Here is a 115,343-nt window from a genome sequence, read left to right on the forward strand (position 1 = left end):
ACGGCTGATTTCAGCCATACCGACACTGTTTCTGGTTACGCTGATGGTGTTCTCGTTGCAGAAATTACTGCCCGGCGACCCGATCACCGCGATGGCCGGTGAGGAGCGGGATCCGGCAGTGATTGCGCAGTTACGCGAGCAATATCATCTTAATGACCCGATCCCCAGCCAGTATTTCCACTGGGTCGGCAACGCGCTGCGCGGTGATTTCGGCAACTCGCTGCGCACGCAGGAACCGGTATTACAACTGATCGCCAGCAAACTGCCGGTCACGCTGGAACTGTCGCTGCTGGCAATGATCGTGGCGCTGATTATCGGCATCACCATGGGCGTGCTCGCGGCAGTTCATAAAGGCACATGGATAGATAACGGTACCAATTTTCTGGCGCTGTCGGGGATTTCGATCCCTCATTTCTGGCTGGGTGTGCTGCTGATTATGCTGTTCTCGGTGAAACTGCACTGGCTTCCGGCGTCCGGTTACGTGCCGTTCTCAGAAGATCCGCTGCAAAACCTGAAAACCATGCTGCTGCCTGCGGCGGTGCTCGGTACCGGGCTTTCTGCCACCCTGATGCGCCACACCCGTGCGGCGATGATTGCGGTGCTGAAAGCCGATTACATCCGCACTGCCCGTGCCAAAGGCCTGCTGCCGAAAAAGGTGATCATGAAACACGCGCTGCGCAATGCGCTGGTGCCGGTCATCACGCTCACCACGCTGCTGTTCGGCGAACTGCTGGGCGGCGCGGTGCTCAGCGAGCAGGTTTTCACTATTCCGGGCTTTGGCAAAATGATCGTTGATTCGGTGTTCAATCGCGATTACGCCGTGGTTCAGGGCGTGGTGATGGTGGTCGCGGTCGGTTTTCTGCTGATGAACCTGCTGGCCGACGTGCTGTACGTGCTGGTCAACCCCCGCATGCGGAGAGCCTGAGATGAGCGTTTCTGTTGTTTCCGTGACAACGTCACTCCCTGCCCGCGAACCGAACCGCGTGCTGCGCAAATTCCTGCGCAACAAAAGCGCGGTGACCGGCGCGGTGCTGGTCGCAATGTTCGCGATAATGGCGTTGCTCGCCCCGTGGATTTCGCCGTTTGACCCGATCAAAGCGGATTTTATGGCCGTGCGTAAAGCCCCTTCCGCTCTGCACTGGCTGGGCACCGATGAACTGGGGCGTGACATTTTATCGCGCCTGTTTTGGGGAGCCCGCACCTCGCTGATGGCCGGTTGTGTGTCTGTGATTATCGCGATTGTGATCGGCGTTCCGCTGGGGCTTATCGCCGGTTTCTGGCAGGGCTGGCTGGACAGCATTATTTCCCGTGTGGTTGAAGCGTTGCTGTCGTGTCCGTTTCTGGTGCTGGCGATTGCGCTGGGGGCATTTCTCGGCCCGAGCCTTGGCAATGCGATGATCGCCATCGGGCTTTCTGCCATGCCGATTTTCGCCCGCCTGACCCGAGCGCAGGTAATGAGTATCCGCAACGAAGAATATATTGAAGGGGCGCGGGCAATCGGTCTGCCCGACCGCTGGATCCTCTGGCGCTATGTGCTGCCGAATGTGTTATCGCCGATCCTGGTGCAGGCGACGCTGGCGATTGCTTCGGCGATCATCACCGAAGCCAGCCTGTCGTTCCTCGGCCTCGGCCAGCAACCGCCGGACGCCTCGTGGGGTGCGATGCTCAACACGGCGCGCAGCTTCCTTGAGCAGTCGCCATGGATGTCGATTTTCCCCGGTCTGGCGATTTTCCTCACTGTACAGGGTTTCAATTTGCTGGGTGACGGGCTGCGTGATGCGCTCGACCCGCGTTCCGAATAAACCGTTTGCTGCTTTTTTAAGGAAGAATACATGTCTGAGAATTACGATTTTAACGTGGCTTATCCGACCCTGCGTCCGACCATGATGGGCGGTAATGCGGTCTGTGCATCACAGCCGCTGGCCGCCCAGGCGGGCATGAAAATGCTGATGCTGGGCGGAAACGCCGCCGACGCGGCCATCGCCACCGCCATCGCACTCACCGTGCTCGAACCCAGCGGCAACGGCGCAGGCAGCGACGCATTCGCGATCGTCTGGGACGGCAAAAAAGCCCACGGACTTAATGCATCAGGCCGTTCACCGGCGGCGTGGACGCCGGAATATTTCGCCGCCAAAGGGTTAGACGCCGTACCGACCTATGGCTGGGATGCGGTCACCGTACCGGGCGCCGTCTCCGGCTGGGTGGCACTGGCAAAACGCTTCGGCACCCTGCCGCTGTCCACACTGGCACAACCGGCGATTGATTATGCCCGCAACGGTTTTCCGGTATCGCCGCTGATTGGTCGCCTGTGGGAGATCGCGGTGAAAAAACTGCATAACCAGCCAGGCTTTATGGAATGTTTCGCCCCAGACGGACGTGCGCCAAAAATCGGGGAAATCTTCCGTAATCCGGCACTGGCCGACTCGCTGGAACTGATCGCTAACACCGAAGGTGAAGCGTTTTATCGCGGTGAACTGGCCGAAAAAATGGTAGCGCACTGTCAGGCTAACGGCGGTGCGATGACGCTGGACGATCTGGCGAACCACCAGGCCGACTGGGTAGAAACCCTGCAGCAATCCTTTGCGGGTGGTTCGGTTCATGAACTGCCGCCGAACGGTCAGGGCATCGCCACGCTGATTGCACTGGGCATTCTCGACAAGCTGAATGTCGGCAGCCAGCCGGTGGATTCAGTGGAGACCACGCATCTGTGCATTGAAGCGATGAAACTGGCACTGGCAGATCTGGATCAGCATGTCACCGACAGCGACCATATGTTCTTCGATCCGCAACTGTTCCTGAACGATGATTATCTGGCAGAACGGGCAAAACTGATTGACCGCACAAAAGCCAGTGACGTGACCTACGGCGCGCCGCGTCCGGGTGGCACCGTATATCTGACCGCCGCGGATGCCAGCGGCATGATGGTGTCTTTCATTCAGTCAAATTACATGGGCTTTGGTTCCGGCATTGTGGTGCCGGGCACCGGCATCAGCCTGCAAAACCGTGGTTGCGGCTTCACCCTCGACCCGACCCACGCCAACTGCGTCGCGCCGGACAAACGCACATTGCATACTATTATTCCGGCCTTCGCACAGGACGCTGCGGGAAAACCGCTGATGTCGTTCGGCCTGATGGGCGGCCCGATGCAGGCGCAGGGGCATCTGCAACTGGCGCTGCGCGTGATGCTGTATAAGCAAAATCCGCAGGCGGCTATTGATGCGCCGCGCTGGCGCATCAACGGCGGCCGCCAGGTGGCGATTGAATCAACGTTTAACCACAATACGCTGGCGACACTGCGCGCTATGGGCCATGAGCTGATCGTTGAAGACCCGCTCGGCGGCCATTCATTTGGCGGCGCGCAGGTGATTGTCACTAATCCGGCAGGCGGTTATCTGGCTGGCACCGAATCCCGTAAAGACGGACAAGCACTGGTGATGTAGGTCTGGTTTCACTCTGCACCGCAAGTCGGTTTTGCCTTGCTCCTCCCCCAAAGCGAAGGGGGAGGGAGTTACCGCCATCTTTGTGACTTCCCTTCCAGATATCGGCTAAATCACTGTAATTCGATCCCATCGCTATAAATATTTGAAACAGCGTTCTATAAATGAATGGGTGAGTACTTTACCCTTTCATATGGAGAACGAATGTATGACCAGCCCACTGTTTCATGGCGTGATCCCCCCTGTCGCAACGATCCTCAATGAGAATGAGCAGCTTGACCGACCGGGGATGGCGCGTCTGATTGATTTTGCTATTGAAGGCGGCGTAAACGGCCTGTTTTTCCTCGGCAGCGCGGGAGAATTCGCGCATATGTCTCAGGCGCTGCGTCATGAAGTGGCGGAGTTTTGCACGGAACATGTCGGCGGGCGCGTACCGGTATTGATTGGCGCGGCGCATCCGGGCACGGCAGAAACGCTGGCGTTCGCACAGCACGCGAAAAGCGTCGGTGCCGACGGCGTCGTGGTGGTGAATCCCTACTACAACCCGGTAACCGAAGATGCGCTGTATCTGCATTACCGCACGATTGCTGAAGGCGCCGGTTTGCCGGTGATCATGTACAACTATCCGGGACTGACCGGTCAGCCGCTGCCTGTCAGCCTGATCACACGTCTGGCACTGGAGTGTCCGAACATTGCCGGCCTGAAGGACACCGTTGACAGCCTGAACCATATCCGCGAAACGATTCAGGCCGTGAAACCCCATCGCCCTGATTTCGCCGTATTCTCCGGTTATGACGAATATCTTTTTGGCACGCTGATACTGGGCGGCGACGGTGCTATTCCCGCCAGCGCCAATTTTGCCCCGCAACTCACCTGCGGGATTTACCGCGCCTGTAAAGAGAAAGATTTCGCCACCGCCGTGGAACTGCAACAGCGGTTATCTTTCCTGCCGCCGCTTTATACACTGGATACGCCGATCTACAACGTCATCAAATACGCCATCTCTCAGGTCATCAGTGAAATACCGGTGTATTCACTGAAACCGGCTCTGCCGCTGAGCAATGAGAAGCAAAAGGTTGTCCGTGAGATTTTGCAGAAAGCAGGTGTGTTGAACTGACCGCATTGGCTGCAAAACCTTCTCCCGTCATTTCTCTTCACCGGGAGAAGGAATCTAAATCGAAATCATTACTATTCCGCTTTAATATTCGTTACTCTATTCCTATGATTTATCGAGCCGAATGACTTTCATAGCGTAATGATGCAAACACTCCTCGACAGTTTCCGCGAAACGCCGGTCAGCTGGGTGGCAGAAACGTTCAAACCCATGTCGCCTCTGGTGACCAATGCGGTGCCTATGTTGCGACTGACCACTGCAGAAGGCTGCGCCAGCGTGCTTAAACGTTATCTGGACGCCAATGCGGCCGATGCCGCGCAGTGCGATAAGCGCCGGGCGCGGATTTCAATGTGGTCGCAATGGTATTTTGCCACCCTGTTGCCAGCCTGGGTGATTGTCTCCCTGCGTCACGGCTGGCAGTTACCTATCGCCGCCGACAATGTCTACCTGTGCATGCAGGAAGAAGGATTACCGGCACAGATTTATCTCGACGGTGAAGGTGAAGCCCTGATATCCGCAGAACCGATGGCGCGCTTTGATGTGATGATCGAGCAGCAATTGCGCCCCGTTTGCGAAGCGCTGGCGGAATTCTCCGGCCTGAAACCGGGGATTTACTGGAGCAATGCGGCAATCCGTGTCGGCTGGGGCGTTAAGCAGGCAGAGCTGGTCGGTGCGGATATCTCAGACGGCATGCGCCTGATGGAATCGCGCGAGCTGCGTTATGGCGGTAAAAATCCGTTATTTCAGCCACTGCGTGCTGAAGATCCTTCTGATCCTGACAGTCCGCAGTACCGTAAACAGTGCTGCCTGCGCTACGATCTGGAAGACCACGCCATGTGCCCTTCCTGCCCGTTATTGCTAGCAGAACGCAAATCCGGCAAAAGACGCAAAACCGTTGCCGGTTAAATCAAACACTTACAAACGCTGACTAAGCTTAGCGTAAAAAATGATTGGATCTTAGCGGCAGATAATTATAAGAATTGGGTTATATAGACCAACGAGGTATTTATCATGACTATGAAAAAACCTGAGAGCTGGCCCTCGGCTCTTAACTCGCTGGCCTCAGAGGTGATGGTTTCTCTGGCGCAACCCGTTAACCGCGTATGGAACACGTTAACCGGCAGGCAGCAGCCGCTCAGAGCAAGGATTGTTCATCGTTATGCTATTCCGTCTACCCGGACCATCAGCGTAACGGAAGGATTCTTCGGTTTTATTCCGGTTGAATCCTATGAAAACGAACGTTTTATTCTGGAAGTCGCTTACGCTGACAAACAGTATCAGGTAGAAGTCCCGCGGGCTTACTACCAGAAAAGTAATATCGGCGACGGCATCGATATCCACACGCTGTAACCGCAACGTGTTTAAACAGGCTGCTCCTTTCGAGGCGCAGCCTTTTTTTATGCCAAAAACCTGTCTGACCCCGCAGTTCCCGCTTTAATTTTGTTCAATACATGAAAATTATTGACATAATAATCACCGGAATTTAGAAAATTATTTACATCCTATTCTTATAACAAAGTTCTTTTGCTGAAGAGGTTAATGATGACCCGCACCGGACAGATTTCCCCAGCCACCGCCAGTCAGTCACGCCGCGCCCTCGTCGCCGGTTCGGTCGGTAATTTTATCGAATGGTATGAATTTGGCGTTTACGGTTATCTGGCGACCCTGATTGCCGGTAACTTTTTCACCCTGGAAGGCCAGACCGGCATGACCGGTTTACTGCTCACTTATGCGTCGTTCGCGCTGGCGTTTTTCTGCCGCCCGATTGGTGCGATCATCTTCGGGCGTATCGGTGACCGCATCGGCCGTAAACCGACACTGATTGCCGTCGTTCTGCTGATGACGCTGGCCACCGCGATCATTGGTCTGCTGCCGACTTACGCGCAGATTGGCGTGGCCGCCCCGTTATTACTGACCCTGATGCGTATGTTCCAGGGCCTGTTTGCCGGCGGTGAATTCGGCGGCGCGGTCTCCCTGATGACCGAATTCGCGCCGAAAGGTAAACGCGGTATTTATGGCGCGTGGCAGTCGTTTACCGTGTCGCTGGGTCTGCTGACCGGCGTGGCGCTGGTGGCATTGCTGGTCCAGACCCTTCCTGAAGCACAAATGAAAGACTGGGGGTGGCGGATTCCGTTCCTGCTGGCCCTGCCGATGGGGCTGGTGGCGCTGTACCTGCGCCTGAAGCTTGATGAAACGCCGAACTTTGTCGCCAGTCAGAAAGACGAACCTGAAGTACAAAAAACGGCAGCCGGAAAAGCATCGGCTGTCGCTACTGCCAAAGCCATCGCACTGGGAATTGGCCGCATGATGGGATGGTCGGCGGGCGGTTATACCTTCCTGGTGGTCATGCCGTCATATTTGCAAACTTCCCTGCATGCCACTTTTTTACAGGCGCTGGTCGCCACCGTGCTGGCGAACGTCGGTTTCGCGCTGGCCATCCTGCCTTCCGGCTGGCTGAGCGACAAAATTGGCCGCAAGAAAGTGATGATGTTCGCCGTATTTGCCGTGATTGTGCTGAGTTTCCCGCTGCTGCATTTGCTGCAAAACCCGCAAAGCAGCCTGCTGGTGAAAGGTATTGCAGTGCTGATTGCCGGCGCAACAATAGGAATGATTGCCGGTCCCGGCCCGGCGATGCTGGCAGAAATGTTCCCGACCCGCGTGCGTTATACCGGTCTGGGATTATCCTATTCCCTGTCGAATGCCGTGTTTTCAGGCTGTGCCGGGCTGATTATTACCGGTCTTATCAAAGAAACCGGCAATCTGGATATTCCGGCCTATTACGTGGTCGCTACCTGTCTGGTCAGCCTGTTTGCACTGATGACGTTGCGCAAGGATGATCATTTGCGTGATCTGGATGAATAAGCGATGAACGACACGCATTTGCAGTCGCGTCTGAACGCATTACAGGGTAGCTTCTCGCCGGCGGAAAAGCGGATCATCACTCTTATCCGCCTTGATCCGCCGGGTGTGGCCAACATGGGCGTGACAGAACTGGCGAAATACGCCGAAACCAGCACTGCCACGGTGGTGCGCACCAGCAAACGGCTGGGTTTTAGCGGCTATCCGGCGCTGCGTCTGGCATTAGCCGCAGAATCATCCAGCCCGATGCCCGCCGGAATGCCGCTGGCGGCGGATATCAGCGACAATGATCCGCCCAAACAGATACTGCAAAAACTGCTGGAGTTCGAGGTCAAAGGCGCGACCGAAACCACGCAACTCCTCAGCGCAGCCACGCTGGAGCAGGCAGTCAGCCTGCTTGCACAGGCGCACCGGATTGATATTTACGGTGCCGGTGCCTCGGCACTGGTGGCGCAGGATTTTTGTCAGAAATTGCGACGCATCGGCGTTGTCGCCCAGACTTTTGGCAGCAGTGATGAAAGTCTGGTCAGCGCCTGTCAGTTAACAGCTGCGGATGTTGCGCTGGCAATTTCCCACTCCGGTCAGACAGCGGATGTGATTGAAGCCCTTGCGCAGGCAAAAGCGGCAGGCGCGAAAACGCTTGCCATTACCGCTAACGGCCGGGCTGCCCTCGCCCGTAAAGCAGATGTCGTGCTGCGAACCAGCAATCGTGAAATGGGTTTTCGCGCAGCGGCGATGGCGAGCCGTACCAGCCAGCTGCTGATCATCGACTGCCTGTTTATCGGTGTCGCCCAGCGCCTTCCGGGCGCGCGCGACGCCTTGCGTAAAACCAATGATGCCGTACGCAGGCGACGCCGCTGATATTCTTACGTTCTCCGGCACGCCTTCTATACTTCATAAAACACCGGAGTTTATGAGGGCATGCATGTTCACCCATCGTTTGGTCTTTCCTGCCAGCGTACTGCGCGGGCGCGGCGCCATAAAACATCTGGGCGCGATGTGCGGGCGCTTAGGCCAGCGGGCAATGTTAGTGGGCGGCAAACGCGCCATTGCCAGTGTCGAAGCGAAAGTCGCTGATCAGCTTGAACAGCAGATGGTCAGTTATCTCGGCAGTGAAATCTTCAACGGCGTGTGTTGTCAGGAAGAAATCAACCGTCTGGCGGACGTTTTCCGTACACAGGGCGTGGAGGTGATTATCGCCACCGGCGGCGGCAAAGCTCTGGATACCGCTAAAGCGGCAGGCGTGGCGTGCAATATTCCGGTCGTCACCCTGCCGGGCATTGCGGGCACCTGTTCGGCGGTGACCTCGCTGGCGTTCCGTTATCATCAGAATGGGGAATTCCGCGACATGATGCCCTTGTCCAGTGGCCCCGCAGCGGTAGTGATCGATGCGGATTTGCTGGCAACCTCACCGCTGCAATGGCTCTCGGCAGGTATCGGCGATACGCTGGCAAAATGGTATGAATACCGCGCCATCAGCGATCTCAGCCAGCTGACCGGCCTGGCGGGCGTCGCCAGAACCCACAGTGAATTGTGTTATACCCTCATCAGGCATTTCGCCGCCGGTGCCTGTTTCGCGGTGCAGGACGGTAAAGCCAATAACGCGCTCGAACAGGTGCTCGATGCTATTTTCCTCTATGCCGGTCTGACCTCAGTCATGAGTAACGGCGCGCACACCGGTGCTTCTCATGCACTCTACGAAGGCTTCACCGCCTGTCCGAAAACCCGCCATATTCCTCATGGTTTGCTGGTCGGTTACGGTAACCTGTGCCTGCTGGCACTGGAAAACCGCAGCGACGATGAACTGCTGGCCGCTCTCGCGCTGGCCCGCGCCAGTGCCATACCGACGCAGTTAGCGCATATCGCCACAGGGCTGACAGAGCAGGATCTGGCCGTGATTATCGACCGCAGCCTCACCACACCGGATATGGCGAACATGCCAGGTGATATTACATTTGAAGATGTCAGAGGTGCGGTAGAAAGAGTGGAGAGACTCGGGGCAAAAATTAATTGATGTGAGAACGCACATCAGAACGTTTTTGAAAGATAAATGGTGAAAGTTTCGGTTTCTCAATTGCCGTGATCACTTATCGGGTTGCGCCGAAACCGCCCAAAGGAGGAAAGTGCTTTTCCTCCTTTGGATTCCTCCTCGCTTTTTCAACAAGCGCTCCGCTCGCTGGCTATGTTTCAGGTATCGCAGCGACAGGCTGGAAATCTTGCCGCTTCGCGGTGCCTTCATTTCGGGATTGCAGCCTAGGGTCTGCAACCTCTCATTCAGCAAGCTTTCTGAAACGCCCGCACGATTTTAAAGTCAAAACCAATCCGCTTTGCATATCAAAATCAGTAAGGTTGTGAAGTAGAAGCCTGAGGCCGGTTCCAAAATACCGCCGGACGAGAGGTGGAAAACCGCGCATGTTTTTGCGCGGGTTGTAACCCGATGGGAGGGAACCGCGCAGCGGCGGGATTTTGCGGCTATCACTACGCTCACTGAAACAGTGCCAGCGAGCGGAGCGCGCAGTGAAAGAGCCGGGGGGTCTTGGGGGGCGGCAGCGATAAGCCGTCCCCCAAGTCGGTGTGGGCCGACGCCCACGACCTTGAATTTGAATTTGAATTTGAATTTGAAATTAAGCCGGGATTCAAAAAGGCCCCCCTTTTTTTTCAAATCTCCATCACTTCCCTCGGTAACCGGCTCATTCTGATTCCGCCTTCCGGCCTCACCACGACCGTCTCGCTGAACGCCAGTCCTGCCGCCGAGGTGTACATATGAAATACCATGTTTTCTTCAAGCCGCCAGTCTGCCGCCGGCGTGAAACAGTGCGAGAAATCACTCGGACGCGGCGTACGAGTGTAAAGTCCGAGCGCATAACCGGTAACATTGCCATATTCTGCACGTAAACCGGCGGCGAGCACGCCGTTGCGTAAAATCGCATCGACATCACTGGCTCTTGCACCTGGCTTCATCGCGGCGATCTGCGCATCCTGCAGGGCAATCAGCTGACGGGCGATATGCTGCCGCTCTGTGCTTACCCCCCCAGAAATAAACGGGCGCATCAGGCGGGCACTGTAATGTTTTACCTTCGGGATCAGCTCCACATGCAGAATGTCGCCGTCGCGGATAATGTCCTCGTGCGTCTGCGCATGCAGAAAACCGCTGTCACCGGCGGAACGGACGACAGGCCCCGTTTCGCCGGTATCCGCGCCTTCGGAAAGGAAGACCCCCGCCGCCAGCGAAGCCACATCCCGCACGCGCCAGCCCGCTTTCACCTGCTCTTTCAGTGCCAGAAAGGTGGTATCGGCGATAAACGCCGCCTGCTGAAGACTGTCCAGCTCGTAATGGAATTTCACCTGCCGTATACGATCACTGACACCCGGCATCGGCCGCCAGACAGCATCAGGTAAATATTCGGAAAGCTGCTGCCAGGTATCCACCGTCATGCCATACGAACGGGTATCCGCCCCAAGACGGCAATCGCGATATCCCCGGGCAATAAGACTGTCTGCCACGCATTTCCACGGATCCTGATGGTCAGAGTAAGTGACAACGTCACGAAACCAACTCAACTGACGACAAGGCGCTTCATCAAGCTGGCGTAACACGATCCAGGGCTCACCACTCAGCGGCACCAGACAGGCACGGTACAGCGTTTCCGATACGGTAAAACCCGTCAGCCATGCCAGCAGTTCCCCGCTGTCAACCAGCATCACTTCTGCATCAGCCATGCGCATGGCATCACGCAGGCGGCTCAGTGCCGCCAGATTCACAGGCATCGACATCCGTTTATCCTCTTTCAGGCGTCAACCGGCTGACAAATTTCGAGGATGGCCAGCAGATAAACCCGCACGGTATCGAGGAAATCTTTAATGTGAACACGCTCGTCCGGCATGGTGTTGAACTTGCCGCCGGGCCCGCATACCACGCCTTCCATGCCCAGCATCTGATAGAAATGCGCGGCGTCAGTGCCATAAAATGCCGGTGGCGTGATAACTCCGGTGGGCTGTTGTTCACCGCGCACCGTCTGATAGGCACGGTTCACCGCTTTAACGATGAGGGACTCCGGTGACACTTCGAATGGCAGCATGGTCGGGCGATGACGTTTACCGTCATCAAACAGTTCCGCCTGCAGGCCGGGGAATTCACCGCACAGGTTATCGAGCAACGCCTGTAAATCGGCCAGTACGGTATCGACAGTTTGCCCCGGTGCAAAACGCGCAGACCCGCTGAGGCGCACAAAGTCAGCCACCTGCGGCGGACGCCATTCCTCTAAATCACGCCCCAGCGCACCGTGAATGGTGCCGACATGCCCACGGTTAATCTTGCGGTGATCGTCCGTTTCCGCACCGGTAAAGGTGATGTTATTGATTTGCGGGATTAGCCTGATGGCCGCCTGTATGGCATCAACCGCTTCTTCGCGTTTTGAAAGATGGCGCGTGTCGCCGGTCAGTTCGATGGTGAACATCAGCGACCCGGCGTGCATGGTCATCGCCTGCACATCAGTCGGTTCTGAGTTAATAAAATAGTCCGCCCGGATGCCCTGTTCGATGGCCGCAATGGTGCCGATCCCGCCCTGCAACTCGCCGACCACATAAGTCAGGATCACGTCACCTTTGAGTTTCACGCCATTGTCGATCAGCGTTTTCAGCGCGCAAAAATACGCGGCATCACCGGCTTTCATATTGGAAACACCGATGCCATAGATGAATTCATCATCGATTTTTCCTGCCCACGGATCCACCGTCCAGCCTTCGGTCACCGGATTGGTATCGAGATGGCCGTTGAACAACAGGCTATGGCCGCCGCCCTCTCCGCGCAGCGTACCAATGGCGTTCAGACGTTCACCCGGCACCGGTTGCAGCTGCGTCTCAAGCCCGAGCATCTGCATCTGGCTGGCCATGTACTCTGCCAGTCTGCGCTCGCCGTCTGTCTGGCTGTAACTCTTGTGCTGTACCATCCGCGACAGAAAATTCAGGCAATAATCATCGTCAATGGCGGCCAGTAATTGTTGAGAATTCATGTGTAACCCTTTCAGTATCAAAGATGGTCTGTAACGGCCGTTTCGGGCGTATGCACCGCCGCCAGCAACGCCTTCGTATAATCATGACTGGCGTGTTGCACCATGGCGTCGCCCGGCAGCACTTCCAGTAAATCCCCGCGATACATCACCGCCACGCGGTGTGCAATCTGGCGGATCAGGTTCAGATCGTGAGTAATAAACAGGTAAGCGGTGCCGTAACGACGGCGCAGTTCCAGCAATAATTCGATGACCGTCGCCTGTACGGAGACATCCAGCGCGGCGGTGATTTCATCGCATATCACCAGTTCGGGTGGGTGCGCAAATGCCCGGGCAATCGCCACACGTTGCTTCTGTCCGCCGGAAAGTTCATGCGGAAAACGCCGGGCGAAGCTGGCTGGAAGACGCACATCTTCCAGCAAACGCGCTACGGCCTGCGCCTCGGTTTCGCCGTCCGGCAAACCGTACAAACGCAACGGACGGGCGATAATCTCGCCGATACGCTGACGCGGATTGAGGGAGGCATCCGGATGCTGGAAAATCATCTGCACACGGCGGCGGTAGTCTTTGTCCATTTCCGCACGGCCAAACAGGTTATACCCCCTGAAATCAACCTTACCGCTGAACGGCACCAGCCCGGTCAGCGCTTTCGCCAGCGACGATTTACCGGAACCGGATTCACCCACCACGCCGACGATTTCCCCGCGATGCACCGTCAGGCTGACATCTGATGCGGCACGGGTTTTGCCGTTTTCACGGCGAAACAGCCGGTCGAGCAAACCGTGACGACCATAATCAATATTGATGTTTTGCAGGCTGAGTAACGGCTGCGCGCAAACCGGTACGGCATCTGTCAGACGGTGAGCGGGATCCGGCACTGCCGCCACCAGCTTTTGCGTATAAGCATGTTGCGGCGAAAGGAACAGCGTGCGTGCACTGGCCTGTTCAACGATGTGGCCTTTTTCAAGCACACAAACACGGTCTGCCACGGCCGACACCAGTGCCAGATCGTGCGAGATATACAGCGAGGCAACACCGGTTTCTTCACGCAGGCGGGCAAACAGCGCCAGAATTTGTGCCGAACTGATGACATCGAGAGCGGTCGTCGGTTCATCGAAAATCAGACATTGCGGTTCGCAGGCAAACGCCGTGGCGATCAGTACCCGCTGTTTTTCGCCGCCGGAAACCTGATGCGGATAACGCTTCATCATCGCCGCCGGATTTTTCAGCTCGACGTTGCCAAGCAACTCAATGCCCAGCTCCCGTGCCTGTCTGGCATCCAGCCCGCGATGGCGGATCAGCACTTCGGTCACCTGCTCACCCAGTGTCAGCGTCGGGTTCAGCGAGGCGCCCGGATCCTGAAAAATCATGCCGAGTTTTCCGCCACGCAGGTTTTCAAGCTGCGGTTTCGCCATCTGGCATAAATCTTCGCCCGCCAGCAAAATACGCCCGCTGCGTTCCCGCGCATTCGTCGCCATATAACGCATTACCGACCAGCCCAGTGTGGTTTTACCCGAACCGGACTCCCCTACCAGCCCGACCACTTCGCCGCGCTGCACACTGAGTGAAATGTCCTGCAAAACCTGTAACGGTTCGGCATGAGGCAGCAGGTAATCGAGGCTGTAATTCTCTATCGCTAATACGGCTTCGCTCATCAGTGGCTCCTTGGGTTAAGCGCATCGCGCAGGCCATCGCCCAGCAGATTAAAACCAACCGCCATCAGCGCGATCGCTACACCTGGTATCAGCATCATCCACGGCGCATTAAAGAAATAAGCGCGGGCTTCTGACACCATCAGCCCCCATTCCGGCTCCGGCGGTTGTGCGCCAAGGCCGAGAAAACTCAGTGTGGCAAACAACATGATGGCGAAGGCCACGCGGATAGTGGCTTCCACGATGATCGGCGCGACAATATTGGGCAACATTTCACGCAAAATGATGTAGTGCGTGGCTTCACCACGGGCAATCGCCGCGCTGATGTAATCCTGCTGACGCGCAGCCAGCGAGACGCTGCGGGCAATGCGCACCATGCCGGGCACAAATGCGATGGTGATCGCCAGTACCGCATTGAAGCTGCTCTGACCGAGGGTGCTGACAATCAGCAGCGCAAACAACAGACTCGGGATCGACATGACCGCGTCCATTGTGCGCATAATGGCTTCGTCGGTTTTGCCGCCCAGATAGGCGCTGGCTGTGCCGATCACGGCACCTATTACCATCGACATCAGTGTCGCCAGCAGTGAAAGCACAATGGTGGCGCGGGCACCGACCATCACACGGCTGAAAATATCGCGCCCGAGCTGATCGGTACCGAACCAGTGTTCTGCTGAAGGTGCTTTGTACCGTGCCAGAATAGAAATAGATTCCGGATCATAAGGCGCGATATGCGCCCCGCCGCACACCATCAGCGCAGCCACCGTTAAGATAAACAACCCGACAGCGCCCTGCGGCGAACGGATTAAATGCTTCATCACATCACGCATAACTGATCCGTTTATCGAGGAAAACATAGGCCAGATCGGCCAGGAAATTAACGATGGAATAGGTCGCGGCAAGGATTAATACCCCGGCCTGAATGGTGGGTAAATCCCGTGCCTGCACGGCCACGATCAGTTCGCGACCAATCCCCGGAATGGCGAAAATTTCTTCCACCACCACGATGCCACCAAGCAGATAACCCACGTCGAGCGCCACAATAGTGATGGTGGGCAGCAGGCCGTTACGCAGCGCGTGACGCCACAAAATCCTGCGGCGCGACAAACCTTTGAGATGTGCGGCGCGGATATAATCGGTCTGCAACACATCGACCATCTCCGAACGCACCATGCGTGAAACATGGGCCACCAGAATCATTGCTACTGTCACCGACGGCAGGATCAGATGACTGATGCCACCCCGGAAATCCTCCGTCAGGGGTACATAACCGGTCGCGGGCAGGATCTGCCAGACATCAGCAAACAGCAGCAATAACAATGTGGCGGTCACGAATTCCGGAAAAGAAATGCCGACATATGACAGTACGCTGACCAGCATATCGGCCAGTTTCCCGCGACGGACCGCCGCCCAGATCCCCAGCGGAATCGCGACCACCAGCATCAGCAACAGCGCACAGACCGCCAGCAGCAGGGAACGCCCGAGCGCGGCCATAATGGTCGGCGCCACCGGCAAACCATTACGCATCGAGACGCCGAAATCACCGTGCAGCACGCCGTGCAGCCAGTGCCAGTATTGCAGCCACGCCGGATCACTGAGTCCGAGACGCGCACGCACGGCAGCCAGCGCTTCCGGCGTGGCGTTCTGCCCCAGCAGGGTTACGGCGGCATCCGCCGGTAACAATTGCGTGATCCCAAACACCAGCAGCGACACCACCAGCAGGGTGTAAATCACCAGCATGAAACGTTTAAACAGATAACTCGCCGTCACTCTCAATGCCCCCTGCTATTTTCGGGTCGGGGCTTTCGCCGTCAGCCACACATGATCAAGACGGAACACCGCACCGCGCGGATGAAGCTGATAACCGGCAACGTAATCCCGCCCTGCCGCCAGCAAATCGAAGAATGCCGGGATCAGCGACGGCACGTCGTCGTGCATCAGCTTCTGTGCCTTGCCGTAAAGTACGGTGCGTTTTGCCGGATCGGCGGTTTCACGCGCCGCTTTTACCGCCGCATCAAACTCAGCGTTATTCCAGCGGGTTTCATTCCATGAGGCCGTTGAGGTGTAAAGCAGCGAGAAGACCGCATCCGGTGTGGGTTGCATGTTGTAGAAACCAACGTAAAAATTGCCCTTTTTCCATACCTGGTCGAGGTAGGTGCTGTGTGCCATCGTCTGCACCTTAATGCGAAAACCGCCCGGTTTGGCCATTTCACGCAGTGCAATCCCGAGCTGGGTGCGGGTGGAGGGTTTATCCGAAGCGATCAGCGTCAGATCTATTCCGTCGGGATACCCGGCATCTTTCAGCAATGCTTTGGCTTTGGCATAATCCGGCGCTTTCAGCGGCTCATTCAGGTAATACGGATAGGCTGTGTTAAGCGGGGTATCGTTGCCTGCCGTGCCGTAGCCTTCGGCGACAAAATCCACGGTAGCCTTGCGATCCACACACAGCGCCAGCGCCTGACGGACGCGCACATCGTTAAACGGTTTGGTGTCACACCCCATGTTCACGTTGAGGAACTGACCGGACGGTACACGCAGCGGCACTATGCCGGAAGACTTTGACAGGCGCGCAAATTCGGTAGAGGCGGCGGAAAGCATCAGATCGGTGTCACCGGCAATCAGCGCGGAGCCTTCAGCGATTGCATCCGGATAAACCACCACTTCAACGCGATCCAGATGCGGACGTGACGGGTCGTAATAATGCGGATTACGCTCAACCACAATCAGGCGTTCAGGGTCAAACGACACCAGTCTGAACGGCCCTGTGCCGATGGCTTCCTTGCTCAGACGTTCAAGCTGGCCGCCCGCAATCGCCGCAGGAATAATCTTCGCATCGGGATAGGCCAGCATCACTGGCAGATCGGCGTAAGGACCGTCGGTGCTAATCACCACAGTGCTGGCATCCGGTGCGGTCACTGTTTTGATCGGACCGATATTGTGCTGACCGGGAGAGGCATTTTTCGGGTCAAGTATGGCGTTCAGGCTGGCGACGACATCGGCAGACGTACAGGCAGAGCCGTCATGGAAACTGAGATTTTGGCGCAGGATAAAAGTCCACTGCGTCAGATCGTCGCTGGCTGTCCAGGACGCGGCTAAATCCGCTTCAGCTTTCATATCCTGCGTCAGACGGGTCAGGCCGCTGTACAGCAATTCGGCCACCAGATATTCCGGATTGACGCGCGCCTGCTGCGGATTAAGCATGCCTGCCGCCTGGTCCACACTGATGCGCAGTACTCCACCTTTGCGCGGTGAACCGCTGGAACCGGTGGCGCTGGACACGGCAGCGGCAACATTACCCGACCACGGTAACAGTGCCGCGCCGGTGAGAATGGTAGATCCTGCGATAAACTGACGGCGGTTAACGCCTTTCATTGCACACATTATTGAACCCTCTCTGCGGAATTCGAAAAGCCCTGGGTTGGCGAATTTTCTGTGGGAATAAAATCAGAAGCTAAATAAGCAAGAATGGACTGCGATAACGCGACGACGTCCTGCATGGTTGTATATTCATCCGATGCATGGATACGGTTTTCCGGCCGGGCAAGCCCGCCGAGTAATATTTCCTGAATGCCTGCCTGCTGAACCCAACCCATGTCAGAACTGGTGGAAGAACCCCAGACAGCGAAATCGTTTGCGTGGAAACCAAAACCCTGACCGAGTGCTGCAAGCCAGCGCGGCCAGTGGGGTCCGGTTGGATCACTGACCGGGGCCAGATGACCAATCAGGTGATACTCCACTGACAGCGCGGCTGAGTCTTTCATGGCCTGGGTGATGCAGCCGGTGAGTTCTTTAAAGACCCTTTCAAAAGGTTCTTCCGGCGAATAGCGGCGGTTGACCAGCAGTTCAAAGCGCGCGGGAATGGTCGAGCCTTTGCCACCGCCCTGCGCGGCCGCCAGGGTGAGACGGGACGTGAGCGGCCGTCCTTCAAAATGTGGCGGCGCAGGCATGGCTGAGGCACGTTGTTCGACATCGTGTTTCAGCGCATGCAGCGCATTCATCAGCGGCAGGCTTTCTTCAATAGCATTAATGCCACCCACCGGATCGCCGGAATGCGCCGAGCGGCCGGTGATACAAATTTTGAGATCGATACTGCCGAAGCAGCCCCCCCAGATACGCGGCACCGCCCCGCCGTTAAAGCTCAGCATATGACCGGCAAATAATTTCTGCTCTGCCAGATAACGCACACCGGGATACAGCCCGCCTTCCTCATCGGTACACAACAGCAGAACCGGATTAAATTTCAGCACCAGCCCGTGACGTTGCGCAGCGCGAATTGCTGCAAGTGTCGCGACAATCGTGCCTTTCATGTCAGCGGCACCGCGGCCAATCAGTTTGCCCTCCGCCTGGGTAAGCGCCAGCGGCGGGTAATTCCAGCCATCACCGGCAGGCACGGTATCCACATGAAAATAGAGATTACAGGCTTCGGTCGCGCTGCCCGGTAACGTAGCAATCACATTGACCCTCTCACCCTGTGCGCTGCCGTCCGGCGTTTGCCACAGATTTTCCGGCACGCTGACGCGCTGACAGGCAAAGCCCATCGGCTCCAGCAGAGATTCCATCAGGGCGGCAAATGCCGGATAACCGGTGCCCGGGGGGAAGCAGGTATCCACTGCCAGCATCTGGCTGAGATCCTGTAAAATGGCGGTTTCGTCCTGCCGGATGGAGTCCAGCGCAATTTGCAAACTTCCTTCGCACGACATGCTATACTCGCTTCATTCTATTTCTATATAGTTTATAGATAAAGCAGATACCCGTTCAGGTCAATAGGTAATCAGGTATGACACAACAAAATAAAGCAGAGCAGGACGCTTCCCCTTTTGGCCGGTTAAGTGAAAGGGAATCCGCGCCGTTATACGAAGTGGTGAAACGTCACATCAGCGAATCTATTCTGATTGGCGAGCTGCCGCCGGGCACGGTTTTACCGAGTGAAAACGCGCTGGCGGCTGATTTCGGGGTTTCGGTCGGTACGGTGCGCAAAGCGCTGTCGGCGCTGACCACAGAAGGCATGCTGATGCGGCGTCGCAAGACGGGCACCGTGGTCACCGGCTGGGCACCGTTGCACAATCTCAGTTATTTCTTCCAGTATTTCCGCCTGCATGGCCGTGATGGCGCACTGCTGAACTCCGAGACGATTTTGCTCGATCACCAGACCGGCCAGGCCAGTGCCCGTGAGGCTGAAAAGCTGCAAATTGACGACGGCGCACCGGTTATCCGCATCCGTCGTTTACGCCGGGTAAAAGGCATTCCTGCCATGCACGAACGGCTGGTGTTACCGGCAGAACGCCTGCCGGATTTCCCTGCTGCCAGTGATTTGCCTCCGCTGCTGTACCGTTTTCTGCTGGAAAAATACGGTGTCCGCGTGGCGGCAGTGCGCGAGCAGTTGATCGCTGAAATGGCCGATGCAGACGACCTGAAATGGCTGGAGCTTGAAGCGCCACACGCGGTGATGGTGATCGACGAAGTGTCGTTTGATCAAAGTGCCGTGCCGGTGATCATGGCGCACCACCGGTTCAGCACAGATCATTTTATGTATGTGAATGAGATCCGGTAGTTGCAGGGGGCGGCTGCAACGGGGCCGCTTTAAAATCAACTTCAACTTCAAATTCAAGGTCGTGGGCTCGCCGCCCACACTGGCCCAGAGGACGCGTAAGCGCGCGCCCTCTGGACTCCCGCGCTTTTTCACTGCGCGCTTCGCTCGCTGGCTATGTTTCAGGTAGCACAGCGACAGGCTGGAAATCTTGCCGCTGCGCGGTGCCTTCTCTCGGTCTTCGAGCCATAGGTCTCGAAGCCGCTCCGTTCAGCAAGATTTCTGAATCGCCTTTGGCTTTTTTAAAAGACAAAATCAGTGAAGTTGTGCAGTTGAAGCCTGAGGCCGGTTCCAAAAGACCGCCGGACGAGAGGTGGAAAACCGCGCGTGTTTTTGCGCGGGTTGTAACCCGATGGGAGGGAACCGCGCAGCGGCGGGATTTTGCGGCTATCACTACGCTCACTGAAACATAGCCAGCGAGCGGAGCGCGCAGTGAAAGAGCCCGGGGGGTCTTGGGGGGCGGCGGCGATAAGCCGCCCCCCAAGTCGGTGTGGGCCGACGCCCACGACCTTGAATTTGAATTTGAATTTGAAATTAAAAACTAAACGGGATCGAAAGGCCCCCCTTTCAACTCCCCCACTTTCTGCCTGATCAACTGTCTGAGCCTGATCGCCGCCTGCGATGCTGGCTGGTCCCGCCTGCTCAGCAAAATCACTTCAAACGGCAGCGGTTCCACAACCTCAACAATCTTCAACTGACCGATATACCGCCGGGCGGTAAACGTATCAACCACACCGACACCGCCGCCCGCCAGCACCATGTCGGCGATCACCGAGTAGGTTTTGATATACAACGCAGAGTGTGACATCAGGCCGTTCTCGCGCAGGACGCGGTTGAGCACCTGCCCCAGCGGATCCTGTTGCTGCAACATCAGCAGATCGTTCGCGCACAACCATGCCAGTGATACCGGCCCTTCGACCGGAGAATCCTTAGGCAACAGCGCGACCATATTGGCCTGATAAATAGACTCGGCAATCAGCTCCTGCGTAGCCTGCTCGCCAAACGCCAGCGCAAAATCCATTTTATATTGCAGCAGATCCTGACTCAGCGTATTGAAATGGCCGGTGACCAGTTCAACACTGCCGCCGGGGGTCTGACGACGAAAATCCACTAACACCGGTGCCATCACGCTGTGGCCAAGCGCATGCGCCGAACCGATGCGCACATGCTGGCCTTCGCCCTGACGCAACTGTTCCGCCAGCTCACCGATGGCCTGAATATGGCTGAATAACGCTTCGACTTCCGGCATTAGCCGCCGCCCTTCCGGCGTCACAATCAGCCCCTGCGGTGTGCGGTCAAACAGCGCGAAACCCAGTTGCTGTTCGGCGTGATTCAGCACGCGGCTGACATTCGGTTGCGAGACGTTCAGCAGGCGTGCCGCCCCGCTGACGCTGCCCGCCTGTAACACGGCCTGAAACACTTCAATGTGGCGTAAGCGCATTGCTGCCCTATTTCTGGGTGGTCGCTAAGTATGAGAAAGCACTTAACAGGCTGATAATATTTGCCACCGTCGGGCTGTGATAACCGACAGTAACGGCATCGAGACGCTCGACGCCGGGGATCAGGCCGAACAAATCTGCCAGAACCGGTTTCGCGGCCATCAGTTCGAGATGATACGGGGCACTGAATCTGGCGGCGGTAAGCGGTGCAGGTTTGCTGACGGCGATCGTCGCCTGTTTGCGGATTTTCGCGCAGGCAATCGACGGACTGTCAGATTCCGCAGCATTGGCGGAAATCGCACGTTTGACGCAGACATACTGCGATTCCGGATAATAACGGCGGATCCAGGTTTCAAGATGATCATCGCCGGTCACCAGCCATAAAGGAACGTTCAGTTCCGCACCGGCAGCGGCGTATAAATCGCTTTCACCCACCACGTTGCCGTTGAGTTTGACGCGGTAAAAGGCACGGCCATTGATAGTATGCGCCAGAACGCCGTTTTCGCCTGCGGCGGTGTGATAGCCGACAAACATCAGGCCGTCGTATTGCTGTTGTTGCAGCCCTTCGACCATCGACAATCCGCGTGGTTTGCCCTGTACCAGCCGGGCGCGCGGGTCGATTTTATCGGCGCGCAGATTTTGCATCATCGCATGGCTGTCGGCCACCGTCACTTCCATCGCGCCACCGGCAAACGCGCCATCAATGGCGGCGTTAACTTCACCTTCCATCAGCGCACGGGCGGCGTCGTAATCCGCATGTCCCGGGCTGCACTGTTCAGGACGCATGACACCGGCAATACCTTCAATGTCCGCAGAGATAAACACTTTCATCAGTCGTTCCCTATGTGGTGTAGTTATCAGGCGGAGGGTAAACCCACACCCCAGCCCGGCCTTCCCCCCGAGAGAAGGAAAGGAGTAAAGCTAGTTCGCCAGGTTATCTAATACTTCACTTAACCCCAGACGGTAATGGCCGTCGAATCCGCAGACGGTTTCAGCACTCAGTAAGGCATCAATAATAGCGTGTTCTGTCGCGTCTGCCGCCAGCGCCAGTAAAGATTCCAGTTGCGCATCAGGCAGCGTGACACCGTCACGTTGCGTCGAGAATGCCAGCGCAATATCCCCTGAACCATGCCCCCAGTAACTGCCAAGACGTCCCAGTCCGGCACCGGCGCGTTTGGCGATGCGGCTAAGCTGGCGACTGTCGAGATAGCGGTCGCAGGCCATCACAATGATCACTGAACCGGCATCTGCCTGCGGTGCCAGTTGCGGCTGGATTTGTGCGATGGCTTCTCCGGCGCGTATGCCGTCAAGCGTCAGTTCCGAGAGTTTGCCAAAATTCGCCAGCACCAGAACGCCCAATGTGGCGTTGAGTGCTTCACACCGGCGCGAGGCCGTGCCGATACCGCCTTTTAAGCCGAAACAGCTCATGCCCCGTCCGGCCCCTACGCTGCCACGGGCGAAGGTATTTGCCGCGGTGTCCAGTGCGGCCAGCGCGTCGTCTTCACTGACCGCCATCGCCTGGATATCATTAAGATAGAAATCGTTGCATTCCAGGATAACCGGATTGATGGTGGCATCCGGACGCCCCATTTGCGGAAATTGCTGACAGCTGCGCTTTATCAGCGCGTTAAACAACGTGCCCGTGGCAAACGTATTACTGAGCAAAACCGGCGTTTGCAGCTCACCCAGTTCCATCACCTGAATCAGCCCCATCGGTTTACCGAAACCGTTTAATACCGCCACACCGCAAGGCAGGGGTTTTTCATACAAATTATCGCCAGGCGGCACAATGGCCGTGACGCCGGTCTGCACATCGCCAGCCGCTAAGGTGCTGTGACCGATACTCACACCGGCGACGTCGGTTATGGCATTGGTCGCGCCGCACGGAAATCGCGGGCGGAAAATCTGGCGTGTGGTGCGCCAGCGTTGCAGTAAGGCAGACAGCGCCTGCTGCTGAAATTCGTCTTCACATTCTTGCAGATGCATCAGTTTCCCGTATCAGATATTCATTTCACGATGACTTTTTCAGTTTAGGATCCAGCGTGTCACGCAGCGCATCACCGAGCAGATTGAATGCCAGGACGGTGAGGAATATTGCCAGTCCGGGGAACACGCTGACGTTCCATTTGCCTGCCATCATCATATTACGGCTCATCGCCAGAATATTACCCCACTCCGGTACATCCGGTTCCGGCCCCAGACCGATAAAACTCAGGCTGGCTGCGGTCAGAATACTGGTGCCGATACGCATGGTGAAATAGACGATAACGTTTGAGAGCGTGCCCGGCAGAATATGGCGTAAAATTACCACTCTGTCCGGTGCACCGATGCAGCGAACCGCTTCGACATAGGCACTGTGTTTAATCGATAACGTGGCCGCACGTACGATGCGGGCAAATACCGGCACACTGAAAACGGCGACCGCGATAATCACATTATTCAGCCCCGGCCCCAGAATAGCCACCACGGCAATCGCCAGCAACATACCGGGGAAGGCAAACAGCACGTCGGAGCCGCGCATGATCAGCATATCCAGCCAGCGGCCGTAATATCCGGCCAGCAGCCCGAGTATCACACCGGCAGCCATGCCGAGCGTGACTGAAAAAATACCCACATAAAGGGAGATACGCGCGCCATAAATGATACGGCTGAGGACATCGCGACCTAAATCGTCCGTGCCGAACCAGTGTTGCGGCGTCGGACCGGCGCCGAGCGCCATCCAGTCCGGTGTCATCGGGTCAAAAGGCGCCAGCCAGGGTGCGAACACCGCGACAAATACCAGCAGCAGGATGAATCCCCCCGATATCAGCGCCATCGGATGACGGATAAAGGTATGGAAAAAGTCGTACCACGGTGAACGGATGTTATCGTTCTGCGAGGCCGGCTCAGCCGGTCGGATTTCTCCCGCAGAAGAGACAGGATCGGTCATAATCAGCTCCTAACGCAGACGGATAGCCGGATTGACCACCGCATACAGCATGTCAACCAGCAGGTTTATCACAATAAATTCAAAGACAAACAGCATGACCAGTGCCTGAATCACCGGCTGATCCTGCGTTTTGATGGACTCGATCAGTAACCAGCCCAGCCCCGGCCAGCTGAAGACACTTTCGACGATAATCGAGCCGCCGAGCAGGAAACCAAATTGCAGGCCAAGCATGGTAATAATGGGGATCAGTGCATTGCGCATGATGTGCTTCCACGTCACCAGCCGGGCACGTAACCCTTTGGCATTCGCGGTGCGCACATAATCTTCCTGCGCCACATCAAGAAACGCCGAGCGGGTGAAACGTGCCATGACCGCCGCCACCGACGAACCCAGCGTGATTGCCGGTAAAATGATATCGGCTGGCTGGTTAAATCCGCTGACGGCGAATACCCCGAACGGCATGGCAACAAACTGGATCAGTAACAATCCGAGCCAGAACGGCGGCATGGAAATGCCGCCGACCGCCATGCTCATCAGTGTCCAGTCCTGCCATTTTCCGCGTTTCAGTGCGCAGACAACACCAATCACCAGCCCCAGCACCACCGACCACGCGAAGCCCGCCAGCGCCAGCAGCAGCGTTGGCATAAAACCGCCTTCAATCACACTTAATACCGGCTGACGCGTGCGGTAAGTCATGCCCAGATCACCATGAACCATGCCGTCCAGCCAGTGCCAGTACTGTGCAGGCAGCGGATCGTTCAGACCCAGCAACTGACGCGCTGACTCAACCGCTTCAACCGTTGCATCCTGACCGGCATAAATACGCGCAGGATCGCCCGGCAGCAGTTTGATAAATCCGAAAACCAGTAATGACACCACCAGTAAGACGGGGATCATTTCCAGTATCCGGCGGATAAAGTAGGTCAGCATAAAAATGATTCCCTGAATTCAGTAAACTCCCTCCCCTGCGAAGGGGAGGGTTGGGGTGGGGTATTAACGGCAACTCTGAATCTGAAGTTGCCTGCTAAACCCCCTCCCAGCCTCCCCCTTCGCAGGGGGAGGAGCAAAAAAAATTATTTAAACTGTGCCTGATTAAAAATCAGCGAGCCGTCGGCCAGCATGTAAACACCGGAGAGATCTTTGCTCTTGCCCACCAGGTTGTCAGGCACGCCGAGATAGGCCACCGGTGCATCCGCCCACAACAATTTCTGCGCATCGGCATAAGCCGCTTTACGTTTTTCGACGTCAGCGGTTTGCAGACCGGCGGTGATCGCCGCATCCACTTGTTTGTTGCTGTAATAAGAGACGTTATAGGCCGACGGGATCCAGGATTCGGTGGCGAACAGCGGACGCAGCGCCCAGTCTGCATCGCCGGTCGAGGCTGACCAGGCGCCGTAATACATTTCCACTTTGGCATCTGCCGGTTTCGGCGTGCTCCACAGGCGTTGGGTCAGCGTTCCGGCATCCATCGGCACCAGTTTCACACGCACGCCAATCAGAGAAAGTTGCTGTTTCAGGAATTGCGCGCTGCGGATTCGGTCGGTTTTGTTCGAGCTCCACATTTCAACATCAAAGCCGTTCCCGTAACCGGCTTCTTTCATCAGCGCTTTCGCTTTGGCGATGTTGTAGCTGTAATCCGGCGTGGTTTGTTTCTGATAGAACTGGACATTTTTCGGCAGCGGCGAAGTAGACGGCGAACCCAGACCGGCAAAACCGACTTTCAGCCACAGATTACGGTCGATGGCGTAGTTGATCGCCTGACGGACACGCACGTCAGAGAACTCTTTTTTCTGCGTATTGAAGGCGATGTAATACAGATAAATACCCGGATCCTGTGCGATATCCAGTTTCGGATCGCTCTTCACGGTATCCACCAGATCGGAGGGCAACGGATAGACGGCGTCCACACCGCCGGATTTCAGTTTCGCCACCTGCGTGGAATCTTCCGGTGTCGGGTATAACGTGACGGAATCCACTTTCGGCCAGCCTTTCTGCCAGTAATTGTCGAATTTCACCAGTTTGACGTCTTTACCCTGCTGCCATTCCACAAACTTAAACGGGCCGGTTCCCACCGGATGTACGCTCAGATCCTGTTCATTCGGGTATTGTTTTAATGACGCAGGGCTGTGCATCACCGCAGACGGGTGCGCCAGGGTGTTAATCATGGCTCCAAAAGGTTTGTTCAGCGTAATTTTCACCTGATACGGGCTGAGCACTTCAACAGATTTAATCATGTTGAACAAGGAGTTGCGCTTGAGATGATTGGCAGGATTTGCCAGACGATCAAGGTTAATTTTTACCGCATCCGCATTGAACGGCGTGCCGTCCTGGAACGTCACGTCATGGCGCAGATTAAGGGTAAATTCGGTGGCATCACTGTTGCTGGTGTAATCCGTTGCCAGCACCGGCACAACAGCCATTTTGCTGTCGAACTGGAACAGGCGTTCAAAAATGCCGCTCTGAATGGAATAGCTCAGCGTATCTGTGGTGTCGTGCGGGTCAAAACCGGTGACGTCAGCGTACATGGAAATACGCAGATCTTTGGCCTGAACCGACGCGGCAAAACAAAGCGCCAGTCCGGCGGCAAGCAGGCTTTTGCGCACTAAAGTCGGATGCATGGTGTTCTCCTGTGTGTCCCAAAAAAAAGAAGAGTGAGTTATCCCTGTGCGACCCAGTGATGTTCACTGACGCGGGAATATTGACGTTTTTCTATCTGTACACCCGCCGGATGCACCGGCGATTTCACTTCCTCATCATCAAAATTGCGTAAAGCACGTTGTGTCGGATCCGCCACCGGTACCGAACTGAGCAGGCGCCGGGTATAAGGGTGTTGAGGATCACTAAACACTGCGTCACGCGGGCCAATTTCAACAATCTGTCCGCTGTACATCACCGCCACCCGGTTGGCGATCCTTTCCACTACCGCCATGTCATGCGAAATAAACAACCAGGCAACGCCGGTCTCACGCTGAAGATCCATCATCAGATTGACGACCTGCGCCTGAACTGACACATCCAGCGCCGACACGGCCTCGTCGGCAATAATTACCTGTGGTTGTAATGCCATGGCGCGTGCGATCGCGATGCGCTGACGTTGGCCGCCGGAAAATTCATGCGGGTAACGCCGCGCATGGGAAGGTTCAAGACCGACACTTTTCAGCAACTGACTGACCACAGGGGTGGCATCGGCCAGGGACTTTTTCAGGCCATGCAGTAATAAAGGTTCAGCAATGGAAAACCCGACGGTCAGGCGCGGATTAAGTGACGCGTACGGGTCCTGAAACACCATCTGGATCTGGCGGCGCACCGCCTGAAACGGGGTGTCACGCATCAGGGTAATTTCTTTGCCTTCAAGATGAATGCTTTCAGATTCGCTGCCGACCAGCCGTAAAATTGCGCGACCGGTGGTGGATTTGCCGCACCCGCTCTCGCCCACCAGTGCCAGCGTTTCGCCCGGCCAGAGGGAGAAGTCGATTTGTTCTACTGCGTGCACTTCCTGGGTCACGCGTGACAATACGCCGGAACGGATCGGGTAGCAGACACGCAGCCCGCGTACATCCAGCAAAGGGGGGACCGTGTAATTTGCTGTTTTTTGATCCCCGTCATCGGCTGGAATGTGAGGGAGATCACCTGCAACCGATTGCTTTTCTGGCGAAATAGCTGGACCCGTTTTGTCTCCTGAAAGCGGGAAGCGCCGCGGCCATTTCAACCCCTGCATGTCACCTAATTTCGGTACGGCGGCCAGTAAGGCGCGGGTATAGGGATGTTGCGCGTTGGCGAAAATCTCCGTCACGCTGCCCTGCTCTACCACTTTGCCCTGGTACATCACCACCACGCGATCGGCGATTTCCGCCACCACACCCATATCGTGGGTGATAAACAGAACTGACATGTCAGTGCCCTGTTGCAGATCGCGCAAAATTTGCAGGATACGCGCCTGCACCGTGACATCCAGCGCCGTCGTAGGTTCATCGGCAATCAGCAGCGCCGGGTCGCAGGCCAGCGCCTGCGCAATCATCACACGCTGACGCATGCCGCCGGAAAGTTCATGCGGATAACATTTAAGGATACGTTCAACGTCAGGAATGCGAACCTGTTTGAGCAACTCGCGGGCTTTGTTCAGCGCCGTGGTTTTATTCGCCAGGCCGTGATCCAGCAGCCCTTCGGTGAGCTGATCGCCCACGCGCAGCACAGGATTAAGCGAGGTCATCGGCTCCTGAAAAATCATCGACATTTCCTGCCCGCGCAGTTTACGGCGCGAGGATGCCGGCAATGACGTCAGCGTATGGCACACACCGTTGCGGCCAAAAAACGCAATACTTCCCGCATCGACATGTGCAGAATCCGGCAGCAACCCCATCACGCTCAGTGAAGTGACGGACTTGCCGGATCCGCTTTCGCCGACCACGGCCACCACTTCACCTTTATTAACTGAGAAGGAAACGCCTTTCAGCGCCTGCGTTTTGCCTTGCCGGCCGGAGAATGTCACCGACAAATCGTTAATCTGCAAAATGGGCACTGTCATCAATAAACGCCTCCTTTATAGGCCGAACTGTTAAAGCCAGACTTCACCGTTTTCATAGCGCAATGCCGGTTCGGCGTCCTGCGCCAGCCAGATCGGGCCATCAAGATCGACCCGTTCCGCCTGCACCGCCACCGGCAGCGCCGCCTCCATCGCCAGGGATGAACCGAGCATACAACCAACCATAATGCGCAAACCGAACTGCCGCGCCACCTCGGTCATGGCCAGGGCTTCCGTCAGGCCACCGCATTTATCGAGCTTGATATTGATCATCTCGTAACGGTCACGCAGCCCTTCGATATCCCCGCGTTCATGACAGCTTTCGTCGGCGCAGACAGGAACAGGATGCAAACAACGCACCAGATCGTTGTCATTACCGGCAGGCAGCGGTTGTTCGATCATCGCCACATTCAATTCGTACAGCGCCTGAAACAGGCTGCCGAGATCCAGACCCGACCAGGCTTCGTTAGCGTCCACCACCAGCGTAGCCTGTGGTGCAGCGGCACGGATGGCCGCCACTTTCTCGATAATCTGCTCGCGGTCGAGTTTGATTTTCAGCAGTTGCGCGCCACCGGCGACGGCCACAGCGGCGGCATTTGCCATGTTTTCCAGCAGATCCAGACTCAGGGTTTCGGCGGTAATCACCGAAACAGGCTTAGGCATATCAAGCAGTTGCCACAGGTCTTTGCCCTGTTTTGCCGCATCGAGACGCCACATTGCACAATCGAGGGCATTGCGCGCCGAACCAGCCGGTAACGCCTGTTGCAGCGCTTCGCGACTCAGCCCCTGTTCAACTTGCGGGCGGATAAGCTCCAGTTGCCCGCACACACTTTGCGGGGATTCCTGATAATGCGCGGTCGGTGTACATTCCCCGACAGCGGTAAATTCACCCTCGGTCAGAGAAACGCGCACCACCGTGACAGCGGTACGCGTGCCACGGGAAATCGCAAAGGGTTTTGCCAGCGGCAGTTCAACGGCCTGGAAAGTCATCTGAATCATTACGCGTTTTCCTTGATCCATTGCGCGATGTTTTTGATCCCGAAACGCACCGGATCGGTAGCCGGTACGCCGAACTCTTCGCTGATTTCCGCCAGCGCAATTTTGGCTTCTTCTTCGCTGACAGAGGACGTGTTAAGCGAGAAACCGGCGAGTCTGACATCTGGGCTGGTGAGGCTGGCAGCCGCCAGATTGGTATCGAGGCACTGGCGCAATGTCGGCATAAACTGATGCGGGAGATGGCGCATATGCGGGCGACCCAGTTCATGGCACATCACCAGTAAATGCGCCTGCGCACCATGGATCAGGCCCATGCTGACACCGGCAAAAGACGGGTGATACAGCGAACCCTGGCCTTCAATGATGTCCCAGTGGTCATCATCATTAGCCGGGGAAAGCGCTTCGACAGCACCGGAAATAAAGTCAGCAATCACGGCATCAATCGCGATACCGGCACCCGCCACCAGCACGCCGGTCTGGCCCGTCGCGCGAAAATCAGCCTTTAAATCCAGCTCGCGCATGGCAGCCTCCAGCGCCAGCGAGGTGTACATCTTGCCGACCGAGCAGTCAGTGCCGACCGTCAGAATACGTTTACCGCTGCGTTTTTTACCGGTGCCGGTATCCAGCGCCGGTTGCATGTGGCGCACATCGAACAGTTGCACATTATTTTCTGCGGCCAGCGCGACCAGCTCAGGAATGTCATTCAGCCCCTGATGCAGGCCATTCGCCACATTCAAACCGGCAGTGATCGCCGCTTTGATGGAATCAATCCAGTGCGCAGGCAGTTTGCCGCCGGAGTTTGCCGTACCCAGCACCATAGTTTTCGCACCCTGCACTTTTGCCGTGGCGATATCCAGATCCGGCAAGCCTAATGACACGGAATCTGTCGCCAGACGGATTTGCCCGATGCAGGCTTCCGGGCGCCAGACCTGAATACCGCGCGCCGTTTTTGCCGCCAGCGGATCCATCACATCACCAAGGAATAAAAGATACGGCTTTGGAATTTGCTGCATGTCAGTTTCTCCGGGAACATTTTTTTAATGAGGATTAAATCGGACTGCAGAGAATATTCCACGGGAGAAACCGGCTGACGAATACTTGTTTAGCGTTAGGGTATAACGTGAGGCTATAGCTTTAGCTATATGAATTTATTGTGGTTATTTGACAAGGGAAATCAGCGATGACGAGGAGGAATGACGTGAAATGACAGGCATAAAAAAAGGCAGAGCCAATGAACTCTGCCTTTGCGATTACCTTTTTCAGACACAGAATGGGGTAATAATGTAATCCACTAACTTAGAAGCGGTAAGTCAGTGCAACAGCCACGATGTCGTCAGAGCTTACGCCCAGTTTATTGTTGTCATCGATCTGATTGATCATGTAGTCAACATAGGTATACATGTTTTTGTTGAAGTAGTAAGTCGCACCGATTTCGAAGTATTTGACCAGGTCAGCATCGCCAACGCCTTCAACATCTTTCGCTTTAGACTGCACGTAACCGATTGACGGACGCAGACCATTTTCGAACTGGTACTGTGCAACTAACTCATAACCCTGAGTTTTGTTAGCGTAACCACCCTTGATCGGTGCCTGATTGCGGGTTTCGTTATACATTGCAGAGAGATAAATCTGGTTTGCGTCATATTTCAGCGCAGTTGCCCATGCAGAAGCTTTATCACCCGCACCGATTGCGGAGCTGGTTTGTGCATTAGTACGGTCAGAAGAAGAACCCGCAATAACTGCACCGATACCAGAACCTGCGATATCTTCATAATCGATGGATGCACCGTAACCGTCGCCGTTGCCTTTAGACGCTGAACGACCGTCGTTTTCGTTTTTACCCTGATATTGCAGTGCAATGTTCAGGCCGGTAACCAGACCGAAGAAGTCCTGGTTACGGTAAGTGGCCAGGCCATTTGAACGACCTACCATGAAGTTGTCATTGTTAGCCGTATCACCACCAAACTCAGGCAACATATCGGTGAAGCCCAGTGCGTCGTAAACCACACCGTAGTTACGGCCGTAATCAATAGAACCGAAATCTTTAATTTTCAGGCCAGCAAAGCCCAGACGCGTTTTAGTCCCTTCGGTACCGCCGTGGCTGCTCGTAGTCCCATCTGAATTCAGGGTAGTTGAGGTACTTTCAGTATGGTTAGCCTGAATATTGTATTCCCACTGGCCATAACCGGTCAGTGTGTCGTTAATTTGAGTTTCGCCTTTAAAGCCCAGACGCGCATACGTCATGTCGCCGTCAGAACTGGTGTCATCGGAGAAATAATGCTTAGCGGTTACACGACCGTAAAGGTCCAGTTTGTTACCGTCTTTATTATAAATCTCTGCTGCATTTGCGGTAGATCCCACTGCAATTAAAGAGACCGCTAAGGCCAACACACTGCGCTTCATCATTATTTAAGTTTCCTTGATTTTTTTATAAAGGAGTTCTCATGCCCGCTTTCTTTTATATGTCTGGAATATCGGGCTGTGAGTATTTGTACATGTTTTTAAATACGTCTGTCTGTAAAACGATTCGAACCTTAACACTGAGCACGAAAAGTTAAAATGGAAAAGTTCGCTTCGGTAAGTCTTTTTTGGGTAAAGAGTTGTAACACAATGTTTCAATAACAACTCACTAACTCCCTGATTATATGCGGTTTTCGCATAACAAATTGCACCAAAATGGTGCCATGCATTTTTATGGTGCAACCGGGTGTAGGTTTTGTAAAGTTGTTGCAAGCCAGATCACCTTTATCAAAAGGTTTTTTTCTGTTAACAATCGTTAATGAATTATGAGGGGAGTTTGATACGTTGCATTTAAATAGTGCATAGCAGGATAATCATTTCATCAGTAAGTTCATTATCACAATAATAGAAAAAGCAGCCATAAGATTTTTGTACCAGGCATTTTTTTGCCATTTAGGATTTTTAATAAAGTCATTGTGCAAAAATAATCCAAATTTAAGATAATAATAATTACCTGCGTGATTGAATTGAACAAAACGTAATTTTTTTATTTGCCCGAATTGAGCTTTTTTTATTCAAATCGGGCTTTTAATAAAAAGGGGCATTAAAAGAAAGATCATATCTAAAAAGAGATCGGGGAATTTCGGAGAAAATTTTACTCCCTCTCCTTCGCAGGAGAAGGAGTAAAAGACTAACGGAACTGTGCGGCGTGAAGTTGTGCGTAACGCCCCTGACGGGCCAGCAGTGATTCATGTGTGCCCTGCTCAACAATGCCTTCTTTATCGACCACAATAATGCGGTCCGCATTCTGAATTGTCGCCAGACGGTGGGCAATCACCAGGGTGGTCCGGCCCTCAGAAAGCTCCGCCAGCGACTGCTGAATAGCCTGCTCCGTCGCAGTATCCAGCGCTGACGTGGCTTCGTCGAGGATCAGAATTGGCGGGTTTTTGAGGAAGATACGCGCAATCGAAAGGCGCTGTTTCTGGCCACCGGAGAGCTTCACCCCCCGCTCACCAATTACCGTGTCCATTCCCAGCGGCAATGCGTCAATCACATCATCAAGCCGTGCGCGGCTGGCCGCCAGGCGGATTTCTGCTTCGCTGGCATCGAGCTTACCGTAAGCAATGTTTTCACGGATCGTTCCGCCAAACAGGAAAACATCCTGCTGCACAATGCCAATATTGTGACGTAGCGAGCGCTGGGTCATGTCGCGGATATCGATGCCATCGATGGTGATACTGCCGCTGTCCAGCTCATAGAAACGGGGCAACAGCGAACATAACGTGGTTTTTCCCGCGCCGGAAGGCCCGACGAACGCCAGCGTTTCTCCGGCATTAATCGTCAGCGTAATGCCGTTGAGAATTTTACTGACGGGGGTGTAGCCGAACACTACGTTGTTATAATGAATATCGCCCCGTAACTGGCTGACTGCCTGCGCGCCCGGCCGGTCAGTGATATCCGGCGAGGTATCGATAAGCTGCGTAAAGCGTTTAAACCCGGCGATCCCTTTCGGATAGCTTTCCAGTACTGAACTGATTTTCGCCACCGGGCGGAAGAACACTTCCACCAGCAGCAGAAAACCCACGAACCCGCCGTAGGTCAGCTGGTCGTTAATCACATACCAGGTACCTGCGACCATCACAATCAGCTGAACCAGACGCGTGCTCAGATAACTGAGCGTCAGGCTGGCGGTCATGATCTGATAGGCTTTCAGCTTAGTAGTGCGGTAATTAGCATTATCAGAAGCAAACAGCTTTTGCTCATGTTCTTCGTTGGCGAATGCTTTTACCACGCGGATACCGCCGATACTTTCTTCTATACGTGCGTTGAAATTACCGACCTGCCCGAACAGACGCCGCCAGGTTTCAGTCATCTGAGCACCATAGCGGCTGACCATCCAGGTCATCGCCGGCACGATAATGATGGTCATCAGCGCCAGCTGTAAATGGACCGTTGCCATCAGAATGAATGCGCCGATAAAAGTCATTACCGCGATAAATACATCCTCCGGCCCGTGATGCGCGACCTCGCCCACTTCTTCCAAATCTTTGGTGATGTGGGTGATGATATGGCCGGTTTTTGTATTGTCGTAATAACGGAAAGACAGTTTCTGTAAATGGCTGAATGCCTCGCGCCGCATGTCGGTTTCAATACCAACACCCAACGCATGCCCCCAGTAATTGACGATAGCCATCAGTGCCGTATTGAAAAGGTAAATCAACAACAGACCGACCGTCGCGCCGATGATCAGCACCCAGTCGTGCGCAGGCAGTAATTTATCGATGAAAGTTTTAATCGCCATCGGAAAGCCCAGTTCCAGCAATCCGGCGAGGATCGCGCACCCGAAGTCGAGGAAGAACAGCTTTTTATAGGGTGCGTAATAAGAGAAGAAACGGCGGAGCATCAGACATCCTTATAAGATAGCCAGAAAGCGAAGCCGTTAGTCTAGATGAAAACGGTTATCAGTCAGAGAGTTTTAGAGAAATAAACAGGCAAGATCGCAGACGCCGGTTCACACCCTCTTAAATGCAAAACCGCTGACTTTTACATTTCAACCTCAGTGAAGTTGTGAAGACAACCCGGGCTTTTGGCAGTAAAACTGTATTAACGGCTTGTCGCCTCTACCGCCATCGCCACATAAATCTCCCGCAATTTTGCGGCAACCGCGCCCGGTTTTCCGTCCCCGACCGGCTTCCCGTCCAGCGCAATCACCGGCCAGATAAAGGTGGTGGCGGAGCTGATAAAGATCTCCCGCGCATTCAGTGCCTCATCCAGCGTGAACGGACGTTCCTCAAAGTGGATATGGTGCTGCTTCGCCAGTTCCAGCAGTGCCTGACGGGTGATGCCATGTAAGATGTGCGTGCTGAGCGGGCGGGTGATCAGCGTGCCTTCAGCATCGACGATCCAGGCATTGCTGGAGCTGGCTTCGGTGATCAGACCATTTTCGATCAGTAAGGCATCGTCGGCGTCATGCTGATGGGCATACTCTTTCGCCAGACAAGGGGCCAGCAGGCCAACGGTTTTGATGTCACGACGCTGCCAGCGGATATCTTCAACGGAAACCATGCGGATACCGCTTTTTGATTTCGGGTGGTCTGTCAGCGGGCGCGCCTGCGTAAACATCAGAAAAGTTGGCGTTACGCTTTCACCGGGGAAATCAAAATCACGGTCGCCGCTGTTGCCGCGACTGATTTGCAGATACACCGCCCCTTCCAGCAGATTGTTTTCAGTGATCAGACGTTTTTGCAGAGTCTCAATATCACTGAGCGCACAAGGCAGACGCAGGTTCAGCGCCTGACAGGAACGCGCAAGCCGCGCCAGATGAGCCGTGTTGTCGAGCAGACGTCCGTTCAGCACGGCGCTGACTTCATAGACGGCATCAGCAAATAAGAAACCGCGATCAAATACCGACACCTTCGCGTCATGCTCGGCAACAAACTCCCCGTTGAGGTATACCGTTCTGGTCATGTTATTTTTCCTGGACAACGTTGATTAGGATTTTTATTAGCTGTAATACGAGTGAAAGAATAAATTGCGTGAAAACTGAGCGCGTGACGTTGACGTAACGCAGGTTTACGCCACTGCTGACATAAAAAAAGCGCCCTGATGAGCGCTGATTCGGTGTGTAGCGAAAGATCAGAGTTCGCCTTTTTTCTTTTTGTTGCGGATCACTAACCCGCTGATCAGCGCCATCACGCAACCGATAAAGATAAACCAGATGCCCAGCATCAGTTGCGGTGCCATTTCTCCCGGCGGGGTTTCCGGACTGCCAACCACTAAACCGTGGATCGTGGCAACAATACCGATAACCAGTAAAATCAGGCTGTTGCGAAGTAAACGGCGGGCTACGGTCATAGGTTGTCTTGGTGTGGCCATCAGATGCGTCCTTGAGCAATAAAATAAAGATAAGGGCGCATCATAGCGCCCTTCGTTTTTATGTCAAAATTGCCCGTTCACAATCCGTGAAGGTCAGTCAGCGACGATTACGTACCAGCTGATAACGGCGGGTGAGATATTCCACCGGCGCGCTCCAGATATGCACCAGACGGCAGAACGGGAACAACAGGAACAGCGTCATCCCCAGCACCAGATGCACGCGGAAGATAAATGCCACGCCATCGAGATGTGCTGCCGCACCGCCACGGAACGTCACCACTGACTGCGCCCAGCCGACCAGTTTCATCATTTCGCTGCCGTCCATATGCTGCGCGGAGAACGGAATGGTGCTCAGCCCCAGGGCACATTGCACTACCAGCAGAATGATGATCATGATGTCACCAAAACTGGAGGTCGCCCGCACGCGCGCGTTGCTCAGACGCCGCCACACCAGCATGCCGCCGCCAATCAAAGTCATCACGCCACAGGCACCGCCCGCCCACATCGCCATCTGCTGTTTCACCGGCACCGGCAGGAAAGATTCATACATCCAGTGCGGCGTCAGCATCCCGAAGGCATGGCCTGCAAAAATGCCGAGAATGCCGACATGGAACAATGGCGAAGCAATACGCAGCGTTTTTTTCTCCAGCAACTGACTGGAACCGGCGCGCCAGCTGTACTGACCATAGTCATAACGTAGCCAGCTACCGGCCAGGAATACTGTGCCGCACAGGTACGGATAGATATTGAAGAAGAAGTTGTTGAGGAAGTCGGTCATTTGCGTGGTTCCCCCGCAGGCGTGTCATCAAGGTTCAGATACTGTGGTGCGACCGCACCGGCGAAGCGTTTCTGGTGCGCAGCTTCATCGCCCGACGCACAGCTTTGCTCGCCGAGGAACGTGATTTGTTCCTCTTCCCACACCGCGTCCAGCGCGGCAGGCGTGTCATCACGGGCTTCCTGTTTGATCCCCTCGCGCACCGTGGCAGTCGCGATATCGCTGCCGGACAGTGCCAGCAGCAGATCAAACAGTTCCGCGTAATGACTGTTCCGCTCCTGCATCCGGGCGCTGAGTAATGCCAGGATCGGCGCGATGTCACGCAGCCCTTCCCGCGCCTGATGTTCATCACGGGTGGTCAGGTATTCCAGATACAGCGGCAGGTAATCCGGCAGCTCGCGGCTGTCGATTTCCAGCCCGGCTTCGCGGTATTGCGCCATCAGATCGACCATCGCCTGACCACGGTCACGGGATTCGCCGTGCACATGTTCAAACAACAGCAACGAGGTGGCGCGACCCCGATCGAACAAACCGGTGTACGCCGATTGCGCATCCAGCAAATCCTGTTTGCAGAACGCCGTGATGTACAGCGCCAGATCGTGGCGCTGTTCCTCAGTCAGTTCCGCAGATTCTGTCACCGCTTCGAGCAGCTCCGTCTGGTGTTCCCACAGCTCATCAGACGGGTAATCGAGCAATAAACCAATGAGTCGTAAGCTGTTCATCAGTTGTTCCTTTCTGTTTTCGCGCCGATGTCGATGGCATCGATGCGTTTACTGTTGAACAGGTTAAATTTGCTGTCGCTGCCGTGGCAGCCGTCGCCGAAGCTGAAACCACAGCCTTTGGCTTCCGGGAAGGCTTCACGCGCCTGTTCACGATGGCTGGAAGGGACCACGAAACGATCTTCGTAGTTGGCAATCGCCAGATAGCGGTACATTTCTTCGGCCTGCGCCGCAGACAATCCGACCTGTTCCAGCGCACTGGTGTCCGTTACGCCATCCACCGTTTCAGCACGTTTGAAATGACGCATCGCCAGCATGCGCTTCAGCGCACGCAGCACCGGCGCGGTGTCGCCCGCAGTCAGCAGGTTCGCCAGGTATTCCACCGGAATACGCAGGCTTTCGACATCCGGCAGCACGCCGCTGTGCGGTAATGCACCGGCATCAGCAGCAGACTGGATCGGCGACAGTGGCGGCACGTACCAGACCATCGGCAGCGTGCGGTATTCAGGGTGCAGCGGCAACGCCAGCTTCCATTCCATCGCCATTTTATAGACCGGCGACTGACGTGCGGCATCCATCACAGACAGCGGAATGCCGTCTTTTTCGGCCTGTGCAATCACCTCAGGATCGTTCGGATCGAGGAAAATGCTCATCTGGCTTTCGTACAGGTCTTTCTCGTTTTCCACCGATGCGGCTTCACCGATACGGTCAGCGTCATACAACACTACGCCGAGATAACGGATACGACCGACACAGGTTTCGGAACACACCGTTGGCTGACCGGCTTCGATACGCGGATAACAGAAAATACATTTTTCTGACTTGCCGCTTTTCCAGTTGAAGTAGATTTTTTTGTACGGGCAGCCGGTCAGGCACATGCGCCAGCCACGGCATTTGTCCTGGTCGATCAGCACGATGCCGTCTTCGCCACGCTTGTAGATCGCACCGCTCGGACAGGTCGCCACACACGCCGGATTCAGGCAGTGTTCACACAAACGCGGCAGGTACGCCATAAAGGTATTTTCGAACTCGCCGTACATTTCTTTCTGCATATTGGCGAAGTTCTGGTCGGCAGAACGTTTGCTGAACTCGGTCCCCAGATCGTCTTCCCAGTTCGGGCCGCCGGTAATTTTCTTCATGCGTTTGCCGGTTAACAACGAACGCGGACGGGCCACCGGCTGATGTTTGCCGTCTTTCGCGGTGTGCAGATGCTGATAATCAAAATCAAACGGCTCGTAATAATCATCGATTTCCGGCATATGCGGGTTGGCGAAGATTTTATGCAGCAGGTTGGCTTTATTACCCATGCGCGGCTGCAGTTTGCCATTGATTTTGCGGATCCAGCCGCCCTTCCATTTCTGCTGGTTTTCCCAGTCGTGCGGATAACCGAGCCCCGGTTTGGTTTCCACGTTGTTAAACCACGCGTATTCCATCCCTTCGCGGCTGGTCCAGACGTTTTTACAGGTCACGGAACAGGTGTGGCAGCCAATGCATTTGTCGAGATTCAGCACCATGCCGACTTGTGAACGAATTTTCATTGGGCTTTCTCCTGTACTTTTTCAGGGAGTACGGCGTCCTGCACGTCGTCATTACCTTCGTCATCCAGCCAGTCGATGCGGTTCATTTTGCGCACAATCACGAATTCATCGCGGTTGGAGCCGACCGTGCCGTAATAGTTGAAACCGTACGCCAGTTGCGCGTAACCGCCGATCATATGCGTCGGTTTCGGGCAAACGCGGGTAACGGAGTTATGAATACCGCCACGCTGCCGGCTGATTTCTGAACCCGGAATATTCACGATGCGCTCCTGTGCGTGATACATCATGGTCATGCCTGCCGGTACGCGCTGGCTGACCACCGCACGGGCGCTCAGCGAGCCGTTGGCGTTGAAGGCCTCGATCCAGTCGTTATCTTCAATGCCTAACTGTTTCGCATCGTCTTCACTCAGCCAGACAATCGGGCCACCGCGACCTAAAGTCAGCATCAGCAGATTGTCGCTGTAAGTGGAGTGAATGCCCCATTTCTGGTGCGGCGTCAGGAAATTCAGCGCCATTTCCGGGTTGCCGTTCGGTTTCGCGTTCAGCAACGGCTGCGCCGCGCGGGTGTCGATTGGCGGACGGTAAACCAGCAGGCTTTCACCGAAGGCGCGCATCCACGCATGATCCTGATAAATCTGCTGGCGGCCGGACAACGTGCGCCACGGAATAAGCTCGTGCACGTTGGTGTAACAGGCGTTGTAAGAAACATGTTCATCTTCCAGACCGGACCAGGTCGGGCTGGAGATAATTTTGCGCGGTTGCGCCTGAATATCGCGGAAGCGGATTTTCTCGTCTTCTTTATTCAGCGCCAGATGTGTGTGGTCGCGGCCGGTATTCTGGCTCAGCGCTGCCCAGGCTTTGACCGCCACCTGACCGTTGGTTTCCGGTGCCAGCGTCAGGATGACTTCCGCTGCATCAATCGCAGTGTTAATCACCGGCTGGCCTTTCGCCACGCCATCCGGTTTGGTGTAGTTCAGTTTTTTCAGCAAACCGACTTCGCTGTCAGTATTCCAGCTGATGCCTTTGCCGCCGTTACCGAGTTTTTCCAGCAACGGGCCGACCGAGGTAAAGCGCTCATAGGTGTTCGGATAATCACGTTCAACGACCATCAGATGCGGTGCAGTGCGCCCGGGGATCAGATCACATTCCCCTTTTTTCCAGTCTTCCACGCCAAACGGCTGTGCCAGTTCAGCGGCGGAATCGTGCTGAACCGGCAACGTCACCATGTCGGTTTCCACCCCAAGATGGCCGACGCACACCCGGGAAAACTCTTTGGCAATACCTTTATAGATTTCCCAGTCGCTTTTGGAATCCCAGGCCGGGTCAACAGCAGCAGACAGCGGATGAATAAACGGATGCATATCCGAGGTATTCATGTCGTCTTTTTCATACCAGGTGGCGGTCGGCAGCACGATGTCAGAATAGAGACACGTGCTGGACATGCGGAAATCCAGTGTCACCACCAGATCCAGTTTGCCTTCGCCGCCCTGCGCCTGCCATTCGACTTCTTCCGGCATGACGCCGCCCTGAAGGCCGAGATCCTCTCCCTGAATACCGTGTTCGGTGCCCAGCAGATATTTCAGCATGTACTCGTGGCCTTTACCGGAAGACCCCAGCAGGTTAGAGCGCCAGACGAACAGGTTACGCGGGAAGTTCTGCGGATTATCCGGTTGTTCGGCAGCAAAACGCACGCTGCCGTCTTTCAGGGCTGCCACGGTGAAATCGGCCGGTGATAAACCTGCGGCTTTCGCCTGCCCGGCAATGTGCAGCGGGTTAACGTTGAGCTGCGGCGCAGACGGCAGCCAGCCCATACGCTCGGCGCGCACGTTGAAGTCAATCATACTGCCGGTAAATTTGGATTTATCCGCCAGCGGAGATAACAGCTCCTGTGGCGTGACGGTTTCGTAACGCCACTGACTTGAATGGTTGTAGAAGAATGAGGTGCTGTTCATCTGGCGCGGCGGACGCTGCCAGTCAAGGCCAAACGCCAGCGGTTGCCAGCCGGTTTGCGGACGCAGTTTTTCCTGCCCGACGTAGTGGGCCCAGCCGCCCCCGCTCTGCCCCACGCAACCGCAGAAGATCAGCATGTTGATCAGACCGCGGTAGTTCATATCAAGGTGATACCAGTGGTTCATCCCGGCACCGACGATGATCATCGAACGGCCATGGGTTTTGTTGGCGTTATCGGCAAATTCATGGGCGATACGCACGATGTTTTGCTGTGAAACCCCGGTGATTTTCTCGGCCCAGGCTGGCGTATAGGCTTTGATTTCATCATAGCCTTGTGCGCAGTTTTCATCGTTCAGGCCGCGTTCGATACCGTAGTTCGCCAGCGTCAGGTCGTAAACACTTGCCACCAGGCCGGTACTGCCATCCGCCAGTTGCAGGCGTTTGACCGGCAGTTTGTGCATCAGAATTTCATCCAGTGCCACACTGTTGAAATGTTCACTGACCGCGCCACCGAAGTACGGATAGCCCACATTCACAACGTCATCATGATCGCCGAGCAGGCTCAGCTTCAGGCTGACATCTTTGCCGTCTTTCCCTTCACGGGATTCCAGATTCCACTGGCCTTTTTCGCCCCAGCGGTAACCGATCGAACCTAACGGTGATACCAGTTCTCCGGTGCGTTCATCGAGGGCGATGGTTTTCCATTGCGGGTTATTTTCCTGACCAAGATTGCCCACCAGATCAGAGGCACGCAGCATACGGCCTGCGGCATATGATCCGTCTTCGCGCGGTTCCAGCATCACCAGCATCGGCATATCGGTATAGCGGCGCACGTAGTCGGTGAAGTACTGACTTGGATTATCGATGTGGAAGGATTTGAGGATCACATGGCCCATGGCCAGCGCCAGTGCGCTGTCGGTGCCTTGTTTCGGCGCCAGCCACTGGTCACAAATCTTGGCGATTTCCGCATAGTCTGGCGTGATAGCCACCGTTTTAGTGCCTTTATAGCGCACTTCGGTGAAGAAGTGCGCGTCCGGCGTACGGGTCTGCGGAACGTTGGAACCCCAGGCAATAATATACGAAGCGTTGTACCAGTCAGCCGATTCCGGCACGTCAGTCTGCTCGCCCCAGGTTTGCGGAGACGCCGGGGGCAAATCGCAATACCAGTCGTAGAAGCTCAGGCAAACACCGCCGATCAGCGACAGATAACGTGCGCCGGAAGCGTAAGACACCATCGACATCGCCGGAATTGGCGAGAAACCGATAATGCGGTCCGGGCCGAAAGTTTTGGCGGTATACACGTTGGACGCGGCAATCAGTTCATTCACTTCCTGCCAGCTTGAACGGACAAATCCCCCACGACCGCGTGCCGCTTTATATTCTTTGGCTTTTTCCGGCTGACTGACAATCGAGCCCCAGGCATCGACCGGATCGCTGTAATTCAGTCTGGCTTCACGCCATAACTGGATTAGTTTCTTGCGCATCAGCGGATATTTCAGACGGTTTGCACTGTAGAGATACCAGGAATAGCTGGCACCGCGCGGGCAACCACGCGGCTCGTGGTTCGGCAGGTCCGGACGGGTGCGCGGGTAGTCGGTCTGCTGGGTTTCCCAGGTCACCAGACCGTTTTTGACGTAAATCTTCCAGCTGCATGAACCGGTGCAGTTCACACCGTGCGTGGAACGGACCACTTTGTCATGCTGCCAGCGGCTGCGGTAACCGTCTTCCCAGTCGCGATTGGTATTCAGCGTCTGGCCGTGGCCGTCAGCAAAGGGTTCAGCTAGCTGTTTGAAATAGCGAAACCGGTCAAGAAACTTGCTCATCCGGGACTCTCCTGTGCAAAGGCTTCATTGCGCTTTGTCATTATGTGAATGGCGGGGAATACAACTTCATTGCTCGTTATGCCCTCAGGGTATGCAGCCCACACGCGCGCCCAATTGATTGCGATCAACGCCTTCGCATCATGCATTCATTTATATAACGACAAATACCCCCAAAGAGGTATGAAGTTAAGTTGCTATAATTTATTGATTTACTGGAATTAATTACACAAAGACAACAAAAAGGAGGGCATTAAGTCATCCGCAGGAAAATTGGAGGTAAGGCCGTTTGAATGTGACAGTATTGTGAAATCACGCGGGAGGTTATTGTATTTACGCCGATGTCTGGCGTAATAGAACAACCTGTTTTCACCACCAGAAACCTTTAATGCAGACAGAAAAACCCGCCGTACTCAATTTCAACGATGAAGTTACCGGGATGATATACGGTTTCGTTTTTCGTCCGGACCGCCCAGCCGAACGCGTTTCCTCACAACAGGTTCAGGAAGCCTGGCAGCAGATTTGCCACGACAGAGGATTCGTCTGGATCCACGTCAATCTCAATCACGCTATGTCAGAAAAATGGCTGAAAAAGCATTTTGGCATCGGCGAGGTATTTTTCGAGGAAATCCGCGAAGGATCGCGCAGTACGCGCATTGAACGGCTTGATGACACGCTGCTGGCGGTGCTCAACGATGTGATTTTCCGTCCGGATGAAACCAGTGATGAAGCCTCGACGCTGTGGCTCAGTTGCCATCAGCAGCTGGTGATCACGGCGCGCCACAAACCGGTGAGGCTGATCGAACAGTTATTCAAACGACTGGAACATCTGGCCATCACCACGCCAACCGCGCTGCTGGTGCATCTTTTAGAGGAACAGGAAGATTTACTGGAACAGATTGTACGGCGAGCTAATCAGTACGTGGATACCATCGAAGAGCGGTTGCTGAGCCATCATGTGAAAAAGAACCGCGCCGATTTGGGGCGTCTGCGCCGTATGCTGCTGCGGTTTCAGCGTTTACTCGCACCGGAACCGACCGCCCTGTTTCGCCTGCTGAACCGTCCTCCCGCCTGGATAGCCCCTGCCGTGGTCCAGGATTTACGGCAGTTTGCCGAGGAATTTTCGGTGGTACTGAATGACCTTATCGCCCTGACCGAACGCATCAGGTTATTGCAGGAAGAAATCACCTCACGGCAGATGGAGCAAAGTAACCGCACGCTGTATGTGCTGACGGTAATCACCGTGCTGGCGCTGCCGATCAATATTGTCGCAGGTTTCTTTGGCATGAACGTCGGTGGCATTCCGCTCGCCAGCAATCACCACGGTTTTATTTTACTGGTGGTGATTGTCGGCGTGTTTACCCTGCTGGCGGGCTGGTATGCGTTAAGGCATCGCGACGACGGCTGATGACGGCTCTCCGCACAACAACTACAGGAAATCTTTGGCTTTATTCAGCAACGCAGCTTTAGTGATCACACCCAGCAAACGGCGTGATTGCGCATTTTCCAGCACCGGTAAACGTTCAAGTGGCGAATGACTGAACATCGCCCACGCCTGCTCGTAACTGGCCTGCTGAAAAATCGTCGTGAATTCCTGTTCGATAAACGGATCAATCGGGCTGTCAGCTTTCACGCTGCCATCAATAAGCCCTGCCGCCACCACATTGGTCGGCACCACGCCCAGAAAACGTTCTTCCCTGTCTACCATGTATACATACCGTGTGCGTTGTTTTAACCCTTCGCTGACCACCTCTGACAGCGAAGCGTCGACGTACATTTTCGAACAAGGTGAAATCAGTGATGCCACAGTACTGTATTCAAACGCATTTTTCGCCGCAAACCGGGCATTATGCCGTGTCAGCACCGGGTACGTGCCGCCGACTTTCAGGCGAGACGCCACAACATAAGAAATCGCCGTCGCCAGCATCAGCGGGAACAGCAGCGAACTGTTGAGGGTCATTTCGAACGCCATCATGATCGACATCAGCGGTGCATGACTGGTGGCCGCCAGCAATGCGCTCATGCCGATCGCAGCATATAACCCGACCGGACCGGGATCGAATCCCAGCCATTGCAGGAAGGTACACACCAGCGCGCCGCCCGCCGCGCCAATCAGTAACGACGGCGTGAACAACCCGCCGACCGCACCGGAACCGATGGTGATCGCCGTGGCGACAATTTTCAGGATCAGCAGCACCCATAAAGAGGTCTGTAAATCCCCGTTGTTAAGGATTAAATCAATGACCTCAAAACCGTTACCGAGCACCAGCGGCGAAATCATCGCCACCAGGCCAACACCCAGCCCGCCAAGACCCAGACGCAGCGCCGGATGCGAAATGGGTTTCATCCACTGCCGCACTTTTTCGATTGATGAGATGAATAACGGCCCGAGAATCCCCGTCGCCATGCCAATAATCAGCACGGTGAAAATCGCCCCTAAGGAGGGGCTGAATGAGGCGGAAGCATACAGATACAGCGGCGCATAACCGGTCAGCGACCGGACAGTAAGCACCGCGACCGACGCCGAGATAAACAGCGGGATCAGGCGCTGTACGGCGGTCACACCAAAAGCGATTTCCGCCACAAACAACGCGCCGGCAAACGGAGCGTGATACACCGCTGCCAGCCCGCCCGCGGCAGCCATGGCGATAACATCTGACTGATGTACGCCTTTAAAACGTGAAAACCGCCCGAGCAGGCTGCCGCTTAACGCGGATAACTGGACCATTGCCCCTTCGCGACCAATTGAACCGCCGCTGGCAATACTGGCAAGCGACGACAGCCCGCGCAGCACGGTACTGACCACCGGAATGCCCGGCAGACGCTGATCGATGACATCCAGATAATCCGGCATTTTGCCGTGCCTGCTTTCGTGACGCAGCGCCCACAGCAGGATGAAACCCGCAATCACGCCCCCTCCTGTGGTGATCAGCGGCCAGAGAAATTGAGGATATTCATTGAAAGCTTTGGTGATATCGCTGCCATCACTGAACATCAGGCCGTTGATACCCGAAATCGCCCCGCGAAAAGCGATTGTCACCAGCGCGGCAATAATCCCGGCAGGAATGGCGATCAGCAGGTTAATCAGATCACCTTTTTGCAGGGCATCAGGGTTGAAAGCTTTCAGGCTCATAAGATCTCAGTGGTCGGAAAAGTGGCTGGCAGAATACCGAAGGAAATCATTATCATGCTCATAAGCCCGGCGCAACCCGCGGCGTGGCTTAAAATCGAAAATTGTTGCTCCCGCGCGTTCCACCGCAGGCAGAAAAATTTTGCGCGCCTTGCCGCATTCATGCCGTACCCCTCTGCCGGGTGACGCACATTCTGTGGAAAACGTCCCGCAAAATCCTCAACAACCGCTTTCGCTAAACGCATCAGGCATTAAAGTCACGTCCGTTCCCGGGAGAACAATCCCTATACAACGGCAAAAGACTCTGTTAATTTATGCACCGAAGCACAGTGCAAGAAGGCTTCGGTACCCCACCTTAAAAATCAGGATGGGTTCATCTCATGAACGATATGCTCAGGATAAGCAGTTTCCGCGATCAATGGCTGGAAGACTTTTTTCACTTCGCCACTCCCCATCGCAAAATACCCTGGACGCTGGCAACCGCTCTGGAAAGGAAGCTGGATATGATCAATGCCGCAATGGATTATCGGGATTTACTCTGGCCTCCGGGCAATCGCTACGAAGATCTGGCAGCTCCGTTAAAAGGATTTTCATCGATCAGGGTGAATGAACAGTACCGTCTGATTTTTTACTGGCGGGAAGGCAAAGCACATGGCCTGTATTGAGATCCCCACGGTTACAGGCGTTACCGGTAATTATGAGCATATTCGTTTCGATGTTAATGAAGACATACCAAAAGGAACGTCGTATGGCTGTGACCACACGTAAACCCGCTACCGTTGGTGATATTTTACTTTACGAATTTCTTGAGCCCACTGGCCTGCGGATCAACGATCTTGCCGACATGCTGAATGTTCACCGCAATACCATCAGCGCACTGGTGAATAACAACCGCAAGCTGACCGTTGATATCGCCTTCCGGCTGGCAAAGACATTTGAGACTTCTGTCGAATTCTGGTTAAACCTGCAAACCCATGTCGATATCTGGGAAGTGCGCAATAACCCGCGCCTGATGGATGACATCAACAAGGTCGTTCATCTGAAAGATTTTCTGAAAAAATCATAAAAATTCCCCGGCAGACAAGCCTCGATGGTGCGCTCAAAATACTGCTGAACGGAGAATCCCCGGGACCTTTGCCCGGGGACTGTGAGAAGGGATTATAAGGCGCACGGTCAGCTCAACACGTAACCCTTCGACATATGCACTGCCCGATCACACATATGATCAATCACATCGGCATCGTGACTGACCAGAATCATGGTCAGATCACTGCTGGCTTTCAGGTCATTGAGCAGATTAAGAATTTCTGCCTGTACGGACATATCAAGGGCTGATGTCGGTTCATCGAGCAGCAGCAGTTTCGGTTTAAGCAACAGCGCCCGGACAATCGCCACGCGCTGACGCTGACCGCCGGAAAGCTGGTGCGGATAACGGTTCATCAGCGCCGGATCCAGCCCGACCTGGCGAAAACCTTCGGCAATTTTCTGTTCGATATCCTGTTCTTTAAGGATTTTCAGCGGCTCGGCCAGCGTTCGCAGCAGCTTGTGTTTGGGGTGCAGCGAAGCATACGGATCCTGAAAAACCATCTGTACATCGCGGCGCAGGCTACCGGTGAAAGGCTTGCCGGGTTTCACTTGATGGTCAAGCAGCGTCAGGCTGCCGCCCCAGTGTCCGTTCAGACCAGCCAGCACCCACAGCAATGATGATTTGCCGCAACCGGACGGCCCGACCAGTCCGAAGCATTCGCCTTTACGGATGGTCAGATTGACGTTATGCACCACCGTGCGGGTTTCGTAACCCTGACGATGCGACACGCTAAGCTGACGCAATTCAGCAATAATTTCACTCATGGCGCGGATCCTGTTTTAAAGAAGCCAGCAGCGCGCGATCCAGCACCGGCAGGCGTTCACCGTGCGTAAATTTGCTCGGACGGCATGACCAGAGCGTATGCGTATAAGGATGGGTGGCGTTCGCCAACTGATCGGCTGCCAGTTCATCAAGCAGCTCGCCTTTGTACATCACCAGCACCCGTTCGCAATAATGGGCGACCTGTTGCAGGTCGTGACTGATCAGGATCAGTCCCATGTTTCGCTGTTCAACTAATCGCTCAATCAGCCCCAGAACCTGTTCGCGCATCTCGAAATCCAGCGCGGAAGTGGGTTCGTCGGCTATCAGCCACTGGGGATCATTGATCAGTGCAATCGCCAGCATCACGCGCTGCCCCATCCCGCCGGAAAGCTGATGCGGATACTGCTGTTGCAAGAAAGCCGGATTCGGCAGACCGACAGCATTCAGCATCTCGGTGACTTTTTCCTGACGCTCCTTGCGGCCAAGGCGTGTATGCAGGCGCAGCGGTTCTTCTACCTGCTTGCCGATTTTTTGTGTCGGATTGAGCGCATGTTTCGGATCCTGCATCACCATCGACACGCGGTTTCCGCGAAGCGTGCTCCACTCACGTTCTCTGAGCGTGGTCAGATCGTTGTCACCCAGCGTCAGCTGTGATGCACGCAATTTGCACGGATGCGGCAGTAACCCCATCAGCGCGCGGGCGGTCAGGGATTTTCCGGAGCCGGACTCGCCGACCAGCGCCACGCGTTCCTGCCCGACGCTGAATGACAGGGATTTCACCAGTTCCAGCGGACGTTCGCCCGGCAAATAAATGGTCAAATCCTTCGCGACCAGCTGATCGCCGGATGACTTGTCCTTATGTAAAAAGTCAGTTGCCATGTCGTGGATCCATTTTGTCGCGCAGGCCGTCGCCCAGCAGGTTGAAAGCCAGGCTGGCAAATAAAATCGCCCCGCCCGGTGCTGCGGCAACCCACCATTGATCGAAAATCACCTTGCTGCCTTCAGCAACCATTGACCCCCATTCAGCGGTCGGAGGCTGAATACCCATACCGAGGAAGCCCAGACCGGCAGAAGCCAGAATGATGCCGCCGAGGCTGAGGGCCGCACGTACTACGGCGCTCGGCAGGCACAGCGGCAGAATGTGGCCGAACATCAGACGCAACCCGCCGATGCCCTGCATCCGCGCCGCTGCCAGATAATCGCTGCGGCGAAGTGCCAGCGTCTCCGCCCTTGCCTGTCGCGCAAAGGGCGGCCAGCTGGTGAAAGCCAGTGCCAGAGCCCCGTTCATCAGGCCGGGGCCGAGAATTGCTACCAGCGCCAGTGCCATCACCAGACTTGGCAAGGACATCACGATATCGGTCAGTCGCATCACAATGCGCTCATACCAGCCGCCAATGTATCCCGCGCTGATGCCGATCAGCAGCCCCACCGGAATGGTCAGTACCAGAATCAGTGACACCAGCAGCAGGGTCGGACGTGCACCATAGACCACACGGGAGAGTAAATCGCGGCCAAACCCGTCGGTGCCCAGCCAGTGGGTTTCCGAAGGCGGCAGCAGGCGTAATTCGATGTGCTGAATATTCGGGTCAAACGGTGCCAGCCACGGCGCGAGCAGCGCGGTAAGCACCAGAATAGCAACCAGCACCAGTCCGACAGAAAACGTGGTGATGCGCCGGGTCGGTTTCCAGACGGAGGTATCGGCTTCAGCCTCAACCTGCGTCGGTTGTTCAGGAATCATTTGAGTCATAGCAACTACCGGGTTCGCGGATCGAGCAGATAAGTAAGGGCGTCAGCCAGCGCATTGAGCAGAACGAAGCAGGTGCCGATCAGCAGCGTAGCGCCAAGAATTGCCGGGGTATCCGCAGCAAACAACGCGGTGGTCAGATAACGCCCGACACCTGGCCAGGCGAATACCGTTTCGGTCAGTACCGCACCTTCGAGCAGGCTGGCGTAGGACAGCGTCAGCACCGTGATCAGTGTACCAAGCACGTTCGGGAAGACGTGGCAAAGCAGAACACGCATCCTGCCGGCCCCTTTTGACCGGGCCAGAATCACATACTCTTTGTTCATTTCGCCCAGCATCGACGCACGCAACAGGCGCGTAATACCCGCCATCGACAACATCGCCAGCACCGTCACCGGCAACCATAAATGGCGGATAGCGTTGTAAAACATTTCACGGTCGCCGGACAGCCAGGTATCAATCAGGACAAAACCGGTGCGTGGCGTCATGGTGTACATATACAGGTCGTCAAGCCGCCCCGGCCCGCCCGCCCAGTGCAGTACCGCGTAAAATAGCAAAAGGCCGAGCAGGCTAAGCCAGAAAATCGGCACGGAATACCCGAGCAACGACACCAGCCTTGCCGCATTATCCAGCCAGCTTCCCGGTTTCCATACCGCCAGCAACGCCAGCAAAATCCCGAAGGTGCCGCCGAGCAGGATGGCACAAGTCGCCAGCTCAACCGTTGCCGGGAATGTACGCATCAGATCGCTGGCCACCGGCTGCGCGGTAATACGGGAAATTCCCATATCGCCGTGCGCCAGGTGATCGAGATAACGGACAAATTGTACCGGTACGGACTGATCGAGACCTAAATCGCGACGCACCTGCGCATAGGTGGCTTCGCTGGCGTGATCGCCGGCCACCTGTAACGTCGGATCAATCGGGGCGAGATGGGAAAGCGTGAAAGTAAACGCCAGCAGTCCGAGCAGCGTCAGTGCCAGCGAAATCACGCCGGTCAGCAAACGGCCTGACCAGCGCCAACCCTGCCGGACGAATCCGGCGGGTGTTGAACTGTCTGCCATTACTTCGTGACCTTGCTGTAAAAGACCATGTCAGGGTTGATGCCCTGCACGTAACCTTTAATGTTGTCGCGTACGGCAATCAGGCTTTTGGCTTGCAGACCAATCACAAACGGCGAGTTTTTCTGGACTTCCAGCTGCAACTGACGGTAATCCGCCACGCGTTTGGCCTGATCCGGTTCCGCAATCGCAGCCAGCGTCAGTTTATTGAGTGCAGGAATGGACCAGTTAGCGCGCCATGCCAGTGTTTTGCTGCTCCCCTCTTCCGGGTTGAAAGCAAACGCTGAAGCGTTGGTGTTCGGGTCAAAGTAATCCGGTCCCCATGACGACATATACGCGTCGTAATTGTGTGATTTCACTTTGGTAGAAATCTGCGAGCTCAAACCCGGATCCAGTTTCACCGTTACGCCGCCCTGCGCAAAGCTGGCCTGCAGCGCCTGTGCGATATCCAGATACGGCGGCTGATTGGCGGTAGAGAGTGTGAAACTGACGTTATTCAGCCCGGCTTTCGCCAGAATCGCTTTGGCTTTTGCCGGGTCATAGGTGTATGGCGTGTCGTTCAGCGCGCCCAGATAGCCTTCCGGCAGGAAGGCCTGATGCACCTGGAACTGATCTTTCATCAGATCATGAGCAATGTGGTTGTAATCGAACAGGTAGCGGGCCGCTTCCCAGAATGCAGGATTACCCAGCGCCGGGGAGGCTTTGACATTGAACTGCATGAAGTACAGTGAGGCATACGGGATCGCCAGAGGCTTAACACCCTTTTTACCGGCGAGTGCAGCCATCTGGTCAGAACCGAGATTACGCGCCATATCGGCATCCCCCTGCTCGATCAGCAAGCGGCGCGCAGCAGGATCCGGTACGTTTTTGATCAGAATGGTTTTCAGCTTCGGCGCGCCTTCCGGTGAGGTCGGGTTCGCAGATAAAATCACGACTTCATGCGGTATGTAGTTACGGATCTGGTAAGGGCCGGAACCGGCAGAATGATTGCTCAGCCACTGGTGACCAAGGTCGTCAGCGGTGGCGTTAGCTTTCACCAGTTTACTGTCCACGATAGAAGATACCGGCGCAGACAGCAGGCTCAGCACGAATGACGGGCTGACATCGGCAGTCCAGCTGACTTTCACATGCTGGTCATCAATCTTAGTCAGGAAGGTATCGACGTTTTTATCGGTCCAGCCCAGTTGCGTCAGGATAAATGAAGGCTCCAGATTCAGCTTCACCACGCGTGACAACGAGAATATGACGTCATCGGCAGTCAGCGGATTGCCACTGGCAAAGGTGACTTTCGGTGACAGCGTGAAGGTCAGGCTGCGGTTATCTTTGCCTGCTTCCCAGGAGGCCGCCAGCGTCGGTTTTAAATCGATCGGATTGTTCGGGTCAGACTGGACCAGGCGCTGATAAATATTATTAAAAGCCTGAACCGTGGTCAGTTCAAATCCCTGCGCCGGGTCAAAACTGGAGGTGTCATCAATGGATTGTGCGATAACCAGCGTATCCGGCGGCGTAGCAGCCTGCACGGAGAAAGTAGCCGCAATAGCCGTAAACAGAACGGACGGTAATAAAGCTTTCATCAAGACAGACTCTCCAAGGTAGCGAAATTGCTAAGATTTTGTTGAGTGTAAAGTTTCTTCTATCTGGCAGAAAGTCTGATAAAGACTATCGTTATGCGAATTTTGCATAACGTTATCTGATTGGTTATTAATGAGGCAAGACGGGGCTTTGCGGCGGATTGTTACTGTACAAAGCCCGTGGTGGAGATATTTTATGAACAGCGAAAAGGCAGGCGCTTAAAACGGGAGAGATTAATGAAATGGCTGCACGGCAACCCCGCACAGCCGGCAATACCAGACCCGACGTTAACTCAGTCCCGGGACATCCAGCCCCGGAGAAACAGACAACAGCATCCGCACCTGTTTGACCAGCTCGCTCATACAATCGTCACGCATGCCGTAGTTGTTCAGCTCTTTTTCCAGTGCAAACAGGTATTGCGCATTGGTGCCGAGCGGGCCGCTGGCCTGCGCAATCAGTGGGGCGATAACCTGATAATCGGTATCGGCTTCATATTGCGGGTGCGAGGGATCCATAATAAACACCAGCGCGGTCACCTTGCGGCCATCGTCGAGATCCAGTTCGCACCAGGTCGGACGGTAACAGCCGGTGAGCATTTCACGTTTCCACAGCAGTTCGAGTTCATCGAGAAGGGTGTCTTCAGGCAGACGGAACGCCAGGCCAGTGGTTTTGCCGCCATCCCGCAGCGCCAGCATACGGCCGGGTTGCGCAAGGGTGCCACGCCCGGCGGTCAGACGCAGACAGAAGGCACGATGATAACCGTGCAAGGTGGCAGGCCGCGCCTCTTCTGAGTCAAAAACCGGGTTCCACATCAGTGAACCGTAACCAAAAATCCAGACCGGGCTGTTGTCGGGGCGACGCGCCAGCGTGCAGCACAAAGAGGCAGCGCGCTGTTCAGGGGTCAGTAGCATCGATTCATCAATGCTGCCAAATGCTGTTTTGCAATCTGCGTTACGCAGGAAATCTCGAGTTAACATTCATTCCCCCAGGTACGACTTACTTTTGAACATGACATGCTGTTAACGCTGTGTTCTCCGCTGTGGTGGGTTTCATCTGTTGATGTTATCGGACAGTTTTTGCCTGAGCTTCAGGCTGCGGGGCAATTTTATTAAGAAGTTTCGTATACCCCCACAGGATGAAACCTTATTCGTTTCTTTCGTTGCAATCAAGGTTGAGAGTGATCACAAAAGGAAAATAAAGTGATTATTTTATGAACATTGTATGAATGTTGATATTTCGGGCGGGAATAAAACAAAAACGGAGGGGCGGGCAGGTCTTCAGGCAGGTGAGGGAACGCCCTCACCTGCCATAAACATCAGGATTTCTTAGGGTGCCACTTATCATCGTCTCCTTTTTTATATCCATGTTTCACTGCAGCCCAGGCAACTTTGTGCGCCGTTTCCTCCCGGGAGTCATCGCCCTGCCGGTCTTTGGGTTTTTTATATTCATCCCATGCGCTGTTAAACGCTTCCTTATAGATATCCTGTGCGTGGGCAGGCAGCACGTTGCGCACGGATTCAGGCAACGCTGCTCGGTTTTGATAAGGCATAGTCGTCTCCTTTTTCATGGCGTGCATGGCACTGATAATTTTTGTGTGCGGTGTGTACGCACAATGTTAAGTCTAGCTGCTACCCTCAAAGGACTCCGCCAGATTATTCTCGTTATCGTGCTGCTGGCGGCACCTCGGCGCCAGTAATTTATAGGGGTACTCCAAGTATTTACATAAATTGACGCATAAACGCTATATTTTCGTTATATCATATTAATTGGTTGTTTTAAAAAGACTTAATATTTTAACAATCACAATTAATTTAATTTTTATCATCATTTAATCCACATCCCGGCCTGATAAATGAAGGCTATTGCATGCTTTATGTCTTAAGCCTGATTTTATCCTGTTAATAGGTTAATTTATCTACTATACTTAATGGGTTATACCTTAATGCTGCCAGGCATTTTGCTGACAACTGACAGACAGGCGGTTGTTATTACGTGAGCGTTTATAAGGAGAATAATCATCATGGTGTCTTCACAGGAACATCCAAAAATCAAAACCCGCCATCAGGAATACTCCCTGGTTTTTCCCATCGCTGCACTTCTCGTTCTCGTCCTCTGGGGCAACAGCAGTAACTTCGCCTCGGTTGTCGGCATTAATCTCATCGCGCTGGTCGGTATCCTCGCCAGTGCGTTCAGCGTCGTACGCCATGCCGATGTTCTGGCGCACCGTCTTGGCGAACCGTACGGGTCGCTGATCCTCAGCCTTTCCGTCGTGATCCTCGAAGTCAGCCTGATTTCGGCCCTGATGGCGACCGGCGATGCCGCCCCCGCGCTGATGCGTGACACGTTATTCTCGATCATTATGATTGTTACCGCCGGTCTGGTGGGCGTGGCCCTGTTATTAGGCGGGCGTAAGTTTGCGACACAGTATGTCAATCTCGGCGGTATCAAACAGTACCTGATGGCGATATTCCCGCTGGCGGTGATTGTGCTGGTGCTGCCTGCCGCCTTGCCGGCGGGCAATTTCTCGACGCCACAGGCGTTGTTTGTGGCAGTGATTTCAGCCGCCATGTACGGCGTATTTCTGCTTATTCAGACCAAAACTCATCAGAGCCTGTTTATCTACGAGCATGAAGATGAAGGTGAAGAAGAGGGTCATGGCAAGCCATCGTCAAAAAGCAATCTGACACACACGCTGTGGTTGATCGTCCATCTGGTGCTGGTTATTGCGGTGACTAAGTTCAATGCTAATCCGCTGGAAAGCCTGCTGACAGAACTGAATGCCCCTGCGCAGTTCACGGGTTTCCTGGTCGCGTTACTGATCCTCTCTCCGGAAGGTCTGGGCGCACTGAAAGCCGTGCTGAAAAATCAGGTGCAGCGCGCCATGAATTTGTTCTTCGGCTCCGTGCTGGCGACAATTTCACTGACCGTTCCGGCAGTGACCGTCATTGCCACGCTGACAGGCCAGGATTTGATTTTCAGTCTTGACCCGGCAAACATTGTGGTGATGCTGGCAGTGCTGATTCTGTGCCAGATTTCCTTCTCCACCGGCCGTACCAATGTATTAAACGGTACCGCGCATCTTGCGTTGTTTTGTGCCTATATGATGCTGATAATGCTTTAACCCCCTCTCCTGCGAAGGCGGAGGCACAAAAAGAAAGGCCGCTCAGATAAGCGGCCTTTTTCATGGGAACGATGGGAGAATTAAGAGTAAGCGTGCAAGGTGCGTTTACACAGCTCCGAACGCACACAGTCCTCTTTACCAAACTGAATGATGCCGATCATCTCGTCTTCTTCGAAGCGGGACATTGCATCGCTGAGCCCCGATACTACGCCACGTGGTAAATCGCACTGGGTAATATCACCGTTAACAATCACCGTCACATTTTCGCCGAGACGGGTCAGGAACATTTTCATCTGGCTGGCTGTGACATTCTGCGCTTCGTCCAGAATAACCACCGCGTTTTCGAAAGTACGCCCGCGCATATAAGCGAATGGCGCAATTTCCACCTTGCCTATTTCCGGTCGCAAACAATATTGCAGGAATGATGAACCCAGACGACGTAGCAGAATGTCGTAGACCGGACGGAAATAGGGTGCAAACTTCTCAGAAATATCACCGGGCAGGAAACCGAGATCCTCATCGGCTTGCAATACCGGACGTGTCACAATAATTCTGTCGATTTCTTTGTGAATTAATGCCTCTGCCGCTTTCGCAGCGCTGATAAATGTTTTGCCGCAACCGGCTTCACCGGTGGCAAAAATTAACTGCTTATTCTCTATGGCTGATAAGTAATGACCTTGAGCTTCAGTACGCGCTTCGATGACGGACGTATCACGGGAGTCGCGAGCCATGCCGATCGATTCCAAACCGCCCATCTGTACCAATGACGTCACAGACTCTTCCTCGCGCTGGCGGTGACTGCGTGAATCATTACGAATAACACGTTTTGCTTCACGACGAGCTTTGATCACTGCTTTCTGTCTTCCCATAGTGGCACCTTACAGTTTGATTCACTTAACGCTAAGGCATAATGCCCGCACGGTTATGTTTCACTAACAAATGAGGTTTTGGTCTCCTTTTAGACCAAGTGGAGCCAATGAATAACGTGAAGAGGAAAAGAACCTGAAGGGATTAACGGAAACTCTTTGGGTTGTTTTCTGTTCACGAGGAGGCATTGTCAATAATGACAAACCGCTGACCCATACAATAAAACGTCCAGAATAAAAGCCAGTGATATTCACATCATTTTCACCAACAAATAGGCGGTCAGTTAAACAACAGGGTTGGGGTTGGGTGGATGATATCTTTTGTAAAAAGCGGTAGGAAAAAACTGAAAGTAAATCCTGAAATAATAGAGAGTCGGAAGCCTTGCCCCCGTTTGCATTTAAGCAACAACGGGTGAATGAGAAAAGTGGATTATTTTCGATCAACAGCCCAAACATGGACTTTACCATTCGCGCTCCCCGCAGTGTTATTAACGGCACCTGCCGTACACCTCGTGAAAACTACCGCTTATAAATGTCAGTATAATGACAACTGAAACATTTGCGTTACCAAAATGTAAAAAAGTTTGCGGATGGCGTCAATAGGATCATGCGGATCTTTTTCAGATCCTCTTTAATCGTGCTGAATTTCTCTCAGCTCAGCAGATTATTTTTCTTTTCATTGATGAAGTAACTGTTAATCCCTTCGGCCAGCGCATGGGCCATTTTCTCCTGAAACACCGGCTCACCCAGTAATTTTTCTTCCTGTTTATTGGTGATGAAGGATGTCTCCACCAGCACGGAAGGAATACGCGGAGATTTCAGTACCGCAAAACCTGCCTGTTCCGGATGCGGGCTGTGCATGTGATGGACTTTACTGATATTTGCTGCCAGATGTCTGCCAAAATCCAGGCTGCGGTGAATGGTTTCGTGCTGGTCGAGATCAAACAGTGTTTCTTTAAGATATTGATCGTCCGTTTTAAAATCGTCGTCGTACAACACATCGACGCTGTTTTCGCTTTGCGATAAATAGCGCGCCATCGCACTGCCTGCGCCGTGTTCAGACAGTGCGAAAACCGATGCTCCGGAGACCAGATCGTTGGTGAAACCGTCGGCATGTATCGAGATAAACAGATCCGCCGCATGCTGATGCGCCAGGCTGACGCGGTGATAAAGCGGAATAAATACATCATCCTGCCGGGTCAGCACGGCGTGAATACCGTGCTGCTGGCTGAGCAAAGTTTGCAGGCGTTTGGCGATATGCAGCACGACATGTTTTTCATAAGTGCCTTCATTACCGATTGCCCCCGGATCCTTGCCGCCATGACCCGGATCGATCATGACCAGCAGCGGTTTCTCCGCCTGCGGCGAAGGGGACACGACCGGCCCAATTGCGGCAGCATGGCTTTCTGCCGATATCGTCACCGTCAGGACACCATTTTCCGTGTTACGCGTAATCTTCGGTTTACCGTTCACCTGCAACACGATGCGCGCCACCTCAGGGCTGAAATGAGCAATGCGCCCTTCTGTGACCCAGGAAAACTTCTGCCGCACCACGGTCAGTGCATGCTCAAGTTCCGGCGGAAATGATGTCAACGGCATATCAATCACGACCCGCTCCGGCGCACTGAGCATAAACACGCGACAGCGTTTATCTGCCGCAGGGAGTGCCAGGTGAATCTGACTGGCATCTGAAGTCATGGTGATCCGCACCGCTTTTTGGGCGGCGTACAAACGCGGCGCGGTCAGCGAAAGTCCGATGCCAAAAATCAGTAATTTTCTGCGGGTATGGTTGATGGTCATAACAGTCTCAGAACAGGCAACGTAATAAATCAGTTTTGCGATTTATCATCATGACATTACTGAGATTTTTTTGGATGAGGCGGAGTATTAACAGGCGATGAAATGCGTAACCAGGCGTAAAAATGATGTCTGGTTTGGGTTCCTCTGGGATCGGCTCCCTCCCCGGCGAAGGGAAGGAGTTAAATTACGCTTCGATTAACGATTGTCCGAGATAGTGACTTTCGTCTTTATTGCCCGGTAACGTGAAGAAGAAGCCACCGCCGTTAGGGCGGATATATTCTTCCAGCGCTTCACCGTTCAGACGTTTCTGCACGGTCAGGAAACCTTTTTCCAGGTCATGCTGATAACAGACAAAAACCAGTCCCATTTCCAGTTGCCCGGAATTAGTCACACCCAGGGAATAGCTGTAACCACGGCGCAACATCAGGCTGTCTCCGGTGGCTTTAGTGCGCGGATTCGCCAGACGGATATGCGCATCGAGGCGGATCGTCTTGCCATCAGGGTCTTTTTCGTAATCCGGCACGTCGTGCTCTTTTTCCATCCCCAGCGGTGCGCCGGTGGCTTTGTCGCGCCCGAAAATAGACTGCTGCTCCTGCAGCGGCGTGCGGTCCCAGGATTCCACCTTGAACGGGATCAGACGTGTCACCTGATAACTGCCGCCCACCGTCCAGGCCGGTTCGCCCTGCCCGCCGGTCACCCAGATAACTTTATCCATCAAAGGTTTATCTTTGGCATCCGGGTTCGCCGTACCATCCTTAAAGCCCAGAAGATTGATCGGCGTTTCTTTGCCCTGACTGCGCGCCGCATGGGACGAAATAAAGCCGTCACGACGCCAGCGTACGCTGAGTAAATCAGGCGTATATTTGATGATGTCCCGCAGCGCATGCACCACGGTATCGCTGTTGTTGGCGCAAATTTGCAAGGACAGGTCACCGTGGCAGAGTTTGGCATCCAGTGAATCATTCGGGAAACGTGTCATGCGTTGTAATTTCAAAGGCTTATGTGGTGCCAGCCCGAAGCGCTCATCAAACAGAGAATCCCCGACAGAAAGCGTCATGGTCAGATTGTCCGGGTAGATTTCTGCGCCCATCACCCCTGAATCCATGGGCGGAAATTTCGGATCCATTGAAGGCGCAGTGCCGCCTTTGGTCAGGAAGGCAAAACGTGAATCGAGGAGACGGAAAAGACGCTCCAGATCAGCTTTGTTAGTGGCCAGCACGTCAAAGGAAACCAGCATCATCGATGCCTGTTGCGGCGTTAAAATACCCGCCTGATGCTCGCCATAATAGGGTTGCTTACCCCAGCGCTCGTCAGGGGAAACAGTCCCTGGTGTATATTCGTTCTTTGCTCCGGGTGTTTTCTCAGCCTGCGCTGTGGCTGCGCCGCCCAGGGCAAATGCCCCGCCTAACAATCCCACGCCCTTGAGTAAACTGCGGCGGGAAGAAGAAACTTCGTTCTGATTATCGTTTTTGTTGCTCATTGCTATGCCTCAGGAATTTAAAAGCGCCTCCTCCTGCGCAGGGGGAGGCGCTAAAGATATCAATCTAAACCAAGTACACCGCGCAGTTTGGACAAGTCTTCTGCCAGCGTGGTGATAGGACCTTTCATTGCGTTACGGTCCGCATCAGACAGTTTTTCGTAATTCTCGTAACCGTCTTTGGTTTTATATTTGTCCAGCAGCGCATCAACGGTTTTGAAGTTGGCGTCGATTTTATCCAGCAACGGTTTGTCGGCTTTGACCAGCAACGGACGCAGCAGATTGACAATTTTCTGTGCGCCATCAAGGTTGGCCCGGAAATCCCACAGATCAGTGCGGCTGTAACGATCTTCTTCGCCGCTTATTTTGCTGGCGGCCACTTCTTCAATCAGGCCCGCTGCGCCGCCGACCACTTTACTTGGCGGGAAGGTCAGCTCTGCGATACGTTTTTGCAAATCAACGGTATCGGCATACAGCTTGTCGGCAAACGGTTCGGTGCCCTGGGTGGTTTTGTCCGCGAAAAGGATTTTCTCCAGACGGTGGAAACCGGTGAAGTTAGGATCTTCGGCTTTTTTCTCGAAATCATCTTCACGGGCATCGATGCTGCCGTCCAGATCAGAGAACAGTTCGGCAATCGGTTCGATGCGCTCGTAGTAAACACGGGTAGAAGCGTACAGGGATTGCGCTTTCGCCAGATCGCCCTTCTTCACCGCGTCCGTAAAGGCTTTGGTATGTGCCACCAGTTCAGCCACCTGCTGAGTCACATACACTTTGTATTCCGCAATCGGGCCGACCAGCGCCATGGCGTCAGGCTTGCCGGAAGCGGCCGTACCTTCAGCGGTAACCGTCAGTTTACCTTTCGGATTGCTCAGCAGGCCGCAGGTCATGTCGTATTCGCCCGGTTCAAGGTTAGCCGTCATTTTCTGCGTGAAACCCGGCGCCACGTTTTCACGTTCTTCCACCACCATCACGCCTTTGAGGATTTCCCATTCCAGGTTTTTCTGACTGTTGTTATGGATAACAAACTGAGTTTTACCGGCCGGCACGGTCAGCGTCATCGGTTCACATTGTTTGTCATTAACAGCAATTTTGACCTGACGAACATCAGCAGCCAGCGCGTTGGCGCTCAGCGCAAAGGCCGGCAGGGACAACAGGGCGATCTGTAAAGCTTTACGGCGAAAATGTGGCATGTGTAACTCCGTGGCAAGGGCAAAATGAGGAATGAAGTTGATAAAATTAACGTTGTGTTTTTTGCCCGGCAGAAACCGGCGCAGCCACAGGCGATTTACTCTGTGGAATAAAGAACAGGAACAGCGCGGGGATCAGATACAGGAAATACACCGCAACTTCGCTGACCGTCGGCGCTTCCTGATACCCGAACATCCCTTCCAGCAAGGTGCCAAATAAAGAGTGTGTGGATAAAGTCCCGCTCAGATCAAAGGCAATGTCCTGCATACGGTTCCACAACCCCGCTTCGTGGAACGCGCGGATAGCGCCCGCAGCCAGTCCGGCGGCGACAAACAGGATGAACAGGCTGGTCCATTTGAAAAACTTCGCCAGATGCAGTTTCACGCCGCCGTAATAAATCAGGAAACCCAGCACGATGGCCGCGCCGAGGCCAAGCACTGCACCGATCGGGGCTTCAATACCCACGTCTTGCTGGAAGGCTGCCAGCAGGAAAAACACCGATTCCAGCCCTTCACGCGCAACCGCAAAAAACACCATCGCAACCAGTGCCCAGCCCTGACCGCGACCGGAATTCAGCGCATGATCAATCGCCCCTTCCAGATGCACTTTGATAGACCGTGACACTTTGCGCATCCAGAACACCATGTATGTCAGAATGCACACCGCGACGACGGCGACGATACCTTCAAACAGCTCCTGTTGTTTTTGCGGAAACTCACCGGTCGTGGCATTGATGAAAAGACCGAGCGCCAGGCACAGCGCAGCGGCGATGAAAACGCCAATCCAGACCACACCGAGCCACTGCCCGCGCTGCGTCCGTTTGAGGTAGCTGGCAATCAGGCTGACGATCAGCGCAGCTTCCAGCCCTTCGCGAAACATAATGAGAAACGGAACGAACATGACGAGCTCCCGGCCCCTGAATTCTGACGAACCACAGAATGTATGAGGCTTCTGTAAAGAAAAGTAAAAAGAAACGATAGTGATTATCATTCTTGCCAAAAGAAATACAAGAGGCAACCGATCCTTTTTTTGAAAGGGGATCGGTAAATACACATGAAAAAATCAGGACGGAAGGCTTATGCGGCGGAAAATGCTGAAAACCGGGGCCTGAATGACCCCGGTCTGAGTGACACAACAGGAGATTATCGGTTAAACAGTTTTATATTCCGCTTCCGCGGCGGTGAAACGCTGCTCAACAGCGGCGGAAGGCTTACGCCCCGTCAGGCTGACAATCCAGATAGCCAGTGACGCGAAAATGAAACCGGGAATGATTTCGTATAATTCAGCCCAGCCATATTGTTTCCACAGGATCACCGTTATTGCACCGACCAACATCCCCGCCAGTGCACCGTTACGCGTCATACGTTTCCACATCACGGAAATCAGGATCACCGGCCCGAATGCGGCACCGAAACCGGCCCAGGCATAACTGACCAAACCGAGAACCCGGTTTTGCGGGTTGGCAGCCAGCGCAATAGCAATCAGCGCCACGATCAGCACCATTGCACGCCCCACCCACACAAGTTCGCGCTGACTCGCGCCTTTTCGCAGAAAAGCTTTGTAGAAATCTTCAGTAATGGCGCTTGAACACACCAGTAGCTGACAACTCAGGGTACTCATGACCGCTGCCAGAATAGCGGACAACAAGATCCCGGCAATCCACGGGTTGAACAGAATTTTCGCCAGCTCGATGAACACGCGCTCACCGTTTTGCGTCACGTTGCCCGCTTCAGCCGGATTATTGCTGAAGTACGCGATGCCGAAGAATCCTACAGCGATGGTACCTGCCAGACATAAAATCATCCATGTCATGCTGATACGGCGCGCTCTGCGGATAGTGAAGTGAGAATCGGCCGCCATGAAACGCGCCAGAATGTGCGGCTGACCGAAATAGCCCAGCCCCCAGCCCAGCAATGACAGTATCGCCACCAGATTCATGCCCTTAAACATATCAGTGTATTCAGGATTTTTGGCTTTGATGACCATCATCGAGGTATCAATGCCGCCAACGGCGAGGATGACGATAACCGGTGTCAGGATCAGTGCGAAAATCATCAGGCTGGCCTGCACGGTATCGGTCCAGCTGACGGCCAGAAAACCGCCGATAAAGGTATAAAGGATAGTCGCCGCCGCGCCGGCCCACAGCGCGGTCTGGTACGTCATGCCGAAGGTGCTTTCAAACAGACGTGCACCGGCCACGATGCCGGAGGCACAATAAATGGTGAAGAACACCAAAATCACAATCGCGGAAATAATGCGCAGCAGCTTGCTCGAATCTTCAAAACGATGCGTAAAGTAATCCGGCAACGTCAGCGCATTGTTATTGGCTTCGGTGTGTACACGTAGCCGCCCCGCCACCAGTTTCCAGTTCAGGTATGCGCCGATAGTCAGACCAATCGCGATCCAACTTTCCGAAATGCCGGAAATAAAAATCGCACCCGGCAGCCCCATTAACAACCAGCCACTCATGTCGGAAGCACCGGCGGACAGCGCCGTGACCACGCTGCCCAGACTGCGTCCGCCCAAAATATAATCATCAAAGTTTTTGGTTCGTAGATACGCGATGAGCCCAATCAAAATCATCCCGAAAATATAAACACAAAACGTCACCAGCATCGGTGTGTTCATTGTCATTCCATTCTCCACTTTCTTATTTTTTGCGATGTTGTCCGGCACCTGTCTGTCCCGGCAGCACTCCACCCGAAGTGCTGCCAAAAACCTGCCGGGGCGAGATGATGGCTGAAACCTCTAAAGGTTGCAGCAAGACTCTCCATATTTTTATATAGTCACTGACTCTGTATGGTTTTTATTCAAAATTACTGTCGAGCCGGATACTGGTTTAGCCTTATCCACTTTTCAATATTTTTAACATTTCAAATACACAAAATTCACCCTCCATCACAGTTATCCGCAATACGGGTTGTACTTTGCAGCGCGGAAAGTTGCACCCGATATAACCCTTGATATTGACGCCATGACAAGACAGGCAAGATCCATGCCGTTATTTTCTTGTTAAAAATGCCAGGTGAATCACAACAGGCACACTTCATGCATTAACAAGGTTGCACAAGGTTGCAACATAGAAGATATTGCTCGACATAAAGATAACGAATTCACCTGAAATTTTTCATATGGAGTGTTTGCGCATGGGTATGACCACGATGGGCGTGAAGCTGGATGAAGGTACGCGTGACAGGCTAAAAGAAGCGGCTCACAAAATTGACCGCACGCCGCACTGGCTGATCAAACAAGCGATATTTTCCTATCTTGAACGGCTGGAAAACGGCGATACACTGCCGGAAATTCCGGCACTGAATGGCGCTGCACCTGAAGGTGCGGAAGATGCCGCTGTACAACCTGTTCAGGAAGCCCATCAGCCATTCCTTGATTTCGCTGAGCAAATTCTGCCACAGTCGGTCAGCCGCTCGGCTATCACCGCCGCCTATCGCCGCCCTGAGCCTGAAGCCGTATCCATGCTGCTTGAACAGGCGCGTCTGCCTGCCCCGCTCAATGATGCAGCGCTGAAACTCGCGGCTGATATCGCCACCAGACTCAGAAACCAAAAGAGTGCAAACGGCCGCGCCGGGATGGTGCAAAGCCTGTTGCAGGAGTTCTCTCTGTCTTCTCAGGAAGGCGTAGCGCTGATGTGTCTGGCGGAAGCATTGCTGCGTATCCCCGACAAACCGACACGCGATGCGTTAATCCGCGACAAAATCAGCAACGGTAACTGGCATTCACATCTGGGACGCAGCCCGTCGCTGTTCGTTAACGCCGCAACCTGGGGTTTGCTGTTCACCGGAAAACTGGTCGCGACACACAATGAAGCAAGTCTGTCAAAATCTCTGAACCGTATTATCGGTAAAAGCGGTGAACCCCTGATCCGCAAAGGCGTGGACATGGCGATGCGCCTGATGGGCGAACAGTTTGTAACCGGTGAAACCATCGCCGAAGCGCTGGCCAATGCCCGTAAACATGAAGAAAAAGGTTTCCGCTATTCCTACGACATGCTGGGAGAAGCCGCGCTGACCGGAAAAGATGCCCAGGCCTATTTACTGTCTTATCAGCAGGCGATCAATGCCATTGGCAAGGCATCCAATGGTCGCGGCATTTATGAAGGCCCCGGCATTTCCATCAAACTTTCCGCCCTGCACCCGCGTTACAGCCGGGCGCAATATGAACGTGTGATGGAAGAATTGTATCCGCGCCTGCTTTCGCTGACATTGCTGGCACGCAGTTACGACATCGGCATTAACATTGATGCCGAAGAAGCTGACCGTCTGGAAATCTCTCTCGATTTGCTGGAAAAACTGTGCTTTGAACCGGAACTGGCCGGCTGGAACGGTATCGGCTTCGTGATCCAGGCGTATCAGAAACGTTGTCCGATGGTCATTGATTACCTGACCAATCTGGCACAGCGCAGCCGCCGCCGTCTGATGATCCGCCTGGTGAAAGGCGCGTACTGGGACAGCGAAATTAAGCGCGCGCAAATGGACGGTCTGGAGGATTATCCGGTTTATACCCGCAAGGTTTACACCGATGTTTCCTATCTGGCCTGCGCCCGTAAACTGCTGGCCGTGCCAAACCTGATTTATCCGCAGTTCGCAACGCATAACGCCCACACCGTGGCGGCGATTTATCAACTGGCCGGAAATAACTATTATCCGGGACAGTACGAATTCCAGTGTCTGCACGGCATGGGTGAACCGCTGTACGAGCAGGTGGTGGGGAAAATTTCTGACGGCAAACTGAACCGCCCGTGCCGTATTTATGCCCCGGTCGGTACACATGAAACGCTGCTGGCGTATCTGGTGCGTCGTCTGCTGGAAAATGGTGCGAACACGTCCTTTGTTAACCGTATCGCTGATGCCACGTTACCGATCGGGGAACTGGTTGCCGATCCGGTTCTGGCAGTTGAAGCGCTGGCCGCCAGTGAAGGTCAGGTCGGACTACCGCACCCGCGTATCGCACTGCCGCGCAATCTTTACGGTGACAAACGCGTCAACTCTGCGGGTCTGGACATGTCCAGCGAACACCGCCTGGCATCCCTGTCCAGCGCCCTGCTGCAAAGCGCCAGCCATCCGGTAAAAGCACAACCAATAATTGATGCGCAGACGGATGATGGCGAATTCCTGCCGGTGATCAATCCCTCTGAGAACAGCGACATCGTTGGGTACGTCCGTGAAGCCACACAAGCCGAAATTGGCCGGGCGCTGGATGCCTCAACCGCTGCCGGTGCGATATGGTTTGCGACACCTCCCGAAGAACGTGCCGCCATCCTGCAACGCGGCGCAGAACTGATGGAAGCGCAGTTGCAAAATCTGCTTGGTGTGCTGGTGCGCGAGGCAGGAAAAACCTTTAATAACGCCATCGCTGAAGTGCGTGAGGCCGTAGATTTCCTGCATTATTACGCCGGGCAGATCCGCGAAGATTTCGCCAATGACACACACCGTCCGCTGGGGCCGGTGGTCTGTATCAGTCCGTGGAACTTCCCGCTGGCGATCTTTACCGGTCAGATTGCCGCCGCGCTGGCCGCAGGCAACAGCGTACTGGCAAAACCCGCTGAACAAACGCCGCTGGTCGCTGCGCTGGCCGTGGGCATTCTGCATGAAGCCGGTGTACCGGCTGGCGTATTGCAACTGCTGCCCGGTCAGGGGGAAACGGTCGGTTCGCAGCTGGTGAATGACGAACGTGTCCGAGGTGTGCTGTTTACCGGTTCGACGGATGTCGCGGGTATCTTGCAACGCAACATTGCCGGTCGTCTGGATCCGCAGGGACGTCCGACCCCCCTTATCGCCGAAACCGGCGGCCTGAACGCCATGATTGTTGATTCTTCCGCGCTGACCGAACAGGTGGTCATGGACGTGGTGGCCTCGGCCTTTGACAGTGCCGGCCAGCGTTGTTCAGCTCTGCGTGTGTTATGCATTCAGGAGGATGTCGCCGATCACACGCTGCAAATGCTGCGCGGTGCGATGGCGGAGTGCCGCATGGGCAATCCGGAGCGTCTGAGTACCGATATCGGGCCGGTGATCGACGCCGAAGCCAAAGCCGGTATCGAAAAACATATCGATGCGATGCGTGCCAAAGGCCGCACCGTGTATCAGGCCACGCAGGAATTTACCGCTGACCAGCAGGAGTGGAGCCGCGGTACTTTTGTGAAACCGACGCTGATCGAGCTGGAAAGCTTTGATGAGATGAAGAAAGAAATCTTCGGACCGGTGCTGCACGTGGTGCGCTATGCGCGTCAGGATCTGGATACGCTGATCGGTCAGATTAATGCTGCCGGTTACGGCCTGACGCTGGGCATTCATACCCGCATCGACGAAACCATTCATCGCGTTACGCAGCAGGCGCACGTCGGCAACATGTACGTGAACCGCAATATGGTCGGTGCCGTGGTGGGTGTGCAACCGTTCGGTGGCGAAGGTCTGTCCGGTACCGGTCCTAAAGCCGGAGGCCCGCTGTATCTGTATCGCCTGCTGAGCAGCCGTCCGCAAGACGCCGTACCGCAAACCCTGTTACGGCAGGATCGCGAACTGCCGCTCGATACCTCCGTCCGCGAGGCCTTGCTGGCACCTCACCGCGCGCTGCAACAATGGGCGACAGAACAGAAGCACCGCGAGCAGTTTGTCACGGTTTGCGAACGTTTCGCGCAAACCAGTCAGGGCGGCACCTTGCGTACCCTGCCGGGACCTACCGGCGAACGCAACACTTACGCGCTGTTACCGCGTGAGCGCGTTCTGGCGCTGGCTGATAATCAGGACGATGCCCTGATCCAACTTGCCGCCGTCACCGCGACAGGTTGCCGTATTCTCTGGCCGGAAGCGCCGTTGCAACGTGATTTGTTCAACAGCCTGCCAAAAGCGGTACAGGCGCGTATCGATTTCGCCAAAGACTGGCAGACCGACACGCAGGTGTTTGACGCGGTGATTTACCACGGTGATGCGGATCAGTTGCGCGAACTTTGCCAGACCATTGCCCAGCGTCCGGGAGCCATTATATCGGTACAGGGCTTTGCGCGCGGTGAGGACAATATTCTGCTGGAACGCCTGTTACATGAACGTTCACTGAGCGTGAATACGGCTGCCGCCGGGGGAAATGCGAGTCTGATGACGATCGGGTAAAGCAGGAGTTGCAGGAGAGCCGCTGCAAGTGGGCGGCTTTTAAAAAGCCTGAGGAAACTTTTTGGATTTCAGTTGCAGTGAGGAATGGATCGAGACAATTTCGGTTTCTCAAGAACGGTTATCACGCGGCCTTTCGCGCCGAAACCGACCAGAGGGGAAAAAGCTTTTCCCCTCTGAACTCCCCTCGCTTTTTCAAACAAGTGATCCGCACGCAGGCTATGTTTCAGCAACCACTGTGACAGGCTGGAAATCTTGCCGCTATGCGGTGCCTTCTCTCGGTCCTGAAGCCTTTGGTCTTCAGGCCGCTCCGTTCAGCAAGATTTCTGAATCGCCCGCACGATCTTAAATTCAAAACCATTTGGCCTTTCATATTAAAATCAGTGAGGTTGCGAACTAAAAGCCGGAGGCCGGTTCCAAAATCACGCCGTAACGAGAGGTGAAAAACCGCGATTCTTTTTGCGCGGGTTGTAACCCGAGTGCAGGGCACCGCGCAGCGGCGGGATTTTGCGGCTATCACCTCGCTCGCTGAAACATAGCCTCCAGCGAAGCGCGCAGTTAAAGAGCCCGGGATTCTCAAGGGGTGCGGCGACAGGCGCCCCTTGAGGCCCGTGTGGGTGGCAACCCACGGTTTTGACCTCAGTGTGCCAGAAACTTCTCCAGAAACTGTTTCGTTCTCGCATGTTGCGGATTTGAGAACAGTTCCTTCGCGGGTCCCTGTTCCACTATTTTTCCCTGATCCATAAAAATAGCGCGGTCTGCTACGTCACGGGCAAAACTCATTTCGTGGGTCACTATCACCATAGTGCGACGCTCGAGAGCCAGTGCACGGATGGTGTTGAGAACTTCCCCCACCAGCTCCGGGTCAAGGGCGGAGGTAGGTTCATCAAACAAAATTACTTCAGGGCTCATTGCCAGTGCGCGGGCAATGGCAACGCGTTGCTGCTGACCACCGGAGAGGCGGCGCGGATAGGCATTTTCTTTGCCACTTAACCCGACTTTTTCCAGTAGCTGACGTGCCGTGGCGATGGCTTTTTCTTTCGGCTCGCCCTTCACTATCACCGGCCCTTCAATGATATTTTCCAGCACTGAACGGTGCGGGAACAGATTGAAGTTCTGGAAAACAAACCCTACCTGCTTGCGCAGTTCACGGACGTTATTCTTCTGTTTACTGACAGGCTTACTGGCATCAATTTCGATATTACCGACTTTGATGGTGCCGCCGTCCGGCTCTTCCAGCAGGTTAATGCTGCGTAATAAGGTGGTTTTACCCGAGCCGCTGGGGCCAATGATCGCCACAACTTCCCCGGCATTCACCTGCAAATCAATACCGTGTAACACCGTTTGTCCGTGGAATTTTTTAGTCAGTTGCTTTACGTCAATAGTACTCATGAAGGCTCCTGATCCTGACGGTTAACGCGGTCTTCCAGACGGTTTTGCAGGAAGGATAAAACGGTCGCCAGCACCCAATAAATGACCGATGCCGCCAGATACATGGTGAACACTTCCAGTGTGCGTGAGGTAACCAGTTGTGCCTGCCGGAACAGTTCCGGCACCTGAATAGTCGCCGCCAGCGAGGTATCTTTCACCAGCCCGATGAAACTGTTGCCCAGAGGAGGCAGCGCGGTACGGGCGGCCTGCGGCAAAATCACGCGGCGCAGGGTTTGCCACGGATTCATGCCGATACTGGCTGCCGCTTCCCACTGCCCTTTTTCGATAGACGAAATCGCCGCACGCAGGGTTTCAGAGGTATACGCCGCCGTATTGAGAGAGAGGCCAATCATCGCCGCCGGGATAGGATCCAGCTCAATGCCAAACTGGGGCAGACCGTAGTAAATCATAAACAACTGGGCGATCAGCGGCGTGCCACGGAAAACGGAGACGTAAAAACGCGACAACCATGACAGTGGCCAGAAATGCGAAAGGCGCATCAGCGCCAGCACGAAGCCCAGAATAAGACCGAACACCATCCCGCCCAGACTGAGCTGAAGCGTAAACAGTGTCCCTTTCAATAAAAATGGTGCTGAATCCAGCACCAGTTGAATACTTTCTTGCATCTAAGACCTTTAGATTTTCTGGATCTTTGAGATATTCACCGATGCTCTAAATAAATGAACTTGCATCAAGGCAGCAAGTGCGCAAGTCCCGATGAGCTTACACAGGTAAGTGATTCGGGCGAGCAAGCGCAGCTAACGCCAAGGCAAGTTCAGTTATGACGAGCATTACTTCGTTACATCCGCGCCGAACCATTTCTGTGAGATCTTCGCGAGTGAGCCGTCCTGCTGCATTTCAGCAATCGCTTTGTTGATCGCGGCCAGCAGTTCCGGGTTGTCTTTGCGGATCGCCACGCCCGATTCCAGACGGGAGAAAGGCGCGCCTGCAACCGCTAAGGTGTCACCGGTTTTCTTGACCAGATCCAGTGCTGCCAGACGGTCTACCAGAATAGCGTTGATGCGGCCTACGCGCAGATCCTGATATTTAGTCGGGTCATCATCATAAGTACGGATATCCACACCCTGCACGTTCTGACGTAACCATTGCTCATAGTTACTGCCCAGACCTACACCGACTTTTTTGCCTTTCAGATCTTCAGGCTTAGTGATGGTGCCTTCCTGTCCTTGTTTGGTCAGCGCCTGAATACCGGAAACAGTGTACGGCGTAGAGAAGTCATATTTTTTCTCACGCTCAGGAGAAATGGTCACCTGATTGATCACCACGTCGATACGTTTAGATTCCAGCGAAGCCAGCATGCCGTCCCATTTGGTCGGTTGCAGTTTCGCTTTCACGCCCATGTGCTGCGCCAGCGCATCCGCAAATTCGACTTCAAAACCGGTCAGTTTGCCGTCTTCACCCTGAAAACTGAACGGAGGATAAGTCCCTTCCAGCCCGACGATCAAAGTGCCACGATCTTTAACTTTCTTCAGTAACCCTTCGTCAGCCAATGCATTGCTGACCATGCCTGCGGTCAGCGTGACCGCAACAGCACCCAGAAGCAAACGACGACGCAGTGTAGAAAAACCCATATTCACCTCAGTTATAGTTAGTTATAGAACGCTATATCCCCTACTAATTTGCGCACAGTAGCACCCGCTGCGCCAGTTATCAGGAATATAATTCTATAATCTTAGCTCAAAAAAGCATAAGCGGATTGTAGAGTATTAAACCTGCGGATGATACGCAAACAGTGCCGGTGCGCCGCCGGTGTGAATGAACAGAATCGGGCCTTCTTCCGGGAATAATCCGCGCTCAATACCCTCAAGTAAACCGGCCATCGCTTTGCCGGTATACACCGGATCCAATAACATCGCTTCCTGCTCTGCCAGCAGTTTCACGGCGGCGGTCCCGCCTTCATTTGGCTCACCATAGCGTGGCGCAAAATAGTCGTCCCACAAGATAATTGACGGCGTTTTCTCACCCAGCTGCAATTGTGTTGTCACGTCCCGGGCAATGGCTTCGACTTTCGGACGTTGGGCATCGGCGCTACGTGACACTGTCACGCCAATCAACTGTGTATCCGGCATGAGATGTTGTAAAGCGACCGCCAGACCGGCGTGCGTACCGGCGCTGCCGGATGCCACCACCACGGCACTGAAATCCACAAAACTGGCTGAAGATTGCTCGGCGATTTCCAGCGCACATTTCACATAGCCGAGTGCGCCGAGAGCATTGGAGCCGCCAACCGGCACCACGTACGGACGAAAACCTTGTGCCTCCAGGCGTTCAGCTTGTTCGGCAAGTTGCGCCATCGGATCATGCAGTGCGTCGCACATCACCACTTCCACGTTAAAGAGATCCAGCAGCAGACGGTTGCCGTTGGTCAGATAATTTGCTTCGGTAGTGCCGATCGGGTTTTCCAGCAAGGCAACGCATTTCAGGCCCAGTTTAGCGGCTACGGCGGCGGTCTGGCGTACATGGTTTGACTGAATGGCACCGGCAGTGACCAGCGTATCGGCACCTTCTGCCAGCGCAGCCGCGGTCAGATATTCCAGTTTGCGCAGCTTATTGCCCCCCATCGCCAGCGGTGTAATGTCATCACGTTTGATGTAAATATCGCGGCCGACGTATTCAGAAAGACGATGCAGTTTTTCCAGTGGTGTGGCACTGCACAGTAAATCGAGACGATCGAAGGCTTCCAGCCGGGTTTTAAGCAAAGAAATTTTAGCAGGCACAGTGTTCCCCTGACGCACGGCACAGAGCTGTACGAAGTTGTTATCGTTAAAGTAGGTTAGATTCAGAGACGGGTTATTGAGTCAGTATATAAAGAATTTATAGAAACTGCGGACAGATTCAAGACAAAAAAACAGGCTCCCGGAGGAGCCTGTTTGTGCATTGCGCGTCAGTCTGTCTGAGATCCGATTACGCGGATTTCTGCCAGGCCAGATACTGGTCGTATTTGCGCAGGGCAATACGGTAGTTGTCATGACCCGCCACCGGTAAATCACTGATGATTCGCTGGTGGATACTGTCCCCTGAAAGTTTCTCCAGAGGATAGTTGTTTGCAGAGAGGATTTCATCCAGACGGCGGAGGCGGACAACATACTCGCGCACCGTGCTGTGATTCATCTCAGTCTGCTCAAACAGGTATTGCTTAAACGCCATAATGTCAAAATATGACGAATGGCTGTTACAGCTTATCTCACTGCAAAAACGACACAGCGCGGTCAGTTCCTGCGACAGGTTGTGCCACACGTCATCATCAATAGGCTGGTCCATCTTGGCGATGGCCTCTTTATTGATGATTTGCCCGCGAAACACCAGTGCCATCCTGTCGAGTTCTTTTGCACACTGTGAGCAATGAGTCTGACTGTGTTTAAAATCTTTAAGATAACGGCTTAAAGGCCTTGTTTTGATTCCCGCTGGCATAAATTTATTCCTGATAAGGGATATAAAATGTATAACCGGCCAGGAAAAAGCGGATCAGTGGTCGTTAGCCAGACGGGTTCGCAAACGCTTAATCGCCTGACTGTGGAGCTGGCTTACACGGGATTCCCCGACGTCCAGCACCGCCCCGATCTCTTTTAAATTCAACTCTTCCTGGTAGTAAAGCGTAAGTACCATCTTTTCCCGTTCTGGTAACGCATCGATAGCTTCCATCACCCGGTGGCGTAAATTGCCCTCCAACAGATGATGTAACGGGTTGGCCTCTTCGTGCCCTTCCATCAATGCCTCGGCAGTATCGCCGTGCTCTTCGCGCCATTCGTCATAAGAAAACAACTGGCTACTGTTCGTATCCATTAATATCTGCCGGTACTCCTCGATGGGAATATCCAGCACCTGCGCCACCTCTCCTTCACTCGGCGGTCGCCCTAATTTTTGTTCTGCGCTATGCATCGCCTGAGACACTTCGCGCGCATTACGTCTGACGCTGCGCGGCACCCAGTCGCGGCTACGCAACTCATCAAGCATGGCACCACGAATACGCTGAACGGCATACGTCGTAAATGCCGTCCCCTGCATCGCATCAAAACGCTCAACCGCATTTAACAGGCCGATCCCCCCCGCTTGCAGTAGATCATCAAGCTCTACGCTGGCGGGAAGCCGCACCTGCAAACGCAGGGCTTCATGGCGCACGAGCGGAACATAGCGCTGCCACAAAGAATTTTTGTCTATCACGCCGTCGGCGGTATACAGATCGCTCACTGTCGTAACCTGGCAAATTGAGGGTCAGTATGATTGTGCCAGTGATAACCGCTGTTCAATCGGCTGAATAAGGCCTGAAAAGCACGGTTATTTTGATTATGTCTCGCACATTCTGTTTGCAGACGTCTGCCGGTAACGCGTCAACGATCGATTAAAAAAAGATCACAACCTAAAGATTATCCTAAATTATACCAGTGAATGCCTAGCATTAATCCTTAAGAATGGTAAATTTTGGTTAAAAAAAACCCCGCCGGAGCGAGGTTTGTTCTGTTTATAACCGAACTGCGTAATTTGTCGACTAAGACAATTATTGCAGCAGGGACAATACAGACTGAGGAACCTGATTAGCTTTAGCCAATACTGAAGTACCCGCCTGCTGCAGGATCTGTGCACGGCTCATGTTGGACACTTCGGTAGAGTAGTCTGCATCCTGAATACGGCTACGTGCAGAGGTCAGGTTGTTAACAGTGTTGCTCAGGTTGCTGATAGTCGATTCAAAACGGTTCTGAGAAGCACCCAGAGAAGAACGTTGAGTATCCACCGCTTTCAGCGCAGCATCGATATCTGCCAAAGGTTTTGTACCCGCAGCTGCACCAGTTTCGTCAACTTTACCTTTTAAAACGTCAAAACCAATTGCGCTTACTGTACGGTCGTTACCATTGACGGTGTCAGTGCCTGCAACCATTGCTTTGGTATTCAAAGCGGTACCAGCGGCACTGGTACCGCCTGCAGTAATTGCTGAAGCCAAGTTCCAGCCCGCTGCGGAGTTGATATCGATGCCGATTTTTTCGCCATCTTTAGAACCAACCTGGAAATTGTAGGTACTTGCTGTTGCTGCAGTGTTATCGAGAACTTTAATACCGTTAAAATCGGTTTGTCTTGTAACGCGGTCAACTTCCTGCATACGTTGGTTAACTTCAGACTGGATGGAGTCGATGTCTGATGCGGAGTTAGAGCTGTTCTGTGCCTGAACAGTCAGGTCACGAATACGTTGCAAGTTATTGTTGATTTCGCTCAGTGCGCCTTCAGCAGTCTGTGACAGAGAGATACCATCGTTAGCGTTACGGGAAGCAACAGTCAGGCCATTGATGTTAGACGTGAAACGGTTGGCAATCGCCTGACCCGCTGCATCATCTTTTGCGCTGTTGATACGCAGACCAGAAGACAGACGCTCAATGGCGGTGCCCAGGGATGCTTGAGATTTGTTCAGGTTGTTCTGAGTCATCAGGGACAAGCTGTTAGTGTTGATTACCGCCATAGTATGATTTCCTTAAAGTCTGTTAATTAGGTTTAGGCTTTCGGCCTACGGCTTTATCACCGTCCAAACTTGTATCGGCGCTTACACAGGAACCTTTAGCCAGAATTTAAAAAAAACGAAAAAAAACGTTCCCCCGTTTTTTCTTTCTTATATAGGGCAAACTAAACCCGCAAATTACCCCTCATACAGCCAGCTATTCTTGCCATAGAAATTTAGATGCCCGGTATAAACTTTGTGTCATCTTTGCCGATAACACGAGTAACACCCTTCTATTTAAGGAATATAAAATGGCTAGCGTAAGTTCACTCGGTGCAGGGACCAGTCTTGATCTCACCAGTTTGATGGATTCATTGACCGCGTCAGAAAATGCTCGTCTGACTCCATTCACTACTCAGCAAACCTCCTACAAAGCCAAATTAACCTCCTTTGGTATTTTGCAAACGGCGCTTGATAAGCTGAAAACGGCAACCACCGCATTACAGTCAGCCGGGACCATTGCCGGTACTGCTATCAGCAGCACAAACACCGCTTTCACTGCGACCTTAGCCAGTGGCACAACGGCACCTGCAGGTTCATATAATGTAAAAGTGACACAATTGGCTCAGGCACAATCTTTGCTCACGGGATCAGTCAGTAGCGCCACAACCAATGTGGGTACTGCAGGAACGGCGAGCCGGACAATTACTATCGCGCAAGCAGATAAAACACCGTTAACAGTGACATTGACTGAAGATCAGACCACGCTTACCGGTATTCGCGACGCGATTAATGCTAAACAAAGTGGGGTTACCGCCAGCATCATCAAAGCAAACGATAATAGTTACCATCTGGCATTGACTGCGAACGATACGGGTACAGCGAATGCAATGACAGTCAGCGTCACTGGTGATGATACGTTGAATCAGTTGATCGGGTATGACGCGACATCTTCCACAAATGGTATGACCGTATCGACTAAAGCTCAGGATGCCAAGTTTACCGTTAACGATCTCGAAATCACCCGCAGCAGCAATACCGTCACAGATGCGCTGGAAGGACTGACCATAAACCTAAAATCTGTCTCAGCGAGTACCACGCCAGAGACATTGAGCGTGACAAAAGATACTACGGCAATGACGGCCGCTATTCAGAATTACGTCGATACTTACAACTCCTTGCAAACGACCATTGCCAACCAGACAGCTTATACGTCCGTAGCTAAAGGGGCTGACTCGCAAGATTCCGGCAATGGCGCATTGTTTGGCAATGGTACTGTTCGCACAATTGCCACACAGGTACGCAGCCAGTTGTCTTCAGTTCAATCCAATTCTGATTACGCCACCCTGGCCAACCTCGGTATTACCCAGGATATCAACGGTAAGTTGCAGGTAGATAGCACCAAACTCAATACGGCGCTGACCACCAAGCCTGACAGCGTAGTGAGTTTTTTCCAGGGCGACGGTAAAACAACCGGCTTTGGTACTCAGGCCACTGCCATGCTGACGAAAATGCTCGATACGACAAACGGCTCCATTCAAAATGCTGAAGACGGTATTAATAAATCGCTGAAAAATATCGCAAATAGCATTACATCGACAACAACCAGTATTAACAATAACCTTGCGCTGTATAAAACTCAGTTTACAAATTTATCAGTACTCGTCAATAAACTGACCAGTACAGGTAATTACCTGACACAGCAATTTGCATCGTCGGGCTCTTCTTCATAAGGAATGTGTATGTACCAAAATTCAGGAGCAAAAGCCTATGCCCAAATTGGGCTCGAAAGTGCGGTGATGAGCGCATCGCCGCACCAGTTGGTAGTCATGCTATTTGACGGGGCGCGAAGCGCCCTTATCCGGGCAGGCATTTTTATGCAACAAGGCGATATTCCCGGTAAAGGGAATGCTTTATCAAAAGCCATCAACATCATAGATAACGGACTGATAGCCGGTTTAAGTCGCGAAAAAGGTGATCCTGAATTAGTGGATAACCTCGAAGCACTTTATTCCTATATGGTCCGCCGTTTATTGCATGCAAATTTACACAACGATCAAGAGGCCATCGCTGAGGTGCTGACCCTGCTTGAAAATATCGCCGATGCCTGGCGGCAAATCGGCCCAAACTACCACCCGTCGCAGGACCAATATAATGGATCAACATCAGTATCTGGTTAATGAATATCAACTGATCCTGTCTTTAAGCGAGCAGATGTTGCGGCTGGCGAGAGAAGAGAAGTGGGATGAGCTGGTTGAGCTCGAAGTCAGTTACGTGAAAGCAGTAGAAGCTACTACCAGATTGCCGATGTCAGAACAGACATCGGTAATGATTCAGAATGATGTCCGCCGCTATTTGCGCATTATTCTGGATAATGAAACTACGATTAAAACATTATTACAGGCCCGGATGAATAAACTCACCGAGCTGATTGGCCAGTCTTCCCGACAACAACAAGTGAATACGACTTACGGAAAAATTGACCTCCGTTCGATTGCCTTTGGCGATCACCAATAATTATTAATTTTTGTTTATTTGCTTTTTTTTCCAATATTTCTTGTGCAAAAATAAGTTTTCAGAGGCAGAGAGTACCTGGCAACCAGGGCTGGTTCTCTCTGTCTTCTCCCAAAATTACACGCATCAACCGGTAGCCTGTTTGTATTCGCAAAGCGGGAATTTTTTATCAGGCAGCACACCACAGGTTGCCGTCGTCATTTTCGGGCATCATCATCATGGTTCGTAAAATAAAAGTGACTCCAGGGATAGGAACCATTTCTCTGCTTATTCAGCATAGTGAACTTTTTATTCATGATGTTTATATTGATAAGCCACAACTGGTTCTCATTCAGAACGGAAGCCTCTCCATTACGAACCAGAGCCAGCAAGTGACATTGCAGACGGGCGAAATGCTGGTGCTTAACAGCGGGCAAATGCTGAGCATGACTCACCATTTATCCGGAAATGGCCCTTTCAGCTGCGCAATCATGGCATGGGATCATCAATTGCTCAGTGATGCGGGCCTTCATGCGACCGGCTTTAGCCCGCCACTTATTGCTGTTGATACCCTGCAAGTTATTCCGCACATCCCCGGCGCTTTCAAACAAAGTTTTACCGACACTCACTCAGCCATACTCTGGCATCACGGACTGCCCGCACCGATAACCCGTCACCGCATGCTCGAACAATTACTCTGGTTGTCGCAACTGGGTGTACGTTATTCCATGCAGCATAGTGAAAGCGTGACAGATAACGTACGTGAATTATTAGTCAATAATCTGCATAAGTCATTTACTGCCGCCGAAGTGGCAGAAAAACTGATGATGAATGAAGTGATGCTGCGCAGACGTCTGGCGGGTGAAAATTGTGTACTGCGAAACCTGATGATCGATGTACGCATGACTCACGCGCTGCGTCTGCTGCAATGCACGGATCTGGCAATTTCACATATTGCCCATCAGGTAGGCTATGAAAGTGGCTCGCGTTTTGCCGAGCGTTTCCGCAAGCGTTTCGGGTTCGCGCCAACCGCGATCCGGGGTCATTTACGCCCCCTTTCGACTCCTGCACTTCTCACAACCGACGATATATAACAACTCGCGCCAAACCGACACAACCCAAAAATTTGAGTAACATCACACAATATTTGATTACCAGATGTTAACGGAATATCATACACGCCGTTATTTTCTTTATGTTCAGGGGTTGGTTGTGCACGTTTGGTGGGAAGTGATTAAAACGATTTACTGGGGCGGACTGGGCATTGCAGTATTATTCACTTTGCTGGTGAGCCGCGACACGATAAAAATAAGGCTGTTAACTTCCGGTATTATCGGGTTTACCTGGCCGATGAGCCTGCCGGTCGTCCTTCTCTTTTCTCTGTTCTGAACCCGTCTTCGCTACAGACACGTTAGTGTAAAGAACCCGGCCTGCAGACCGGGTTCTGATAACAGCATTGCAAGGGTTATTTGCGGGTCTGCACCCAAAATCCGTGGATCAAACCCGGCAGGTAACCACAAAGTGTCAGAATGATGTTCAGCAGAAATGCACCACCGAAACCGTTGCCAATCAGCACACCCAATGGCGGCACAAGAATTGTGATCAATACTCTCCAGAATCCCATCTTATTCTCCCTTTGTTTATCATTGCTTTGTTTATCATAAAGAATGGTAGCGCATGAAAAATGAAACGGGCATCAGATGAAACCTAATTGATCAGTGCCAGCATGATTTCCACCTCCTGCCGCGTTTTTTCCAGCATTTCGCTATCGCCGTTGCGACGTTCTGCATCCGACACCTGATGGATCTGGCGCATTTGCCATCTCACCTGATTCTTTTGTTCTGCCGTCATACTGCGGCACATCACGATAATAAAGTTTCGCAGCATCATTTGTTGCATGGCAGTTTCTTCAGCGTGCTTATTGACCGACATGACCAAATCTATAACATGTTTTTCTGCCATTGCAGATCCCGGTGGGGGTATAGTCAGGCCAAACTAACATGGTCTGGCAACCGCTGATGGCGACAGATGATGTGTTTAACGCCGCTATTTCTGCGCATAGAATTTACCCGGATCTCCCGATTATGTTTTCCATCGATCAAGTATTTAAGCGCCTGTCCGCTTCACCTTTTCGTCAGCGTTTCCATCTCGGCGTAAAAGAGTACCGGTATTGTCAGGATAAAGGGCCGGAAACGGTCAGCCGGCATGCGGCGGATTTTATGGCTAAGCGTCTTGCTCCGGCGGAGCCGGAACATGACGGTAAACAAACGCCGATGCGCGGTCACCCGGTGTTTATTGCCCAGCATGCGACGGCCACCTGCTGTCGCGGCTGTCTGGAAAAGTGGCATTCCATACCCGCTCATACTGACATGACAGTCGCGCAACAGGAGTATGCCGTAACGGTCATTATGCACTGGCTTCATCAGGAAATGCAGCGCCCTGCTCCGGTGGCTAAGGCGCAAAAGGCTGGCAAAAAAACGTCAGCTAACCCGGATAAGGCACAACAACTGAATTTGTTGTAAGAGGCGCATCACACTCGTTAAAAAATAAAAGGTGATAATCATCACATTTTTTCTGCATTTACAAACTTAACCGCAATCCTACTCTATAATTTTAAAGGAATAAGAATTGTGCGACGGGTTGCCTTCAGCACGCCCTTTGAAGTCTTTCTTTTGCAGTCTTTCGGATGAGCTTTTCCAGGTGAAATGAGTTTTATACTTGTTGTCAGGATAATTGCCCGTATTGGGAAAAGGAGAATGCATGTCTGAGTATCATTATTTACTGGTTGGCGGAAGCCGCAACGGACAACGGCATGTTGATAAACAACATCAGTTTTCGTTGTGCTTTTGGGAAGACGCAGCACAGAACGCAGAACGCGAGTTTTATGGTAAACGTAACGAACGCTACAAAGTTAATCCGGAAAAGGGTGCAGACGGAAACTGGTATCTCGTGGGCTATTGTGGCAACTGTTCGAAGATTAAAGCCGACGAATTAACCACCCAGGCGCTCACCAAGCACGTGAAACCCCTGATGTAATCTTGTTTTTGATAGCCATAAACCCCGCCTTTGACGCGGGGTTTTGTTTTCAGACTCCGGCTGCGTCTCAGGCCGCCACTCCCTGAATGTTTCGGGCAAAAAATGCCACATGCCCTCCTACCCTAAAATGTGCTTCATGATGCCCCAGGCGACCGAGAGGGGCAATACGCACTATCTCACCCTCAAATTCACCATCATGAATACTGGTGATCGCAACATCCAGCTGATAGCTGGCCGGATGTACGCCTACCGGAAACGTGAGCAATTTGATCCTGTCACCGACCTCAAACCGCGTAAGCAGTGGCAAAGGTGCCTGTTCGAACAGATCCTGATCCATATGTGACTCCTTGTTTTCCAGTGGGATTCATTAGAGGATAGAATATGTTGCCGCGTCCTGCAGGATAGCGGCGTGAAGCACTTCTCTCTTTCAACATTTATATCGCGCAAAAGCTGGCACAGATGAATGATGTAGCCCGCAAATGATAAGGATCCCCCGTGCAAAAATTGACGCCACAACAATGCATCATACTGACCGGATTTACCGGCATCCTGCATGGCGAATTTGAGTGGTTTCACCAGGATTTGGAGAAGCGGCTTGACCGGGAAGTTCAGACCTCAGAACTGGGATACCCGGAGTTTATGGCAGAGTGCCGCAGTTTGTACGAAGAAGATTTTAACCGCCTGATGCCGGAGTAAAAAAGAAAGGCCGGGCAAACAACGTTGCCCGGCCTCATGAGTGGATTGTCATTTAAGCTACTGATCACTAAGGTTTCACGATACCGCGAATAAAGTGTTCATTCACCCTGATCACATTACCCGTTTCCACGTTAATGACCTGGTATTGCACGGGTTTAACCTCATCCAGAACAGTGATAACTTCAAACAAACCTGGTGTAAAAGTAAGCGTGACATAAACGCCAACAGGATAGACAGCCATAATTTTATCCTTTCTATCAACCTCTTATAATATACGTCCTTTCCCCCGGCGAGATCATACGCACAGTATTAATCACAGCAGGTTATTTCATTTTATACATTAATCACTTTGGATGAATGTTGCATAAAAGAAATAGAGATCATGTATAAAATGAAGCAGAGACACTTAAAATCAGATAACTCTGACAGACGACTCAGCAATATAATTAAGTTTTACACTCTTCTTACATATCCAGGCTTTTCCCGCCACAGTTCTCCCTGCCAGAGCCTTGTTTTCGGGGTAATTTAAGTTAAGAATATGAATCCATTTTGTTATATCGAGAGCCCGCGTGTGAGTGCCCAGATTTTTGAAACCGATGCGGCACATCCGCATCTGACACGACTGATTGCTGAGCTTGATGCTTATCAATACCCGCTCTACCCGCCGGAATCATTTCAGGGAATTAACATCACTGAGCTTGATGACGGTGAAATCACGTGTTTTATGGCGAGAGTTGATGATGACTGGGCCGGTTGCGCCTGTCTGTTTATCACAAAACACGGTCTCGCAGAAATGAAGCGGGTGTATGTGAACCCGCTGTTTCGCGGTCAGGGTATTGCCTCATTACTGATTGCAGCAATCGAAAAGAAACTGAAAATGTTGGGGCACTATGAACTGTTCCTTGAAACGGGTGTGTTTCAGGAAAAAGCCATCACATTGTATGAAAAACTGGGGTATTGCCGGACAGAGGCGTTTGGTGACTATGCCCTGTGCCCGGATCCACTGAGTGTTTATATGATGAAACCGGTGAGATAACACGGGGGAAAACGGCAGCGATAATAATATATACCTCCATAACGCTGTCCGCTGACAGGGTTATGGAGGTGCAAAAAGCGTTTACATCAGAGCGTTGCTTTTTGTTGCTGCCTGATTGTTAGGCGGAATAACCCATTTTTTAAGTGTGATGATGAAAAAATTTTTACCCTTGGTGATTTTCGCACCACGGTCACCGCACTCCAGTGCAAGTTTGAAAAACTCATCACTGTTGATATTAAAAGCCAGCTCGACTTTTTTCACCATGCCGGAATTAAGCAGATCTTCAGCTTCGTGCAATGATTTGGCCTGAATAACTGACATAACAACCTCGTGATATCGGAACGGAAAAGATTGTGTTAGCCCCCGCAGCTTATTTCACTTTTGTTTCGATATTATGACAGTCTCGTGAATATTCAGATTATTGCCACTACAGCGCACAGAAATCACTCAATTCGTGTCGCCGGTCACATCTATGTCAGACGGAAGCGTAAATCCGGCACCGGCGTGTCCGGCAACTGCGACTGGTTGTTCATTTCAAGCAAGTTAATCTCAATGTTGGTACACATAGCATCCAGCGGCAGATGGTTATTGGCAAGACCAAAAGGCATTTCCAGTTCTTCCGCCAGTGTATCAAGTGACAGAAAACTATAGGAAATAAAGCCTGACACCAGCAATGTCATGTAGTGCAGATCCACCACCAGCGCAAACGGCAACAAACTACAGAACAGATATACCGTCCGGTGCAGCAACAGGCCATAAGCAAACGGGATCGGCATGCTGACAATACGTTCACATCCACCGACCACCTGGGAAAGCTGCAGGAGCGTGGAATCCATATGGGTGTAGACAATATCCGACAGATCACCGCTGCGGCGTTGCTCAGCCAGCCATTGTGACAAGCGCAGCTGAATCATATTCGTCGGCGCACGGCGCGATAGAATATCTTCCGCATCTTCCCCCATCAGTCGCCCGAGATCCGCATGAGGATCGCTGTGACGCAACTGATGTTTGAGGCTGTAACAGAAAGCCAATAATAACGTGGTCACGCGCTGCGCCTCTTGCGGACACACCGCCATGACCTGACTTTGCAACGTCCGGCAGGCAATCAGCAGGCCTCCCCATAATTGCCGAGCCTCAATGTAGCGTGAATACGCGACACTGTTACGAAAGCCGAGGAAAATCGCGATAGAGACGCCGAGCAGACTGAAAGGCGCGAGCGTCAGTTTCACACCCAGGGTCTCGTACCAGGGAAGGATCAGAATGGCGGCAAGAGACATCAGTAAGTTGAGGCTCAGACGGAACAGAATGCTGGGCAGAACAGAGCCATGCCAGGCGAATAAACGCCAGAACCAGTGGCGGGGAGGACGGATTATCATTTTGTGCAGATGCTTTATGCAGGTGAAGCGATTTTTTTGGCGATTCTGGCAAATAATTCTGCACATGCAAAGGACAATTTTGTGACATCCGCAACATTTTTTCTGTAATCGGCCTTATTCAATTACACCGACATGTTCATCACGTCCTGATACGCCGCCACCAGCTTATTTCTCACCTGGACACCCAGTTGTAAAGAAATCGAGGATTTCTGCAGGTCGACCATCACGTCGTTCAGGCTGACGCCGGGAACGCCCATCTCCAGCTTTTCAGATTCCAGTTTTGCATTGTTCTGGGTCTCGCTGATCTTACCTAATGCCGCTTTTAATTCGCTGGCAAAACCGGCTTCTGATGCGGTATCCGTCTTTGGTGCGGCACCGGCCTGGATTGCCGTGGCCTGCATCTGCTGTAAAACACTCTCAATGCCTTGAATTGACATGTTTTCTCCGTTTATCGGGCTGTCGATGAACAAATGGCTTCTTTCATGGAATGACACCCTATCACATCAGTTTTTTCCTAAACGCGGTAATTGAACCTAAAAACCACGGCTTATCGGGCCATTAACTTTGCACTAAGCGGCAAATAATGGCTCACCTAGAAAATAGGCCTGCCTGTACGGAGGGCTGAAAAATGTCACGCTTTAACGATTGCGCACTTGGGAGTCTGTTTTGTTAAGAGACAACATGAACATCACCATTCAACAGCTAAATAGGGATCTTGTATGAGTTCCGCAATAGCCGGCGCAGAAACCCCTCCAAGCGGTTTTACTGCGTTGCTTAATCGCCTGCGCGCCAACCCAAAAGTTCCTATCGCCATCGCAGCTGCCGCTGCCGTGGCTATTGTTGTTGTCATGATGCTGTGGGCCAAACAGCCTACTTATAAGGTGCTCTTCAGCAATCTCGGTGATCAGGATGGCGGTGCCATCGTCACTCAGCTGACCCAAATGAATATTCCTTATCAGTTTTCTGACAACGGCGGTGCGTTGCTGATCCCGGCTGACAAGGTCTATGAAACGCGTCTGAAACTGGCTGCGGCCGGTTTACCTAAAGGCGGCGCGGTCGGTTTTGAATTAATGGATCAGGAAAAATTCGGCATCAGCCAGTTCAGCGAGCAGATCAACTATCAGCGCGCACTGGAAGGTGAACTCTCACGCACAATCGAAACGCTGGGCCCGGTCAGCAGCGCCCGTGTCCATTTGGCTATTCCTAAGCCATCGTTGTTTGTCCGCGAACAAAAAAATCCTTCAGCTTCTGTGACCCTGAATTTACAACCGGGTCGTGCGCTGGATGATGGTCAGATCAACGCCATCGTTTATATGGTATCGAGCAGTGTCTCCGGCTTACCGCCTGCGAACGTTACCGTGGTGGATCAGAGCGGCCATCTGCTGACACAGTCTGATAACAACGGTCGTGACCTGAACGCTTCTCAGCTGAAATACGCCAATGAAGTGGAAGGCCGTCTGCAACGTCGTATTGAATCCATTCTGCAACCTGTGGTCGGCAACGGTAACGTGCATGCGCAAATCACCGCGCAGATTGATTACGCCAGCCGTGAGCAGACAGATGAAAATTATCAGCCAAATGGTTCTCCGGATAAGGCGGCGGTGCGTTCACGCCAGTTAAGCACCAGCGATCAGATTGGCGGTACTTCTGTGGGCGGCGTGCCAGGCGCATTGAGCAACCAGCCAGCTCCGTCAGCCACAGCGCCGGTGACTAACCCACCGGCGGTGAACAATGCCAATGGTACGCAGAATCAGACCGGCAGCACGGCGCAGAATACAGCGGCAAGTGCCAATGCCAACGTGCCGTCTAACCGTCGTCGTGATGAAACGACCAACTATGAAGTCGACCGCACCATCACACATACCCAGCACAGTGCCGGTGCCGTTCAGCGTCTGTCTGCGGCGGTAGTGGTTAACTATCAGGTCGGGCCGGATGGCAAAGCGAAGCCGCTGACCGACGACCAGTTGAAGAAAATTGATGATCTGGTCCGCGAAGCGATGGGCTTCTCCCAGGAACGTGGCGATACGCTGAACGTGGTGAATACGCCGTTCAATCAGACAACCGATGATTCCGGTGATCTGCCGTTCTGGAAACAACAGGCGTTCTTTGATCAGTTACTCAATGCAGGTCGCTGGTTACTGGTGCTGATTGTGGCCTGGCTGCTGTGGCGCAAGATGGTTCGTCCGATGTTGCGCAAACAGCAGGCAGACAAAGAAGCCGCCGCTGCCGCGGCACTCGCAGCCTCTATGCCGCAGCCTGAAGGCAGCAAACCGGTCAAACTCAGCAATGACGAGCTGGAGAAACGTAAACGTTCACAACAGCGTGTCAGTGTCGAAGTACAGACCCAACGTGTTCAGGAGCTGGCCGATAAAGATCCACGTATCGTCGCCCTGGTTATCCGCCAATGGATGAGTACCGAACAACCATGACTATGACCGGAACCGAAAAAAGCGCCATTTTGATGATCACGCTGGGTGAAGACCGCGCGGTGGAGGTGTTCAAACACCTCTCCCCTCGCGAAGTGCAGCAAATCAGCGGCGCGATGGCGAATATTCATCAGATTTCTAACAAACAGCTGGCAGAAGTGCTGAATGAGTTCGAAGACGAATCCGAGCAGTACGCCGCACTGAGTGTCAATACCAGCGAATACCTGCGTTCGGTGCTGACCAAAGCGCTGGGCGAAGAGCGCGCCTCGAGTCTGCTGGAAGACATTCTGGAGTCGCGCGAAACCACCAGCGGCATGGAAACACTGAACTTCATGGAACCGCTGATGGCGGCCGACCTTATCCGCGACGAACATCCGCAGATTATCGCCACCATCCTTGTGCACCTCAAACGTGGCCAGGCTGCCGATATTCTGGCGCTGTTCGACGAACGTCTGCGCAACGACGTGATGCTGCGTATCGCGACCTTCGGCGGCGTCCAGCCAGCGGCGCTGGCCGAACTGACGGAAGTACTGAACAACCTGCTTGATGGTCAGAACCTCAAACGTTCGAAGATGGGCGGTGTTCGTACTGCGGCAGAAATTATCAACCTGATGAAAACTCAGCAGGAAGAAGCGGTTATCGAAGCCGTTCGTGGTTACGACGGCGAGCTGGCGCAGAAAATTATCGACGAGATGTTCCTGTTCGAAAACCTCGTGGATGTGGACGACCGCAGTATTCAGCGCCTGTTGCAGGAAGTCGAAGGCGAATCGTTACTGGTGGCACTGAAAGGGGCGGAACAGCCATTGCGCGACAAATTCCTGCGCAACATGTCGCAACGTGCAGCAGATATCCTGCGCGACGACCTGGCAAACCGTGGACCGATGCGTATGTCTCTGGTCGAGAACGAACAAAAAGCGATTCTGCAGACGGTTCGCCGCCTGGCAGAGTCCGGCGAAATGATGGTTGGCGGCGGCGAGGATTCTTATGTCTGATTCTCCTCATACTGATTCTCCGGAATCTGAAAAGCCGGCAACGGAAACGAAAACTGCAGAAGAACGTCATGCAGAGCGTATCAACGCCCTGCCCTGGCAACGGTGGAAGCCGGGCGATCTCAGAATGCCGGTCTTTACCACGCCCGATGAGCCTTTACTGGCCGATGGCGAAGAAGAACAAGACGACGGACAACCCAAAGTTCAGGTAGACCAGAACGAATTGCTGAATCTTCAGCGTCGCGCTGAACAGCAGGGTTTCCAGCAGGGCCTCGATGCCGGACAGAAACAAGGTTACGCCGCGGGTTTCCAGCAAGGTCAGGAAGCCGGACTGCAACAGGCGTTACAGGAAGGTCAGCAACAGCAGGCGGTGCTGACTGAGCACTGGCAGCACATGGTTTCTGACTTCCAGCAAACGCTGGATGCACTCGACAGTGTTATTGCTTCCCGTCTGATGCAGATGGCGCTGACTGCCGCCAAACAGATTATTGGTCAGGCACCCATATGTGACGGTTCTGCCCTGCTTAATCAGATTCAGCAATTGATCCAGCAGGAACCGATGTTCAAGGGCAAACCGCAACTGCGCGTTAACCCGGCAGACTTCGAACGTGTGGAATTACAACTTGGTGCCAGCCTGAGTATGAACGGCTGGCGACTGCTGGCCGACAGCCAGATCCACAGCGGGGGGTGTAAAGTCAGTGCCGAAGATGGCGACATGGACGCTTCGCTGGCCACCCGCTGGCATGAGCTGTGCCGTCTCGCTGCGCCGGGAGATCTCTGATGACCGCGCGCCTGAGCCGTTTGCTGAAAACGCTGGATGACGCGGAAAAACGTATGGCCCGCACGCCGTCAGTCCGTCGCTATGGTCGCCTGACCCGGGCAACAGGTCTGGTGCTGGAAGCCACCGGATTGCAATTGCCTCTGGGTGCAACCTGTCTGATTGAACGCCATGACGGGCCGGTCGTGCAGGAAGTGGAAAGTGAAGTGGTCGGTTTCAACGGTCAGAGCCTGTTCCTGATGCCACTGGAAGAAGTGGAAGGCATTTTACCGGGTGCGCGTGTGTATGCCCGTATTGCCGCCGATGGTCAGACCGCTGGCAAACAACTGCCGCTCGGCCCGCAGTTGCTCGGCCGCGTGCTGGATGGCAGCGCCAAACCGCTCGATAGTTTACCGCCGCCGGACACCGGCTATCGCGCCGCTCTTATCACGCCACCGTTCAACCCGCTGCAACGTACGCCGATAACGGATGTACTGGATGTCGGCGTTCGTGCCATTAACGCCCTGCTGACCGTCGGTCGCGGCCAGCGTATGGGGCTTTTCGCCGGTTCCGGTGTGGGTAAATCGGTCCTGCTCGGCATGATGGCGCGTTACACCAAAGCAGACGTCATTGTGGTCGGGCTGATTGGTGAGCGTGGCCGTGAAGTTAAAGATTTTATCGAGAATATTTTGGGCGATGAAGGACGCGCCCGTTCCGTGGTTATCGCGGCACCGGCTGACGTGTCTCCCCTTTTGCGTATGCAGGGTGCCGCTTACGCCACGCGTATCGCTGAAGATTTCCGTGACCGCGGCCAGCACGTATTGCTGATCATGGATTCCCTGACCCGCTATGCCATGGCGCAGCGTGAAATCGCCCTTGCGATAGGTGAGCCCCCGGCTACCAAAGGCTATCCGCCTTCCGTATTTGCAAAACTGCCTGCGCTGGTTGAACGCGCGGGTAACGGTATCAGCGGCGGCGGCTCGATTACCGCGTTCTATACCGTGCTGACCGAGGGGGATGACCAGCAGGATCCGATTGCCGATTCCGCCCGCGCCATTCTTGACGGCCATGTGGTGTTGTCGCGCCGTTTAGCGGAATCCGGCCATTATCCGGCCATTGATATTGAAGCGTCGATCAGCCGTGCGATGACCTCACTTATCGATGACGCGCAGTACGGGCGCGTACGTAATTTCAAACAATTGTTATCCAGTTATCAGCGTAACCGTGACCTGGTCAGCGTCGGCGCCTATGCCGCAGGCAGCGATCCGATGCTCGATCGCGCTATCAAGCTGTATCCGCAGATGGAGAACTTTCTGCAGCAGGACATCATGGAACGCAGCACATATGAAGACGCCTGTCTGGAACTGAACATGTTGCTCCCGGGCTAAACCTAGATAAGCAGAGGCATAAATGGAAAGCTCATCGCCGTTAATCACACTTTGCTCGCTGGCGCAAAAAGCGCTGGATCAGGCGACCAGTCATTTGGGCCAAATCCGGCAGTCGCATCATCAGGCAAAAGAACAGCTCACCATGCTGCTCAATTATCAGCGTGAATACCGGGAAAAACTCAACTCCACCATGACCGGCGGGATTGCCGCGAATACCTGGCAAAACTATCAGCAGTTTATCGGGACGCTGGAAGTCGCAATTGAGCAGCACCGTAAACAGTTACAACAATGGGATCAGCGGCTGAATGCGGCGGTTAACCAGTGGCAGGATAAGCAGCAACGGCTCAATGCATACCAGACGTTGCAAACCCGCGCCAGTGAGCAACAACGTTCTCTGGAAAACAAGATTGATCAAAAGCAGAACGATGAGTTCGCCCAGCGCAGCGCACACAGGAAGAAACAATCATGAATCTGAACATTTTGCCTGCAGCCGTTACCACGGCCAAGACTACCGCGAGCGCGGCGACAGGCAGTTCATCTGCCAGCACATCAGCGGCGACGGACATCAGTACAATTCCCGATACCGGCGCAACCAGCCCGGCTGATTTTGCCAGCCAGCTTGAAGCTCAGCTCGGCGAAAAAGTGGATCCTAAAATCACCAGCACGTTAGCCAAACTCGGCCAGCAAATTTCCGCCAAAGGGGCGATCGTCGATAAAACGACACTGACGCAGGCGGTGGCGTCGGGTGAAGAAGATGGCAGCCTGATGCTGGATGAAAGTGATCTGAGCAAAATGATTGCCGCCATTCAGATACTGCCGGCTGGCACTCTGAAAGGTGCGGGCACCGCGTCGGTCAAAGATGCTGCCCTGAGCGATAAAGATAAAGACAGCGCTGACACCAGCACTGATCTTTCGGTTCAGTCCCTGCTCGCTCAGCTGGCGGTTCAGCAACAACCTGCCCCGCAGGTCCAGACCGCAACCGCCGTAGCCACGCAAATTACCCGCAATGAGACGCCTGCAACTGATAAGCAAAATTCGCTGCTGGGTGGTCTGACCGCATCTTCCTTACTGACCGGTGAGGGCAAAACGGCCGCCGTAACGGATACCGATCCGAAAGCCGCAGCCTCCGGCACTACCACAGCGGGTTCCGCGCAGCATGCAGCCAGCAGTAAAGCAACCACCGGCAACACCCCTGATTTTAGCAGCGCCCTGGCGTCAATGAGTGCAGCAGCCGGCAATGCCGCGGCTTTACAGCAAAATGACAGCCGCCCTTCTGATAACAGCACACAGGCACTGAATCAGCTGAGCACTGCGGCTGTTGCCGTTTCTTCCGCCCCGGTGTCCACCACGCCGACCACCACCAGCGCCGTGACCGCGCCGTCCACGCCACTGCTTAACGCACAGCTCGGTACGCCGGAATGGCAGCAACAACTGGGTCAGCAAGTGATGATGTTCAACCGTCAGGGGCAACAGACCGCAGAACTTCGTCTGCATCCAGCGGATCTTGGCTCTATCCAGATCAGCATGAAGATTGAAAATAATCAGGCGCAGCTGCATTTTGTGTCGGGTCACAGCGGCGTGCGCTCGGCAATTGAATCCGCCATGCCGGAACTTAAAACGGCGCTGGCAGATAATGGTATCAGCCTGGGTCAGAGCAGCGTGGGCAGCGACAGTTCGCAGTGGCAACAGGCCCAGCAGCAAAGTCAGTCCGGTTCGCAGCAAGGTAACGCGGCCAGCTGGGCGGCGTTCAACTCCGGCAGCAACACTTCTGCCAGCGATGCTTTGCCGGTTCCGGCATCGATAGCGTCACGGGTCAGCGGCAATAACAGCGTGGACATTTTTGCGTAGGAATTTGCGTAAAAGTCCACAGAATTGTTTCAGATAATTACCGACGGTCAGTTCTCCCTTAATTCAAACGGCAGAGCTGACCTTATTTATCCCGCCTATTCTGACTATTGAACAACAGGATAAGCGGGATAATCATTCTTAGAATTGACTCAGCAGTAGGGTGCTCCTCACGCCAGACTGCTCATACTTACAGGAAATCGCCTCATCCATGTCTGACTCTGCTCTCTCGGCATCGCGTAAGAAAAAGCGGCCGTTAATGATGATTCTGCTGTTACTGATTGCCATCGGAGCCTGTGGTGCGGCCGGTTACGCCTGGTGGATGTTGCACAAGCAACAATCCGGAAATGGAACACAGACGGCTGAAGTGAAAAAGCAAGAACCCCCTGCGGCACCGATCTTCCTGGCACTGGATACCTTCACCGTTAACCTGCAAACAGCGGATAACGATCCTGACCGTGTGCTGTATATCGGCCTGACCCTGCGTCTGCCGGACGAAAGAAATCGGGCTACGCTTAATGAATACCTGCCTGAAGTTCGCAGCCGGTTGCTGCTGCTGCTCTCCCGTCAGAAGACGACGGATTTAGTCAGCGAAGCCGGTAAACAACAGCTGGTTCAGGACATCAAACAGGTTCTGGACGCACCACTGGTCAAAGGTCAGCCTCCACAGGCGATCAGCGACGTGCTTTTCACTGCTTTCATACTGCGATAAACAAATTATGGGCGACAGCATACTTTCACAGGCCGAGATCGACGCGCTGCTCAATGGTGACAGTGACAGTGCAGGCGACACCACGACCGCCACACAGACTGCCGCGTCTGATGACGGTGTAAAACCTTTTGACCCTACGACGCAGCGTCGCGTTGTTCGTGAGCGGTTGCAGGCTCTGGAAATCATTAACGAGCGCTTTGCCCGTCATTTCCGTATGGGTTTGTTCAACCTCTTACGCCGCAGCCCGGACATCACCGTAGGGGCGATCAAAATCCAGCCCTACCACGAGTTTGCCCGTAATTTACCGGTGCCGACCAACCTGAACCTTATCCATCTGAAACCTCTGCGCGGTACGGCGCTGTTTGTGTTCGCCCCGAGCCTGGTCTTTATTGCAGTGGATAACCTGTTCGGTGGTGATGGCCGTTTCCCGACCAAAGTGGAAGGACGCGAGTTCACTCACACGGAACAGCGGGTGATTAAACGCATGCTCACCCTGGCACTGGATGCCTACGAAGATGCCTGGAGCGGCGTTTACAAGCTGAGCGTGGAATATGTGCGTGCCGAATTGCAGATCAAATTCACTAACATTACTTCGTCTCCCAATGACATCGTGGTGACCACGCCGTTCCATGTGGAAATCGGCGCGCTGAGCGGTGATTTCAATATCTGTATTCCGTTCAGCATGATTGAACCTTTACGTGAGCTTCTGACCAATCCGCCGGTCGAAAACTCACGCAATGAAGAAAGTCAGTGGCGTGAAAACCTGGTGAACCAGGTTCAGCAGTCTGAGCTGGAGCTGGTGGCGAATTTTGTTGAAATCCCGCTGCGCCTGTCTCAGATCCTGAAACTGCAACCGGGTGATGTCCTGCCGATTGAGAAGCCGGACCGCCTGATCGCCCACGTTGACGGCGTTCCTGTACTGACCAGCCAATATGGCACTTTAAACGAACAATACGCCCTGCGCGTTGAACATTTGATCAACCCAATTTTAAATTCTCTAGATGAGGAACAGCCCCATGAGTGACACCAATAAACCGTCTGACGCCGGATCGGATAACGTTGACGATTTATGGGCTGATGCGTTTAACGAACAACAGTCTGCGGGCGGCGCGAAAGCGTCAACTGACGGTGTTTTCGCCGCGCTGGGTGCCCAGGACGGAACCGGCAGTTTGCAAGATATCGACATGATCCTCGATATTCCGGTGAAACTGACCGTGGAATTAGGTCGCACCAAAATGACCATCAAAGAACTGCTGCGTCTTTCGCAGGGATCCGTCGTGTCGCTCGACGGTCTGGCCGGTGAGCCTCTGGATATCCTCATCAACGGTTATCTGATTGCTCAGGGTGAAGTGGTGGTGGTCGCCGATAAATATGGCGTACGTATCACCGACATCATCACGCCGTCAGAACGCATGCGCCGTCTGAGCCGCTGATGAGTCAGAATGCCGCGACGGATTCTCCGTACATTTCCGGCCCGGTAAACCACGCCACCACGCAGAGCTCCCCTCAGGCCCTGCCTGCCGGTTCCGTGCTGACGCAAGTCAGCACCGTGCTCGGCGGCATCCTGCTGCTGATCCTGTTTATTGGCTGGGTGGTTAAGCGCGCTGGTTTTGCGCCGCAGTCTAAAAATAACAAACTGCTGAAAGTGACCGCCAGTGTACAGGTCGGTCGCAGTGAAAAAGTGGTGATCGTGGAAGTCGATAATACCTGGCTGGTGCTGGGTGTGACGGCGCAAAACATCACCCCGCTGCACACACTGAGCGCGCCTCCGGCGGGACAGACGCCGGACTCAGGCACCCCCCATAACCCGCCAGCTGATTTCCGTCAGCTGATGCAGAAAATATTGAAACGTCCGGGAAAGCAGGCATGACCTTCTTGAAATCCGCCCTTACCGCTGCCCGTCAGCGCCCTGTTCGCCTGCTCACTCACCTGTGTCTGCCACTGTTACTGCTCGCCAGCCCGACGGCTTTTGCGCAATTACCGGGGATCATCAGCCAGCAGATGTCTAACGGGGCACAAAACTGGTCGCTGCCGATCCAGACGCTGGTGTTCATCACCACACTGACCCTGTTACCTGCGATGTTGCTGATGTGTACCAGTTTTACCCGCATCATTATCGTGCTGGGTTTACTGCGAAATGCGCTGGGTACGCCTTCCGCGCCGCCAAACCAGGTGCTGCTCGGCCTTGGCCTGTTTCTGACCTTCTTCGTGATGGCGCCGGTCTTCGACAAAATTTACAGCGATGCCTATCAGCCGTTCACCGAAAACAAAATCACCATGCAGGAAGCAATGGACAAAGGCGCTCAGCCACTGCGTCAGTTTATGCTGCGTCAGACCCGCGAAAGTGACCTTGCGCTGTATGCCCGGCTGGCTAACATCCCGCCACTGGCAGGGCCTGAAGCCGTGCCGATGCGTATTTTACTGCCAGCTTATGTGACCAGCGAACTGAAAACTGCTTTCCAGATTGGCTTCACCGTATTCATTCCCTTCATGATTATCGACCTGGTGGTCGCCAGCGTTCTGATGGCGCTGGGGATGATGATGGTGCCACCGGCCACCATCTCGCTGCCCTTCAAGCTGATGCTGTTCGTGCTGGTCGATGGCTGGCAATTATTACTCGGCTCTCTGGCGCAGAGTTTTTACAGTTAATTCAAAACGCCAAACTTAATGGGCGTTTTTTGCTCCTCCCCCTGCGAAGGGGGGAGGCCGGTAGGGGGTTTTACAGGCAACTTCAAATTGTGAGCTGCTATTCATACCCCACCCCTCCCCTTCGCAGGGGAGGGAGTCGCCCGTCTTCTTTTGTGAGAATTGAGTCATGACTCCTGAATCGGTAATGGCATTGGGCAATGAAGCAATGAAGGTTGCATTAGCCGTTGCTGCGCCTTTGTTACTGGCCGCGCTGGTGACCGGACTGATTGTCAGCCTGTTGCAGGCGGCGACACAGATCAACGAACAAACGCTGTCTTTCATTCCTAAAATTCTGGCCGTTGTGGCGACTATCGTGATCGCCGGGCCGTGGATGCTGAACCTGCTGCTGGATTACATCCGTACGTTGTTTACCAACCTGCCTTACATCATCGGTTAATCTATGGTTTCCTTCGACAGCACCCAGTTAGCCGGATGGCTGAGCATGTATTTCTGGCCATTGCTGCGAATTCTGGCGCTGATCAGCACCGCGCCGATCACCAGTGAAAAAGCCGTACCGAAGCGGGTGAAACTCGGTCTGGGGATGATGATCACCTTCCTGATTGCGCCTTCCCTGCCGCCGGTGGACACGCCGATTTTCTCCACGCCTGCACTGTGGCTGGCGATGCAGCAGATTATGATTGGCACAGCGTTAGGGATAACCATGCAGCTTGCGTTTGCCGCTATCCGCATGGCCGGTGAAATTATGGGTTTGCAGATGGGGATTTCGTTTGCGACGTTTTATGACCCGAGCAACCGTCTTAATACCCCGTTGCTGGCGCAGTTTTTAAACCTGCTGGCGGTGTTGCTTTTCCTGAGTTTCAACGCGCACCTGTGGCTGATTTCTTTGCTGGCCGACAGTTTCCATACCCTGCCCGTCAGCCCTAACCCGGTCAATGCAGAAGGGTTTATGGCGGTCGCCAAAGCGGGCAGCATGGTGTTCAGCGGCGGGATGATGCTGGCCTTACCGATTGTGACGTTGTTGCTGACGCTTAATATGGCGCTCGGTTTGTTAAACCGTGTAACGCCGCAGCTTTCCGTGTTCGTCATCGGTTTCCCGCTGACACTCAGCATCGGCATTCTGGCCATCAGCCTGATGATGCCGATGCTTGCCCCGTTCAGCGAGCATCTGTTCAGTGAAATTCTGGATAAGATTGTACTGATCATGAATCAGCTGGCGACTGACTGAGGGCTTAACGCCGCACCAGCAGCGCCATCACTTCATAATGCGCGGTATGCGGGAACATGTCGAAAAGCTGAACGCGCACGATGCGATAATCCGGCAATAAGGTCAGATCCTGCGCCAGCGTTTTCGCGTTACAGCTTGAATAAAGCAGGGTTTCCGGCGCCATGTGGCTCAGATATTCGCACAACGCTTTGCCGATGCCACGACGTGGCGGGTTCACCAGCACCAGATCCGGCACCTCGCCTTTGCCGGTCGCGAAACCGGTGGAATCGAGCGCCTGAAACTCGACGTTTTTCAGCCCCAGACGCGTCGCTGATTCTTTCGCGCAGGCAATCGCTTCCGCGCTGATTTCGATGCCGGTCAGTTTCATCTGCGGTGTTGCGCAGTGCAAACCAAAACCGCCCACACCACAGAACAAATCCCACATACTCCGGATATCCCCACGCGCCCTCACCCATTCCCGCGCCGTGGCATAAAGCTTTTCTGCCACCACAGGGTTGGTCTGGAAAAAGCTCTGCGGGCGGATAAACAACGGCACATGGTTAAAATTTTCTTCCAGCCGCTGCACATCAGTCAGCGCAATTTCGGTATCCCCTTCGAGGATCGCCATATGCACCGGCTGAATATTGGCGGAAATCACTTTCAGCTGCGGCAACTGCTGTTGCAGCCACGGCAGCGCTGCGCGCAGTTGCGCCAGTTTGCTGTCTGAGCGCAACACAAAGCGCAGCATTATGCCGCCGTCTTTCCGGCTCTCAGTCAGTAACAGAAATTTCAGTTCGCCGCGTTTGCGTGCGACGTTGTAAGGCGTCAGCCCGGCGCGGGCAATAAAGGTTTTGAGCAGGGGAAAGACAGCGGAAAAACTGGCCGGATACAGCGGGCAATCACACAAATCGACCGGTGTACCGTCGCGGTGCAACATGCCGAGCAAAGGACGTTCCACGCTGCCGCTGACCACCATTTTGGCTTTATTACGAAATGCACTTTCCGCACCCGTCACCGGTTCACACCATTCATCCACCGGCAGCGCTGACAACAAATCGCTGAGATCCTGCTGTTTGTCGGCTAACTGTTGTAAATAAGGTTTGTCGAGCCACTGGCAGGAACGGCAGGTTCCGGCGGTATAAAGTGCGCAATGCATGAAAATTTCCGGTCGTCAGATGCTGTAAAAACTGGCGCGCAGTTTATCACTGCGCAGCCGGAAAGACTCACTACCCGAGGCTATTTTTGGCGTGAAAAGTATCTGCGGCTGCTGGCAGGCAGATATAACACCAGCAACACCACGATATCGGGGACTTTTTGCATCAGCAGCGCATAGAGAAATTCGCCCTGTGTTCCGACGTTAAAACGAAAGATACGCGGCCTGAACCCGTCAAATGACGCGAGCAGCATGTAACCTACCACGATAACCTGACAGCCGATAAAGGCCCAACGTCCCCAGCGGCGGCCGCGCATCATGGCATAGGCGGCACGACATTCGATCAATACAATCAGCAGACTGGCCAGCATAATGAAACAGTTCAGCCAGGACTCTGCACTGACTTCGATAAAGCTCATCAGCCCTGAAAAGCCCATGGCATCGAACAGTAAAATAAATTCGAGTAAGCGCGTCGCGACAATTGCCGACGCGCCTATCATCACGGGAACAGGGATAAATGCGAATTTCACTTCCTCATGATTTCCTTATTGTTTTGAATCCTCATCCTATCCCCTAAATCATTCGTGCTGCATCAAGGTGGCAACAAAATGACAAATCGGCCAGGAAATGAGATGACGGGGATTAATTCTGCGCTGCGCGCTGTATTTCCCGCCGTCTTTGTTTTTCGGCCCGCGACATAAACCACCAGGCGATCATACCGATGATGCCGACCACCAGCAGGATAAGCGTCGCCAGTGCGTTGATTTCAGGGTTGACGCCCATACGTACGCTGGCAAATACCAGCATCGGTAACGTGGTCGCCCCCGGCCCGGCGACAAAACTGGCGATAACCAGATCGTCGAGAGACAGGGTAAATGCCAGCAACCAACCCGAAATCAGTGCCGGGAGGATCATAGGCAACGTAATAATAAAGAACACTTTCAGCGGTGCGGCGCCTAAATCCATCGCCGCCTCTTCGATGGAGTGGTCCAGTTCACGTAAACGCGCCGAGACCACGACCGCAACATAGGCACTACAAAACGTGACGTGTGCCAGCCAGATAGTGAACATGCCGCGCTCGGCCGGCCAGCCAAACGTGTGCCCCATCGCCACAAACAGCAACAGCAGCGCCAGACCGGTGATGACATCAGGCATGACCAGCGGCGCTGTCAGCATAAAAGCAAAACCGGTTGAACCGCGAAATCGCCTGAAACGTACCATGACCACAGCGGCCAGTGTACCGACCACCACGGCCATGGTGGCGGCAGCGGTCGCAATCGACAGGCTCATGCCGACGGCACTGATCATCGCCGAATCATGGAAAAGCTGAGTATACCAGCGGGTAGACCAGCCAGCCCAGACCGTGACCAGCTTCGAGCTATTGAATGAGTAAATAACCAGCATCAGCATCGGGGCGTACAAAAACGTAAAGCCGAGCACCAGAATAAGAATTCGCCACGGCGAACGAACAACCGGTAACTGATTCATTCTTTCTCTCCCAGCTCTTTGTTTTGGTATTTCTGGAACCACAGGATAGGCATGATCAGCAGCAACAGCATAACCACCGCCACTGCGGAGGCCACCGGCCAGTCACGGTTATTGAAAAATTCCTGCCACAGAACACGGCCGATCATATTACTGTCCGGCCCGCCCAGCAGTTCCGGAATTACGTATTCCCCCACTGCCGGGATGAAGACCAGCATCGAACCGGCAATAATTCCGCCTTTGGTCAGCGGCATAATCACTTTGAAGAACGTCTTCATCGGACGCGCGCCGAGATCCTGCGCCGCCTCTACCAGCGAGTAATCCATACGGGTCAGCGCGGTGTAAATCGGCAACACCATAAAGGGCAGATATGAATACACAATGCCGATATACACGGCCAGATTGGTATGCAAAATCACCAGCGGCTGGTCAATAACATGCAACCAGAGCAGCACGTTATTCAGCACACCGTTATCTTTGAGAATGCCAATCCAGGCATACACACGGATCAGGAACGACGTCCATGACGGCAGGATCACCAGCAATAACAGGATATTGCGCGTCGAGGTGCGGCTGTGCGCCACTGCCCACGCCAGCGGATAACCAATCAGCAGACACAACAGTGTAGAAACTGCCGCCACTTGCAATGATTGCAAATACGCATCGATGTACAGCGGATCCTGCGTCAGACCGATGTAATTGGCGATATTAAGAGCAATATCCAGCATGCCGTCTGACCAGGTCACCAGATCGGTATACGGTGGAATGGCACGCGCCATTTCAGCAAAACTGATTTTGAAGACAATCAGGAACGGCAATAAAAACAGCAGCAGGAACCACATCAGCGGCAGCAGGATCACCAGCTTGCGGCCATGACGCTGTTGCAGACGGCCGGTGAAAGCTTTAAATCCGCCCGGCGGTTTGCTGGCCGGAATTTCGGAGATTACAGACATTTTCATCCCCCTCAGACAGTCAGCACGACACAACTGTCGGCTTCCCAGCACAGGCGCACTTCGTCGCCCCAGGTTGGCATACCTTTGCGGAAACGGTGACCGTTCTGCAACTGCGCAGTGATCATCTGCCCGCTATGCAACCTGACGTGATAAATCGACAGGTCGCCCAGATAGGCAATGTTCACCACTTCGCCAACCGCAAAATTACAACCATCCTGCGGGACTTCTTCACACAGCATGATTTTTTCCGGGCGGAGCGCGACATACACCGGCACGCCGTCCACGACGGAAACATCCGGATCGACTTTCAGCGGATGCAACAGGCCGGGAGATGTCAGCAACAGTGCATCGTCCAGACGCTCTTTCAGCACGCCTTCAAACACATTCACTGAGCCGATAAATTCGGCGCTGAACCTGCTGGTCGGGTGCTCATAAATTTCTTCCGGCTCGCCGATTTGCACAAATTTGCCACGGTTCATGATGGCGATCCGCCCCGCCATGGTCATCGCTTCTTCCTGATCGTGAGTCACCATCACGCAGGTCGCACCGACACGCTCAAGAATATCCACGACTTCCAGCTGCATACGGTCACGTAACTTTTTATCCAGGGCACCCATCGGCTCATCCAGCAGCAATAATTTTGGCCGTTTAGCCAGACTGCGAGCCAGCGCCACGCGCTGACGCTGGCCGCCGGAAAGCTGGTGCGGTTTACGTTTGGCGTATTCCTGCATATGCACCAGGGTCAGCATTTCCGCCACACGGCTTTTGATTTCCGCAGACGGCAGTTTGTCCTGCTTCAGGCCGAACGCAATGTTTTGTTCCACGGTCATGTGCGGGAACAGCGCGTAGGACTGAAACATCATATTGATCGGGCGCTGATAGGGCGGAACCTGGGAAAGATCGATGCCATCAAGCACGATTTGTCCCTGCGTGGGCGTCTCGAAACCCGCCAACATGCGTAACAATGTCGATTTCCCACAACCGGACGCGCCGAGCAGTGCGAAAATCTCGCCTTTGTATATGGTCAGACTGACATCATCGACGGCGGCCTGGCCTTCAAACGATTTGGTCAGATTGCGGATTTCCAGCAAAGGCGTAAAGCCTTTCTGGGACTTAGGCTGCGGGCGGGGGATAGCGTCGTTCACTCAGAGAAATCTCCGGTATCAGAATAAAGCAGTTCAAATAAGCATAACAGTCAGGGGGAAAAGTGCCTGATCTGTATGCCCAAAATACAGCCGGAAACAAACGTCAGCGGCCCCGCCATCAATAAGCGGAGCCGCGTTAGCGATACTCAAAATCATTCTGGTTGCATCAAGGCGGCAAGTGAGCAAGTCCCCGGGAGCTGACTCAAGTCAGTGACCGGGGCGCGTTCACGCAGCCAACACAGAGGCAGCCTGAAGGATGAAGAGTATTATTTGCCGGTTTTGACCTTGGTCCACGAACGGGTGATCACACGGTCAATCTTCGGATCCTGAACTTTCAGGGTGAAGAGTTTCGCCTGAACATCAGCCGGTGGGTAAATGCCCGGGTTATTACGCACATCTGCGTTCACCAGTGGCGTCGCGGCTTTGTTTCCGCTGGCGTAGTAAACGGTGTTACTGATTTGCGCGATAACTTTCGGTTCCATCAGGTAATTCAGGAACTGATAGGCTTCATCCAGATTTTTAGCATCCGCCGGGATAGCAAATACATCGAAGAAGGCCAGCGCCCCTTCTTTCGGAATGCTGTACGCCACGTTTACGCCATTTTTCGCTTCTTTGGCGCGGTTAGACGCCTGCATCACATCACCGGCCCAGCCGATTGCCACACAAATGTCGCCGTTGGCCAGGTCGTTAATGTACTGAGAAGAATGGAAATAACGGATGTTCGGACGCAGTTTCAGCAGCAGATCGTTCGCCGCACCGGTGTAATCGGATGCTTTGGTGCTGTTCGGATCCAGATGCAGATAATTCAGGACGGTTGCGTAGATTTCCGCCGGCGCATCGAGGAAAGAAACGCCGCAGCTTTTTAGTTTTTCAAGGTTTTCAGGTTTGAGCACCAAATCCCAGCTGTCTACCGGGGCATCTTTACCCAGAACGGCTTTGACTTTATCGACGTTATAGCCGATACCGGTCGTCGCCCACAGATAAGGGATCGCGTATTTATTACCCGGATCATGCTGCGCCACCATCTTCAGCAGTTCAGGATCCATATTCTTGTAATTAGGCAGTTTGCTTTTATCCAGAGGCTGGAACACGCCGGCAGCCAGCTGACGTTCGAGGAAACTGGCCGATGGCACCACCAGATCGAAACCGGTACTGCCTGCCATGAGTTTGCCTTCCAGCACTTCGTTGGAATCAAACACGTCGTAAACCACTTTAATGCCGGTTTCCTTCTGGAAATCAGGCACGGTATTTGGCGCGATATAATCGGACCAGTTATAGATATGCAGCGTTTTTTCATCCGCAGACGCTGTGACGGACGCAGCCATAACCAGGCCGGCGACAACACCCGATAACCACTTTTTACGCAGGGTGAACATCCGTTACTACCTCCAAGACAGGGAATATAAAATTGAATTTGTATCATTGAGACTGATACAAAACCCTTCACACAACTGCCAGCCGACCCCCATGAAATATGCATAGGAATTCAACGTTGGCGCATACGCTGCCTGCGAATTAACCGTTTGGTTTTACGACGTAATCACGCTTGATGCAGAGTCAGAAGCATAGCGCCTGCAACCCCTGTGTACCAGCCTCCTGAGACAAAACCGGCGTTTATCGATTAATTATGCAGATTTAGTCTATACCGTCTGGCATTTTGCCTTTTAACAAAGTGAAATATCCGGCAACAACCACACAAATGCAGCATAACTTATGGCGAAAGCGGATAAAGGCAGCGGAGCCGCAATAAGCACGGCTCGCAGGAAAGGATCTTCAGAGGGGAAACAATGTCAGGAAAGAGAAAATTAATGCAACAAAGGCAGACTCACGGAAGTGACCGGCGTGCCTTCTTCTTCATCACCAAGGAACAGCAGATCATTGGCATGCGCTTCGAGAATAATCATCGACATCTGCTCTTCAGCCTGTTGCAGGAAGAAAGCAAACTGTTCTTCCGTCACACCCACCGCAATGGTCAGTGACTGGCAAACAATCAGTTTTGGCAGATTATCATCCTGAATATCCACGAATGCTTTAATGGTCAGTGAACTGGCATTAATCGAGCTCAGATCGGCAACCAACGGGATCAGCGCCGTCGGTTTGACTTCAGCCAGTGCAGAAAACAAAATCACATTATCTACGATATCGAGTTTGGCATCAAAAATGCCGTCAAAATTCTGCATATGCGGCAAATGGAGAGCCTGACAGGAATCACACTCGAAAAAAGAGATGCCCAACTGATCCAGCCAGCGCCGTAGCTGCGCTAAATCAGGGACGATGAGCGAATCCATAAAATGCCTCACGAGTTCAACACAACGAAAAAAACAACCCCTTCGTAACGTCAACGGCATTACGAAGGGGTCATAGCTTACGGAATATTGCCAGTTAGCGCTACGATCATTACCGGGTTGATGCTCATTAACGCGATGAAATAAGAATTACCCGCCGGATTTCAGACGAAATCCCGGTCGCGCCCTTTGCTCAATGTAGTCAATCATCATACCGGCGATATCCAGACCGGTGGTGGCTTCAATCCCTTCCAGCCCCGGCGAGGCATTCACTTCCATCACCAGCGGCCCGCGGTTTGAGCGTAAAATATCAACACCGGCCACGTCCAGCCCCAGAGTCTGCGCGGCTTTAACAGCAATATCTTTCTCCTGCGGCGTAATTTTGACATTGGTGGCCGTTCCGCCGCGATGCAGGTTCGAGCGAAAATCACCCGGCTTAGCCTGACGCTCAATCGCCCCTACTACTTTTTTGCCCACCACCAGACAACGAATATCGCGCCCTTCTGCTTCACGAATATATTCCTGAACCAGAATATGCGCGTTCAGACCGCGAAATGCATCGATGACACTTTCCGCCGCCTGCCGGGTTTCTGCCAGCACGACACCAATCCCCTGCGTACCTTCAACCAGCTTCACCACCAGCGGCGCACCACCGACCAGCGCAATCAAATCGGCAGTGTCATCCGGTGCATTGGCAAAACCGGTCGTTGGCAGATCAATCCCTTCGCGCGCCAGAATCTGCATGGAACGCAATTTATCGCGCGCCCGGGTGATCGCCACTGATTCATTAAGCGGAAAACTGCCCAGCATTTCAAACTGGCGCAGCACTGCCGTGCCATAAAAGGTGATCGCCGATCCAATTCTGGGGATAACAGCATGGTATTTATCCAGCTGATGCCCGCGATAATGCACGCTGGGCGCAGCGGGATTGATATTCATGTAGCAGGACAGCGGATCGATAATGTCGATTTCATGTCCGCGTGCTTGCGCCGCTTCCTTCAGGCGCTTACACGAATACAACGACCCGTCACGGGAAAGAATTGCAATTTTCATCCGACACTCCGTCGCCGTTTAGCGTGTTGCCCAACCTTGCCTGTGCAGTGCGTCCAGCATAAACGGACGCTGTTCCTTTTTGAGGGTACGAATAATCAAATCACTCCAGGTATCGCGTCGCGCATTGCTGTCGCGCTGCAGATAATACGCCGATAAAGCCTCGTCATATTGCGCCAGTTGCTCTTTATCTACCGGGTGATAGCTGTTTTCATGCACCAGCAAAGACTGCGGCATACGCGGCTTAACCTGATGATCCTGCGCGGGTGTTCCGATACAAAGACCAAACAAAGGCATTACAAATTTTGGCAGTTTCAGCAAATTCACGACATCTTCCACCTGGTTACGGATACCGCCGATAAACACGCCGCCAAGCCCCAGGGATTCAGCAGCGATCATGGCATTCTGCGCCATCAGCGCGGTATCTACACAGCCTAATAGTAACTGTTCAGCCAGGCCGAGTTCAGCCTCGGGATTGATCTGCAAATTACGATTGAAATCGGCGCAGAAAACCCAAAATTCAGCCGCGCTGGCGACGTATTTCTGCCCGCCGGTGTACTGCACCAGAACCTCACGCATCGCAGGATCGGTAACGCGGATAATGGAATAACATTGCAGAAAGCTTGAAGTCGAAGCAGCCTGCGCGGCGGCAATAATGGCTTCGCGTTGCTCGTCCGAGACCGGCTGATGAGTAAACGCACGGATGGAGCGGTGCGAGCGCAGAAGATCGATGGTCGGCGTCATTAAAAAATTCCTGAACGGGCGGTAAATGAAAAAGGTTTTATCAATCATTCATGCTGTGAGCACGGTTTGCAAGGCTTGCAGTATGAATTGATGCAACAATGTGTGGTGACCAGAAATCACTGCCGGTTCATTCAGATAGGTCAAAGGTATCGGACTGACAGGTAATTCCTGCTTTTTTTTATGATCTGCAACAGGCATAGTATCGACATCAAAAAGGTGATGTGGATAACAAAAAACAAACATTTCCTTTTCATTTATCTCGTTGGCATTAACAAAGGAGTCTCCATGTTTGCAGTAATTTTCGGACGTCCTGGCTGTCCTTATTGTGTACGCGCAAAGGAGTTGGCTGAAAAACTGACTGAAGAGCGTGATGATTTCAACTTCCGCTACATCGATATCCACGCGGAAGGCATCACTAAAGCCGACCTTGAAAAAACCGTGGGTAAACCGGTTGAAACCGTTCCGCAGATTTTCCTCGATCAGAAACACATCGGCGGCTGCACTGATTTCGAAGCCTATGCCAAAGAGCATCTGGCACTGTTCAGTAACTGAACTGAAAAATAAAGACATACACACAGCAAAAAGGCGCTCACTGAGCGCCTTTTTTATGGTTTCAGGTTTCAGTCATGCCTGAACTGCCGGTAAACAACCACCAGCAACTGAACCAGCATGGCGCCCAAAACGCACCAGAATATTGCGCTGGTGGCATACGCCAGTTCCTGAAACAGCGGACGAACGCGTGGATAAAAAGCCATACGCAATAAGAAACACACAGGGATAGAAGCCAGACCACCAATAAAAGACGAAAATATCGCCGAATCACGGGAAATCAGAGCGGTAATCACCCCCGGCAGCAGAAATAATAACAGACCATATTCTGGACCGGGCGCGACACTTATAACAATTACCCAACCATTTTTTAATAAAATAAATATAATTAAGAAAATTATGCAACAAATTACAGCCGCAAATACGTTTCGCCAAAGGGCCATTTTCTTCCTCCTTAAAGTTGGCGAGATTTCACAGGTTAACTGCAGCACCAATGTGTTCTTTATTACCTGTCAGAGCCTTCTGGCTCATTTCCCTGACGTGCCACGCACTCCCGCGAAACACAAAAAAAGCTTTCAGAATATTTATACGGGCTTTTCTCTGGCTGAACCGGCGTTCTATGACTAAAATGACGCCCGAAACCCACTTTTCCACGCCACTGACATCGGCGACAGAGGGTGTGAGTTTGAGTAGGAATATACCGTTTCTGAATTTATCCTTTACATTCTCCTATATCAAGAATTTGTTGGTAAACAATAAGTTATCCTTGTGAATATAAACGTCGCTAGTTTGTTAAACGGGAATTACATCCTGTTATTATTTGTAGTTTTAGCACTCGGTCTGTGCTTGGGGAAAATTCGTCTGGGTTCCGTTCAGCTCGGAAATTCTATTGGCGTATTAGTGGTTTCGCTGCTTTTGGGTCAGCAGCATTTCAGTATCAATACTGAAGCGCTCAACCTGGGCTTTATGCTGTTTATTTTTTGCGTAGGCGTCGAAGCAGGGCCAAACTTTTTTTCCATTTTCTTCCGTGATGGCAAAAATTATTTCATGCTGGCACTGGTGATGGTTGGCAGCGCCATGTTACTGGCCCTCGGACTCGGACGCGTATTCGGCTGGGACATCGGCCTCACCGCCGGTATGCTCGCCGGGTCGATGACGTCAACCCCGGTTCTGGTGGGTGCCGGAGATACACTGCGTAATACCATGGGCGGCAACAAACTGCTTGGTCCTGAACTGGATAACCTGAGCCTCGGCTACGCCCTGACCTATCTCATCGGTCTGGTCAGCCTGATTTTCGGCGCTCGTTATCTGCCAAAGCTGCAACATCAGGATCTGCCCACCAGCGCCCAGCAAATCGCGCGCGAGCGTGGCCTGGATACCGACAGTAAACGTAAAGTCTATCTGCCGGTGATCCGCGCCTATCGCGTCGGACAAGAACTGGTCGCCTGGGCAGATGGCAAAAACCTGCGCGAACTGGGGATCTATCGCCAGACGGGTTGTTACATCGAGCGTATCCGCCGTAACGGTATTCTGGCGACTCCGGATGGCGACGCGGTATTACAGGTGGGCGACGAGATCTCACTGGTCGGCTATCCGGACGCACATTCACGCCTCGATCCGAGTTTTCGTAACGGCAAGGAAGTTTTTGACCGCGACCTGCTCGATATGCGCATCGTGACCGAAGAAGTGGTGGTTAAGAATAACCACGCGGTCGGCAAGCGTCTGAGTCAGCTGAACCTCACCGATCAGGGCTGTTTCCTTAACCGCGTGATCCGCAGCCAGATTGAAATGCCTATTGACGACAGTATCGTGCTGAATAAAGGCGATGTGTTGCAGGTCAGCGGCGATGCAAAACGGGTGAAAAGCGTGGCTGAGCGTATCGGGTTTATCTCGGTACACAGTCAGCTCACCGATTTGCTGGCCTTCTGCGCCTTCTTTATTGTCGGCCTGATGATCGGTCTCATCACTTTCCAGTTCAAAAACTTCAGCTTCGGCATCGGTAACGCTGCCGGGTTATTGTTCGCCGGGATCATGCTCGGCTTCCTGCGTGCTAATCACCCTACTTTCGGTTATATCCCGCAGGGCGCGCTGAACATGGTGAAAGAGTTTGGCCTGATGGTCTTTATGGCGGGTGTCGGCTTAAGCGCAGGCGCGGGTATCAATAACGGTCTTGGCGCGGTAGGCGGTCAGATGCTCATTTCCGGCCTGATTGTCAGCCTGGTGCCGGTGGTGATTTGCTTTATCTTCGGGGCATACGTTTTACGCATGAACCGCGCTTTGCTGTTCGGAGCCATTATGGGCGCACGTACCTGCGCCCCGGCAATGGAGATCATCAGCGACACGGCACGCAGTAACATTCCGGCACTCGGTTATGCAGGAACTTATGCCATTGCTAACGTATTACTGACGCTCGCCGGTACGTTGATCGTTATCATCTGGCCGGGGGCATGACGTAACCTGTTGAACAATAATGTGGCAAAAAAAAATCAATCCCTTTTTTAAATTTTTGCCACATCATACGAACTTTTAACGTTAGCCAGAGTCTTAATTAGTGCCACTGCTTTTCTTTGAAGTCCCCAAATTTGGAGAGCCCGTCAATCCCGCCTGTTTAGGTTCAAGATTGCCGGGTTTTTTCTTTTCTGCTTTACAAAACAAACCTTTACTGCTTATTTCTCGTTTTCAATCACCCGCACCAGCGTTCCGTCGATGTCGATCATCGCGCCCATTCTCAGCCCGGATGGCTGCATGGTTGGCAGGTGGATACGCGGATGAGCGGTGTCGTCCTGCCCTATTCCGGCAGCAATTAAAGCATCAAAAAAATCACCGGCATTATCGACACGCAGACAGCAACTGAACCAGCTGGTGAGCGGATCAACGTCCGTATGCAGGAAAAACTCCAGCGTAATCGTGCCGCGGGCCATGATCAGCCAGCCGTCATCAACATACGTCGTGGTGAATCCAAAACTGCTATAAAAACGCTGGGTTTTTTCGAAATCACGTGAAGGAAGATTGGGTGTGGCGTAATCCGTCATCCTGGCCTCAGTGGTGTGTTGAATGTCACGCCATGATGCCTGAGCAAAAAGGATGAGGAAAGAGAAGGTCTTAACTATGTCATTCCCTGCCAACAGGCAGGGAATCAGACACATGAGACGCGGAGCTCCGGAATTAAAGGGGCATGGCGTTTTTATCAGAACGGATACATCAGACCGGTAGCAACCTTGTCCTCGGGTTATTACATGATCCGCTCGAGATGTTGGCCTTTTCCCCCCAGACGTCCGTCGGTCTGATTCCATTCCTTCTCGTACGCCTGATAAGCAAATATAAAGGCCTGATGACCGTCTTCAAATAACTGATCGGGGCGTTTATGCCAGCCGGAATAAGCATCGTAGCGTAAAATCTCATAGCCGCCCGCAACCGGATGTAAAAGGTAGGTGTAGTGTTCACAAAATTCCGGTGCATAAGGAATATCTTCCCGCGCTTCCAGTGTGATAAACAAACCGCCGAGGCGTAATTTAATCATTGATATCCTTTTTCATGATCCACAACCTGGTGGTTTGAGTGGCGGTCACATAAGCCGTCTCAGCGACACAATGCATCCCCTGACGCTGATAAAAGCCGATAGCGGGCAGATTACTTTGCAATACGTCCAGCCAGAGAACGGGCTGATGATGATTTTTTGCCACGCGTTCAGCGAAAGCGAAAACGTCCGTCCCCAGGCCGCGCGAACGGTTCTCTGGCGTGAAATACAATTTGCATAACTTCGCCCCCCGGCCTTCTGCACCATCCGGCGACACATTAAAATGCAGCTTAGCGAAACCGATGGCCTCCCCCTTATCCTGCGCAACCAGCCAGCAATAATCATGGCTTTTAAGGCTACGGGCTATCACCTCATCACCAAAATCTTCCGCCAGGAAAGCATCCAGCTCTTCATCGTTTTGCCATAAACCACCAAAATAATGGCGATACGTTTCCCGCCCCAGACGCTGCAACAGGCGTAAATCGCCAACTCTAGCTTCACGAATCTCCATTATGACACCTTTTGTGAAATCATTCGTTACATCTGCCTGTCGTCCCGCAACAGGGTAAGACAGCCGGCTTAAGGCTTCCTTAAGTTCTTCTCTTTACACTCTATTTCATCGTGAAACTATACCGTTATTCAATGAAAGCGGATATTCAGACGATGCACCCTTTACCTGCCGGACAGCACAAATTAACGTATTTGAAATTTTTTTGTGCTGTCAGCGCTTTCCCGGATTCTTTTGATGGCTATTTTGGCCTGTATAACTGAGGGTAGTATTATGGAGCAACTAAATCATTTGGTTTTTCTATGGATTAACGCGACACCGGCTTCACCGAAAGCGCTGATTCACCTTGCTACTTTTCTGGCCAATGACCTGATTATGATTGTCCCCCTGTTGATTATCGGCTTGTGGCTGTGGGGTCATCAGGAACGTATCGGTCAGCAGCGTGAGATGATCAGCAAGACAGCTATTGCGCTCCTTTTTGCGATGACAACGGCTAAAACGTTTTCTATGTTATTTCCGCATGCCCGTCCTTTTGTGGAAGGTGTTGGTTATAACTTCCTGCATCATTCACCGGACGACTCCTTCCCGAGTGATCACGGCACGGCCAGTTTCACCTTCGCACTGGCCTTTCTGTTCTGGCACCGACTCTGGTCAGGTGCGTTACTGATGGTAACCGCCTTATCGATCGCCTGGTCACGCATTTACCTTGGCGTGCACTGGCCGCTGGATATGGTGGGCGGGTTCCTGGTCGGTATGCTGGGTTGTCTGTTCGCGCAACTGGTGTGGAATTTGTTCGGCGAACCGATTAACGCGCTGATGTGTAAGGTTTACCGTTTCGGTTTTGCGTTCCCGATAAAAAAAGGATGGGTTCAGCACTGATCGGCTCCCCCGTTCAAAGCAAAAAAAACGAGGCCACCTGCGCCTCGTTTTTTTATGTCGGCAGATGATTATTTACCGAAGATGCTGCCCCACAACCCACTGATTTTCATCATCACAAAGTCCCAGATACGGCCAATAAAACCGGTTTCTTTCACTTCCTGCAATGCCACCAGAGGACGCTGTTCGATAACCTTGCCGTCCAGACTGAAATCGACCGTACCGACCACCTGATTTTTCGCCAGCGGTGCCTCAAGCTGCGCATTAGTCAGATGGAAGCTGGCCTTGAGATTTTTCAGCTGGCCTTTCGGCATTGTCAGCGAGGCATTTTCAGCCACGCCGAGCGGCACCATTTTCTCATCGCCAAACCAGACGCGCTGACTGGTAAAGGCATCACCCGCTTTAATCGGCGTGAGTGTTTCGTAGAAACGGAACCCCCAGGTCAGCAGGCTTTCGCTTTCGTTGAAGCGGATCCGGTCACTTGGTGCGCCCATCACCACGGCAATTAAACGCATGCCGGTAGAATCGCTGGCAGACGAAACCAGATTATAACCCGCACCTGATGTGTATCCGGTTTTGATGCCGTCAACGTTCAGGCTGGAACTCCACAACAGGCGGTTGCGGTTAATCTGCTTGATATGATTGAAGGTGAATTCTTTTTCTTTGTGCAGTGCATATTCATCCGGCGTATCGCGGATAAGCGCCTGCGACAACAGGGCCATGTCAGTGGCGGAGGTATATTGTCCGTCAGCATCCAGTCCGTGAACGGTTTTGAAATGCGTGTTTTGCAGCTTTAGTTGCTCAGCATAGCGATTCATCAGGTTGACGAATGAATCCTGGCTACCCGCCACAAAATCGGCCAGCGCAATACTGGCATCGTTACCTGACTGGATCACGATACCTTTGTTAAGCTCAGAAACCGGTACATGATCGCCCGGTTTGAGGAACATCAGGGAGGAGCCGCGCAGCACCGGGTTGCCGGTTGCCCAGGCATCATTACCGACGGAGACCAGATCATCAGATTTGATTTTGCCGGATTTGATCGCCTGTCCGACCACATAGCTGACCATGATTTTACTCAGGCTTGCCGGGTCAAGACGCGCATCGGGATTAGATTCCGTCAGGATCTTCCCGCTGTTGTAATCCATAAGCACCCAGGATTTGGCATTAATCTGAGGTGCGACCGGGGCGTTATCCGCCTGAGCGGCAGGAAGCGCCAGCAGCAAAACTCCACCGCCCAGCGCGTAAATGAAAGTCCGTTTGAATTGGGAAGAAATTGTCATAGGTATCAGCGCTTTTGTCCGGGTAATTGAAATTTATCTTATCTTTCAATCAGATTGTGCAACTCTGTCAGGTGTAGAACCTACTGCTTTCCGGGTCGGGAATAAACCTAAATAGTGTAAAGATCTTAAGAATAGTAGAAATTTCCGCTGCTTGCGCAAATCCAACTGGCGATAAAACCAGCAGTAAGCACTTGACCATTTCATTCAGATGGGACAGTTTATCTGTAAATAGCATACAAAATATCTATATCAATAAAGGGCTTATTCACCACGTTTCCCTCCGCGGCTGAACAGGTACAGGGCATCAATGACAGGTCTGTTGTTAAAAGCGCTGACTGGCGCACTGGTCGTGATTCTGATCGGCGTATTGTCTAAAACCCGCAACTATTACATTGCCGGTCTGGTTCCGCTGTTCCCCACGTTTGCCCTGATCGCCCATTATATTGTCGGCACAGAACGCAACATTGAAGCGCTGCGCACCACCATTATTTTTGGACTGTGGGCGGTGATCCCTTACACAGCGTATCTGATTTCTTTGTATTTTTTCATCGGCTCAATGAAACTGCACTACGCCCTGTTCGGTGCTGTGGTCTGCTGGTCACTGGCAGCATGGTTACTGATAAGCCTGTGGACGCGCTTTCATGCCTGATGAAGACCGCGTGACAATATCAGTCATAAAACCCTCAGGATGTAAACTTGCATGAGGCTGCTTGCATTCCGCTGAATGACGTCTGGCACAACCTGAAGTGGTCATGCTGCACGCATTTGCAACAGACTGCATGCTGAGGGTTACAGCCAGAAATCACGGATAAAATCTTCGTTTTCACGCGTCAGTTCGTCCCGGATAAAATCAATGAACTGACGCAGTGAGGCCGGGCGTCGTTTACCGGCCGGTGACTGCAACTGCAACGTGCGCTGGCTGAGTTGCTCAATGTTGACCGGTTTAACGCGTAACCTGTCGCGGCGCGCTTTGTACATAATGGAAAAATGGCTGCATGCCGCAATCGCGCCCGGCGTCTGTACCATAAAATCGTACAGGGTGGAAAAACGGTTACAACTCACCGCAGGCTCAAGAAAAATGCCATTCATCCGGCAGGATAAATCAAACAACTGGCGAATGGTGCTGCCCTGCTCGTTCATCGCCAGCGGGTACGGATGCAAATCCGTCAACTGCACCTCAGTTTCCGCCAGCGGATGATCCGGACGCATCACCATCCGCACCGGTGCGGGGAAAGACGCCAGAATATCCACGCCGCGCTCCGCCGCCAGACTGAACTGCAACGCCAGATCCACTTCGCCGTTGTGGATCATCTCTGACACTTCTACCGCCGTGCCGACGTTGAGATAAAACATCACCCCCGGGTTGTTCAGCCGGAACTGTGAAAACAGTTGCGGCAACAAATCAAACGCCAGTCCGTCAGTGCAGGCCATACGGATCACCGTGCGGCGCACCGCGTTCAGCCCCTGAATTTCTGCAATGGCGTGCTCCATCTCCATCATGCTTTTGCGCACATGGTTTTCCAGAATCTGTCCGGCATCGTTGAGCACCATACCCCGGGCATGGCGCTCAAACAGCGGTGCGCCGATACGTTCTTCAAGGCGCTGGATCTGGCGACTGATGGCAGAGACGGCGACAAATAATTGCCTGCTCGCCGCACTCAGCGAACCGGTATTTGCCACCACCAGGAAATAGCGAATTTCCGTACTTTGCATAACCGTCTTGCCTCATAACTGTGCAAACCAGCATTACAATAAAAGCAACGCTAAGTTGCAATTATTATTATTGTGGCAACGCTTGCGCAGCGCTTAGAGTGAAACTGCTAAAAAAACCAACAATAAATCCTCAAAACATTTAAAAGCAGGTTATTCATGACAGCGGAAAATATCGTAGAACAGGCATTAGCCTGGTTTGATCAGGGTGAATATAAACGAACGTTGGCACGCAGGGTGGCTATTGCCACTGAAAGCCAGAGTCAGCTGCGTGATGCAGAACTGGCGCGTTATCTGGATGAAGAGATTAAACCGGCACTTTCAGCGATGGGTTTCAGCCTGCTCAGCATTGAAAATCCTCATGCCGTCAACCGACCTTTCCTGATTGCTACACGCATCGAAGACAGCAAATTGCCTACCGTACTGAGCTATGGTCACGGCGACGTGGTGTTCGGTGACGATGAGAACTGGCGCAGTGATCTGTCGCCGTGGGTGTTGAAAGAGGAAGGCGATCGCTGGTACGGACGCGGCAGCGCCGATAACAAAGGCCAGCACAGCGTCAACATTGCGGCACTTGAACAAATCTTTAAAGCACGCGGCGGGCGCCTCGGCTTTAACTGCAAACTGCTGTTTGAAATGGGTGAGGAAATCAGCTCTCCCGGGCTGGCAGAACTTTGCCGCGACTATTATGACGAACTCAGCGCCGATATTTTTCTGGCATCCGACGGCCCGCGCCTGAGCGCTGCACGTCCAACGTTGTTTCTGGGTTCGCGCGGTGCGGTAAATTTCCGTCTGAGTATCCATGCCCGCGACAACGCCTATCACTCCGGTAACTGGGGCGGTCTGCTGACCAATCCCGGCATCCAGCTTGCCAATGCGCTGGCCTCGCTGGTGAATCAACAGGGTCAGTTACAGGTGGCAGCGCTTAAACCTCCTGCTGTCAGTGATGCAGTGCGGGAAATTCTCAGTGATGTTGAGGTCGGGGGTGACAAAAACGATCCGCAAATCGACCCGGACTGGGGCGAGGCCGGGCTGACACCCACCGAGCGTTTATATGCCTGGAATACGCTGGAAGTACTGTCATTCCTGACCGGCAATCCGCAGCGTCCGATGAACGCCATCCCCGCCAGCGCTACGGCGGTCTGTCAGTTGCGTTTTGTGGTTGGCACTGACTGGAAAAACCTGACAAAACATGTCCGTGATCATCTACATGCGCACGGTTTCCCGCAGGTAGAAGTGGAATTTATGCGTGGTTCGCCGGCCACCCGTTTTGACCCGACCGACCCGCTGGTGGGCTGGGCGCTGGATATCATGCAGCAAGCCACCGGCAAAAAACCGGCACTGCTACCGAACCTCGGCGGTTCACTGCCCAATGACGTCTTTGCCGATATTCTCGGCCTGCCGACGTTATGGGTGCCGCATTCCTATCCGGCCTGTGGTCAGCATGGCGTCAACGAACATATGCTGCTTTCCGTCGCACGCGAAGGGCTGGCAATCATGACCCACCTGTTATGGGACTTCGGTGAGCACGGCACCGCCCTGCTCGCTCAGCACAGTGATCATGCCGGAGGTGCCCGATGAGCCAGTTAACGGCTTCACCCAACGCAACAGGCAATGCGGCAGATAAACCGGGCCTGATGAAAACCCTTTTTGCGACCTGTATCGGTAACGCGCTGGAATGGTTTGATATCGCGATTTACGGTTTTTTCGCCAGCTATATTGCTCATGCCTATTTCCCGACATCCGACCCGACCGTTTCCCTGTTACTGACATTCGGCAGCTTCGGCGTGTCATTCCTGATCCGCCCGCTCGGTGCCATTGTGCTGGGCGCTTATGCGGACAGGCACGGGCGCAAAGCCTCGTTGCTGTTATCCATTAGCCTGATGATGGCCGGCGGCCTGATCATCGTGATCACGCCGTCTTACGGCACTATCGGCATGGTGGCTCCGCTGCTGATTCTGGCGGCTCGTCTGATCCAAGGTTTTTCAGCGGGTGGCGAATTCGGCAGCTCTACGGCTTTTCTGGTCGAACACTTCCCGGAACGCAAAGCATTTATCGCCAGCTGGCAATTCGCGACACAGGGTGCGAGTACACTGCTGGCATCAGCATTCGGACTGGGCTTATCGGCAGTGCTGAGTGAAACACAACTTCAGGACTGGGGATGGCGGATCCCGTTTATCTTCGGACTGCTGATCGGGCCGGTGGGTTTGTATATCCGCCGCCATATCCGGGAATCGGACAGTTTCAGCAAGGCCAGGAAAACCGCCTCGCCGTTGAAAGAAATCGTGCGGGCGCAAAAAGGTCTGTTCTTTACCGCGATTGGTCTGATGGTGGTCTCTACTGCCATTAACTATATGCTCAACTACGTGCCGACGTACGCGACCAAAACGCTGCATTTACCCGCGTCGGCGGGGTTCAGCGCCACGCTGGCAGCCGGGATTATCCTGACAGTAGTGACACCGGTGATGGGATTGTGGGCGGAGAAAATTGGCCGTCTGCCGCTGATGTGGGGGTCGCTTATTTTGCTGTTGCTGACCGTGTATCCGGCGTTCTGGCTGATGCTGCAACATACCTCCGCGATGTCCTTGCTGTTGCTGATAAGCTGGCTGGCACTGCTGAAATCGGTGTATTTCTCCACCGTGCCGTCGATGATGGCTGACCTGTTCCCGATCACCACCCGCGCCAGCGGCATGGCGATCAGCTACAACGTCGCCGTAACCGTGTTCGGTGGATTTGCGCCCTTCATCTGTACATTGCTGATTTCCGCCACCGGCAGCAGTCTGGCACCGGGCTACTATCTGATGATGGTGGGTTTGCTCAGCGTCTGGGCATTGTTCAGGGCGCAAAGAACCCAGCACTGAGGGATCTGACAGGCTGAATCTGAGGCGGGCTAAAATGGCCCGCCTTTTTTATTGACTTAATCCTTCAACGGCTAAGTCTGCGGTGCCACTTTCAGTAATTTGCCGTCACGATCGTCAGTCAGTACATAAACAAATCCG

112 protein-coding genes (2 of these 112 running past the window's edge) are annotated in these 115,343 nt (G+C 53.4%); 43 read left to right on the forward strand and 69 right to left on the reverse strand.

Annotated elements, in window-relative coordinates; all coding sequences use genetic code 11:
* The 9 genes from ACOZIO_RS02490 to ACOZIO_RS02530 all read left to right on the forward strand — a co-directional run.
* Nucleotides 1–925, forward strand: the 3' portion of a protein-coding gene (locus ACOZIO_RS02490; RefSeq protein WP_421594903.1) for an ABC transporter permease. The gene continues 20 nt to the left of window position 1, outside the view; the window shows 925 of its 945 coding nt (coding positions 21–945); its start codon lies beyond the left edge, outside the window; it ends in the stop codon at nt 923–925.
* Between the two features lies 1 nt (nt 926).
* Entirely contained in the window at nt 927–1,802 is an 876-nt protein-coding gene (locus ACOZIO_RS02495; protein ID WP_421594904.1) for an ABC transporter permease, read from the forward strand.
* A 30-nt stretch (nt 1,803–1,832) separates the two neighbouring features.
* A complete protein-coding gene (locus ACOZIO_RS02500; protein WP_421594905.1) occupies nt 1,833–3,440 on the forward strand; it encodes a gamma-glutamyltransferase family protein in 1,608 nt (535 codons plus the stop codon).
* Nucleotides 3,441–3,645: 205 nt separating this feature from the next.
* Nucleotides 3,646–4,554 carry a dihydrodipicolinate synthase family protein gene (locus tag ACOZIO_RS02505; RefSeq protein WP_129951429.1) on the forward strand — a complete coding sequence of 303 codons (909 nt, stop codon included), beginning with the start codon at nt 3,646–3,648 and terminating at the stop codon, nt 4,552–4,554.
* Between the two features lie 138 nt (nt 4,555–4,692).
* Nucleotides 4,693–5,457, forward strand: a complete 765-nt coding sequence (gene fhuF, locus ACOZIO_RS02510) for a siderophore-iron reductase FhuF (protein ID WP_217138729.1) — start codon at nt 4,693–4,695, stop codon at nt 5,455–5,457.
* Nucleotides 5,458–5,562: 105 nt separating this feature from the next.
* Entirely contained in the window at nt 5,563–5,901 is a 339-nt protein-coding gene (locus ACOZIO_RS02515) for a hypothetical protein (protein ID WP_129951431.1), read from the forward strand.
* Nucleotides 5,902–6,093: 192 nt separating this feature from the next.
* On the forward strand, nt 6,094–7,413 hold the full coding sequence (locus ACOZIO_RS02520; RefSeq protein WP_421594999.1) for an MFS transporter: 1,320 nt from the start codon (nt 6,094–6,096) through the stop codon (nt 7,411–7,413).
* Between the two features lie 3 nt (nt 7,414–7,416).
* Nucleotides 7,417–8,271, forward strand: coding sequence for a MurR/RpiR family transcriptional regulator (locus ACOZIO_RS02525; RefSeq protein ID WP_421594906.1), 855 nt, complete (start codon nt 7,417–7,419; stop codon nt 8,269–8,271).
* Between the two features lie 64 nt (nt 8,272–8,335).
* On the forward strand, nt 8,336–9,424 hold the full coding sequence (locus ACOZIO_RS02530; RefSeq protein WP_129951433.1) for an iron-containing alcohol dehydrogenase family protein: 1,089 nt from the start codon (nt 8,336–8,338) through the stop codon (nt 9,422–9,424).
* Between the two features lie 644 nt (nt 9,425–10,068).
* Here the strand turns inward: ACOZIO_RS02530 and ACOZIO_RS02535 are convergent.
* The 7 genes from ACOZIO_RS02535 to ACOZIO_RS02565 are packed head-to-tail and all read right to left on the reverse strand — an operon-like array spanning nt 10,069 to nt 18,771.
* Complete coding sequence (locus ACOZIO_RS02535) at nt 10,069–11,184, reverse strand: M24 family metallopeptidase (RefSeq protein ID WP_129951434.1); 1,116 nt, start codon at nt 11,182–11,184, stop codon at nt 10,069–10,071.
* Nucleotides 11,185–11,198: 14 nt separating this feature from the next.
* Entirely contained in the window at nt 11,199–12,422 is a 1,224-nt protein-coding gene (locus ACOZIO_RS02540) for a M20 family metallopeptidase (RefSeq protein WP_129990631.1), read from the reverse strand.
* Nucleotides 12,423–12,439: 17 nt separating this feature from the next.
* The gene (locus tag ACOZIO_RS02545; protein ID WP_129990630.1) at nt 12,440–14,074 is read right to left on the reverse strand and encodes a dipeptide ABC transporter ATP-binding protein; all 1,635 of its coding nucleotides are present in this window, start codon (nt 14,072–14,074) and stop codon (nt 12,440–12,442) included.
* Nucleotides 14,074–14,901 carry an ABC transporter permease gene (locus tag ACOZIO_RS02550; protein WP_421594907.1) on the reverse strand — a complete coding sequence of 276 codons (828 nt, stop codon included), beginning with the start codon at nt 14,899–14,901 and terminating at the stop codon, nt 14,074–14,076. The genes ACOZIO_RS02545 and ACOZIO_RS02550 overlap by 1 nt, the downstream gene beginning before the upstream one ends.
* Entirely contained in the window at nt 14,894–15,841 is a 948-nt protein-coding gene (locus ACOZIO_RS02555; RefSeq protein ID WP_217138733.1) for an ABC transporter permease, read from the reverse strand. Before ACOZIO_RS02555 ends, ACOZIO_RS02550 begins: the two co-directional genes overlap by 8 nt.
* 15 nt (nt 15,842–15,856) lie before the next feature.
* Nucleotides 15,857–17,452, reverse strand: a complete 1,596-nt coding sequence (locus ACOZIO_RS02560; protein WP_421594908.1) for an ABC transporter substrate-binding protein — start codon at nt 17,450–17,452, stop codon at nt 15,857–15,859.
* Nucleotides 17,452–18,771 carry a M20 family metallopeptidase gene (locus ACOZIO_RS02565; RefSeq protein WP_129990628.1) on the reverse strand — a complete coding sequence of 440 codons (1,320 nt, stop codon included), beginning with the start codon at nt 18,769–18,771 and terminating at the stop codon, nt 17,452–17,454. The genes ACOZIO_RS02560 and ACOZIO_RS02565 overlap by 1 nt, the downstream gene beginning before the upstream one ends.
* Before the next feature lie 77 nt (nt 18,772–18,848).
* Here ACOZIO_RS02565 and ACOZIO_RS02570 point away from each other — a divergent pair, with 77 nt between their 5' ends.
* Nucleotides 18,849–19,622, forward strand: a complete 774-nt coding sequence (locus ACOZIO_RS02570; RefSeq protein ID WP_129990627.1) for a GntR family transcriptional regulator — start codon at nt 18,849–18,851, stop codon at nt 19,620–19,622.
* A 577-nt stretch (nt 19,623–20,199) separates the two neighbouring features.
* On the opposite strand, the gene ACOZIO_RS02575 is transcribed toward ACOZIO_RS02570, so the two are convergent.
* The 17 genes from ACOZIO_RS02575 to ACOZIO_RS02655 all read right to left on the reverse strand — a co-directional run bounded on the left by ACOZIO_RS02575 (nt 20,200) and on the right by ACOZIO_RS02655 (nt 42,685).
* Complete coding sequence (locus ACOZIO_RS02575; protein WP_129951442.1) at nt 20,200–21,099, reverse strand: LysR family transcriptional regulator; 900 nt, start codon at nt 21,097–21,099, stop codon at nt 20,200–20,202.
* Nucleotides 21,100–21,106: 7 nt separating this feature from the next.
* Nucleotides 21,107–21,928, reverse strand: a complete 822-nt coding sequence (locus tag ACOZIO_RS02580; RefSeq protein ID WP_129951443.1) for a M55 family metallopeptidase — start codon at nt 21,926–21,928, stop codon at nt 21,107–21,109.
* 90 nt (nt 21,929–22,018) lie between these two features.
* Nucleotides 22,019–23,083 (reverse strand): P1 family peptidase, encoded by a 1,065-nt coding sequence (locus tag ACOZIO_RS02585; protein ID WP_129990626.1) that lies wholly within the window; start codon nt 23,081–23,083, stop codon nt 22,019–22,021.
* A 25-nt stretch (nt 23,084–23,108) separates the two neighbouring features.
* A complete protein-coding gene (locus tag ACOZIO_RS02590) occupies nt 23,109–24,026 on the reverse strand; it encodes an ABC transporter permease subunit (RefSeq protein ID WP_129951445.1) in 918 nt (305 codons plus the stop codon).
* Nucleotides 24,027–24,035: 9 nt separating this feature from the next.
* Nucleotides 24,036–24,956, reverse strand: a complete 921-nt coding sequence (locus tag ACOZIO_RS02595) for an ABC transporter permease subunit (protein ID WP_129990625.1) — start codon at nt 24,954–24,956, stop codon at nt 24,036–24,038.
* A gap of 143 nt (nt 24,957–25,099) precedes the next feature.
* Complete coding sequence (locus ACOZIO_RS02600; RefSeq protein WP_421594909.1) at nt 25,100–26,644, reverse strand: glutathione ABC transporter substrate-binding protein; 1,545 nt, start codon at nt 26,642–26,644, stop codon at nt 25,100–25,102.
* A 38-nt stretch (nt 26,645–26,682) separates the two neighbouring features.
* Nucleotides 26,683–28,551, reverse strand: coding sequence for an ABC transporter ATP-binding protein (locus ACOZIO_RS02605; RefSeq protein ID WP_421594910.1), 1,869 nt, complete (start codon nt 28,549–28,551; stop codon nt 26,683–26,685).
* Between the two features lie 30 nt (nt 28,552–28,581).
* Nucleotides 28,582–29,547: an N-acetyl-D-Glu racemase DgcA gene (gene dgcA, locus ACOZIO_RS02610; RefSeq protein WP_129951449.1), complete on the reverse strand. Its 966-nt coding sequence runs from the start codon at nt 29,545–29,547 to the stop codon at nt 28,582–28,584.
* Nucleotides 29,547–30,557: an N-acetyltransferase DgcN gene (gene dgcN, locus ACOZIO_RS02615; RefSeq protein WP_421594911.1), complete on the reverse strand. Its 1,011-nt coding sequence runs from the start codon at nt 30,555–30,557 to the stop codon at nt 29,547–29,549. The genes dgcA and dgcN overlap by 1 nt, the downstream gene beginning before the upstream one ends.
* A 283-nt stretch (nt 30,558–30,840) precedes the next feature.
* The gene (locus ACOZIO_RS02620; protein WP_269154538.1) at nt 30,841–31,950 is read right to left on the reverse strand and encodes a porin; all 1,110 of its coding nucleotides are present in this window, start codon (nt 31,948–31,950) and stop codon (nt 30,841–30,843) included.
* Nucleotides 31,951–32,695: 745 nt separating this feature from the next.
* A complete protein-coding gene (locus ACOZIO_RS02625) occupies nt 32,696–34,408 on the reverse strand; it encodes an ABC transporter ATP-binding protein (protein ID WP_421594912.1) in 1,713 nt (570 codons plus the stop codon).
* A 200-nt stretch (nt 34,409–34,608) separates the two neighbouring features.
* The gene (locus ACOZIO_RS02630; RefSeq protein ID WP_129951453.1) at nt 34,609–35,472 is read right to left on the reverse strand and encodes a D-amino-acid transaminase; all 864 of its coding nucleotides are present in this window, start codon (nt 35,470–35,472) and stop codon (nt 34,609–34,611) included.
* Nucleotides 35,473–35,640: 168 nt separating this feature from the next.
* Nucleotides 35,641–35,880 carry an LPXTG cell wall anchor domain-containing protein gene (locus tag ACOZIO_RS02635; RefSeq protein WP_015697512.1) on the reverse strand — a complete coding sequence of 80 codons (240 nt, stop codon included), beginning with the start codon at nt 35,878–35,880 and terminating at the stop codon, nt 35,641–35,643.
* 97 nt (nt 35,881–35,977) lie between these two features.
* Entirely contained in the window at nt 35,978–36,658 is a 681-nt protein-coding gene (narI, locus tag ACOZIO_RS02640; protein WP_129951454.1) for a respiratory nitrate reductase subunit gamma, read from the reverse strand.
* Nucleotides 36,655–37,377, reverse strand: coding sequence for a nitrate reductase molybdenum cofactor assembly chaperone (gene narJ, locus ACOZIO_RS02645; protein WP_217137378.1), 723 nt, complete (start codon nt 37,375–37,377; stop codon nt 36,655–36,657). Before narJ ends, narI begins: the two co-directional genes overlap by 4 nt.
* Complete coding sequence (gene narH / locus ACOZIO_RS02650) at nt 37,377–38,912, reverse strand: nitrate reductase subunit beta (RefSeq protein ID WP_129990622.1); 1,536 nt, start codon at nt 38,910–38,912, stop codon at nt 37,377–37,379. The genes narJ and narH overlap by 1 nt, the downstream gene beginning before the upstream one ends.
* Nucleotides 38,909–42,685, reverse strand: a complete 3,777-nt coding sequence (locus ACOZIO_RS02655; protein ID WP_421594913.1) for a nitrate reductase subunit alpha — start codon at nt 42,683–42,685, stop codon at nt 38,909–38,911. Before ACOZIO_RS02655 ends, narH begins: the two co-directional genes overlap by 4 nt.
* 385 nt (nt 42,686–43,070) lie before the next feature.
* Between ACOZIO_RS02655 and ACOZIO_RS02660 the strand changes: the two genes are divergently transcribed.
* Complete coding sequence (locus ACOZIO_RS02660; protein WP_129951458.1) at nt 43,071–44,090, forward strand: transporter; 1,020 nt, start codon at nt 43,071–43,073, stop codon at nt 44,088–44,090.
* Nucleotides 44,091–44,111: 21 nt separating this feature from the next.
* Here ACOZIO_RS02660 and ACOZIO_RS02665 read toward each other — a convergent pair whose 3' ends face one another.
* Nucleotides 44,112–45,815 (reverse strand): chloride channel protein, encoded by a 1,704-nt coding sequence (locus ACOZIO_RS02665; RefSeq protein WP_217137380.1) that lies wholly within the window; start codon nt 45,813–45,815, stop codon nt 44,112–44,114.
* 377 nt (nt 45,816–46,192) lie between these two features.
* On the opposite strand from ACOZIO_RS02665, the gene ACOZIO_RS02670 reads away from it, so the two are divergent.
* Both ACOZIO_RS02670 and ACOZIO_RS02675 read left to right on the forward strand, forming a co-directional pair.
* Complete coding sequence (locus ACOZIO_RS02670; protein WP_129951460.1) at nt 46,193–46,477, forward strand: type II toxin-antitoxin system RelE/ParE family toxin; 285 nt, start codon at nt 46,193–46,195, stop codon at nt 46,475–46,477.
* Between the two features lie 83 nt (nt 46,478–46,560).
* Nucleotides 46,561–46,878 carry a HigA family addiction module antitoxin gene (locus ACOZIO_RS02675; protein WP_129951461.1) on the forward strand — a complete coding sequence of 106 codons (318 nt, stop codon included), beginning with the start codon at nt 46,561–46,563 and terminating at the stop codon, nt 46,876–46,878.
* 107 nt (nt 46,879–46,985) lie between these two features.
* On the opposite strand, the gene ACOZIO_RS02680 is transcribed toward ACOZIO_RS02675, so the two are convergent.
* From ACOZIO_RS02680 to chaB, 7 genes are all read right to left on the reverse strand, one after another.
* Complete coding sequence (locus ACOZIO_RS02680; protein ID WP_421594914.1) at nt 46,986–47,663, reverse strand: ABC transporter ATP-binding protein; 678 nt, start codon at nt 47,661–47,663, stop codon at nt 46,986–46,988.
* Nucleotides 47,656–48,540, reverse strand: coding sequence for an ABC transporter ATP-binding protein (locus tag ACOZIO_RS02685; RefSeq protein ID WP_217137384.1), 885 nt, complete (start codon nt 48,538–48,540; stop codon nt 47,656–47,658). The genes ACOZIO_RS02680 and ACOZIO_RS02685 overlap by 8 nt, the downstream gene beginning before the upstream one ends.
* Nucleotides 48,530–49,408: an ABC transporter permease gene (locus ACOZIO_RS02690; protein WP_129951464.1), complete on the reverse strand. Its 879-nt coding sequence runs from the start codon at nt 49,406–49,408 to the stop codon at nt 48,530–48,532. The genes ACOZIO_RS02685 and ACOZIO_RS02690 overlap by 11 nt, the downstream gene beginning before the upstream one ends.
* A gap of 5 nt (nt 49,409–49,413) precedes the next feature.
* The gene (locus ACOZIO_RS02695) at nt 49,414–50,466 is read right to left on the reverse strand and encodes an ABC transporter permease (protein ID WP_336369490.1); all 1,053 of its coding nucleotides are present in this window, start codon (nt 50,464–50,466) and stop codon (nt 49,414–49,416) included.
* Nucleotides 50,466–52,037 (reverse strand): ABC transporter substrate-binding protein, encoded by a 1,572-nt coding sequence (locus ACOZIO_RS02700; protein ID WP_129990360.1) that lies wholly within the window; start codon nt 52,035–52,037, stop codon nt 50,466–50,468. Before ACOZIO_RS02700 ends, ACOZIO_RS02695 begins: the two co-directional genes overlap by 1 nt.
* A gap of 285 nt (nt 52,038–52,322) precedes the next feature.
* Nucleotides 52,323–53,012 carry a gamma-glutamylcyclotransferase gene (locus tag ACOZIO_RS02705; RefSeq protein ID WP_129951467.1) on the reverse strand — a complete coding sequence of 230 codons (690 nt, stop codon included), beginning with the start codon at nt 53,010–53,012 and terminating at the stop codon, nt 52,323–52,325.
* Nucleotides 53,013–53,350: 338 nt separating this feature from the next.
* Nucleotides 53,351–53,584, reverse strand: a complete 234-nt coding sequence (gene chaB / locus ACOZIO_RS02710) for a putative cation transport regulator ChaB (protein WP_129951468.1) — start codon at nt 53,582–53,584, stop codon at nt 53,351–53,353.
* Nucleotides 53,585–54,055: 471 nt separating this feature from the next.
* Between chaB and chaA the strand changes: the two genes are divergently transcribed.
* Entirely contained in the window at nt 54,056–55,156 is a 1,101-nt protein-coding gene (gene chaA / locus ACOZIO_RS02715; protein ID WP_129951469.1) for a sodium-potassium/proton antiporter ChaA, read from the forward strand.
* 80 nt (nt 55,157–55,236) lie between these two features.
* Here the strand turns inward: chaA and phoH are convergent, their stop codons facing one another.
* The 7 genes from phoH to putP form a co-directional block, all read right to left on the reverse strand.
* Nucleotides 55,237–56,025: a phosphate starvation-inducible protein PhoH gene (gene phoH, locus ACOZIO_RS02720; protein WP_120131086.1), complete on the reverse strand. Its 789-nt coding sequence runs from the start codon at nt 56,023–56,025 to the stop codon at nt 55,237–55,239.
* Between the two features lie 63 nt (nt 56,026–56,088).
* Nucleotides 56,089–56,490 (reverse strand): hypothetical protein, encoded by a 402-nt coding sequence (locus tag ACOZIO_RS02725; RefSeq protein WP_129990361.1) that lies wholly within the window; start codon nt 56,488–56,490, stop codon nt 56,089–56,091.
* A 183-nt stretch (nt 56,491–56,673) separates the two neighbouring features.
* Nucleotides 56,674–57,822 carry an N-acetylmuramoyl-L-alanine amidase gene (locus tag ACOZIO_RS02730; protein ID WP_129951471.1) on the reverse strand — a complete coding sequence of 383 codons (1,149 nt, stop codon included), beginning with the start codon at nt 57,820–57,822 and terminating at the stop codon, nt 56,674–56,676.
* Between the two features lie 184 nt (nt 57,823–58,006).
* Nucleotides 58,007–59,302 (reverse strand): iron uptake transporter deferrochelatase/peroxidase subunit, encoded by a 1,296-nt coding sequence (gene efeB, locus ACOZIO_RS02735; RefSeq protein ID WP_217157287.1) that lies wholly within the window; start codon nt 59,300–59,302, stop codon nt 58,007–58,009.
* A gap of 59 nt (nt 59,303–59,361) precedes the next feature.
* Nucleotides 59,362–60,489, reverse strand: a complete 1,128-nt coding sequence (gene efeO / locus ACOZIO_RS02740) for an iron uptake system protein EfeO (protein ID WP_129951473.1) — start codon at nt 60,487–60,489, stop codon at nt 59,362–59,364.
* A 46-nt stretch (nt 60,490–60,535) separates the two neighbouring features.
* Complete coding sequence (gene efeU / locus ACOZIO_RS02745; RefSeq protein ID WP_129951474.1) at nt 60,536–61,387, reverse strand: iron uptake transporter permease EfeU; 852 nt, start codon at nt 61,385–61,387, stop codon at nt 60,536–60,538.
* Nucleotides 61,388–61,636: 249 nt separating this feature from the next.
* A complete protein-coding gene (gene putP / locus ACOZIO_RS02750; RefSeq protein ID WP_129951475.1) occupies nt 61,637–63,121 on the reverse strand; it encodes a sodium/proline symporter PutP in 1,485 nt (494 codons plus the stop codon).
* Nucleotides 63,122–63,633: 512 nt separating this feature from the next.
* On the opposite strand from putP, the gene putA reads away from it, so the two are divergent.
* Entirely contained in the window at nt 63,634–67,608 is a 3,975-nt protein-coding gene (putA, locus tag ACOZIO_RS02755) for a trifunctional transcriptional regulator/proline dehydrogenase/L-glutamate gamma-semialdehyde dehydrogenase (protein ID WP_421594915.1), read from the forward strand.
* A gap of 636 nt (nt 67,609–68,244) precedes the next feature.
* Here putA and tcyN read toward each other — a convergent pair.
* The 7 genes from tcyN to ACOZIO_RS02790 form a co-directional block, all read right to left on the reverse strand.
* Entirely contained in the window at nt 68,245–68,997 is a 753-nt protein-coding gene (gene tcyN / locus ACOZIO_RS02760; protein WP_129951478.1) for an L-cystine ABC transporter ATP-binding protein TcyN, read from the reverse strand.
* Nucleotides 68,994–69,662, reverse strand: a complete 669-nt coding sequence (gene tcyL / locus ACOZIO_RS02765) for a cystine ABC transporter permease (RefSeq protein WP_129951479.1) — start codon at nt 69,660–69,662, stop codon at nt 68,994–68,996. Before tcyL ends, tcyN begins: the two co-directional genes overlap by 4 nt.
* 165 nt (nt 69,663–69,827) lie before the next feature.
* The gene (gene tcyJ / locus ACOZIO_RS02770) at nt 69,828–70,628 is read right to left on the reverse strand and encodes a cystine ABC transporter substrate-binding protein (RefSeq protein ID WP_421594916.1); all 801 of its coding nucleotides are present in this window, start codon (nt 70,626–70,628) and stop codon (nt 69,828–69,830) included.
* Nucleotides 70,629–70,763: 135 nt separating this feature from the next.
* Complete coding sequence (locus ACOZIO_RS02775) at nt 70,764–71,774, reverse strand: D-cysteine desulfhydrase (RefSeq protein ID WP_129951481.1); 1,011 nt, start codon at nt 71,772–71,774, stop codon at nt 70,764–70,766.
* A 187-nt stretch (nt 71,775–71,961) separates the two neighbouring features.
* Nucleotides 71,962–72,468, reverse strand: coding sequence for a flagella biosynthesis regulatory protein FliZ (gene fliZ, locus ACOZIO_RS02780; protein WP_129951482.1), 507 nt, complete (start codon nt 72,466–72,468; stop codon nt 71,962–71,964).
* Between the two features lie 54 nt (nt 72,469–72,522).
* Nucleotides 72,523–73,245, reverse strand: coding sequence for an RNA polymerase sigma factor FliA (locus ACOZIO_RS02785; RefSeq protein ID WP_129951483.1), 723 nt, complete (start codon nt 73,243–73,245; stop codon nt 72,523–72,525).
* Nucleotides 73,246–73,552: 307 nt separating this feature from the next.
* On the reverse strand, nt 73,553–74,503 hold the full coding sequence (locus ACOZIO_RS02790; RefSeq protein WP_421594917.1) for a flagellin: 951 nt from the start codon (nt 74,501–74,503) through the stop codon (nt 73,553–73,555).
* Between the two features lie 287 nt (nt 74,504–74,790).
* On the opposite strand from ACOZIO_RS02790, the gene fliD reads away from it, so the two are divergent.
* The 5 genes from fliD to ACOZIO_RS02815 all read left to right on the forward strand — a co-directional run bounded on the left by fliD (nt 74,791) and on the right by ACOZIO_RS02815 (nt 78,361).
* Nucleotides 74,791–76,212, forward strand: a complete 1,422-nt coding sequence (gene fliD / locus ACOZIO_RS02795) for a flagellar filament capping protein FliD (RefSeq protein WP_217234284.1) — start codon at nt 74,791–74,793, stop codon at nt 76,210–76,212.
* A 9-nt stretch (nt 76,213–76,221) separates the two neighbouring features.
* Nucleotides 76,222–76,659 carry a flagellar export chaperone FliS gene (gene fliS / locus ACOZIO_RS02800; protein ID WP_015697542.1) on the forward strand — a complete coding sequence of 146 codons (438 nt, stop codon included), beginning with the start codon at nt 76,222–76,224 and terminating at the stop codon, nt 76,657–76,659.
* Nucleotides 76,634–76,996, forward strand: coding sequence for a flagella biosynthesis regulatory protein FliT (gene fliT, locus ACOZIO_RS02805; RefSeq protein WP_421594918.1), 363 nt, complete (start codon nt 76,634–76,636; stop codon nt 76,994–76,996). The genes fliS and fliT overlap by 26 nt, the downstream gene beginning before the upstream one ends.
* A 215-nt stretch (nt 76,997–77,211) precedes the next feature.
* The gene (locus ACOZIO_RS02810) at nt 77,212–78,066 is read left to right on the forward strand and encodes a helix-turn-helix transcriptional regulator (protein WP_129951489.1); all 855 of its coding nucleotides are present in this window, start codon (nt 77,212–77,214) and stop codon (nt 78,064–78,066) included.
* A 118-nt stretch (nt 78,067–78,184) separates the two neighbouring features.
* Nucleotides 78,185–78,361 carry a GhoT/OrtT family toxin gene (locus ACOZIO_RS02815; RefSeq protein WP_013575783.1) on the forward strand — a complete coding sequence of 59 codons (177 nt, stop codon included), beginning with the start codon at nt 78,185–78,187 and terminating at the stop codon, nt 78,359–78,361.
* Between the two features lie 76 nt (nt 78,362–78,437).
* Here the strand turns inward: ACOZIO_RS02815 and ACOZIO_RS02820 are convergent, their stop codons facing one another.
* Both ACOZIO_RS02820 and ACOZIO_RS02825 read right to left on the reverse strand, forming a co-directional pair.
* The gene (locus ACOZIO_RS02820) at nt 78,438–78,596 is read right to left on the reverse strand and encodes a YqaE/Pmp3 family membrane protein (RefSeq protein ID WP_015690040.1); all 159 of its coding nucleotides are present in this window, start codon (nt 78,594–78,596) and stop codon (nt 78,438–78,440) included.
* An 83-nt stretch (nt 78,597–78,679) separates the two neighbouring features.
* Nucleotides 78,680–78,934, reverse strand: a complete 255-nt coding sequence (locus ACOZIO_RS02825) for a hypothetical protein (protein ID WP_129951490.1) — start codon at nt 78,932–78,934, stop codon at nt 78,680–78,682.
* 38 nt (nt 78,935–78,972) lie between these two features.
* On the opposite strand from ACOZIO_RS02825, the gene ACOZIO_RS02830 reads away from it, so the two are divergent.
* The gene (locus ACOZIO_RS02830; RefSeq protein WP_129951491.1) at nt 78,973–79,494 is read left to right on the forward strand and encodes a DUF4186 domain-containing protein; all 522 of its coding nucleotides are present in this window, start codon (nt 78,973–78,975) and stop codon (nt 79,492–79,494) included.
* A gap of 238 nt (nt 79,495–79,732) precedes the next feature.
* Nucleotides 79,733–80,008, forward strand: a complete 276-nt coding sequence (locus ACOZIO_RS02835) for a hypothetical protein (protein ID WP_013575787.1) — start codon at nt 79,733–79,735, stop codon at nt 80,006–80,008.
* 67 nt (nt 80,009–80,075) lie between these two features.
* Here the strand turns inward: ACOZIO_RS02835 and ACOZIO_RS02840 are convergent, their stop codons facing one another.
* The gene (locus tag ACOZIO_RS02840; RefSeq protein ID WP_129951492.1) at nt 80,076–80,345 is read right to left on the reverse strand and encodes a hypothetical protein; all 270 of its coding nucleotides are present in this window, start codon (nt 80,343–80,345) and stop codon (nt 80,076–80,078) included.
* A gap of 158 nt (nt 80,346–80,503) precedes the next feature.
* Between ACOZIO_RS02840 and ACOZIO_RS02845 the strand changes: the two genes are divergently transcribed.
* Nucleotides 80,504–80,704, forward strand: coding sequence for a hypothetical protein (locus ACOZIO_RS02845; RefSeq protein WP_129951493.1), 201 nt, complete (start codon nt 80,504–80,506; stop codon nt 80,702–80,704).
* Nucleotides 80,705–80,771: 67 nt separating this feature from the next.
* On the opposite strand, the gene ACOZIO_RS02850 is transcribed toward ACOZIO_RS02845, so the two are convergent.
* Nucleotides 80,772–80,945, reverse strand: coding sequence for a hypothetical protein (locus ACOZIO_RS02850; protein ID WP_165383685.1), 174 nt, complete (start codon nt 80,943–80,945; stop codon nt 80,772–80,774).
* 330 nt (nt 80,946–81,275) lie between these two features.
* Here ACOZIO_RS02850 and ACOZIO_RS02855 point away from each other — a divergent pair, with 330 nt between their 5' ends.
* Complete coding sequence (locus ACOZIO_RS02855) at nt 81,276–81,740, forward strand: GNAT family N-acetyltransferase (protein WP_129951494.1); 465 nt, start codon at nt 81,276–81,278, stop codon at nt 81,738–81,740.
* Nucleotides 81,741–81,821: 81 nt separating this feature from the next.
* On the opposite strand, the gene ACOZIO_RS02860 is transcribed toward ACOZIO_RS02855, so the two are convergent.
* The 3 genes from ACOZIO_RS02860 to fliE form a co-directional block, all read right to left on the reverse strand.
* Entirely contained in the window at nt 81,822–82,061 is a 240-nt protein-coding gene (locus ACOZIO_RS02860; protein ID WP_129951495.1) for a hypothetical protein, read from the reverse strand.
* 149 nt (nt 82,062–82,210) lie between these two features.
* Complete coding sequence (locus ACOZIO_RS02865; protein WP_129951496.1) at nt 82,211–83,116, reverse strand: bestrophin family protein; 906 nt, start codon at nt 83,114–83,116, stop codon at nt 82,211–82,213.
* Between the two features lie 122 nt (nt 83,117–83,238).
* Nucleotides 83,239–83,553, reverse strand: a complete 315-nt coding sequence (gene fliE, locus ACOZIO_RS02870) for a flagellar hook-basal body complex protein FliE (protein ID WP_013575795.1) — start codon at nt 83,551–83,553, stop codon at nt 83,239–83,241.
* A 282-nt stretch (nt 83,554–83,835) separates the two neighbouring features.
* Here fliE and fliF point away from each other — a divergent pair, with 282 nt between their 5' ends.
* The 13 genes from fliF (at nt 83,836) to fliR (ending at nt 95,107) form a co-directional block, all read left to right on the forward strand.
* Nucleotides 83,836–85,545 carry a flagellar basal-body MS-ring/collar protein FliF gene (fliF, locus tag ACOZIO_RS02875; protein ID WP_129990368.1) on the forward strand — a complete coding sequence of 570 codons (1,710 nt, stop codon included), beginning with the start codon at nt 83,836–83,838 and terminating at the stop codon, nt 85,543–85,545.
* On the forward strand, nt 85,542–86,534 hold the full coding sequence (gene fliG / locus ACOZIO_RS02880; protein ID WP_101076815.1) for a flagellar motor switch protein FliG: 993 nt from the start codon (nt 85,542–85,544) through the stop codon (nt 86,532–86,534). The genes fliF and fliG overlap by 4 nt, the downstream gene beginning before the upstream one ends.
* On the forward strand, nt 86,527–87,312 hold the full coding sequence (fliH, locus tag ACOZIO_RS02885; protein WP_129951498.1) for a flagellar assembly protein FliH: 786 nt from the start codon (nt 86,527–86,529) through the stop codon (nt 87,310–87,312). The genes fliG and fliH overlap by 8 nt, the downstream gene beginning before the upstream one ends.
* A complete protein-coding gene (fliI, locus tag ACOZIO_RS02890) occupies nt 87,312–88,676 on the forward strand; it encodes a flagellar protein export ATPase FliI (protein ID WP_047610946.1) in 1,365 nt (454 codons plus the stop codon). Before fliH ends, fliI begins: the two co-directional genes overlap by 1 nt.
* Before the next feature lie 22 nt (nt 88,677–88,698).
* Nucleotides 88,699–89,145, forward strand: coding sequence for a flagellar export protein FliJ (gene fliJ / locus ACOZIO_RS02895; RefSeq protein WP_129951499.1), 447 nt, complete (start codon nt 88,699–88,701; stop codon nt 89,143–89,145).
* Nucleotides 89,142–90,524 (forward strand): flagellar hook-length control protein FliK, encoded by a 1,383-nt coding sequence (locus tag ACOZIO_RS02900; protein WP_129951500.1) that lies wholly within the window; start codon nt 89,142–89,144, stop codon nt 90,522–90,524. The genes fliJ and ACOZIO_RS02900 overlap by 4 nt, the downstream gene beginning before the upstream one ends.
* A gap of 208 nt (nt 90,525–90,732) precedes the next feature.
* Nucleotides 90,733–91,233 (forward strand): flagellar basal body-associated protein FliL, encoded by a 501-nt coding sequence (fliL, locus tag ACOZIO_RS02905; protein WP_129951501.1) that lies wholly within the window; start codon nt 90,733–90,735, stop codon nt 91,231–91,233.
* A gap of 7 nt (nt 91,234–91,240) precedes the next feature.
* Nucleotides 91,241–92,257, forward strand: coding sequence for a flagellar motor switch protein FliM (gene fliM, locus ACOZIO_RS02910; RefSeq protein WP_129951502.1), 1,017 nt, complete (start codon nt 91,241–91,243; stop codon nt 92,255–92,257).
* Nucleotides 92,250–92,666, forward strand: a complete 417-nt coding sequence (gene fliN, locus ACOZIO_RS02915; RefSeq protein WP_013575804.1) for a flagellar motor switch protein FliN — start codon at nt 92,250–92,252, stop codon at nt 92,664–92,666. Before fliM ends, fliN begins: the two co-directional genes overlap by 8 nt.
* Nucleotides 92,666–93,103 carry a flagellar biosynthetic protein FliO gene (gene fliO / locus ACOZIO_RS02920; protein ID WP_129951503.1) on the forward strand — a complete coding sequence of 146 codons (438 nt, stop codon included), beginning with the start codon at nt 92,666–92,668 and terminating at the stop codon, nt 93,101–93,103. Before fliN ends, fliO begins: the two co-directional genes overlap by 1 nt.
* The gene (gene fliP, locus ACOZIO_RS02925) at nt 93,100–93,882 is read left to right on the forward strand and encodes a flagellar type III secretion system pore protein FliP (RefSeq protein ID WP_129951504.1); all 783 of its coding nucleotides are present in this window, start codon (nt 93,100–93,102) and stop codon (nt 93,880–93,882) included. The genes fliO and fliP overlap by 4 nt, the downstream gene beginning before the upstream one ends.
* A gap of 166 nt (nt 93,883–94,048) precedes the next feature.
* Nucleotides 94,049–94,318 (forward strand): flagellar biosynthesis protein FliQ, encoded by a 270-nt coding sequence (gene fliQ, locus ACOZIO_RS02930; protein WP_015697566.1) that lies wholly within the window; start codon nt 94,049–94,051, stop codon nt 94,316–94,318.
* A 3-nt stretch (nt 94,319–94,321) separates the two neighbouring features.
* On the forward strand, nt 94,322–95,107 hold the full coding sequence (gene fliR, locus ACOZIO_RS02935; RefSeq protein WP_129951505.1) for a flagellar biosynthetic protein FliR: 786 nt from the start codon (nt 94,322–94,324) through the stop codon (nt 95,105–95,107).
* Nucleotides 95,108–95,111: 4 nt separating this feature from the next.
* Here fliR and rlmC read toward each other — a convergent pair whose 3' ends face one another.
* The 9 genes from rlmC to nfsA form a co-directional block, all read right to left on the reverse strand.
* Entirely contained in the window at nt 95,112–96,242 is a 1,131-nt protein-coding gene (rlmC, locus tag ACOZIO_RS02940; RefSeq protein WP_421594919.1) for a 23S rRNA (uracil(747)-C(5))-methyltransferase RlmC, read from the reverse strand.
* Nucleotides 96,243–96,322: 80 nt separating this feature from the next.
* Nucleotides 96,323–96,769 (reverse strand): YbjO family protein, encoded by a 447-nt coding sequence (locus tag ACOZIO_RS02945; protein ID WP_129951507.1) that lies wholly within the window; start codon nt 96,767–96,769, stop codon nt 96,323–96,325.
* Nucleotides 96,770–96,881: 112 nt separating this feature from the next.
* Nucleotides 96,882–97,727, reverse strand: coding sequence for a putrescine ABC transporter permease PotI (gene potI / locus ACOZIO_RS02950; protein WP_129951508.1), 846 nt, complete (start codon nt 97,725–97,727; stop codon nt 96,882–96,884).
* On the reverse strand, nt 97,724–98,677 hold the full coding sequence (gene potH, locus ACOZIO_RS02955; RefSeq protein WP_129951509.1) for a putrescine ABC transporter permease PotH: 954 nt from the start codon (nt 98,675–98,677) through the stop codon (nt 97,724–97,726). The genes potI and potH overlap by 4 nt, the downstream gene beginning before the upstream one ends.
* 11 nt (nt 98,678–98,688) lie before the next feature.
* A complete protein-coding gene (gene potG, locus ACOZIO_RS02960) occupies nt 98,689–99,822 on the reverse strand; it encodes a putrescine ABC transporter ATP-binding subunit PotG (RefSeq protein WP_129951510.1) in 1,134 nt (377 codons plus the stop codon).
* 266 nt (nt 99,823–100,088) lie between these two features.
* Nucleotides 100,089–101,198 (reverse strand): spermidine/putrescine ABC transporter substrate-binding protein PotF, encoded by a 1,110-nt coding sequence (gene potF / locus ACOZIO_RS02965; RefSeq protein ID WP_129951511.1) that lies wholly within the window; start codon nt 101,196–101,198, stop codon nt 100,089–100,091.
* Nucleotides 101,199–101,627: 429 nt separating this feature from the next.
* On the reverse strand, nt 101,628–102,110 hold the full coding sequence (locus tag ACOZIO_RS02970; protein WP_129951512.1) for a YbjN domain-containing protein: 483 nt from the start codon (nt 102,108–102,110) through the stop codon (nt 101,628–101,630).
* 147 nt (nt 102,111–102,257) lie between these two features.
* Entirely contained in the window at nt 102,258–103,160 is a 903-nt protein-coding gene (gene rimK, locus ACOZIO_RS02975) for a 30S ribosomal protein S6--L-glutamate ligase (RefSeq protein ID WP_129951513.1), read from the reverse strand.
* Nucleotides 103,161–103,178: 18 nt separating this feature from the next.
* Entirely contained in the window at nt 103,179–103,901 is a 723-nt protein-coding gene (gene nfsA / locus ACOZIO_RS02980; RefSeq protein WP_129951514.1) for an oxygen-insensitive NADPH nitroreductase, read from the reverse strand.
* Between the two features lie 285 nt (nt 103,902–104,186).
* Here nfsA and ACOZIO_RS02985 point away from each other — a divergent pair, with 285 nt between their 5' ends.
* Nucleotides 104,187–104,453 carry a GrxA family glutaredoxin gene (locus ACOZIO_RS02985; RefSeq protein ID WP_013575818.1) on the forward strand — a complete coding sequence of 89 codons (267 nt, stop codon included), beginning with the start codon at nt 104,187–104,189 and terminating at the stop codon, nt 104,451–104,453.
* Between the two features lie 68 nt (nt 104,454–104,521).
* On the opposite strand, the gene ybjM is transcribed toward ACOZIO_RS02985, so the two are convergent.
* Nucleotides 104,522–104,941 carry an inner membrane protein YbjM gene (gene ybjM / locus ACOZIO_RS02990; protein WP_235172919.1) on the reverse strand — a complete coding sequence of 140 codons (420 nt, stop codon included), beginning with the start codon at nt 104,939–104,941 and terminating at the stop codon, nt 104,522–104,524.
* Nucleotides 104,942–105,218: 277 nt separating this feature from the next.
* On the opposite strand from ybjM, the gene ACOZIO_RS02995 reads away from it, so the two are divergent.
* Nucleotides 105,219–106,901 (forward strand): aspartate:alanine antiporter, encoded by a 1,683-nt coding sequence (locus tag ACOZIO_RS02995; protein ID WP_129951515.1) that lies wholly within the window; start codon nt 105,219–105,221, stop codon nt 106,899–106,901.
* 215 nt (nt 106,902–107,116) lie between these two features.
* Here the strand turns inward: ACOZIO_RS02995 and ACOZIO_RS03000 are convergent, their stop codons facing one another.
* The 3 genes from ACOZIO_RS03000 to ACOZIO_RS03010 all read right to left on the reverse strand — a co-directional run bounded on the left by ACOZIO_RS03000 (nt 107,117) and on the right by ACOZIO_RS03010 (nt 108,478).
* The gene (locus ACOZIO_RS03000) at nt 107,117–107,482 is read right to left on the reverse strand and encodes a bleomycin resistance protein (RefSeq protein ID WP_129952121.1); all 366 of its coding nucleotides are present in this window, start codon (nt 107,480–107,482) and stop codon (nt 107,117–107,119) included.
* A gap of 200 nt (nt 107,483–107,682) precedes the next feature.
* A complete protein-coding gene (locus ACOZIO_RS03005) occupies nt 107,683–107,970 on the reverse strand; it encodes a hypothetical protein (RefSeq protein WP_421594920.1) in 288 nt (95 codons plus the stop codon).
* Complete coding sequence (locus ACOZIO_RS03010) at nt 107,963–108,478, reverse strand: GNAT family N-acetyltransferase (RefSeq protein ID WP_421594921.1); 516 nt, start codon at nt 108,476–108,478, stop codon at nt 107,963–107,965. The genes ACOZIO_RS03005 and ACOZIO_RS03010 overlap by 8 nt, the downstream gene beginning before the upstream one ends.
* Nucleotides 108,479–108,748: 270 nt before the next feature.
* Here ACOZIO_RS03010 and ybjG point away from each other — a divergent pair, with 270 nt between their 5' ends.
* Nucleotides 108,749–109,354 (forward strand): undecaprenyl-diphosphate phosphatase, encoded by a 606-nt coding sequence (gene ybjG / locus ACOZIO_RS03015; RefSeq protein ID WP_129951518.1) that lies wholly within the window; start codon nt 108,749–108,751, stop codon nt 109,352–109,354.
* Between the two features lie 68 nt (nt 109,355–109,422).
* Here the strand turns inward: ybjG and ACOZIO_RS03020 are convergent, their stop codons facing one another.
* Complete coding sequence (locus ACOZIO_RS03020) at nt 109,423–110,634, reverse strand: serine hydrolase (RefSeq protein WP_129951519.1); 1,212 nt, start codon at nt 110,632–110,634, stop codon at nt 109,423–109,425.
* Nucleotides 110,635–110,941: 307 nt separating this feature from the next.
* Between ACOZIO_RS03020 and ACOZIO_RS03025 the strand changes: the two genes are divergently transcribed.
* Nucleotides 110,942–111,283 (forward strand): GlpM family protein, encoded by a 342-nt coding sequence (locus tag ACOZIO_RS03025; RefSeq protein ID WP_129990372.1) that lies wholly within the window; start codon nt 110,942–110,944, stop codon nt 111,281–111,283.
* Between the two features lie 140 nt (nt 111,284–111,423).
* Here the strand turns inward: ACOZIO_RS03025 and ACOZIO_RS03030 are convergent, their stop codons facing one another.
* Entirely contained in the window at nt 111,424–112,347 is a 924-nt protein-coding gene (locus tag ACOZIO_RS03030; RefSeq protein WP_421594922.1) for a LysR family transcriptional regulator, read from the reverse strand.
* Nucleotides 112,348–112,503: 156 nt separating this feature from the next.
* Here ACOZIO_RS03030 and ACOZIO_RS03035 point away from each other — a divergent pair, with 156 nt between their 5' ends.
* Entirely contained in the window at nt 112,504–113,925 is a 1,422-nt protein-coding gene (locus ACOZIO_RS03035; protein WP_217138323.1) for a M20 family metallopeptidase, read from the forward strand.
* Complete coding sequence (locus tag ACOZIO_RS03040; RefSeq protein ID WP_421594923.1) at nt 113,922–115,205, forward strand: MFS transporter; 1,284 nt, start codon at nt 113,922–113,924, stop codon at nt 115,203–115,205. Before ACOZIO_RS03035 ends, ACOZIO_RS03040 begins: the two co-directional genes overlap by 4 nt.
* Nucleotides 115,206–115,276: 71 nt before the next feature.
* Here ACOZIO_RS03040 and ACOZIO_RS03045 read toward each other — a convergent pair whose 3' ends face one another.
* On the reverse strand, nt 115,277–115,343 hold the final stretch of the coding sequence (locus ACOZIO_RS03045; RefSeq protein ID WP_421594924.1) for a PQQ-dependent sugar dehydrogenase. 1,085 nt of this gene lie beyond the right edge of the window; the window shows 67 of its 1,152 coding nt (coding positions 1,086–1,152); its start codon lies beyond the right edge, outside the window; the stop codon is at nt 115,277–115,279.

This window comes from Rahnella sp. PD4, assembly GCF_049199325.1.
Classification (GTDB): domain Bacteria; phylum Pseudomonadota; class Gammaproteobacteria; order Enterobacterales; family Enterobacteriaceae; genus Rahnella; species Rahnella perminowiae.

Excerpts from the sequence above, each read along its gene's own strand:
- ACOZIO_RS02495 (WP_421594904.1), top strand. The coding sequence starts at position 927 with ATGAGCGTTTCTGTTGTTTCCGTGACAACGTCACTCCCTGCCCGCGAA.
- ACOZIO_RS02500 (WP_421594905.1), top strand. The coding sequence starts at position 1,833 with ATGTCTGAGAATTACGATTTTAACGTGGCTTATCCGACCCTGCGTCCG.
- ACOZIO_RS02505 (WP_129951429.1), top strand. The coding sequence starts at position 3,646 with ATGACCAGCCCACTGTTTCATGGCGTGATCCCCCCTGTCGCAACGATC.
- fhuF (WP_217138729.1), top strand. The coding sequence starts at position 4,693 with ATGATGCAAACACTCCTCGACAGTTTCCGCGAAACGCCGGTCAGCTGG.
- ACOZIO_RS02515 (WP_129951431.1), top strand. The coding sequence starts at position 5,563 with ATGACTATGAAAAAACCTGAGAGCTGGCCCTCGGCTCTTAACTCGCTG.
- ACOZIO_RS02520 (WP_421594999.1), top strand. The coding sequence starts at position 6,094 with ATGACCCGCACCGGACAGATTTCCCCAGCCACCGCCAGTCAGTCACGC.
- ACOZIO_RS02525 (WP_421594906.1), top strand. The coding sequence starts at position 7,417 with ATGAACGACACGCATTTGCAGTCGCGTCTGAACGCATTACAGGGTAGC.
- ACOZIO_RS02530 (WP_129951433.1), top strand. The coding sequence starts at position 8,336 with ATGTTCACCCATCGTTTGGTCTTTCCTGCCAGCGTACTGCGCGGGCGC.
- ACOZIO_RS02535 (WP_129951434.1), bottom strand. The coding sequence starts at position 11,184 with ATGTCGATGCCTGTGAATCTGGCGGCACTGAGCCGCCTGCGTGATGCC.
- ACOZIO_RS02540 (WP_129990631.1), bottom strand. The coding sequence starts at position 12,422 with ATGAATTCTCAACAATTACTGGCCGCCATTGACGATGATTATTGCCTG.
- ACOZIO_RS02545 (WP_129990630.1), bottom strand. The coding sequence starts at position 14,074 with ATGAGCGAAGCCGTATTAGCGATAGAGAATTACAGCCTCGATTACCTG.
- ACOZIO_RS02550 (WP_421594907.1), bottom strand. The coding sequence starts at position 14,901 with ATGCGTGATGTGATGAAGCATTTAATCCGTTCGCCGCAGGGCGCTGTC.
- ACOZIO_RS02560 (WP_421594908.1), bottom strand. The coding sequence starts at position 17,452 with ATGTGTGCAATGAAAGGCGTTAACCGCCGTCAGTTTATCGCAGGATCT.
- ACOZIO_RS02565 (WP_129990628.1), bottom strand. The coding sequence starts at position 18,771 with ATGTCGTGCGAAGGAAGTTTGCAAATTGCGCTGGACTCCATCCGGCAG.
- ACOZIO_RS02570 (WP_129990627.1), top strand. The coding sequence starts at position 18,849 with ATGACACAACAAAATAAAGCAGAGCAGGACGCTTCCCCTTTTGGCCGG.
- ACOZIO_RS02575 (WP_129951442.1), bottom strand. The coding sequence starts at position 21,099 with ATGCGCTTACGCCACATTGAAGTGTTTCAGGCCGTGTTACAGGCGGGC.
- ACOZIO_RS02580 (WP_129951443.1), bottom strand. The coding sequence starts at position 21,928 with ATGAAAGTGTTTATCTCTGCGGACATTGAAGGTATTGCCGGTGTCATG.
- ACOZIO_RS02585 (WP_129990626.1), bottom strand. The coding sequence starts at position 23,083 with ATGCATCTGCAAGAATGTGAAGACGAATTTCAGCAGCAGGCGCTGTCT.
- ACOZIO_RS02590 (WP_129951445.1), bottom strand. The coding sequence starts at position 24,026 with ATGACCGATCCTGTCTCTTCTGCGGGAGAAATCCGACCGGCTGAGCCG.
- ACOZIO_RS02595 (WP_129990625.1), bottom strand. The coding sequence starts at position 24,956 with ATGCTGACCTACTTTATCCGCCGGATACTGGAAATGATCCCCGTCTTA.
- ACOZIO_RS02600 (WP_421594909.1), bottom strand. The coding sequence starts at position 26,644 with ATGCATCCGACTTTAGTGCGCAAAAGCCTGCTTGCCGCCGGACTGGCG.
- ACOZIO_RS02605 (WP_421594910.1), bottom strand. The coding sequence starts at position 28,551 with ATGACAGTGCCCATTTTGCAGATTAACGATTTGTCGGTGACATTCTCC.
- dgcA (WP_129951449.1), bottom strand. The coding sequence starts at position 29,547 with ATGATTCAGATGACTTTCCAGGCCGTTGAACTGCCGCTGGCAAAACCC.
- dgcN (WP_421594911.1), bottom strand. The coding sequence starts at position 30,557 with ATGCAGCAAATTCCAAAGCCGTATCTTTTATTCCTTGGTGATGTGATG.
- ACOZIO_RS02620 (WP_269154538.1), bottom strand. The coding sequence starts at position 31,950 with ATGATGAAGCGCAGTGTGTTGGCCTTAGCGGTCTCTTTAATTGCAGTG.
- ACOZIO_RS02625 (WP_421594912.1), bottom strand. The coding sequence starts at position 34,408 with ATGCTCCGCCGTTTCTTCTCTTATTACGCACCCTATAAAAAGCTGTTC.
- ACOZIO_RS02630 (WP_129951453.1), bottom strand. The coding sequence starts at position 35,472 with ATGACCAGAACGGTATACCTCAACGGGGAGTTTGTTGCCGAGCATGAC.
- ACOZIO_RS02635 (WP_015697512.1), bottom strand. The coding sequence starts at position 35,880 with ATGGCCACACCAAGACAACCTATGACCGTAGCCCGCCGTTTACTTCGC.
- narI (WP_129951454.1), bottom strand. The coding sequence starts at position 36,658 with ATGACCGACTTCCTCAACAACTTCTTCTTCAATATCTATCCGTACCTG.
- narJ (WP_217137378.1), bottom strand. The coding sequence starts at position 37,377 with ATGAACAGCTTACGACTCATTGGTTTATTGCTCGATTACCCGTCTGAT.
- narH (WP_129990622.1), bottom strand. The coding sequence starts at position 38,912 with ATGAAAATTCGTTCACAAGTCGGCATGGTGCTGAATCTCGACAAATGC.
- ACOZIO_RS02655 (WP_421594913.1), bottom strand. The coding sequence starts at position 42,685 with ATGAGCAAGTTTCTTGACCGGTTTCGCTATTTCAAACAGCTAGCTGAA.
- ACOZIO_RS02660 (WP_129951458.1), top strand. The coding sequence starts at position 43,071 with ATGCAGACAGAAAAACCCGCCGTACTCAATTTCAACGATGAAGTTACC.
- ACOZIO_RS02665 (WP_217137380.1), bottom strand. The coding sequence starts at position 45,815 with ATGAGCCTGAAAGCTTTCAACCCTGATGCCCTGCAAAAAGGTGATCTG.
- ACOZIO_RS02670 (WP_129951460.1), top strand. The coding sequence starts at position 46,193 with ATGAACGATATGCTCAGGATAAGCAGTTTCCGCGATCAATGGCTGGAA.
- ACOZIO_RS02675 (WP_129951461.1), top strand. The coding sequence starts at position 46,561 with ATGGCTGTGACCACACGTAAACCCGCTACCGTTGGTGATATTTTACTT.
- ACOZIO_RS02680 (WP_421594914.1), bottom strand. The coding sequence starts at position 47,663 with ATGAGTGAAATTATTGCTGAATTGCGTCAGCTTAGCGTGTCGCATCGT.
- ACOZIO_RS02685 (WP_217137384.1), bottom strand. The coding sequence starts at position 48,540 with ATGGCAACTGACTTTTTACATAAGGACAAGTCATCCGGCGATCAGCTG.
- ACOZIO_RS02690 (WP_129951464.1), bottom strand. The coding sequence starts at position 49,408 with ATGACTCAAATGATTCCTGAACAACCGACGCAGGTTGAGGCTGAAGCC.
- ACOZIO_RS02695 (WP_336369490.1), bottom strand. The coding sequence starts at position 50,466 with ATGGCAGACAGTTCAACACCCGCCGGATTCGTCCGGCAGGGTTGGCGC.
- ACOZIO_RS02700 (WP_129990360.1), bottom strand. The coding sequence starts at position 52,037 with ATGAAAGCTTTATTACCGTCCGTTCTGTTTACGGCTATTGCGGCTACT.
- ACOZIO_RS02705 (WP_129951467.1), bottom strand. The coding sequence starts at position 53,012 with ATGTTAACTCGAGATTTCCTGCGTAACGCAGATTGCAAAACAGCATTT.
- chaB (WP_129951468.1), bottom strand. The coding sequence starts at position 53,584 with ATGCCTTATCAAAACCGAGCAGCGTTGCCTGAATCCGTGCGCAACGTG.
- chaA (WP_129951469.1), top strand. The coding sequence starts at position 54,056 with ATGGTGTCTTCACAGGAACATCCAAAAATCAAAACCCGCCATCAGGAA.
- phoH (WP_120131086.1), bottom strand. The coding sequence starts at position 56,025 with ATGGGAAGACAGAAAGCAGTGATCAAAGCTCGTCGTGAAGCAAAACGT.
- ACOZIO_RS02725 (WP_129990361.1), bottom strand. The coding sequence starts at position 56,490 with ATGGTAAAGTCCATGTTTGGGCTGTTGATCGAAAATAATCCACTTTTC.
- ACOZIO_RS02730 (WP_129951471.1), bottom strand. The coding sequence starts at position 57,822 with ATGACCATCAACCATACCCGCAGAAAATTACTGATTTTTGGCATCGGA.
- efeB (WP_217157287.1), bottom strand. The coding sequence starts at position 59,302 with ATGAGCAACAAAAACGATAATCAGAACGAAGTTTCTTCTTCCCGCCGC.
- efeO (WP_129951473.1), bottom strand. The coding sequence starts at position 60,489 with ATGCCACATTTTCGCCGTAAAGCTTTACAGATCGCCCTGTTGTCCCTG.
- efeU (WP_129951474.1), bottom strand. The coding sequence starts at position 61,387 with ATGTTCGTTCCGTTTCTCATTATGTTTCGCGAAGGGCTGGAAGCTGCG.
- putP (WP_129951475.1), bottom strand. The coding sequence starts at position 63,121 with ATGACAATGAACACACCGATGCTGGTGACGTTTTGTGTTTATATTTTC.
- putA (WP_421594915.1), top strand. The coding sequence starts at position 63,634 with ATGGGTATGACCACGATGGGCGTGAAGCTGGATGAAGGTACGCGTGAC.
- tcyN (WP_129951478.1), bottom strand. The coding sequence starts at position 68,997 with ATGAGTACTATTGACGTAAAGCAACTGACTAAAAAATTCCACGGACAA.
- tcyL (WP_129951479.1), bottom strand. The coding sequence starts at position 69,662 with ATGCAAGAAAGTATTCAACTGGTGCTGGATTCAGCACCATTTTTATTG.
- tcyJ (WP_421594916.1), bottom strand. The coding sequence starts at position 70,628 with ATGGGTTTTTCTACACTGCGTCGTCGTTTGCTTCTGGGTGCTGTTGCG.
- fliZ (WP_129951482.1), bottom strand. The coding sequence starts at position 72,468 with ATGCCAGCGGGAATCAAAACAAGGCCTTTAAGCCGTTATCTTAAAGAT.
- ACOZIO_RS02790 (WP_421594917.1), bottom strand. The coding sequence starts at position 74,503 with ATGGCGGTAATCAACACTAACAGCTTGTCCCTGATGACTCAGAACAAC.
- fliD (WP_217234284.1), top strand. The coding sequence starts at position 74,791 with ATGGCTAGCGTAAGTTCACTCGGTGCAGGGACCAGTCTTGATCTCACC.
- fliS (WP_015697542.1), top strand. The coding sequence starts at position 76,222 with ATGTACCAAAATTCAGGAGCAAAAGCCTATGCCCAAATTGGGCTCGAA.
- fliT (WP_421594918.1), top strand. The coding sequence starts at position 76,634 with ATGGATCAACATCAGTATCTGGTTAATGAATATCAACTGATCCTGTCT.
- ACOZIO_RS02810 (WP_129951489.1), top strand. The coding sequence starts at position 77,212 with ATGGTTCGTAAAATAAAAGTGACTCCAGGGATAGGAACCATTTCTCTG.
- ACOZIO_RS02820 (WP_015690040.1), bottom strand. The coding sequence starts at position 78,596 with ATGGGATTCTGGAGAGTATTGATCACAATTCTTGTGCCGCCATTGGGT.
- ACOZIO_RS02825 (WP_129951490.1), bottom strand. The coding sequence starts at position 78,934 with ATGGCAGAAAAACATGTTATAGATTTGGTCATGTCGGTCAATAAGCAC.
- ACOZIO_RS02830 (WP_129951491.1), top strand. The coding sequence starts at position 78,973 with ATGGTCTGGCAACCGCTGATGGCGACAGATGATGTGTTTAACGCCGCT.
- ACOZIO_RS02835 (WP_013575787.1), top strand. The coding sequence starts at position 79,733 with ATGTCTGAGTATCATTATTTACTGGTTGGCGGAAGCCGCAACGGACAA.
- ACOZIO_RS02840 (WP_129951492.1), bottom strand. The coding sequence starts at position 80,345 with ATGGATCAGGATCTGTTCGAACAGGCACCTTTGCCACTGCTTACGCGG.
- ACOZIO_RS02850 (WP_165383685.1), bottom strand. The coding sequence starts at position 80,945 with ATGGCTGTCTATCCTGTTGGCGTTTATGTCACGCTTACTTTTACACCA.
- ACOZIO_RS02860 (WP_129951495.1), bottom strand. The coding sequence starts at position 82,061 with ATGTCAGTTATTCAGGCCAAATCATTGCACGAAGCTGAAGATCTGCTT.
- ACOZIO_RS02865 (WP_129951496.1), bottom strand. The coding sequence starts at position 83,116 with ATGATAATCCGTCCTCCCCGCCACTGGTTCTGGCGTTTATTCGCCTGG.
- fliE (WP_013575795.1), bottom strand. The coding sequence starts at position 83,553 with ATGTCAATTCAAGGCATTGAGAGTGTTTTACAGCAGATGCAGGCCACG.
- fliF (WP_129990368.1), top strand. The coding sequence starts at position 83,836 with ATGAGTTCCGCAATAGCCGGCGCAGAAACCCCTCCAAGCGGTTTTACT.
- fliG (WP_101076815.1), top strand. The coding sequence starts at position 85,542 with ATGACTATGACCGGAACCGAAAAAAGCGCCATTTTGATGATCACGCTG.
- fliH (WP_129951498.1), top strand. The coding sequence starts at position 86,527 with ATGTCTGATTCTCCTCATACTGATTCTCCGGAATCTGAAAAGCCGGCA.
- fliI (WP_047610946.1), top strand. The coding sequence starts at position 87,312 with ATGACCGCGCGCCTGAGCCGTTTGCTGAAAACGCTGGATGACGCGGAA.
- fliJ (WP_129951499.1), top strand. The coding sequence starts at position 88,699 with ATGGAAAGCTCATCGCCGTTAATCACACTTTGCTCGCTGGCGCAAAAA.
- ACOZIO_RS02900 (WP_129951500.1), top strand. The coding sequence starts at position 89,142 with ATGAATCTGAACATTTTGCCTGCAGCCGTTACCACGGCCAAGACTACC.
- fliL (WP_129951501.1), top strand. The coding sequence starts at position 90,733 with ATGTCTGACTCTGCTCTCTCGGCATCGCGTAAGAAAAAGCGGCCGTTA.
- fliM (WP_129951502.1), top strand. The coding sequence starts at position 91,241 with ATGGGCGACAGCATACTTTCACAGGCCGAGATCGACGCGCTGCTCAAT.
- fliN (WP_013575804.1), top strand. The coding sequence starts at position 92,250 with ATGAGTGACACCAATAAACCGTCTGACGCCGGATCGGATAACGTTGAC.
- fliO (WP_129951503.1), top strand. The coding sequence starts at position 92,666 with ATGAGTCAGAATGCCGCGACGGATTCTCCGTACATTTCCGGCCCGGTA.
- fliP (WP_129951504.1), top strand. The coding sequence starts at position 93,100 with ATGACCTTCTTGAAATCCGCCCTTACCGCTGCCCGTCAGCGCCCTGTT.
- fliQ (WP_015697566.1), top strand. The coding sequence starts at position 94,049 with ATGACTCCTGAATCGGTAATGGCATTGGGCAATGAAGCAATGAAGGTT.
- fliR (WP_129951505.1), top strand. The coding sequence starts at position 94,322 with ATGGTTTCCTTCGACAGCACCCAGTTAGCCGGATGGCTGAGCATGTAT.
- rlmC (WP_421594919.1), bottom strand. The coding sequence starts at position 96,242 with ATGCATTGCGCACTTTATACCGCCGGAACCTGCCGTTCCTGCCAGTGG.
- potI (WP_129951508.1), bottom strand. The coding sequence starts at position 97,727 with ATGAATCAGTTACCGGTTGTTCGTTCGCCGTGGCGAATTCTTATTCTG.
- potH (WP_129951509.1), bottom strand. The coding sequence starts at position 98,677 with ATGTCTGTAATCTCCGAAATTCCGGCCAGCAAACCGCCGGGCGGATTT.
- potF (WP_129951511.1), bottom strand. The coding sequence starts at position 101,198 with ATGTTCACCCTGCGTAAAAAGTGGTTATCGGGTGTTGTCGCCGGCCTG.
- ACOZIO_RS02970 (WP_129951512.1), bottom strand. The coding sequence starts at position 102,110 with ATGGATTCGCTCATCGTCCCTGATTTAGCGCAGCTACGGCGCTGGCTG.
- rimK (WP_129951513.1), bottom strand. The coding sequence starts at position 103,160 with ATGAAAATTGCAATTCTTTCCCGTGACGGGTCGTTGTATTCGTGTAAG.
- nfsA (WP_129951514.1), bottom strand. The coding sequence starts at position 103,901 with ATGACGCCGACCATCGATCTTCTGCGCTCGCACCGCTCCATCCGTGCG.
- ACOZIO_RS02985 (WP_013575818.1), top strand. The coding sequence starts at position 104,187 with ATGTTTGCAGTAATTTTCGGACGTCCTGGCTGTCCTTATTGTGTACGC.
- ACOZIO_RS03000 (WP_129952121.1), bottom strand. The coding sequence starts at position 107,482 with ATGACGGATTACGCCACACCCAATCTTCCTTCACGTGATTTCGAAAAA.
- ACOZIO_RS03005 (WP_421594920.1), bottom strand. The coding sequence starts at position 107,970 with ATGATTAAATTACGCCTCGGCGGTTTGTTTATCACACTGGAAGCGCGG.
- ACOZIO_RS03010 (WP_421594921.1), bottom strand. The coding sequence starts at position 108,478 with ATGGAGATTCGTGAAGCTAGAGTTGGCGATTTACGCCTGTTGCAGCGT.
- ybjG (WP_129951518.1), top strand. The coding sequence starts at position 108,749 with ATGGAGCAACTAAATCATTTGGTTTTTCTATGGATTAACGCGACACCG.
- ACOZIO_RS03020 (WP_129951519.1), bottom strand. The coding sequence starts at position 110,634 with ATGACAATTTCTTCCCAATTCAAACGGACTTTCATTTACGCGCTGGGC.
- ACOZIO_RS03025 (WP_129990372.1), top strand. The coding sequence starts at position 110,942 with ATGACAGGTCTGTTGTTAAAAGCGCTGACTGGCGCACTGGTCGTGATT.
- ACOZIO_RS03030 (WP_421594922.1), bottom strand. The coding sequence starts at position 112,347 with ATGCAAAGTACGGAAATTCGCTATTTCCTGGTGGTGGCAAATACCGGT.
- ACOZIO_RS03035 (WP_217138323.1), top strand. The coding sequence starts at position 112,504 with ATGACAGCGGAAAATATCGTAGAACAGGCATTAGCCTGGTTTGATCAG.
- ACOZIO_RS03040 (WP_421594923.1), top strand. The coding sequence starts at position 113,922 with ATGAGCCAGTTAACGGCTTCACCCAACGCAACAGGCAATGCGGCAGAT.